This is a genomic window from Neolewinella agarilytica, assembly GCF_900110645.1.
GTDB lineage: Bacteria > Bacteroidota > Bacteroidia > Chitinophagales > Saprospiraceae > Neolewinella > Neolewinella agarilytica.
Genome location: NZ_FOFB01000001.1, coordinates 1 through 115,343 on the forward strand (window position 1 = coordinate 1; position 115,343 = coordinate 115,343).

82 protein-coding genes and 2 tRNA genes (1 of these 84 running past the window's edge) are annotated in these 115,343 nt (G+C 51.5%); 39 read left to right on the top strand and 45 right to left on the bottom strand.

Annotation, left to right across the window (positions count from 1 at the left end; genetic code table 11):
* Positions 1 to 94 precede the first annotated feature (94 nt).
* The 4 genes from BM123_RS00005 to BM123_RS00020 form a co-directional block, all read right to left on the bottom strand.
* Positions 95 to 826, bottom strand: a complete 732-nt coding sequence (locus BM123_RS00005; protein ID WP_090164760.1) for a cupin domain-containing protein — start codon at positions 824 to 826, stop codon at positions 95 to 97.
* Positions 827 to 1,088: 262 nt separating this feature from the next.
* Positions 1,089 to 2,174 (bottom strand): polysaccharide lyase family 7 protein, encoded by a 1,086-nt coding sequence (locus BM123_RS00010; RefSeq protein ID WP_090164761.1) that lies wholly within the window; start codon positions 2,172 to 2,174, stop codon positions 1,089 to 1,091.
* 70 nt (positions 2,175 to 2,244) lie between these two features.
* On the bottom strand, positions 2,245 to 2,943 hold the full coding sequence (locus tag BM123_RS00015) for a hypothetical protein (RefSeq protein ID WP_090164762.1): 699 nt from the start codon (positions 2,941 to 2,943) through the stop codon (positions 2,245 to 2,247).
* A gap of 30 nt (positions 2,944 to 2,973) precedes the next feature.
* Positions 2,974 to 3,744 (bottom strand): SDR family NAD(P)-dependent oxidoreductase, encoded by a 771-nt coding sequence (locus tag BM123_RS00020; RefSeq protein ID WP_090164763.1) that lies wholly within the window; start codon positions 3,742 to 3,744, stop codon positions 2,974 to 2,976.
* Positions 3,745 to 4,461: 717 nt separating this feature from the next.
* On the opposite strand from BM123_RS00020, the gene BM123_RS00030 reads away from it, so the two are divergent.
* Both BM123_RS00030 and BM123_RS00035 read left to right on the top strand, forming a co-directional pair.
* Positions 4,462 to 8,724 (top strand): DUF7619 domain-containing protein, encoded by a 4,263-nt coding sequence (locus tag BM123_RS00030; protein WP_175489193.1) that lies wholly within the window; start codon positions 4,462 to 4,464, stop codon positions 8,722 to 8,724.
* 215 nt (positions 8,725 to 8,939) lie between these two features.
* Positions 8,940 to 10,940, top strand: coding sequence for a glycoside hydrolase family 13 protein (locus BM123_RS00035; RefSeq protein WP_090164766.1), 2,001 nt, complete (start codon positions 8,940 to 8,942; stop codon positions 10,938 to 10,940).
* Between the two features lie 137 nt (positions 10,941 to 11,077).
* Here the strand turns inward: BM123_RS00035 and BM123_RS00040 are convergent, their stop codons facing one another.
* The 3 genes from BM123_RS00040 to BM123_RS00050 form a co-directional block, all read right to left on the bottom strand.
* Positions 11,078 to 12,064 carry a cell envelope integrity protein TolA gene (locus BM123_RS00040; RefSeq protein ID WP_090164767.1) on the bottom strand — a complete coding sequence of 329 codons (987 nt, stop codon included), beginning with the start codon at positions 12,062 to 12,064 and terminating at the stop codon, positions 11,078 to 11,080.
* A 221-nt stretch (positions 12,065 to 12,285) separates the two neighbouring features.
* Positions 12,286 to 15,288, bottom strand: a complete 3,003-nt coding sequence (locus tag BM123_RS00045; RefSeq protein ID WP_090164768.1) for a S8 family serine peptidase — start codon at positions 15,286 to 15,288, stop codon at positions 12,286 to 12,288.
* 421 nt (positions 15,289 to 15,709) lie between these two features.
* Positions 15,710 to 17,452, bottom strand: a complete 1,743-nt coding sequence (locus BM123_RS00050) for an N-acetylmuramoyl-L-alanine amidase family protein (RefSeq protein WP_217642070.1) — start codon at positions 17,450 to 17,452, stop codon at positions 15,710 to 15,712.
* A gap of 80 nt (positions 17,453 to 17,532) precedes the next feature.
* On the opposite strand from BM123_RS00050, the gene BM123_RS00055 reads away from it, so the two are divergent.
* On the top strand, positions 17,533 to 20,379 hold the full coding sequence (locus BM123_RS00055) for a putative LPS assembly protein LptD (RefSeq protein ID WP_139211697.1): 2,847 nt from the start codon (positions 17,533 to 17,535) through the stop codon (positions 20,377 to 20,379).
* A 14-nt stretch (positions 20,380 to 20,393) separates the two neighbouring features.
* Here BM123_RS00055 and BM123_RS00060 read toward each other — a convergent pair whose 3' ends face one another.
* From BM123_RS00060 to BM123_RS00110, 11 genes are all read right to left on the bottom strand, one after another.
* On the bottom strand, positions 20,394 to 21,041 hold the full coding sequence (locus BM123_RS00060) for a GNAT family N-acetyltransferase (RefSeq protein WP_090164771.1): 648 nt from the start codon (positions 21,039 to 21,041) through the stop codon (positions 20,394 to 20,396).
* A gap of 549 nt (positions 21,042 to 21,590) precedes the next feature.
* On the bottom strand, positions 21,591 to 22,010 hold the full coding sequence (locus BM123_RS00065; RefSeq protein ID WP_090164772.1) for an OsmC family protein: 420 nt from the start codon (positions 22,008 to 22,010) through the stop codon (positions 21,591 to 21,593).
* 194 nt (positions 22,011 to 22,204) lie between these two features.
* Positions 22,205 to 22,624 (bottom strand): hypothetical protein, encoded by a 420-nt coding sequence (locus tag BM123_RS00070; RefSeq protein ID WP_090164773.1) that lies wholly within the window; start codon positions 22,622 to 22,624, stop codon positions 22,205 to 22,207.
* Positions 22,625 to 22,629: 5 nt separating this feature from the next.
* Positions 22,630 to 23,415 (bottom strand): hypothetical protein, encoded by a 786-nt coding sequence (locus BM123_RS00075; protein WP_139211698.1) that lies wholly within the window; start codon positions 23,413 to 23,415, stop codon positions 22,630 to 22,632.
* Positions 23,416 to 23,588: 173 nt separating this feature from the next.
* A tRNA-Leu gene (locus BM123_RS00080) sits at positions 23,589 to 23,673 on the bottom strand.
* A gap of 204 nt (positions 23,674 to 23,877) precedes the next feature.
* Positions 23,878 to 23,959, bottom strand: a tRNA-Leu gene (locus BM123_RS00085).
* Positions 23,960 to 24,185: 226 nt separating this feature from the next.
* Positions 24,186 to 25,493, bottom strand: coding sequence for a 30S ribosomal protein S12 methylthiotransferase RimO (rimO, locus tag BM123_RS00090; RefSeq protein WP_090164775.1), 1,308 nt, complete (start codon positions 25,491 to 25,493; stop codon positions 24,186 to 24,188).
* Between the two features lie 125 nt (positions 25,494 to 25,618).
* Positions 25,619 to 26,572, bottom strand: coding sequence for a sugar phosphate isomerase/epimerase family protein (locus BM123_RS00095; protein WP_090164776.1), 954 nt, complete (start codon positions 26,570 to 26,572; stop codon positions 25,619 to 25,621).
* Positions 26,573 to 26,655: 83 nt separating this feature from the next.
* A complete protein-coding gene (locus tag BM123_RS00100) occupies positions 26,656 to 27,387 on the bottom strand; it encodes a copper homeostasis protein CutC (protein WP_090164777.1) in 732 nt (243 codons plus the stop codon).
* A gap of 242 nt (positions 27,388 to 27,629) precedes the next feature.
* On the bottom strand, positions 27,630 to 28,631 hold the full coding sequence (locus BM123_RS00105; RefSeq protein WP_090164778.1) for an isoaspartyl peptidase/L-asparaginase family protein: 1,002 nt from the start codon (positions 28,629 to 28,631) through the stop codon (positions 27,630 to 27,632).
* Positions 28,632 to 28,760: 129 nt separating this feature from the next.
* Positions 28,761 to 29,783 carry an agmatine deiminase family protein gene (locus BM123_RS00110; RefSeq protein WP_090164779.1) on the bottom strand — a complete coding sequence of 341 codons (1,023 nt, stop codon included), beginning with the start codon at positions 29,781 to 29,783 and terminating at the stop codon, positions 28,761 to 28,763.
* 44 nt (positions 29,784 to 29,827) lie between these two features.
* On the opposite strand from BM123_RS00110, the gene BM123_RS00115 reads away from it, so the two are divergent.
* Positions 29,828 to 30,631, top strand: a complete 804-nt coding sequence (locus BM123_RS00115; protein WP_090164780.1) for an SUMF1/EgtB/PvdO family nonheme iron enzyme — start codon at positions 29,828 to 29,830, stop codon at positions 30,629 to 30,631.
* A gap of 30 nt (positions 30,632 to 30,661) precedes the next feature.
* Here the strand turns inward: BM123_RS00115 and BM123_RS00120 are convergent, their stop codons facing one another.
* Positions 30,662 to 31,027, bottom strand: a complete 366-nt coding sequence (locus BM123_RS00120; protein WP_090164781.1) for a DoxX family protein — start codon at positions 31,025 to 31,027, stop codon at positions 30,662 to 30,664.
* Between the two features lie 36 nt (positions 31,028 to 31,063).
* On the opposite strand from BM123_RS00120, the gene rlmH reads away from it, so the two are divergent.
* Both rlmH and BM123_RS00130 read left to right on the top strand, forming a co-directional pair.
* On the top strand, positions 31,064 to 31,537 hold the full coding sequence (gene rlmH, locus BM123_RS00125; protein ID WP_090164782.1) for a 23S rRNA (pseudouridine(1915)-N(3))-methyltransferase RlmH: 474 nt from the start codon (positions 31,064 to 31,066) through the stop codon (positions 31,535 to 31,537).
* Positions 31,538 to 31,854: 317 nt separating this feature from the next.
* A complete protein-coding gene (locus tag BM123_RS00130; RefSeq protein WP_090164783.1) occupies positions 31,855 to 34,338 on the top strand; it encodes a T9SS type A sorting domain-containing protein in 2,484 nt (827 codons plus the stop codon).
* An 8-nt stretch (positions 34,339 to 34,346) separates the two neighbouring features.
* Here the strand turns inward: BM123_RS00130 and BM123_RS00135 are convergent, their stop codons facing one another.
* On the bottom strand, positions 34,347 to 36,326 hold the full coding sequence (locus tag BM123_RS00135; protein ID WP_090164784.1) for an OmpA family protein: 1,980 nt from the start codon (positions 36,324 to 36,326) through the stop codon (positions 34,347 to 34,349).
* Positions 36,327 to 36,761: 435 nt separating this feature from the next.
* On the opposite strand from BM123_RS00135, the gene BM123_RS00140 reads away from it, so the two are divergent.
* From BM123_RS00140 to mltG, 3 genes are all read left to right on the top strand, one after another.
* Positions 36,762 to 37,730, top strand: coding sequence for an endonuclease/exonuclease/phosphatase family protein (locus tag BM123_RS00140; protein ID WP_139211699.1), 969 nt, complete (start codon positions 36,762 to 36,764; stop codon positions 37,728 to 37,730).
* 109 nt (positions 37,731 to 37,839) lie between these two features.
* Positions 37,840 to 38,667, top strand: coding sequence for a LexA family transcriptional regulator (locus BM123_RS00145; protein WP_175489194.1), 828 nt, complete (start codon positions 37,840 to 37,842; stop codon positions 38,665 to 38,667).
* A gap of 21 nt (positions 38,668 to 38,688) precedes the next feature.
* The gene (gene mltG, locus BM123_RS00150) at positions 38,689 to 39,732 is read left to right on the top strand and encodes an endolytic transglycosylase MltG (protein WP_090164786.1); all 1,044 of its coding nucleotides are present in this window, start codon (positions 38,689 to 38,691) and stop codon (positions 39,730 to 39,732) included.
* Positions 39,733 to 39,823: 91 nt separating this feature from the next.
* Here mltG and BM123_RS00155 read toward each other — a convergent pair whose 3' ends face one another.
* The 3 genes from BM123_RS00155 to gltB all read right to left on the bottom strand — a co-directional run bounded on the left by BM123_RS00155 (position 39,824) and on the right by gltB (position 46,807).
* The gene (locus tag BM123_RS00155) at positions 39,824 to 40,360 is read right to left on the bottom strand and encodes a hypothetical protein (RefSeq protein WP_090164787.1); all 537 of its coding nucleotides are present in this window, start codon (positions 40,358 to 40,360) and stop codon (positions 39,824 to 39,826) included.
* Positions 40,361 to 40,709: 349 nt separating this feature from the next.
* Positions 40,710 to 42,188, bottom strand: coding sequence for a glutamate synthase subunit beta (locus BM123_RS00160; RefSeq protein WP_090164788.1), 1,479 nt, complete (start codon positions 42,186 to 42,188; stop codon positions 40,710 to 40,712).
* A gap of 65 nt (positions 42,189 to 42,253) precedes the next feature.
* The gene (gene gltB / locus BM123_RS00165; RefSeq protein WP_090164789.1) at positions 42,254 to 46,807 is read right to left on the bottom strand and encodes a glutamate synthase large subunit; all 4,554 of its coding nucleotides are present in this window, start codon (positions 46,805 to 46,807) and stop codon (positions 42,254 to 42,256) included.
* A 491-nt stretch (positions 46,808 to 47,298) separates the two neighbouring features.
* Between gltB and BM123_RS00170 the strand changes: the two genes are divergently transcribed.
* The 11 genes from BM123_RS00170 to BM123_RS00225 all read left to right on the top strand — a co-directional run bounded on the left by BM123_RS00170 (position 47,299) and on the right by BM123_RS00225 (position 64,024).
* Positions 47,299 to 48,399 carry a metallophosphoesterase gene (locus BM123_RS00170; protein ID WP_139211700.1) on the top strand — a complete coding sequence of 367 codons (1,101 nt, stop codon included), beginning with the start codon at positions 47,299 to 47,301 and terminating at the stop codon, positions 48,397 to 48,399.
* Positions 48,400 to 48,608: 209 nt separating this feature from the next.
* Positions 48,609 to 50,006: a type III PLP-dependent enzyme domain-containing protein gene (locus BM123_RS00175; protein WP_090165172.1), complete on the top strand. Its 1,398-nt coding sequence runs from the start codon at positions 48,609 to 48,611 to the stop codon at positions 50,004 to 50,006.
* A gap of 193 nt (positions 50,007 to 50,199) precedes the next feature.
* Complete coding sequence (gene kdsB, locus BM123_RS00180) at positions 50,200 to 50,934, top strand: 3-deoxy-manno-octulosonate cytidylyltransferase (protein ID WP_090164791.1); 735 nt, start codon at positions 50,200 to 50,202, stop codon at positions 50,932 to 50,934.
* A 44-nt stretch (positions 50,935 to 50,978) separates the two neighbouring features.
* Entirely contained in the window at positions 50,979 to 51,575 is a 597-nt protein-coding gene (locus BM123_RS00185; protein ID WP_454557401.1) for an acyl carrier protein phosphodiesterase, read from the top strand.
* The gene (locus BM123_RS00190) at positions 51,541 to 52,017 is read left to right on the top strand and encodes a type I restriction enzyme HsdR N-terminal domain-containing protein (protein ID WP_090164793.1); all 477 of its coding nucleotides are present in this window, start codon (positions 51,541 to 51,543) and stop codon (positions 52,015 to 52,017) included. Before BM123_RS00185 ends, BM123_RS00190 begins: the two co-directional genes overlap by 35 nt.
* Positions 52,018 to 52,074: 57 nt before the next feature.
* The gene (locus BM123_RS00195; protein ID WP_090164794.1) at positions 52,075 to 53,646 is read left to right on the top strand and encodes an ATP-binding cassette domain-containing protein; all 1,572 of its coding nucleotides are present in this window, start codon (positions 52,075 to 52,077) and stop codon (positions 53,644 to 53,646) included.
* 152 nt (positions 53,647 to 53,798) lie between these two features.
* Entirely contained in the window at positions 53,799 to 54,410 is a 612-nt protein-coding gene (locus BM123_RS00200) for a hypothetical protein (RefSeq protein ID WP_090164795.1), read from the top strand.
* A gap of 307 nt (positions 54,411 to 54,717) precedes the next feature.
* Positions 54,718 to 55,791 carry a hypothetical protein gene (locus BM123_RS00205; protein WP_139211702.1) on the top strand — a complete coding sequence of 358 codons (1,074 nt, stop codon included), beginning with the start codon at positions 54,718 to 54,720 and terminating at the stop codon, positions 55,789 to 55,791.
* A gap of 308 nt (positions 55,792 to 56,099) precedes the next feature.
* Positions 56,100 to 57,053, top strand: a complete 954-nt coding sequence (locus tag BM123_RS00210; protein WP_090164797.1) for a PorP/SprF family type IX secretion system membrane protein — start codon at positions 56,100 to 56,102, stop codon at positions 57,051 to 57,053.
* A gap of 68 nt (positions 57,054 to 57,121) precedes the next feature.
* Positions 57,122 to 63,031, top strand: coding sequence for a T9SS type B sorting domain-containing protein (locus BM123_RS00215; protein WP_175489195.1), 5,910 nt, complete (start codon positions 57,122 to 57,124; stop codon positions 63,029 to 63,031).
* A gap of 507 nt (positions 63,032 to 63,538) precedes the next feature.
* Entirely contained in the window at positions 63,539 to 64,024 is a 486-nt protein-coding gene (locus BM123_RS00225) for an HNH endonuclease signature motif containing protein (protein ID WP_090164799.1), read from the top strand.
* Positions 64,025 to 64,386: 362 nt separating this feature from the next.
* Here BM123_RS00225 and BM123_RS00230 read toward each other — a convergent pair whose 3' ends face one another.
* Positions 64,387 to 64,617, bottom strand: coding sequence for a hypothetical protein (locus tag BM123_RS00230; protein ID WP_090164800.1), 231 nt, complete (start codon positions 64,615 to 64,617; stop codon positions 64,387 to 64,389).
* Positions 64,618 to 64,807: 190 nt separating this feature from the next.
* On the opposite strand from BM123_RS00230, the gene BM123_RS00235 reads away from it, so the two are divergent.
* Entirely contained in the window at positions 64,808 to 66,442 is a 1,635-nt protein-coding gene (locus tag BM123_RS00235) for an acyl-CoA carboxylase subunit beta (protein WP_090164801.1), read from the top strand.
* Between the two features lie 131 nt (positions 66,443 to 66,573).
* On the top strand, positions 66,574 to 67,155 hold the full coding sequence (locus BM123_RS00240; protein ID WP_262490437.1) for a GNAT family N-acetyltransferase: 582 nt from the start codon (positions 66,574 to 66,576) through the stop codon (positions 67,153 to 67,155).
* 38 nt (positions 67,156 to 67,193) lie between these two features.
* On the opposite strand, the gene BM123_RS00245 is transcribed toward BM123_RS00240, so the two are convergent.
* The 3 genes from BM123_RS00245 to BM123_RS00250 all read right to left on the bottom strand — a co-directional run bounded on the left by BM123_RS00245 (position 67,194) and on the right by BM123_RS00250 (position 71,834).
* Positions 67,194 to 68,498, bottom strand: a complete 1,305-nt coding sequence (locus BM123_RS00245) for a transglutaminase-like domain-containing protein (protein ID WP_090164803.1) — start codon at positions 68,496 to 68,498, stop codon at positions 67,194 to 67,196.
* 194 nt (positions 68,499 to 68,692) lie between these two features.
* Entirely contained in the window at positions 68,693 to 69,553 is an 861-nt protein-coding gene (locus tag BM123_RS24340; protein ID WP_217642071.1) for a flagellar hook assembly protein FlgD, read from the bottom strand.
* Complete coding sequence (locus BM123_RS00250; protein WP_217642072.1) at positions 69,468 to 71,834, bottom strand: WD40/YVTN/BNR-like repeat-containing protein; 2,367 nt, start codon at positions 71,832 to 71,834, stop codon at positions 69,468 to 69,470. The genes BM123_RS24340 and BM123_RS00250 overlap by 86 nt, the downstream gene beginning before the upstream one ends.
* Before the next feature lie 729 nt (positions 71,835 to 72,563).
* Here BM123_RS00250 and hemE point away from each other — a divergent pair.
* The 4 genes from hemE to BM123_RS00270 all read left to right on the top strand — a co-directional run bounded on the left by hemE (position 72,564) and on the right by BM123_RS00270 (position 76,259).
* Positions 72,564 to 73,598 (top strand): uroporphyrinogen decarboxylase, encoded by a 1,035-nt coding sequence (gene hemE, locus BM123_RS00255; RefSeq protein WP_175489196.1) that lies wholly within the window; start codon positions 72,564 to 72,566, stop codon positions 73,596 to 73,598.
* Positions 73,599 to 73,739: 141 nt separating this feature from the next.
* Positions 73,740 to 74,453 carry an SGNH/GDSL hydrolase family protein gene (locus BM123_RS00260; RefSeq protein ID WP_217642073.1) on the top strand — a complete coding sequence of 238 codons (714 nt, stop codon included), beginning with the start codon at positions 73,740 to 73,742 and terminating at the stop codon, positions 74,451 to 74,453.
* 116 nt (positions 74,454 to 74,569) lie between these two features.
* Complete coding sequence (gene msrA / locus BM123_RS00265; protein ID WP_090164805.1) at positions 74,570 to 75,145, top strand: peptide-methionine (S)-S-oxide reductase MsrA; 576 nt, start codon at positions 74,570 to 74,572, stop codon at positions 75,143 to 75,145.
* Between the two features lie 94 nt (positions 75,146 to 75,239).
* Positions 75,240 to 76,259 (top strand): threonine aldolase family protein, encoded by a 1,020-nt coding sequence (locus BM123_RS00270; protein WP_090165174.1) that lies wholly within the window; start codon positions 75,240 to 75,242, stop codon positions 76,257 to 76,259.
* On the opposite strand, the gene BM123_RS00275 is transcribed toward BM123_RS00270, so the two are convergent.
* The 3 genes from BM123_RS00275 to BM123_RS00285 all read right to left on the bottom strand — a co-directional run bounded on the left by BM123_RS00275 (position 76,260) and on the right by BM123_RS00285 (position 79,820).
* Positions 76,260 to 76,952 (bottom strand): hypothetical protein, encoded by a 693-nt coding sequence (locus BM123_RS00275; RefSeq protein WP_090164806.1) that lies wholly within the window; start codon positions 76,950 to 76,952, stop codon positions 76,260 to 76,262.
* 3 nt (positions 76,953 to 76,955) lie between these two features.
* Positions 76,956 to 77,669, bottom strand: coding sequence for a hypothetical protein (locus tag BM123_RS00280; protein ID WP_090164807.1), 714 nt, complete (start codon positions 77,667 to 77,669; stop codon positions 76,956 to 76,958).
* A gap of 225 nt (positions 77,670 to 77,894) precedes the next feature.
* Positions 77,895 to 79,820, bottom strand: coding sequence for a tetratricopeptide repeat protein (locus BM123_RS00285; RefSeq protein ID WP_175489197.1), 1,926 nt, complete (start codon positions 79,818 to 79,820; stop codon positions 77,895 to 77,897).
* A 308-nt stretch (positions 79,821 to 80,128) separates the two neighbouring features.
* Between BM123_RS00285 and BM123_RS00290 the strand changes: the two genes are divergently transcribed.
* The 4 genes from BM123_RS00290 to BM123_RS00305 all read left to right on the top strand — a co-directional run bounded on the left by BM123_RS00290 (position 80,129) and on the right by BM123_RS00305 (position 85,686).
* Complete coding sequence (locus BM123_RS00290; protein ID WP_090164809.1) at positions 80,129 to 80,662, top strand: cob(I)yrinic acid a,c-diamide adenosyltransferase; 534 nt, start codon at positions 80,129 to 80,131, stop codon at positions 80,660 to 80,662.
* 37 nt (positions 80,663 to 80,699) lie between these two features.
* Positions 80,700 to 81,584 carry a 3-hydroxyacyl-CoA dehydrogenase family protein gene (locus tag BM123_RS00295; RefSeq protein ID WP_090164810.1) on the top strand — a complete coding sequence of 295 codons (885 nt, stop codon included), beginning with the start codon at positions 80,700 to 80,702 and terminating at the stop codon, positions 81,582 to 81,584.
* A 20-nt stretch (positions 81,585 to 81,604) separates the two neighbouring features.
* Complete coding sequence (locus BM123_RS00300; RefSeq protein WP_175489198.1) at positions 81,605 to 82,414, top strand: DUF3667 domain-containing protein; 810 nt, start codon at positions 81,605 to 81,607, stop codon at positions 82,412 to 82,414.
* Between the two features lie 110 nt (positions 82,415 to 82,524).
* The gene (locus tag BM123_RS00305) at positions 82,525 to 85,686 is read left to right on the top strand and encodes an ExeM/NucH family extracellular endonuclease (RefSeq protein WP_175489199.1); all 3,162 of its coding nucleotides are present in this window, start codon (positions 82,525 to 82,527) and stop codon (positions 85,684 to 85,686) included.
* 127 nt (positions 85,687 to 85,813) lie between these two features.
* Here the strand turns inward: BM123_RS00305 and BM123_RS00310 are convergent, their stop codons facing one another.
* The 3 genes from BM123_RS00310 to BM123_RS00320 form a co-directional block, all read right to left on the bottom strand.
* The gene (locus tag BM123_RS00310) at positions 85,814 to 87,403 is read right to left on the bottom strand and encodes a sulfatase family protein (RefSeq protein WP_090164813.1); all 1,590 of its coding nucleotides are present in this window, start codon (positions 87,401 to 87,403) and stop codon (positions 85,814 to 85,816) included.
* Between the two features lie 418 nt (positions 87,404 to 87,821).
* Positions 87,822 to 89,132: a dicarboxylate/amino acid:cation symporter gene (locus BM123_RS00315; protein ID WP_090164814.1), complete on the bottom strand. Its 1,311-nt coding sequence runs from the start codon at positions 89,130 to 89,132 to the stop codon at positions 87,822 to 87,824.
* Between the two features lie 196 nt (positions 89,133 to 89,328).
* Positions 89,329 to 90,243: an SDR family NAD(P)-dependent oxidoreductase gene (locus tag BM123_RS00320; RefSeq protein ID WP_090164815.1), complete on the bottom strand. Its 915-nt coding sequence runs from the start codon at positions 90,241 to 90,243 to the stop codon at positions 89,329 to 89,331.
* A 298-nt stretch (positions 90,244 to 90,541) separates the two neighbouring features.
* On the opposite strand from BM123_RS00320, the gene BM123_RS00325 reads away from it, so the two are divergent.
* Positions 90,542 to 91,447 (top strand): thymidylate synthase, encoded by a 906-nt coding sequence (locus BM123_RS00325; RefSeq protein WP_090164816.1) that lies wholly within the window; start codon positions 90,542 to 90,544, stop codon positions 91,445 to 91,447.
* 254 nt (positions 91,448 to 91,701) lie between these two features.
* On the opposite strand, the gene BM123_RS00330 is transcribed toward BM123_RS00325, so the two are convergent.
* Complete coding sequence (locus BM123_RS00330) at positions 91,702 to 92,343, bottom strand: SRPBCC family protein (RefSeq protein WP_139211703.1); 642 nt, start codon at positions 92,341 to 92,343, stop codon at positions 91,702 to 91,704.
* 64 nt (positions 92,344 to 92,407) lie between these two features.
* Between BM123_RS00330 and BM123_RS00335 the strand changes: the two genes are divergently transcribed.
* Together BM123_RS00335 and BM123_RS00340 are read left to right on the top strand one after the other, a co-directional pair.
* Entirely contained in the window at positions 92,408 to 93,766 is a 1,359-nt protein-coding gene (locus BM123_RS00335) for a 3-keto-disaccharide hydrolase (RefSeq protein ID WP_090164818.1), read from the top strand.
* A gap of 52 nt (positions 93,767 to 93,818) precedes the next feature.
* Positions 93,819 to 95,135: a Gfo/Idh/MocA family protein gene (locus BM123_RS00340; RefSeq protein WP_090164819.1), complete on the top strand. Its 1,317-nt coding sequence runs from the start codon at positions 93,819 to 93,821 to the stop codon at positions 95,133 to 95,135.
* 142 nt (positions 95,136 to 95,277) lie between these two features.
* On the opposite strand, the gene BM123_RS00345 is transcribed toward BM123_RS00340, so the two are convergent.
* From BM123_RS00345 to BM123_RS00355, 3 genes are all read right to left on the bottom strand, one after another.
* Positions 95,278 to 96,234: a sugar phosphate isomerase/epimerase family protein gene (locus BM123_RS00345; protein ID WP_090164820.1), complete on the bottom strand. Its 957-nt coding sequence runs from the start codon at positions 96,232 to 96,234 to the stop codon at positions 95,278 to 95,280.
* A 44-nt stretch (positions 96,235 to 96,278) separates the two neighbouring features.
* Complete coding sequence (locus tag BM123_RS00350; protein ID WP_090164821.1) at positions 96,279 to 97,205, bottom strand: alpha/beta hydrolase; 927 nt, start codon at positions 97,203 to 97,205, stop codon at positions 96,279 to 96,281.
* Between the two features lie 79 nt (positions 97,206 to 97,284).
* On the bottom strand, positions 97,285 to 98,856 hold the full coding sequence (locus BM123_RS00355; RefSeq protein ID WP_090164822.1) for a T9SS type B sorting domain-containing protein: 1,572 nt from the start codon (positions 98,854 to 98,856) through the stop codon (positions 97,285 to 97,287).
* Positions 98,857 to 99,113: 257 nt separating this feature from the next.
* Here BM123_RS00355 and BM123_RS00360 point away from each other — a divergent pair, with 257 nt between their 5' ends.
* The gene (locus BM123_RS00360; RefSeq protein ID WP_090164823.1) at positions 99,114 to 100,379 is read left to right on the top strand and encodes a putative DNA modification/repair radical SAM protein; all 1,266 of its coding nucleotides are present in this window, start codon (positions 99,114 to 99,116) and stop codon (positions 100,377 to 100,379) included.
* 1 nt (position 100,380) lies between these two features.
* Here the strand turns inward: BM123_RS00360 and BM123_RS00365 are convergent, their stop codons facing one another.
* The 4 genes from BM123_RS00365 to BM123_RS00380 form a co-directional block, all read right to left on the bottom strand.
* Positions 100,381 to 100,881, bottom strand: a complete 501-nt coding sequence (locus BM123_RS00365) for a hypothetical protein (protein WP_090164824.1) — start codon at positions 100,879 to 100,881, stop codon at positions 100,381 to 100,383.
* A 338-nt stretch (positions 100,882 to 101,219) separates the two neighbouring features.
* Positions 101,220 to 102,545, bottom strand: a complete 1,326-nt coding sequence (locus BM123_RS00370) for a tetratricopeptide repeat protein (protein ID WP_090164825.1) — start codon at positions 102,543 to 102,545, stop codon at positions 101,220 to 101,222.
* A 212-nt stretch (positions 102,546 to 102,757) separates the two neighbouring features.
* On the bottom strand, positions 102,758 to 105,328 hold the full coding sequence (gene gyrA, locus BM123_RS00375) for a DNA gyrase subunit A (RefSeq protein ID WP_090164826.1): 2,571 nt from the start codon (positions 105,326 to 105,328) through the stop codon (positions 102,758 to 102,760).
* Between the two features lie 415 nt (positions 105,329 to 105,743).
* The gene (locus tag BM123_RS00380) at positions 105,744 to 106,577 is read right to left on the bottom strand and encodes a helix-turn-helix domain-containing protein (protein ID WP_090164827.1); all 834 of its coding nucleotides are present in this window, start codon (positions 106,575 to 106,577) and stop codon (positions 105,744 to 105,746) included.
* 144 nt (positions 106,578 to 106,721) lie between these two features.
* Here BM123_RS00380 and BM123_RS00385 point away from each other — a divergent pair, with 144 nt between their 5' ends.
* The 5 genes from BM123_RS00385 (at position 106,722) to porT (ending at position 111,057) form a co-directional block, all read left to right on the top strand.
* Positions 106,722 to 107,894: a cytochrome P450 gene (locus BM123_RS00385; protein ID WP_090164828.1), complete on the top strand. Its 1,173-nt coding sequence runs from the start codon at positions 106,722 to 106,724 to the stop codon at positions 107,892 to 107,894.
* A gap of 29 nt (positions 107,895 to 107,923) precedes the next feature.
* Positions 107,924 to 108,232, top strand: coding sequence for a 2Fe-2S iron-sulfur cluster-binding protein (locus BM123_RS00390; protein WP_090164829.1), 309 nt, complete (start codon positions 107,924 to 107,926; stop codon positions 108,230 to 108,232).
* Complete coding sequence (locus BM123_RS00395; protein WP_090164830.1) at positions 108,232 to 109,485, top strand: NAD(P)/FAD-dependent oxidoreductase; 1,254 nt, start codon at positions 108,232 to 108,234, stop codon at positions 109,483 to 109,485. Before BM123_RS00390 ends, BM123_RS00395 begins: the two co-directional genes overlap by 1 nt.
* Positions 109,486 to 109,621: 136 nt before the next feature.
* Positions 109,622 to 110,362: a bifunctional demethylmenaquinone methyltransferase/2-methoxy-6-polyprenyl-1,4-benzoquinol methylase UbiE gene (gene ubiE, locus BM123_RS00400; protein ID WP_090164831.1), complete on the top strand. Its 741-nt coding sequence runs from the start codon at positions 109,622 to 109,624 to the stop codon at positions 110,360 to 110,362.
* Positions 110,311 to 111,057, top strand: a complete 747-nt coding sequence (gene porT / locus BM123_RS00405) for a type IX secretion/gliding motility protein PorT/SprT (RefSeq protein WP_090165175.1) — start codon at positions 110,311 to 110,313, stop codon at positions 111,055 to 111,057. The genes ubiE and porT overlap by 52 nt, the downstream gene beginning before the upstream one ends.
* Before the next feature lie 142 nt (positions 111,058 to 111,199).
* Here the strand turns inward: porT and BM123_RS00410 are convergent, their stop codons facing one another.
* The 4 genes from BM123_RS00410 to BM123_RS00425 form a co-directional block, all read right to left on the bottom strand.
* On the bottom strand, positions 111,200 to 111,658 hold the full coding sequence (locus BM123_RS00410) for a DUF1440 domain-containing protein (protein ID WP_090164832.1): 459 nt from the start codon (positions 111,656 to 111,658) through the stop codon (positions 111,200 to 111,202).
* A gap of 362 nt (positions 111,659 to 112,020) precedes the next feature.
* The gene (tpiA, locus tag BM123_RS00415; protein ID WP_090164833.1) at positions 112,021 to 112,773 is read right to left on the bottom strand and encodes a triose-phosphate isomerase; all 753 of its coding nucleotides are present in this window, start codon (positions 112,771 to 112,773) and stop codon (positions 112,021 to 112,023) included.
* Positions 112,774 to 112,954: 181 nt separating this feature from the next.
* A complete protein-coding gene (gene bioB, locus BM123_RS00420) occupies positions 112,955 to 114,037 on the bottom strand; it encodes a biotin synthase BioB (protein ID WP_090164834.1) in 1,083 nt (360 codons plus the stop codon).
* A 216-nt stretch (positions 114,038 to 114,253) separates the two neighbouring features.
* Positions 114,254 to 115,343 carry the 3' portion of a zinc dependent phospholipase C family protein gene (locus BM123_RS00425; protein ID WP_245748365.1) on the bottom strand. 170 nt of this gene lie beyond the right edge of the window, so 1,090 of the gene's 1,260 nt are visible here — the last part of the coding sequence; its start codon lies beyond the right edge, outside the window; the stop codon is at positions 114,254 to 114,256.

Genomic DNA, 115,343 nt, shown 5'->3' on the forward strand with positions numbered 1-115,343 from the left:
TAGAGCGAACAGTAGAAAATTCGGCAGGATTCATTCTAGCGGCCAATATTCAGATGGTTCTTTCGTCGATCAGTAGAAACCGAGACTCAAATTTTTAGACATGCTCTAAGAAGAAGTCCATCCACACGTAGTAAAGGGTTTTGTCTTTGTCAACAGAAACGGAATGCCGGGACCCCAGCGGAATATGGAGCACTGAATAGGGTGGGAAGTTTGTCTGGGCCTCATCAGCATAAACCGTGCAATTGTTTTTTGACAAACCTAAGAATATTTGCTCCAGCATGGGGTGTTCATGAGCGCCAACTTCGTCTGGCCCCTTCGTTTGAACCGTCCCCATTGCTATTCTGGGGATGTATTCATTAGACAGGATGGTCCGGCTTACCGTATTGGGGCTTTTAATGGGTTCGACGTAAGACTGGCAGTCGCTGAATTTGGCGTAGTACACCTTTTGTGTATTATCCTTCGGGAGTGCGTCCAGCTCCTTCAGGTCCTGAGCCGTCAGCTTACACGAAATCTTGAGGTAATGCAGGTTGTCGTCCGTAGCGGCGGTGATCCTTATGCCCTCAATGGCGTTGGGCAGCAGGATCGTTTCCGGTACAATTTCATAATGGTTGCTCTCCGCAATGGCCTCTCCCCTTCCTTTTACAAACAAGTAAACCAGTCTGTAGCCCTTTCTCGAACGGTCCACCAGTGATTGCCCACCGACAAGTGCGACGTGCTCCACCTCAATACCCTCTATTTCATTTTCCAGTATTGGCGTAGTGCGCTGCTTTACACTTTCATCTATTCCAATATTCAAATTAACGATAGAGATTTCCCGAGTCGACATAAAGTTTGGTTTGTTTGCCAGAAGAATGGTCCTGTTTTTGGGCCTGACTTAAAATTCAAATGGGAGAGGCCTACTCTTCCTCTTCTACCCTGGCTTTGTAAGCAGCAGTAGCCTTTTCAAAGTCCCTGATGGTCCCTTTGATTCCAAATCTGTACAACCAACGAAAAAGAAAACCAGGGCCACTACCTGCTCTTTGACCGGGTGGCAGGCTTTTCATATTTCGTTATTCTGTGCGGTATTGCGCCATCAAATCAGGCCATTCTTAATCATTCTTAGTGAAGTATCCTTGATTGGAAATGGCATCATCGCTTACGAATATACTGCCCGTTTTAAACCAAACCTCTGCGTAATTACCATCTTCATACTGCTTCCGGACGTCACCACCGTGTGTTTCTGCGCCCGAGCACCAATTTCTGTTTACTTCAGGCGATTTGCCGTTCGTTTGATTGTAAGCGCCCAGTTTGAAGAAAAGCCCTTCTTCAGAGTACGCATTCTCCCGCTCCACGCCATCCTGGCCGATGGGTACGAATAAGGCTTGAGTCTGCTCAGGGATATCAGCTTTAGTGGTATACTCCGATTCAATCAGGTTTTTAGAAAAGGACTTGGTCTCATGGCCGGGACTGCTAAACTTCAGGGTCATAATTCCATCCTTTACCTCGATTTCATAGCTGAATTCTTCGCCTAAAGCAATACCCTCTTCGGGTTCGTCCGGGTAGCTGTTCTCCTCCGCTCCAACGACCGAAAAGTCATTGCCCCAGACAGTCGTTGAGAAATCCCACCTTTTAGCATTATCCTCTCCTGCCGTATTGATTTCATAATGCCAAAAAACAGAGCCTTTGGTGTGACCGGGGAATTTCTTGTAGAATATTTTGAGCGGTTCGTTCTCGTGGCCGTCCGCACTATGAATTTGTCCTACGACTACTGAGTGGGAGGCTGCGACACGGGCATCACCCGTAGCAGATACATTCATCACCTTGAGGGTTGCATTCAACTTTGCATCCGTTAGCGGAGACCACTTTTTCAGTTGTGCCAACTCTGTTCTTGTGTTATTGGAAGTTCCGTGGGTATCACCTGCGTTAGGTGCTTTGAATACAACCCAATCTTCATCTCCATCGTTGGTGGTGTAAAAGAAGTCTTTTTGTTCAAAATCAATAGCAGGGCCTGCGTTAGAGCCATCTCCTAAAATCAAATTCCAATGGTCAAAAAATGGAATGACACCACTGGCGTAGACGGTTTGGGCGGCATCCTCAACTGCAGGCTCTTTCTCCGCAGTGGTATCAGAACAACTGCTGATTAAAAAGATAGCGAAAAGTGCCAGGAGTGATGGTAAAAATGAAATGCTTCTCATATTCTTTATTTTTTGTTGATCGATTAATCTTAGTCAGGATGTGTAGTGATAGAAAAAGTCAGGTGAGTCCTTAACAGATTAAAAGCAACCGATGCTTTCCTGATTTTTCCTGCGGTGCCCGGTGAAGGCAAGGAAGTACCTCGCTCTGAGGATGGTCAATGGCTAAGCGCCACAAGTGCCCCACACCTAAGCTGATCGGGTTAGCATCTGGCTTAGGCTGGTAATGGAGATCAAAAAAGTATTCCTGCAGGAAAGTCTCGAACCCTTCCTCCGGGCCATCATATAGCTTTTTAAGGGTATCCCGTATTTCAGGAATCAATACCTTCTGCGTAGCCTGCTCATTTGGTAACAGATCACTCGGTTCTCCGTAGTAGGTACACAGAATAGTGTCAGCGGGCACCGGAGATCGGTCTACGTGAAAGGAGTAAACATCCGTTGGGAAAAACGGGTAGCTGTCATCTCTGTCGTAGCACTTTATTACGTTAAGCGTTGGGGCATTACCACTTCCCTCCAGCAGATTCAGGTCATTAAGGAGAGTCTCCCGGGCCAGCTGCCCCTGGTCGCTTAACTCAAGGGCGAGAAGGTCCTGTTGACTCAGCGTAACCATATTTTCGCTTACGGCTGCTTTTTCGACGATTTCAGCAAAATCCCCCGCCAGCTCACGTTGCCAACAAACGGCATTGATAGCTCCACGAAGAGGAGTCGATAGAAATTGCCGGAAACTCGTTACGGCGTGAATTTGATTCGCAGCCTGAAATACATCTGTCATAGTAATGGAACACCTCTTTTAAAACAATCGCTACATATTGTAAACGCCGCCATTGATATCCAGTGTTGCTCCCGTAATGAACCCGTCGTATTCAGAAGCAAGATACAAAACTGCCCGGGCTACATCAGCGGCATTGCCCGCACGCTGAATAGGAATACCAGCCGTTGTTGCGGCCGCTGACTCTTTAGTCGTATGGGTATTGTGGAAAGATGTTCCAAGGATAAGCCCCGGAGCAACCGCGTTAACCCTTGTACCCTGAGGGCCCAATTCGGAAGCAAGGGCACGCGTGAACGTCAAAATTGCTCCTTTGCTTGTGGAATAAGCCAGCGATCCCGGGTGTCCCCCCTTACGCCCTGCCAAAGAAGCCAGGTTAACAATACTACTGCTCTCGTGCTTCGCCAGATGTGGTGCCGCCGCTCTGGTCACAAACATCATGGATGTCATGTTAATATCCATTACTTTATGCCAAAACGCTGTCTCCATCTCACTGAGTAGTTTCCGTGCGACCAGTGAACCGGCATTATTGATCAGAACATCCAATCCACCAAGGGCTTCCACCGTTTTCTCAACGAGGTTGGTTGCGTCGGCTTCTTTCGTCAGGTCACCGCTAATGGCAACCGCTTTTCGACCTTTACCGATCGCGTACGCCGTTAGTTCATTCGCAGTGGCCGCACTCGAAAAGTAGTGTATCGAAACGTTGGCTCCGCTGTCAATAAAATGCTTCGTAATAGACTCCCCAATTCCCTGAGCCCCCGCAGTAATGAGGATGTTCTTTCCGCTTAGTTTGTTACTTGTTTCCATGATGCTAGTTGATTTATGGACTTTGTTTCAGAGTATGACTCCTCATTAGCCCGTGCAGATCGATATTTGCGTCAAAGCTACACAAAAGTTAGAATTGGTTCACCAATTTAGCTTTTTATGTATGAGCTTACAATTCTATTTATCAAAATGCCGGCACTTAGAGGGCCGCAAACAGGGAAGGAAAACGTAAGTTTGCTGGGGATAGCTGAATCCTGCTACTTCAAGGCCAGGCTGAAAAGCGAATCATATGATAGATTCTACGGAGGCAAGCATAAAAGAGCAGCCCCGAAGGGAAAGAAACGCTTTCTCCTACGCTCCGGTCTGGAAAACGTACGCTTGTATGTTCGAGGTTCTAATCATTCGTTTTAGGACGTCGAAGCGTGCTCAGTTATAGAGCCAGAAAAGTAGCCGCTTGGTTCCTTTTAGCGTCCGGTAAGCTTGCGATTACCCTAGAGTATTGTGTGTTCCAAGTACTTTTAAATTATTGTTTAACTACCTTTACGGCTAATAAGATTGCTTAATCTAAGCTGCTGACTGACGAACCCTATTAAGCTTTTCACTCGCGTTCTTATTCATGTCTGTTTTTCGGCTTCTTCTCGCCTGTTTTTACAAAAATCGTGTAGTTGTGGCTGCGCTCAGTTTTATTCACTTGCCCCGAAGCCTGAAGAGTAGATGTTTTTGAAAATTTCAAAGGGTTCATGTTTAAAATCGAACTCAATGAAATATATATTCTCTGTTTTAATTATTTTACTGATTGGAACAATCCACGGTCAGGAGATACCATACATTTCCGGCACTCTCAATAAGTCAACAACCCCACGACAAGGATCAGCGCTGCGCGAAATCCTGGAAACAGACAGTGGCACTTACTTTGTTCATTCGATAAGGGGAGAGTATATCCTTAGTTTTTTTGATGGTGCAACCATAAAAGAACTCTTTAAAAAACCTAAGCCTCTTTCGGTTATCGGAAACACGAGAGAGGGGATACTTCTCCAAGTGAATCCCAGTTCATTTTTAACTGCCAATTCAGAAATTGTTTTGGTAAACAGTAGTGGTATCGTAAGTTTTCTTTTTCAGGAAGATGGCTTCTATCGGTACGCTCTTCAGGAAGACGTCCTGTACTCATTTAGCAGTACGAACGGGGTAAGAAGGTATGATCTAACCGGCGAATTTGAGCAGCTATCTGATGAGTACTCTCATTGCAATTCTTGCGATAAGGATTTTTATTTCTACCAGGATCGATTGTTTTACGAGACGGCTGACAATGTGTGGGTAACGGACGGAACCCCGCAAGGAACAAAGTCAATTTTGGAGTCTAATAGTAGCTCATTTGGAGAGTTATTCGGACTTAACGGGAAGCTATACGTCCGGGGCACTAGTCGCTTAAACGCCTATGATATTGAAAACGACCTCAGCGTAAATTTGCTCAGAGACCTACCGAATACAGAAGGCAATCTTCGAATAAGAAGTGAAGCTGTCCCCTCTGGAAACAGGGTGCTATTCATCGCCAATTCCGATGATTTTGGATGGGAAGTTTTTACTACCGATGGAACTAAAGCCGGTACAGTCCTTGTCGCAGATGTGATTACTGGCCCAGATGACGGAATTACTGAGTCCGGCGTTGGTTTCGAGGGAGTCGGAGGCAGCATCATTTTCCGAAAAACGCCAGAAGAAGGAGACTCAGAATTTTGGATATCGGACGGTACAATCGAAGGAACCTTCAAAATCTTCGACCTTGATGACGAAGCAGTCCTGTTCCGGGGCAGCATGGTTGGTTTTCAAAGATCTGACGGGAAGATCATTCTGGCAGTTTATCCTGAGACAACCAATGAAGCGAATTCGTATATCTACAGTATTGACCCTGCTAATGCAGGACAAGAAGCCGTCTTAGTTGCGACTGTTCCTTTTACTTTAGATAACCAGTTCCCGAGTATGAGAATGGTCGGGGATCGCTTTGTCACAACTGTTGGAAACAGTTTAAATCGACACTTGCTATCCTACGGCACGGAAGTAAATGATATTGATACGCTGGACCATCTTCCAGAAAGTTACGCCTATCTGCTAAGTACCGATTCAATCCTGGCATACTTCAAAAAAGAAAATGGTGTAAATCTGATACGGTTTTCTGACGGAAAGTCAAGCCCCTTCGATTCAACAAACACACTTACCTCAGTAATTCCTACTGGTTTCAGTAAATATGAGGCTGTTTTCAAGATAGGTGATCTTCTTTTTGCCCACATGTTTTCAAGGGTGTATGGAGAGTGTATTTTTAATATCAGTCAGGAGGATTTTACGTCTGAATTTGTAACTGACATTTTTGATTTCACCTTAGGGAGCAGCTTTGTAAATATTGAATCCATAGGGGACCAAGCCTTTGTTTTACCTAGCTCAGGCCCCGAATTTTTGGTGCAGAAAGATGCGTTTTTAAATTTGTCCGAACCTGAAGGTGTATACAGCCCTCCGGGGCTATCTAATTTTGTAGGCCGAATTGGTGACCGGTTCTATTATAGCCCAACTGGAGGCGGGAATTTTTTGACCGAAATAAACATTACCGAAGCTACAATAAATACGATGCGTATGGTGCCTGCTAATATAAATGGTAGCATTGGCAAACCCGTTTTATTGAAGGACAAAATTTATGTTTTTTCAGATCATAATGGTAGCAGCCGTATTAATACGCTACTTGAGATTACGCCTCTCACCAGACAAGTTGATACGCTGTACCGAGAAACCACTGGAATGTTTGCTAACTATCAAAATATTGAAATTGCTTCTGATGGGGAACTGCTGTACCTAGCACGATTAGAAAATGAGGAGACAAAACTCTCTTCTTACAACCCAACAACGGGAGAGTTTTCTTCGATTACGGATCACCGGCCGTTCACCACCTTTACCTTTAGAAAGATTGGCAACAGAATTCTCGTGGAATCAGATGATGATTTGACCAATGAGGCCAAGACCCGCTGGGTTTCCGGAGAGGGTCTTGGCCAGGAGCTTCCCCTTCAATTCACGAATAGGGAAGATATTTTATACGATCTGGGGTTAAACCTCTTAGCCAACAATAATGTCAAAGGACTAAGAAGTATTAACAAAGAATCCGGGGAAGAGACACTCATCGCTAGTGACAACGAGCGGATTGATAATATCATTACGATAAACAACCGGGAAGCTCTATTTTTTCAACGACCGAATTCTACTAGTCCATGGACAATCAAGATCACTGATGGAACAATCGCTGGTACCCGAACCGTTCAAAATGTTCCCGACGCTATTAAAAACGGCATTATCGATATTGAAAAATTCGGAGCCCACCTGGCAATGATTGGAGACGAAGAGACCGGTCTGTTTTTATTCGATCCGGCTAGGGAAGTATTCCAATTAACTGAATTTAAGGAAACAACCTATTTCCGCCAACTAGACATGGTCGGTATAAACGAACTTCTTTATTTTATGGCTGAAGACTCAGTTGATGGATTCGAGTTGCATCATTTGGAGGTAGCTGAGCAAAACGCAATAAATGGTTACGTTTTCAGTGACGACAACGAAAATGGTATACGGGACGAGGGAGAGCCTGGCCTCAACAACATCAACGTAGAAGTTTCAGGAGATCATAATTATACCCTCTTTACGACTGGAGAAGGAAAATTTAGCTTCCCTGCACAGGAAGGGAATGAATATATCGTCAATGCTAATCCGCAAAACTGTATTGATCTGCTAACTACTCCCACTGAAACATACTCATTTATATTTTCGGAAGAAGAAAACGACGAATTGGCGTTCGGATATCGCACAACACAAGGAGCTCCTTCCATCCGTACATTACTCAATTCCGGAACGATTCGTTGTGGTTTTGACATCAACTTCTGGTTCACTATTATCAATGACGGCTGCTTGCCAATGGCAGGCCGAGCAGTCCTTACGCTGGGAGAAGAGGTATCCTTCCTGGGCAGTAGCGAAGTGCCAGAAACTATTGATGACCAAACTATTTCTTTCAAATTTGATACGCTATCACCTGCGGCTTCGCATCAAATTCTGTTAAGCCTACGGATGCCCGATGAGGACTTCGTCGGCCTCCCCGTCCAAATGCAATCTTTTGCAACAGGGTTAAACGGCGAAGTATCCATCGCTTCAGATACGTTTCACTATGCTGAAGAGTTACGTTGCGCCATCGACCCTAACGATAAGCAGGTTGCTCCAAGTCGGCCAGACTCAACAAACAGTAATTTCACACAACTTGACGAAACCATACGATACACTATCCGCTTCCAAAACACCGGGAACGACACTGCCTTCACTGTCCGGGTGGAGGATGTACTGACTCCAGAGCTAGACCTTGAAACCTTTCGCCCGTTAACCGCTAGTCACCCCTACACCGTTAGTATCGAAGATCGTAGAGTAGTATTTCTATTCAAAGACATTTTATTGCCAGATAGCACCACCAACCTTCCCCTTAGCCAGGGGTTCGTAACGTTTGAGATTAAAAGTCTACCAGATTTGGAAGACTTTACTACCGTTGAAAACGACGTAGGTATTTTCTTCGATTTCAACCAGCCAGTTATCACGAATACCGTTTCTTCCAGTATAGTTGAGTTTCTTGATGAAGATGAAGACGGCTTCTTGTTCTTTGAAGAATGTGACGACAAAAACAGAAATATCTTTCCTGGTGCAGCTGAAATCGCGGGCAATGGGATCGATGAAAATTGCGATGGAGATGATAGTCCCTTGTCAGTAATCTCCCACTTACAAGGAACGCTAAATGTTTTTCCAAATCCAACCTCAGGAAAAGTCCATTTACAATACACTGAGACTGGAGCATTATGGGTTACAGTATTAAATGCCTACGGCAGCAAATTGACCAGCGAAAAAGTGAACCAGTCAGGAACGCTTGATTTAGGACGTTTTGCCAGTGGGATTTACTTACTTAAAGTTCATCATTTACGGACAGGTCAAGTAAGTACTTACAAAGTAGTTCGTAAGTAATATAAATGCCTAGAGTCAGGTCAATCGTAAGTTCCTAACTGAACACTCAAAGGAAGGTTTTTTCTCCGCTCCGATAAATGTCCCCTTCGAGGCAGGATGTCCGGTGAGCTTGCGATAGCCCAACTAGAGTTAAGACAGTATGGCTCCGTATTATTTCTGCTGTACCTTTGAATTGAATTCGATGATGGTATATCATATAACCTACCTTAGCCCCAATGATTAGGCAAAAACTTACCCTCCTCTTCCTCCTTATACCTACCCTTCTCTCCGCCCAGCAGCCCAGCATCTTTGACGACGATCCGATGCAGCATTTGCCACTCGGTATGGAGTACAGTAAATACGTGATTCGTGAGCCAACGGGGCTACCGGTAGTGAAACAGCGGGTGGAACCCTTGCACTGGTGGACGAACATGGTCAATCCACGGCTGGAGGTGCTGATCTACGACCGAAAGGTGGCAGAGTTCTCCGAAGTAAAAGTGGAGTATCCCGGGGTAAGCGTGGAGTATGTCCGCAGGCTGGAGAACCCAAACTACCTATTCGTAGGGCTTTACATTGCGCCGGGAACCTCCCCTGGCTTTTTTGACCTTACCCTTGCATCCCGCGTCCGCGCCCTTAGTAGTCAAACAGTCAGGGAGTCAAATAGTCAGGGAGTCGGGGCGACTAAAACGGTGCGCTACGAATTGAAGGCCCACCCCCGAGATGGCTGGAAGGAAAGAGAGTCTCTATCGTCCAAAGACCTGATTTACCTCATTATGCCGGACCGCTTCGCTAATGGCGACCCCGCAAATGACAAGGTCTATGGCATGACCGACACGCTGGTGAACCGGAAGAAATTTCTCTTTCGCCACGGCGGAGACCTTCAGGGTATCATCGATAAACTGGACTACCTGGAGGAGCTCGGTGTAACTGCTCTCTGGCTTAATCCGGTACTGGAAAACGATCAGCCCTACGCCAGCTATCATGGTTATGCGGTGAGCGATCACTACCGGATTGACCGACGATTCGGGAATAATGAAAAGTACCGCGAGCTCGTAATGGAGGCGCATGAGCGAGGCATAAAAATAGTGATGGACGTCATCTTTAACCACGTTGGTGACCAGCACTGGCAAATCAGGGATTTGCCGAGCAAAGACTGGATTCACCAATGGCCTGAATACACCCAGACAACCTACCGCGCGCCTACCATTTTCGACCCCAACGGCAGCGAATATGACCGCAAGCGGATGACCGACGGTTGGTTTGACCGACACATGCCCGACCTCAACCAGCAGAATCCGCATCTGGCTAAATACCTGATCCAGAACAGCATCTGGTGGACGCTGTACAGCGGGCAGGATGCCTTTCGTATCGACACCTATGCCTATCCGGACACCGAATTTATGGCGGAGTGGAACCGACGCCTGCTGGCGGAAGTCCCTCATCTCGGTATTTTCGGCGAAACCTGGGTTCATGGCCCCGGCGTACAAGCCTGGTTCGTTGGCGGAAGCCAACTAAAGCAAACGGTTAACACTCATTTGCCCGGCGTAACGGATTTTCAGGTCTACTATGCCCTCAACGAAGCGCTGAGTAAAGACCCCGGTTGGACGGAAGGTGTCAACCGTCTTTACTACACCATGGCTCAGGATTACCTCTACCCCAACCCACAACGTAACGTTACTTTTCTTGACAACCATGACATCTCCCGGGTTTTCACTTCCGTTGGAGAAGACATGACCAAAATGAAATCGGCTCTCTCCCTACTACTTACCATTCGAGGCATTCCGATGATCTACTACGGAACAGAGCTAGGTTTTACGGGTGCCGGAGGTGCCTTCGGAGAAGCGGGACGGGTAGATTTCCCCGGGGGCTTTGCTGGTGACCAACGCAATCTCTTCAGCCAGGCGGATCGAAACAGCACTGAACAAAAGCTGCATGGTTTCGTGAAGCGTCTGGCTAATTTCAGAAAGTCCAGCCTCGCCCTTACCAGCGGTAAAACCATTCAGTACGTTCCACAAGATGGGGTGTACACCTTTTTCCGCCAACAAGGCAATGAGCTGGTGATGGTCATCTTTAACGGTAATAGTGAGGCCAGAACGGTGACGGACTTATCACCCTTCCAGCAGCAACTCGGTGGCTTAACCAGAGGGTTCGATCTTACGCGCAATGCGGAGGTTTCCCTGAAGGGCATAGAATTGGCAGGGAAAGAAACCCGGGTCATTAGTCTGGTAAGTCAGTAGTCTTATGATCTTGTAAGCTTTCGCACGTTGGGGAAATGACAGACATTGGAGAAGAGGTATTCTGCACATTGGAGGTGCCACGATCTGACACCTATTTCACATTATAGCCTACGACATGCGGTAGCCTACCAGACTACCTACTGTACCTTAAAGTCATAAGTAATCTTACCACACTGCCGTTGGGGGGCAGTTGGGTCAGCCTTAAACTTCCAGGCGCGGGCATTTTTGATCGCAGCAGCGACGAGGTTAGGATCTGCGGTGCTACTTCCTGACTGGGTGTACTTAGCCTCTGAGATCGAGCCATCGGGGCCAACACAGACGGATACGACGACGCGGCCGGACACCTGAGAATTCTCCCGAACGGGCGGGCTTTTGAGTACGCCGCGGCCTCCCAGTCCGCCGGAAACACGACCGTCTCCCGTTGAAATACCGGTCAGGCGATCGGCGTTCGGATCACCATTAGGGTCCCCCTGGTTGCCAGGCTTTCCTGTATTACCGTTACCTCCTCCGGAGCCGAAAAGGCCTCCGATTTGATCACGGGTGGCATTGGCCTCTGCCTGACGGGCCGCTTCGGCGGCTTCCGCGCGGCGCTGAGCTTCAGCGGCTTCCGCTGCCCGACGACGATTTTCCGCATCGATGGCTTCCTGGCGGCGGCGTTCAGCGGCTTCAGCCTCTTGTTGTTGCCGTCTTTCGGCGTCCGCTTCCCGTTGGCGCTGAGCTTCTGCTTCCTGACGACGGGCTTCTTCCTGAGCTTTCTGTTTTCGCAATGCAATTTCGGCCGGTGTCTCCTGTTGCACTACCTCTCGTTGTTGCTCAACCGGTTTAGTTGGAGCTGCAGGTGGTGGTGGCGGAGGAGTCGCTTCCTGTGGCTCCGGAGGCGTAGGAACCGGATCCGGTGGAGTGGGCTCAGCCACAGCCGGAGCGCTGGGGCCTGCGTTTTCACTACCCTCACCCGTATCAACGAAGCCAAGGTTCACCAGAATACCTGGTTGTCCGGGAGGAGGATTCAAGTGATAAAACACCGGAATAACTAACAATAGAATGAAAAGAATGAAACCAATGCCTGCGGCTATTTTGCCCCGGCGGTCTCCTCTGATTTCCGATTCTGACAGTTGAACGTCCATGTTATTTTTTCTTTGTTCTGGGTGGTAGATGTAAAACTACACAGGATTACACAATAGTATGTGGGGAAAGGTGGAAATTGCAGGTTGCGGGTTGCAGGTTACAGGTTACAGGTTACAGGTTGATTCTGGCAACTCCTTAAAAAAACAACCCCGCCTCCTGTTCTGGAGACGGGGTTATTACGCAAACACCGTTTTCTTCAAAACGGTTTGACTTAAGAAGCTTAGCGACGAATCACGACACGTTCGGTATTCGTTTCCTCTTCGGTCTGCACACTCAACAGGTAGACACCGGTTGGCAGCTGACTGATGTCGAGCGTAGTTGTCTCAACATTACCGATGGTGCGGTTCAGGAGAAGCTTACCATCAATGCTGTACAGGCTTACTTCTTCGATCAGCTCATCCGCAGTTACCTGAAGGTAATCGCTGGCGGGGTTAGGCGTGATCTTGAACTCATAGTCTGCCACATCCGGGTTGTCAAAGCGTACTGGTCCACCGACTGGCTCAATCGTAGAGATGGTTCCCGTATTCAGCTTTGAAGTGGAAGAACTGGTGATGATGACCTCGTCGATGTAAATCTGGTCGGCATTAGCACTCGCGTCACACTGGAAGCGGAACTGGGCGCCGTTCACGAGGTTATAATCAGCGGAGCTCAGGGTAACTTCAGCAGAGTAGAAAGACCCATTATTGAAGCTGCTTCCGCTGGCATAGGTGGCAACTGTTTGCCAGCCGGAACCACTATTGTAGCGCAGCCAGAAGTCTTCTCCGTTCTCCATGCTGTTGGGGTAGAAGTAAAAACTAACCGTGACGGAGGATGCACCGGACAGATCAAGACTTGGTGAAGTCATGGAAGATGCCGTACCACTGTTATCGCGAATCCGAACGGAATACTGTCCTTCCCAACTACGGGTAGTGGTTCTTACCCGCGCACAGTCACTACCTCCATCGGCCCAGCCCTGAAGGCCGGTCTCGAAGTAGTAAGCCTCACTGATTCCGCCTCCGCCACCGGTACAGCCGGTGGTTGTTCCGCTTGCGCTTGCGGTGCCGGACTCGTTACCAGCTGCATCAACGGCACTTACCGCGAAGGTGTAAGACGTACAAGCTACCAGTCCTGTAATGCCCGTGGAGGTACCCGTAACCGTTCCGGCCAAGCTACCATCAATGTATACGTTGTAACCAGTGACACCTACGTTGTCGCTGGAAGCATTCCAGCTAAGGTCAAGGGTGGTTTCAGCTTCATTGCTGACGGAAAGACCCGTTGGGGTAGTTGGAGCCTGTGTGTCAGCGCCAGAGCCACCGATACAGAAATCCGTTGCTTCACTGCTGCCGAAGGAACCACCGCTGGCAAGCGTAGTTCCTCCCTGGGTCAGGCTGTAAGAGCCGTTGCCGTAAGAACAGCAAATGCCGTCGCCGTAAGTGTCGTTAATCGTAAAGGTGTAGCAATCATCCACAAGACAAATCGTCTCCGTGTAGTTACCACCATCCGGGATACTACCGTAAGTTCCTCCTGATGCAACCGTCTGACCGGCATCATTAGTCAGCGTCCAGCTGGTTTCCTCAGGGTAGTTGTCCATCGTAATGCTAAGTACAACCTCCGTTCCATTACAGCCGGTTGGGCAGGAAGGACAAGTTGGGCCACCGCAATCAACACCCGTTTCCTGGCCATTTTGAATGCCATCAGAACAGGTTGGTCCGCCGCCGGCACCGGCGGCCTGAAGGGCACCTAGTGCGTTCACCCGTCCGTTACCATACAGGTTATCAAAGCCGGAGGCGCCCATGTCAATAGCAGAGTTGTAAAGGATCGTCTTCAGCTGACCAGAAGTCAGGTTAGGGTTGTAACCCAATACCAGTGCCGCAACGCCAGAGACTACCGGACAAGCAGAGGAAGTACCTCCGAAGGTGTTGGTGTAGTTGGTGCTGGTATATCCGGGGCTACCCATGCGATCCGTCGTGCGGACACCCGCTCCCGGGCCTCCAACATTGTTCGAGGGGGCAACGATGTCAAGCGCAGGACCAGCATTACTGTAAGCAGACTTTACCCCAGTATTGGCGATGGCACCGACGGCGACAACGCTTGGAACGTCGGCCGGGTAGCTGACACAGCTACCGTAGTCGTTGCCCGAGGCGAAAGTGATCAGACAGCCCAGACCTCCGCGACCATTACTGTTAGCGGTATTCAAAGCATTGGTAATGTTGGAAAAACTCGCGGTACAGGATCCGTAGCCCCAGGAATTACTCATTACGTCAGCTCCCTGGTTATTAGCCCAGGTGATACCGTCAGCAATATCCTGAGTAGACTCGCCACCGACAAAAATATTGACGGAGATCAGGTTGACCAGTGGTGCGACTCCGCGAACACCAATACTGTTGTGAGTAGCGGCAATGGATCCAGCGCAGGCAACACCGTGGTTACTTCCGCTTACCGCGTCGCCGTTACCATTATTGGCTGGGCTGAAGCCGGCAGTATAACGGCTTTGGCCGCTGCTGTTGTTCAGGTCTTCGTGATCTTCCAGGCCATCATCAATGACGGCAACCGTGATGGAGGAAGAGCCAAGAGAAATGCCCCATGCTTCCAGAGCATTACAGTCGGCATCATTAGCGCCAGCGACACCGTCAATGGTCTGACCAGTATTGTGCATCTGGAATTGCTCACTAAAAAGCGGGTCGTTAATCTGGAAACGCTCAATGGGAGCGTAGAAATCAGGCTGGGCGAAAATGGCCAGGCCGCTTTCTTCCAGTTTATTAGCGGCCGCGAACACATCGGACAGCTGATTCATTTCCATTCGGTAGGTGCCAAACTTTTTAACGATGGTTTTAACCCCCATGGCCGCAACGGTCTGCAACATAGCGGCGGCATCGTTCTTGTCTTTGAGCTTCACCACAACCGTACGGGTTGGGTATAAGGCGAATCCGTCAGCCTGCAGGTAAGCAGGGCTAACCTGCACCTCATCGGTGTCGAAACCCAGGCTGTTAGCTACCTCATCAGCCCGCATACTGCGCGTAGCTTCAACTACTGCGTAAGGTTTATGCGCCCAGTTGTCATACTGTTTAACGTCAGTTCTTTTAACCGTCGCTAGCGTACTTGCGGTATTGGCCGTAACGATAAACTGGGTGGAAGAAGGGGTGAGTTGCACTTTTTCGCCTGCGGCGTAGTAATGCTTGGTTTGGGCAAAAGAGAGGGATGCCCAGAGAACGCAGAGCGCTCCGAGGAGTAGTCTTTGAAACATAGAAAAGGAAAATTGAATGTGTTTTTATGAGAGATTAAACAGTGAATGGACTAGTAAAAATTGATTTAGGTTTATTCTGTTAATTAAGTGTGAACGCCATAAAAGTAGCCAAAAAAGGCAAATACAGCGAATTTTCGCAATGCCATCAGGGTGATTAACGGTAAAAAATACGGCAATAGACATATTTATCAGATGCTAAGCCCAAATAAAAATCCGATGATCCAAAAATTAATAGAGAACAAAAAAAACAACTATAAATAGCTGACCAACAATGCATTACGAAACATCAAAAAACAAACGAGATGAATGTTAATTCATTTTCATTTAAAGAAAACCAACTTCTCAAAGCAAGCCTCAGGTCGCGGCAAAAAAATTACAATTCAATCAACTTTTAGCCCTCAAAAGGGCTCTAAGCCTAGAATTACCGCCCCAACAGGTAACGAACAGATGCAGGAGGCAAGCGCTTTCCATCCAGATAGACAACTATCATTGCATCATAAAAGCCTGCAGAATTTATTCGTTCTTTTGCGGTTTTAGCATCGGCTGCAGTCCGTAATCCCCTGGCCTGATACTTATTCAGATTGCCCTCCACAATTTTAAGAATCGGGTAAGGCAAACGTTGCCATTGAGGATCATCAAGATTCAACTCCCGTTTAGTAGCAATGATTTGGACGGCGTAAAGAAGTTGTGCGTCCGGAATTCTTTTCAAATCCGGCCCTTTCGGCTTCGGTGGAGCTTCCCGCTTTTTGGCTTCGCCAAAAGTATAGCCCTTGCCCTTTCGCGGGTTAACGGTGTCAGCAGCCATTACCGGTGTACCGTATGTAACCGGAACATACCCACCACGCGGAACTACCCGGTTGGGAGGTGCTACCCGACCTTCCTGAACCTGCCGACGCACAAGATCTTCGTACTGATTAATCGTCGGCTTTGGGGCCTCATTTGGCGGAGTAATCACTGCCGGCGTGTTTGAAGGTTCGGGGGCACTGTAGTAGGGCACCACCGAACTGGAGGGCTTATACACCAGCGGAGACTCCCCAACTCCCTTTGCCGTCCATTGTTGCTGCCGGGCAGCAGGAGGCGGGTTTTCCGAGAGTTGAATCTCTCGTCCAAAGACAGAGGCCTTTTGGGTAAAAGTTGGCGGGCTGACCACCTCTTCCTGCCGGGCTAAAACATTACTTGCAGCGGCCGGCTTGTTTACGGCAACTGCGGGCGATGAAGCAACCACGGCTACCGGTTGAGACTTTCGCTCTATCACGGGGCCCGGCTGTCCGGTAATCCGCTCATGATATTTACCAAAAGCGCGCAGCAGCGAATTGGCCAGTTTGCGTTGACCGGCATCACTCATTAAAAAGGCTTCCTCATCGGGGTTACTCATGAACCCGGTTTCCACCAGTACACTCGGCATGGTGGTTTCTTTCAGGACAACAAATCCCGCTTGCTTAACACCTCGACTTTTCCGTCCGGCATCCGAAAATTCGTTTTCCACCAGTTCAGCAAACTGAATACTGCGCTCCAGAAAAGCATGCTGAAACATGCTCATCATAATATGCCCTTCATCACTGTTAGGATCGTAGCCATAGTTTTGCTCGACGTTATCTTCCAGTAAAATAGAAGCGTTCTCCCGTTTAGCCACACTCAGGTTATGCTTGGCTACGTGTTGCCCCATGACGAAAGTCTCCGTACCATAGGTCGAGGTCCCACCGGGCATTATGTTGGCATGAATGCTGATAAAAAGATCTGCGCCGGCATCATTGGCGATGGCGGCACGCTCGTATAAGGGGATAAAGGTATCGTCAGAACGGGTCATGATTACCTCTACCTCCGGGTAGTTGGTTCTGATTCCAATGGCCAACAATTGCGCGATACTAAGTGCAATGTGCTTTTCCCGGCTATTCTCCCCCATCCCGCCAGGATCTTTCCCGCCATGGCCGGCATCAATAACTACCTTTTCTAGTCCGTTAAAGGTAGTTGACGTACTTTTGAGCTTCCTTTTATTTAAGGAATCGTTAAAGCCCCCTTCAGTTGGCGACACAAAGCCCGGACCTGCCATCATTGGGGAACAGCTCAGTAACGAAAAGATCAATAATAACAGTGCGTAATTACCCTTTGGTATCATCAGTAGTCGTTCGGAATCCGGTAGGGGCCGGAGGGATGAATATTGCACAAATATATAATATTTTTATTGCATCTAAATCACTTAAAACCCCATGGTTAGGGGGGTGTCTCACCATGTTGCTTCTGGTGATGGCGCTGACGCTGGTGCAAGGAAAGCTTATTGGAGCAGGGCTTGTAACAAGCTCCGGCGGGGCTTCGCCCGCCTATCCGACCAGCACTGCCTTTCAACAAACCCCTGCACCTGCGGCCGCGCCTGATACTCTACCGGCTGACACCTTACCCGCTGGCCCCATCCAGCTTCTCCGCCCTGACCTTGACACGCTTCCCGCTCCTGCCATCAGTGGTTCAACGGCCGAGTTCATTATGTCTTCTGACTCCCTCACCGCACCCGTGGATTATGCAGCAGAAGACAGCATGTGGGTAGACTTTGAAGCACAGGAAATTCACCTGTACGGCTCAGCTACCGTTGATTACCAAACGATTAGCCTGAAGGCCAACCACATTGTGCTCAATTACGGCACCAACATCGTTTTTGCCGAACCACTCCCCGACAGCATCGGTCGGCCAGCCGGACAGCCGGAATTCAGCGACGGAGGGCAGAGTTTTGTTGCCAAAGAAATGCGCTACAACTTCAAGACAAAAAAGGGCATTGTCTACGGTACCACCACCACCCAGGACGATATTTTTGTCAGAGGAGGAAAGTCAAAATTCGTAAGCGGTGCCGTGAGGATCGACGATACCACCAGAGCCGACGTTATCTATACCGAAGGAGCCATTTTCACGACCTGTTCTGATGAACATCCCCACTTCGGCATCCGGACGCGTAAAGCCAAAGTGATTCCCAATAAGCTGGCCGTCATCGGCCCCAGTAATCTGGAGATAATGGGCGTCCCTACCCCACTCTGGCTGCCCTTTGGCTTTTTCCCCCTGAAGAGCGGACGAAGTACCGGTCTGCTCTTTCCGTCTGACTATCAATATTCCCCTCAGTTTGGTTACGGCCTGCAGGGAGTCGGCTGGTTCTTCCCCATTGGCGAACACGTCAACCTTCAGGTCACCGCAGACTATTACCTCAAAGGCACCTACGCCCTGAACACGAACGTTCGCTACGTTCGCCGCTATAAATACAGTGGTAGTTTCAATGCCAGTTTCCGCAATCAACAGGTGGAAGATGACGAGCTGAACATCAACACCAACAAAGGAATCAGCCTGCAGTGGAGCCACCGGCAAGACCGCAGTGCCCACCCGACGTTTAATTTCGGCGGCTCCCTCAACTTCCAGACCAACCTGGTGGATCAGCGCTTCATCAACTCTTATGAGGTAGCCAGCCAGAACGTGATCCGCTCGAGCATGAACATGACCAAGCAGTTCCCGGGCATAAAATCCACCCTGACTGCCGGTTTGAACCACAGCCAGAGTAATCAAACGCGACAGATCACGGTCAACTTCCCCGATGCGACCTTCCAGACGCAGACCATTTATCCGCTACGCAACCTGCCCGGAAAGCAATCTGCCTGGTGGAAAAAGCTGTCTATGCGCTATAAAAATGCGCTCCGTACGGAGTTCTCCGGAGCGGACTCCACCTTCTTCACTCAGGCGACACTGGATGACGGTCAGTATGGCTTCCGCCATGACGTGACCGCTGCGGTCAGCCTGAACGTTTTGAAGTATTTCAACGTAAGCCCCAACATCAGTTACGAGGAAGTCTACTACGGCAAGACGAGGGATTATCGACTCGACGGGAATATTACGCAAGATACCATTATCGACCCCATTACCGGAGAGGAGCGGATTGAAGTGTCCAGCCTTGGGGACATCATCAACGAACTCAACCCTGGCCTGGCCAGTTACCGAACCTTTAGTGCCGGAGTGAGTGTAAGTACGCAGCTATTCGGCAAGGTCAAGTTTCGAAAGAAAGGACTATTGGGTCTCCAGGGCTTACGGCACGTGATGAAACCGTCCCTGAACTTTGGTTATCAGCCCAACTACCTCAACGGTAGAGACTACATAAGTGACACACCTTACTTCATCGCTGAAAACGAAATTGACCCGCTGAACGGAGATTCTACTACTTTCCTTTCTCCCTTCGCTAACCAAATATTCGGCGCTCCTACTGCTTCAGAGCAACGCCTTGGCATTGGCTACTCCATTGCCAACCTCTTTGAGGCGAAGGTCTGGAACAAAAAAGACAGTACTTCCCAAAACGTTAAGCTCTTCCAGAACATTGGGGTGAGCGGAAGCTACGATTTCACCCTGGACAGTCTGAAGTGGAGTACCGTACGCTTCAGCGGCGGCACCCAGTTTTTCAAGGGAGTAACCAGGATCAACGTATCGGCGACGATGGACCCCTACATCACCCGCTATGATGCCGCAAAAGAGTCTTACCAGCGGGTAGATGTTTTCAACCTCTCTGAAGGCCGTTTCCCCCTATCGCTTACCAATTTAAGCAGTACGATCTCCACTAACATTACGGTGCAGAAAATTCGCGAACTCTTTCAGGGGGCCGAAGAAGAAGTTGTTACCGATCTGGAGGAAGAACGGCGAAAAAGACGGGAAGAAGAGACCACTCTGTTCGAGGAGACGGACCTGCTGAGTTTATTCGAACGCTTCAGTATCCGGCATACTTTTAACTTCCGCTTTGTCCGCGAGTTTAACACCGACGATCCGGACGTAGACGACCGCGGTACACCGGTCTTCCAGCAGATCGCCAATTCCATCGAATTGCGGGGAGATCTTCAGCTGACCAACAACTGGAGGGTCAACATCGGCCAAATTGGTTATGACTTTACCAGTAAGCGCATCACCTATCCTTATTTAAGCTTTGTACGTGACCTGCACTGTTGGGAAATGCGTTTTAGCTGGGCACCGCAACGTAATACTTACCAATTCTCCATTGCCGTAAAACCAGGTACGCTGGACTTCATCAACCTGCCGGTGAACCAGAACAGGTTTGATGGCGGGCGACTGCTTTCTCAGTAAAGTATTCCAACCGATTACATCGTTTGGCTAACGGACTCTTTTTGATAACGGTTTTTGTTTATCCGGTATCTTAACCACCGAAAGCCGTCTTCTGTATGATCTTCTCGCTCGTGCCGAAGGAAACCCAGCTTTGCAAGCACTTTTTGGCTTCCGACATTTCCCACTGCAGCATTTGCCACAATTTCGGAGAGCTGGCCTTCATTAAAACCATACTCCAGCCAGGCCAGGCCTGATTCCGTAGCATAGCCATTACCCCACTCGCTTTCGTGAAACCGAAATCCCAGATCTACCTCTCCATCCTTCTGCTCCCGCAGGCCGCACCAGCCCAACCACTTACCGTCTGACCTCCGTATAACGGCCTGACGAACAAAGGCTACTTCCTCCGATTTCCGAATATAGCTCTCAAGAAAATGGCTGGCTTCTGCCTGACTACCAAAGAATTCATCCCTGGGCAGAAACTGCATTACCTTCCGGTTTCCATTTAACCGGAAAATGTCATTGCTATCCTCTGGCAGAAAGGGACGAATAATTAGCCTCGAGGTTGAAAAGGTAGGAAGCATAAGTTGTATTAAAACGATGGCCGCCTCCCGGAGGAGGCAGCCATCAAGATAACCTACTTCAAAATAGTCGTTCATCTTTCCACTGAGGAAAGGAAATTTCATTTACACACGACGGTACACCCCCCGGGACCCAACAGAGATTCGAAGTACAAAGACCTCGAATTCTGCATGGGACAAAGGGTAATAGCGAGTAGGTTAATATGTGTGTTCAAGCGCAAATAATTTGAATCTTTAACTAATTACAGATTTTAGTGGTTAAAACAGGTTCACGGTCGGAGGGTCCGTTGAAGGGCATCCGATCAAAGTCCTTCCGAAGAAGGTTTATGTTCCTAGGTACTGATTCAAGCCTCTATCCTGGCGATAGAAGTCTTTGGTACCGGGTTTGAATGGACCGTGGTGACACGGTCTGAAGTAGGGAAAACGTTCAGCTTTTCGCAAAAGAGTCGCGCCGCTGATGGTCGTGAATCAGTAAAATATATCTACAAGATATGCCCTGCCATCTGTTATTCAAAATGACACAGCATCCTTTGAACCCTAAAGATCAAGTCTTAGCCCCAAAAAAAGGCACTTTCGTCCGATAAACGGTGGTTTTGATTCGAATAGTGGTCGAATTAAGTAGTTTAGAACAAAAAACAAAATACGCTATCAGGCTTATTCAGGGAGTACCTTGTACTCCCAGGACACCTCAATGCCACCTGCTTTAAGCATTAAGCTCACCGAGCACATTTTCTCCATACTAAGGCGACAGGCGCGTTCCGCTTTTTTCTCATCAATGTCTCCGATCAGAGTATAGTCAACATGGATAGCGGTAAAGAGTCTTGGCGCTTCGTCCCGACGGGTTCCGGTAACGGCGATTCTGATGTCTTTTAGCTCTTGACGCTGCTTTTTAAGCAGCATGATAACGTCAATACTGGAACAGCTTCCAACGGCTGACAGGACCAGCTGCATCGGACGCATGCCGGCATTATGGCCTCCGATGGCGGGGCTACCGTCGGTTTCCACGGTTAAACCGTCTTCATTGGTGGCTTGCAGGTGGAAGGCATCGTCGAGGCGGTGAAGGTTGATGGTCATAGTTTTAGTTCTTTAGTTTTTGTTCTTTGGGCTGCCGCTTATTGGGACATTGGAGACGGGGTATTTGGGCGCAGACGCAGGTGCAAAGTAAGTTTTAATTAGCCAGGAAGCAGCTTCGTAATTACGCCAGCCCGAAGGATTATAAAGCAAAGACTTACGCTTCAGTACAAGCAAGGAGCTGTTCAGCAGCTCCCTCAATCCTCCAGCACCGGTTGCCCCAGCACCACCCTTACCTCCGGAGAGAGACGGACGATGACCTTCAGAATCAACGGATCTTTGAGGGGGGCTTTGGTCTTCTTCTGCAAACGGTAGGCCGTCCGGATGGTGGAGAGCACCATCGTGATGGACGTCTCCCCTTTATGCGCTTCCAGCCGTTCAGCAATAGCTTCCTCTGACCAGTCTTCATGACTTCCCAGCAGTTCTACATTAAGCGAAGGGCTGATGGCCAGTCCCATCGAAAAGCTGGTGATCTCCAGGCCGTACTCTGAGAGTTGCGGAAATATTTCCAGCCAATCTTCAATTAACTCCAGGGTTTTCTCCCGGGCACCGTCTCCTACGGAGCCCGCCAAATCACTTACGCCCTGCCGGGCAGCATTCCAAAGATCACCTAGCATGGTTACTATTTCTTGAATTTGATTTCCCCGCTCAGCCCAAGGTCTACGATTTCGGGCTTGTCCAGCAGCTCCAAAAAGTCGAAGGCCTGAATAACCTGATTACCGACTACTTCGTGGCCGGGAAAGCCTTTCACCTTTTTCACTTTACCGGGAAACTCCATGGTGTACACCATGACAGCATCGGAGAACATTTCTTTCACCATCTCCATTCCTTCTTCTCCTAACTCCTCGTCTTCAAAGGGATTGTCCATTGAGCTCGCCACGGTACTGGTACGAATCAGTTTCTTGCCCTTCAGAACGAGCGTCCCGGTAGTGAAATTTTTGCCGGCCAGGCCGGACATCATTCCGCCGGCACCTCCCTCTTCCTCGCTGGCCGGTTGGTTCGCCGATGCCAACAGGCTCTTCAATGCTTCCAGCTCTGCTAAGTCCTGAAAAGGAAAGCTCATGGTCATGGCACTTTCTCCGGCAGCCAGATCCATTACCATCCGTCCTTCAGTACGCAGCACCAGCGACCGCTCTTCGTCCGTCCACTGTGGATTGGCCGGCAAAAATTCTTCGTACACCAGAAAAGAAGAATCTATCCGCTCCTCCTGCTCACCTTTTCCTTTTTTCAGTTCTTCTTCCATCGCCATCATCATCAGCGGGTTATCGAACATTTTACTCATATCGATGGTCGTCACCTGCGAGCCGGAGCCATCGCGCCGAATCGTGGTGTGCTCCTCGATGGTCAGGCAGCTGGAGAGGAAGGCCGTGATTACGGCTACTAACAGAAACAAGAGAATTCTTCTCATAAAGCAAAAGGATTTGTAGTTGTCTACCCAACTAATGAGATGTAGCGGTGAAAGGTTGATGTTGGCGGTCTCCCGCTGAGCCTGCACCCTTTCATTGCACCCGCGCTGCGTCGCCCAAAAACGAACAAAGCCCAACTTCCGTTACCGGAAGCTGGGCTTTTGTTACTAAGAAGTGGTGCCGAAGGGGGGAGTCGAACCCCCACGCCCGAAGGCACACGTCCCTGAAACGTGCATGTCTACCAGTTTCATCACTTCGGCAGGCACAATTGGTTGGAATACCTATATACATTGGTTAGTGAACATAATGGCAATCAGGGAGCCAGACGTAATAAATAACCAGATATTCCGATAAAACTCATATCGTTTTATGAGTGGACCGCAAAGGTAATACGGTGTGTGAATTTACCAAGCGATCAGAGAAAAAAAACAATCATCACTAGCGTAAAACACGAAAAAAACAAGTACCGACGGTGGGAATCGAACCCACACTTCCGAAGAAACTGGATTTTGAATCCAGCGCGTCTACCAATTCCGCCACGTCGGCATTTTTGCCATCAACCACCCCGGCGGAAGGGAAAGTTGCGGAGCTTCTCTTTTGAAGCGCGGCAAAGGTAGGAAATAGTCTGATAGTATGGTAGTAAGTTGGTTTGATAGTGATGGTCATTGCGAAATTTCACGCTGCTACTCAACCAGGAAAAGCATAACGCTAACCCGCTAACTCTACTTACTATTTGGCCGCCTGACTATTTGACTACCTGACTATCAGGTTATTAAGCGATCTCTCCCTCCAGGTCATACTCCGTAGCGCCTGTGATTTTCACTTTCACCATATCCCCGGTCCGTAGATAAACGTCTTTTGCGGGTATAAGAACTTCGTTATCTACGTCGGGGCTGTCAAATTCGGTACGACCGACGTACATGTCGTTGTCCTTACGGTCGATCAGCACATCGAGGGTTCGCCCTACCCTTTCTTCATTGAGCTCCAGGCTGATTTCCTGTTGAATCTCCATGAGCCGGTTGGCGCGCTGTGCTTTTACCTCAGCGGGAATATCATCTTCCACCTTATGCGCACTGGTATCTTCTTCGTGGCTGTACTGAAAAACGCCGAGCCGCTCGAAGCGCATATCCCGGACGAAATCACAGAGTTCTTCGAATTCCTCCTCTGTTTCTCCGGGGTATCCTACGAGGAAGGTTGTTCGGATGGCAATCCCCGGCACCCGCTGGCGGGCGTAGCGAATCAGGTCTTCCGTCTCCGCCCGGGTAATCTGCCGGCGCATTCGAAACAGTACGGCATCAGAGCCATGCTGCAGGGGAATATCCAGGTAGTTGCACACCTTAGGCTGCTCTGCCATGACATCAAAAATGTCGCGCGGAAATTTACTCGGGTAAGCATAGTGCAAACGGATCCAGCGAATACCTTCTACGGCCGACAAAGCTTCCAGTAATTTAGGCAGCGTACGCTCCTTGTACAGATCGAGGCCATAATAGGTAAGCTCCTGCGCGATGAGCATCAATTCCTTGACGCCGTTGCTGGCGAAGTGCTCCGCCTGCTTCACCAATTCTTCTATCGGACGGCTAATGTGTTTACCGCGCATCAGCGGGATGGCACAGAAGGAACAGGTCCGGTTGCAACCTTCGCTGATTTTCAGGTAGGCATAGTGCTCGGGCGTAGTGATAAAACGCTCACCAATGAGATCATGCTTGTAATCTGCCTCCAGGCGATTGAGCAAGCCGGGCAGCTCCATCGTACCGAAGTAATCGTCTACTTCCGGTATTTGTTCTTCGAGGTTGTCTTTGTAGCGCTGGCTCAGGCAGCCCGTTACGTAGAGCTTATCGATCTCGCCCTTTGTCTTACGGTCAGCGTAATCCAGAATAGTATTAACGCTCTCTTCTTTGGCCAGATCGATAAATCCGCAGGTATTCACGATCACGATGTTCGCCTCTTCATTGGCATCGTGCTTTACCTCATAGTCATTGGCCTTCAGCTGGGTGATGATGTTCTCAGAATCCACCAGATTCTTGGAACACCCGAGGGTGATGACATTGACTTTGTCCGGACGGAGCGTTTTCGTTTTCATAGGCTTTCGCTTAAGGGCGCAAAGGTACGGCGCGCTGCGCCGTTTTAGACGCACTTCGCACTTTTAGACGACTGCACCTTTTTAGACGCAGCGCGTTTTTAGTCTAAATGGAGCGCAGCGCGCGTCTAGGAATTCCGGAGGAATTCAATACTCTTACCCGCCGAAGCCAGGCTTCCCGTATCGTAATTGCCGTCCTGCTCCACCATACAATAGGTTACGCCGAGTTCTTTACCGTAGCGCATGAGTTCTTTAATGGGCATATCTCCGTCTGGCAGTTCTTCGAAAGCGTTTTCGGGGACATCCGCAATCCGGGTAACGACGGGAGTGCCCCGGTGAAGTTGCTTCAGGTGGAGTAGTTCGAGCCGGTCCCTGGTGGCAGTCATGACCTCCCGGGCATCCTGCCCGGCGATCTGGGCCCAGAAGAGATCGAGTTCCCAGGGGGTAAGCTCTCCGTCCATCCGCTCGGTTAGAATATCGAAGCCCGTGGTTCCTTCAATGGGATCCCACTCAAAGTTGTGGTTATGGTAGGTGAGCTGCATGCCGGCAGCTTTCGTTTTTTCTCCCGCTACATTAAGTTTATCGGCCAGCCGCTTCCAGTCATCGGCCGAGGTACGCTCCTCCGGACGGAGGTAACCGAAAACGAGGTGACTCAGGCCAGCTTTCGTAGCCGCTTCGAGCACTTCACCGAAATCAAAAGGTGTATCCTCCGGGGTGTATTGCCAGCCTCCGGTTACGGTGTTCCAGTTAATGAAAGAACTGTTGATCTTCAGGTCGAGGTCATCACAGATCGGCTTAAGCTCGGCCAAGGTACGGGTGTCACCCAGTTCGACTTGATGGTAGCCCAGCTCTTTGATGGTTTTTAAGGTGGCTTCAGGATCGATGGCCATCTGATCCCTTACGGTCCAGAGCTGAATCCCGATTTCGTCAACGTAAGGCAAGGTTTTTTTAGTCATGGAGGCTGATTCTTTTCCGGAGGTCGTTTCTCCCGTATTACCACCACAGCCCAACACACTGACGCCAGCAGCGGCAATGACGGAGTGGCGCAGGAATTGACGGCGGGAGGTCGAAAGCTTGGACATGGGTCTGTAATGTTTTGGCGTAAGATAGCAAGGAAAAGAAAATGCGGGCGCCGGGGCGCTGGTGCATTGGGAGGCTTGCGGGCCTAGCTCACAGCCTCCAGAAATTGACGTACCCGATGGGCGGTGGTAATTTCTCTTTCGTACTCGGGTAAACCAGGAATCCCCATATAGACATCGGGGTTCTGATGCTCCATGGTGGAAGTTAAGGTATCGAAGGCCGTAGCGTGAAATTCGCTTACGCCCAGATACGCTACCAGCTCCGCCACATTATCCGGCGTGATACCACAGCCCGGCAGGATACCGATGCGGCCTGCGGCTTGATCCACTAACTGGCGCAGCATCTCTTTGCCCTCCGGAACGGTTGCTGCCTGACCGCTGGTCAGGATGCGGCTTACGCCCAGTTCAACCAGAGTTTCCATTGCGGCGGAGGGGTCCAGGCACACGTCGAAGGCCCGGTGAAAAGTAACGGAGAGTTCCCCTGCTGCTTCCACCAGTCTTTGCACCCGCGTCCGCGCCACCTCCCCGTTCTTGTCCAGCAGGCCAAACACGACGCCGGCTACCCCAATTTCCCGGCACACCTTAATGTCTTCAAGCATCACGGCAAACTCCTGCTCAGTGTAATCAAAGTCTCCACCACGTGGCCGGATCATCACCATGATATCAATATCCACAGCAGCCTTACAGGCCCGGATCGTGCCCAGGCTCGGCGTAATCCCGCCCTCCACCAGGGCGGCACAAAGTTCTACCCGCTGCGCACCACCCGCCTGGGCTGCAATAGCATCGTCTACGGATTGGAGGCATACTTCAAATAGCATATTTGTATTTTGGTTAATTGAAGGTTAGGATTTTCTCATCGAATACATCATTCCTGGCTGGCGCAGCCGCCGGAATGTTTATCCGATATGTAAAATCCGGTCATAAGGAGATTGATTAATTCTCTCTCCGACCGAGACAGGCAGCTGGCTGATGTAGCCGCCGTCCGACCGAGACATCGGATGAACTTTTGCCCGACTTCGTCAGGGCAAAAGATACCGCTGATGACCGGTCTATCGCTCTGCTAACCAACATCAGGTGCCTCTATCTTAAATTCCGGCACCAGCATTTCATTGTCGATGGATTCATTTTTCACCGCATAATCAAAGCCTGACTGGATGCAATAAGCTCCCGTTGCCCCGGCTTTGTTCAGAGCAATGAAGCCTACCTGAATATCCTTCCAGTCCGGATTTTTACTGATCACCCTTTCTACGGCCAGTTGGCAGGCTTTGGTGGGGGAATGCCCCATCCGCATAAACTCCACCACCAGAAAGCAACCGCAGGCGCGGATCACGGCTTCGCCCCAACCGGTGGCCGTAGCGCCACCGATTTCGTTGTCCACGTAGAGGCCAGCCCCAATCAGCGGGGAATCCCCCACTCTGCCGTGATACTTAAAGCCCGCACCGCTGGTAGTGCAGGCTCCGGCCAGATCTCCCTTTTCGTCAAGGGTCAGCAAGCCTATCGTATCGTGATTTTCTACGTTAATGGGTGGGCTGTAGTCCGGGTTCTTTGTTTGCCAGTTGGCATACACCTCCCGGCTCCAATCCGTACTCAGCTCGGTTAATTCCATACCCTGCGTAAGGGCAAAATCTTTGGCGCCTTGCCCGACGATCATCACGTGAGGCGTTCGTTCCATCACCATGCGTGCCAGAGAGATCGGGTGCAGAATATCCTGAACAGCGGCCACCGAGCCACAATCTCCGGCGGAGTTCATAATGCAGGCATCCAGGGTGATGATGCCATCCCGGTCGGGGTAAGAACCCCGCCCAACGGTATGTACCTCCGGATCCGCCTCGGTTACCTTTACGCCAGCTTCCGCCGCATCGAGTGCTGACCCTCCGGCAGAGAGCACCTCCCAGGCTTTTGCGTTGGCCAGCTGCCCATGCTGCCAGGTCGAGATAACAACAGGGCGGACCGGCTTACTAACCTCATCAGAAGAGGCATTTTCTCCGGCACAGGAAGCCAGTACCGGAACCAGAGCACCCGCAGCGGGTAGTGAACGTAAAAATTGACGACGGGTAGACATAAGCGGAGGAATTGGTTAGGAGGCGGTAAATATAGGTTTCTCCCTCCACCAACCCGCAACCTGCAACTTGCAACCTGCAACCTGCCCCCCCTGCAACCTGCAACTTGTAACTTGCAACTTGCCCCCCCCCTACCACTTCGGCACCTGCATCGTCAAACAGTGCAATGAACCGTGCTGCTCAATAAAGGGACGGCAGTCGATGGCAACAACTTTATATTTCCCGTACTTCTCGAACGCTGCTAGCGCAGCGGTATCAGCCGCCCTTCCGGGGTGATCTTCTGCTTCGTTAGAAAAGTAAGTTGGCACGAATACCGTACCGTTGCTGATCAGGAAGTTAGCGTAGGTGGCTGGCAACCGATGTCCGTCTTCCCCGTGAATTGCCGGTGGCAACGGAAGCGGAAGTAGCTTGTAGGGCTTATTGTGGGGCGTGATCAGGTATTTCAGGTCTTCCCACATTTCCTTGAGGGAGGAAAAATGTGGATCGGTCTTATCCTCACAACTCGTATAAGCAATGGTCCGCTCATCCAGATAGCGTGCCAGGGTATCAATGTGTGCGTCGGTATCGTCCCCGATCAGGTGACCATCCGTGAGCCAGTAGACATCGGTTTTACGACCGAACCAGGACTGCAGGTATTTTTCAGCGAGTTCAGGGTCATTCCAATCGTTTCGGCCTTCGCTGAAAAGGCACTGGGTGGTCGTCAGCATGGAGCCCATTCCGTCGGACTCGATGGAGCCGCCTTCCAGTACGAAATCGACCCGCAAGCGCTCAACTTCCGGGAAACGGGCCTCCTGAAATCGTTGGGGGAATTGGTTGTCTTCTCCGGCTTCGAACTTTCCGCCCCAACCGTTGAAAGTAAAGTCAAGAAAGACGGGCTGCCGGTCTTTATTGATGACGGTGATCGGGCCGTAGTCCCGGATCCAACAATCGTTGGTCGGGCAATTCATCACCTCGCCCTTAAATTCGGCGGCGAAGCTGGCAAAATGTTCCTGATCACTTACGACCATCAGGACGGGGGTCACTTCGTTCACGGCATTAGCGGCGGCAAGGATGGCGGCAGAAGCGGCCTGCAGTTGCTCGCCCCAGTCTCCATCTCGCTGCGGAAACGTAAAAAGAACGAGCTGTTGATCTTCCCATTCAGCGGGTAAACGCATAGTAATTATTTGAAGGCACGAAGATAGCAGCTTAACTTTGAGCGATGAATCAAGTCCGTCTTTCTTTTTGGTCCTTACTGAAAATTGTGGTTGTTGGCGCTTTCGCAGGTGCCATGGTAAGTTGTGAAGCAGAGGGGGCTCAGCGGCCAACTGATATTCCGGAAGGGATGGTCTGGATCAAAGGCACAGAAGAGCACCCGTCCTTCCTGATGGATGCAACGGAAGTAACAACGGCTGCTTTCGCTGCTTTTGTGGAGGAAACGGGCTATGTCTCCGAAGCGGAGGAGTTCGGTTGGTCCGGGGTATTCAACAAGGATTCTCTGGCCTGGCTGCCCATCGACAGTGCTAACTGGCGCTACCCGCTTGGGCCCGACTCTCTGGCAGCCCGCCCGGAACACCCGGTTACCCAGGTTAGCCTGCGTGACGCTAAAGCCTATGCTGAGTGGGCCGGCAAAAGTCTGCCCACCGAAGAGGAGTGGATGTGGGCCGCCTCCCAGAGCGGCCGGTTTACGGACTTCCCCTGGGGCAAAGAGATGGTCCCCGACGGAAAATACCCGGGCAACTGGTGGCAAGGCCCCTTCCCCTACGAAGACAATGTACTGGATGGATTTCCCGGCATTGCCCCCGTTAAATCTTACCCGCCCGCGGAGAATGGGCTGTACGACATTTCGGGCAATGTCTGGGAGTGGACAGCAACGACCAAGGCCCAGACGAAAGAGTCCGTCATCAAGGGTGGCTCTTTTCTTTGCAGTACTTCCTATTGTACGGGTTTCAACTTCCGCCAGAATCAGTACACCCCGGCGGATAGCGGGTTGAATCACCTGGGCTTCAGGCTCATCATCCGATAGCTAAGTACGTGTCTGAGCTGACACTGCCTTTTAGCCCTCCCCTGCACCTGCGCCTGCGCCCAGCCTCCACAGCCACCAAATGAGGACAAACTGAATGAGTAAACGAATGACTGCTGCCATTTTTGAGCCCATCAGGGGTCTCTCCCTGGCCAGGTCTATGATGTGCAACGGTAAAAAGATAACCATTAGCGCAAAAGCAGCCCAGATAGCGTACTGCCTCGTTGGCCCATAAAACAAAGCCGCTCCAATCAGTATCTCTGCCAGGCCACCCGCTGCATTAGCCAACTGCTTAGGAAACCATTCCGGCATAAACGGGTCATAGAACGCTGGATTGTAAAAGTGATAGATTCCGGCAAGGATCAAAACAATAGCAAAACCGGCAAGTGGATAAGACATGGGCGGGAAGGTAAGGAATCTCTTACCTTCGCCACCGTGAAAGTACACGTCTATTATATCGGCAAAACCAACGAGACTTACCTGAAAGAAGGTGAGGCGATCTACGCTAAGCGGTTGAAGCACTACCTTCCGGTCACCTTCGAAGTGTTACCTGACGTTAAGGGCGGAGGTAAACTCAGCCCGGAGAAGCTAAAAATTAAAGAAGGCGAAATGGTACTTGCCCGCCTGAAAAATGATGATGGGCTCATCCTGCTCGATGAAGGAGGCAAGCAGTTCGGCAGTGTTGAATTTGCCAACTGGATGGACAAACAACTACAGCGGCCCTACCGACGACTGGTATTTCTCGTTGGTGGAGCTTTCGGCTTTTCACCCGCTGTTTATCAGCGGGCGAACGGTAAGCTATCCCTTAGCAAAATGACCTTCAGCCATCAGATGATTCGTCTGTTCTTCGCCGAACAGCTCTACCGTGGAATGACGATACTCCGGGGAGAGAAATACCACAATGAGTAGTACCTACCGGACGCTCATCGCGGAGCAGCCCGGAAGGGAAAGGAACTCAGCCATTTCGCCTCCGGCTCTACATTAGGATTTCGCGGAAAGCCTTCGGTTCCATACTTATGATTTTGCCTTGGTTTTAAACTCTGTATAAACCAGCCCGGTAGTTAACCTTCCCTAAATCGTGATGTCCAGGCGGGTTAAAGTAACAGTCCTGTAAGGCCAATACGTTAAAACTCTGCTTAACCGACTGTTCCTACATCAATTAGGCAGTGAAATGGTGCTGTTTTGTAGCCCCCCATATATCTTTGCGCTCAACTGACGACCTACCGATGAAATTTTGCATCTCTATTATTTTTGTTGTTTTCTCATTTTTGCTCGGTGCTCAAAACACCTACCATGAAATAACGGAGCTAAACGGCGAAGAACGTTGGTTACGAGGAAGTTTGGCCTCCACCAATGCTTCTCATGTCATGATCTACCAGCACGGTGGAGCCACTATAAACCTTGGCGGCGGAGAAACAGGATATGTGAATAATCTCCGTGGAACGGGTCATTATGATTTGAACAAGGTTGTACGAATGGGAGGTGACACTGTGTACCTGGCTAACCCCATCGTCAATGATTATGATCTGTCCAACAGCCAGGTAATCGGTGTTAGTGCCGACAAAGAACTTGCCTTCCCTAACGGTTTAACCGTTAACCAGGCATTTGACGGGCAAACCGGCGGGGTGATTTTTCTGGCAGCGAATGACCAGCTTACACTTGGTGGCACTTTTGACGCCAGTGGCGCAGGATTCAGAGGCGCATCCGGCAATGAATCTGACAGTCAGTGTGGCCGTTTCACCGTAATAAATGGTGAGGTTTACAGTATGGATGATTGGCGGGGATCTCCACGGGCAGAAGGAGTAGCAACAATTTCGATTGGACAGGAACAAGGAAGAGCTCCTGCGGCCAATGGCGGTGGTGGCGGCAACGATCACAATGCCGGCGGCGGTGGCGGTGGAAATACTGCTGAAGGCGGCGGTGGAGGCATCAACGTCGTTAATGGCATTTTCAATCGGGCCTGCCGGGGAGCTTACCCGGGCCGGGGAGGGCGCGGACTGGCCGCTGACAGAGATCGGATTTACTTCGGAGGCGGAGGAGGAGCTGGCCACGCCAATAATAGTGGCAATGCAAACGGTGGAAATGGAGGGGGGATCATCGTCTTATGGGCTGAACAGATCGTGTTCACAGAGGGTTGCAAGCTGATAGCTGATGGTAGGAATGGCAGTACCGTCACCGGAGATGGTGCCGGAGGCGGCGGTGCCGGAGGTAGCATGATGATAATCGCTGATATTGTGAGTGGTAACCCTGACATATCACTGGATGGCGGACAGGGAGGTAGTACTAACAATCGTACTGACCGTTGTTTTGGGCCCGGCGGTGGCGGAGGTGGCGGCAGGCTAATCACCGCAGTCGCTGATCGAAACGCTTATAACCCTATAACGTCCTTTGACGCTGGTGGTAGTGGCCTTCGTCTGGGCTCTAATGAATGCTCTCCTACCGAAAACCCCGCGGGAACAGGTGTTAACGGAGGACAGCAAGTAGTGCAAATACCCGTCCCTTTTCCCGGCCTCGGCATTACTGCTAACACCGTATGCAGCAATGAAACACTTGGCATTACGGACGAGAGTGCCGGTGCTCAGGAAGTCAGTTGGGAAATTACTCCTGCTAACAGTGGGCTGAACATTGTAAGCCCCGACGGGCGCAACCTTATCGTCACGTTTGATAACGGAACCGAAGGTACCTTTACGGTGCAGCAAAGCCTGGTCGCAGACGGTGTTACCTACGAAGGAGCTTCTACTAACTTTACGGTCTTTGCCGCCCCCTATGCTGAAGCTGCCGACATTTCTCCCGACCGTGAGAACGTAACGGCAACCGTTACCAATCCGGGCAATTTCGTCTCCATCATTTATAATTTTGGTGACGGGACGATTCTGGGAGGTACAGACGAATCCAAGGACCACAGCTATACCGAACCCGGTGAATACAACGTCAGCATTACACTGACTAACGCAAACTGTGATCAGATTGTGGTTGCCTCGAGAACCGTCGTTGTTGGTGAGTTTGCCGTAGCCCGAACGGACGTAAAAGACGCCAGTGGATGTTCTCCTTTTTCCGTTACGGTAAGAGATGACAGTGAAGGAACCTACGCCAGCAGACGATGGGATTTCCCCGGAGGCGATCCTGAGACTTCTACTGATTCCGCTCCATCCGTCACCTATACTGAACCGGGCACCTATACCGGCACATTAACGCTGGTGGACGCCGTAGGGGCAGATTCTGTTGCCACTGTAGATATCGTCGTATTAGAATCCGCTGACACAGACTTTGATTTCGCCGTTGATACTGCTACGGTAACCTTTACGGTTTCCAGTAATGCCGAATCCTGGGGCTGGGACTTTGGTGATGGTAACATGAGTGACGAACTAAGCCCGACGCATACCTACACCCGTCGGGGGACCTACTCCGTAGTCTTTACGGCCAGCCTGCCTCCCTGCACCACAAGGATTGTACAGGAAATCACCATCGACGTACTCTCTGACGTAACTACCCTACAACAATTGGGCGTAAAAATATTCCCTAACCCCACTACCGGCGATGTCCGGCTGAGTGGCCCGGCGAGCTTTGTCGATGTATTCGACCCGAGAGGCAGACTCATTAACCTGAGGAACGAGCAGCAACTGGACCTTAGCAACTACCCTTCCGGCATGTACCTGGTTCGGGTAAGTGCAGAAGGGAAAATCTACACCGTCCGGATTATAAAGCGCTAGCGTACCGGCTAATCCAGTATCCGGAAGGTTGTACGACGGTTTCGCTGGTGTTCCTCTTCTGTGCAACGATCACAAAGACAATCTTCAATGGGCTGGTCTTTGCCATAGCCCCGGGCAGTTAGCCGGTCGGCAGCAACGCCCTGATTGATCAGATAATCCACGGCAGCCTGCGCCCGCGCCTGACTTAGGTTTTGGTTGTAGGCCTTTGGCCCCCGACAATCCGTATGGGACCCCAGCTCAATCCGGATATCCGGGTTGCGGTTCAGCAAAGCCGTCAGTTCGTTCAGGGTTGGCTGGGCATCTTCCCGGATGAAACTCTCCTCAAAGTCGTAGTAGATATTCTTCAGAACCACCTCCTGGTTGCGGAAAATCTTTTCCAGCTCCAGCTCCAGTTCGTAGCGTTGTTCGGGTGCCTCCGGATCACGTGGCAGGTCCCGGCTGGAGAAGCGCCCCTCCGCCACCAGGTATTCTTCCCGCTCCGCGCGGAAGGAATAATTTTGGTCATCTACCAGAACCAGACTCAGTATTCCCTCAGCGTTTGTGTTCACCGTTCTGCTCTGTTCACCAATGCTGGCGATGATGGTAGCATTCGGGACCGGCTTAACCCCCAGTACCCGGCTTTTGGGATCGGCGGGGTCCTCGTAGATTTTTTCCACGACGGTAACGTCCAGTACATTTCGGTATACAATTGGCGTAGGGTCTTCAGGGGGCGGAGGAATGACCCGCCTGGTGTAAGCGTAGATATCGTCGCTGCCTGCGCCTCCGGATCGGGCGCTGCTGAAATAACCGGTCATTGTTGCCTCCAGGCCACTTCCTTCGCGACGCAGGATGGTAAAGCCGAAGTCGTCCGCTCCGCTATTTACCGGAGGTCCCAGATTTTTAGGAGCGGAAAATCGCCCGTTAGCCATTGGGTAAGTACGGAAAATATCAAGTCCACCAAGTCCTTCCAAGCCATCGCTGGCGAAATAAAGAGTGTCTCCGTCCAGGCTGGGGAATTGCTCATTCCCCTGAGTGTTAATGGCCCGATTCATGAGAATAGGATCGCCCCACTCACCACTGTCCTGCAAATTACTAACGTAAATATCATATCCACCCCAGCCGTCTTCCATCAGTGCACTAAAGTAAAGACGCTTTCCGTCAGCAGATAGCGCGGGATGCATGTAATTGATGCCATTTTTAATAAAGGGGAGCTGTTTCGCCGGCCCCCAACCTTCACCAACCCGCTCCGAGCGGTAAAGTCCGCACCAGGCATCCTCTTTTTTTGCCGGTGAAGCACAGCGCGTGAAAATCATGTAGGCGCCATCGGCACTAAAGGCGGGTGTTCCTTCATGATCTTCCGTGTTAAGACGAGCATCAAAAGCATCTACGCTGGCGCCACGAGCCTGTGGATCAACGATAAAAAGATCAGTGAAGCCCCGGCCAGTCCACTTAAAGGTTTCCTCTCCGCTGGAAGCACTCCGGTCACTGGTGAAAATTAATCGATCCTCGAAGACAACGGGCGCATAATCTGCCTGTCTGGTATTAAAGTCTGTTGCAGCAACGGTAAAGGGGCGGGGTTTCCCTGCTTCTTCTGCTTCCTTGTAAGCCATCGCCAGCTCGGCACCGCTGATGTCTTTGCGGAACTCATATTTGGACCCAATTTCAAAGCCCAGGTCGGTGTAAACCTGAATGGCCTCTTCGTATCGCTCCAAACGCTTCAATGCAGCGGCTTTCTCGCGTAATGCCGGTGGTCCGGCATTATTATCATAAGCCGTTTGAAACCAGTCGATGGCAGCGGCGTCATCTTCCGTTTCACGGAGAGCTATGCCCAGGTTCAGGGCGATCTCTCCTTTCTCTTTTCTGGACTTCGCTTTCTTGAATTCACGCTTCAGCATATCCACAGCAACATCATACTGTTTTCGGTCAATGGCCGTTGCTCCATCGGTCACTTTAGCCGTGTAACTACAAGAAGACAGGATGAGCAAAAACAAATAAGGGAGATAACGCATCTTCGGGGTCTTTGGGTGAAAACGGACGGCCGGGAGCTTTGTTGTCAGTAGATGCTAATCCCGTAGGTTTTGCACGCGGCGGGACATTTTTTCAGCAACAATCAAATAGCCCGGGTGGCGCCTGCTCCTTCCTCCCGATTCAGGCGCGGACGCAGGTGCAGTGGGAGCTAAAGGAAGCAAGCTCAGGTAGCAAAACACAGCTCCTCATCCCATCAACATGGCACCTGCGGCTGCGCAAAAATTTTCTGAGAAAGAAACAAAAGATACTAAACGCTCATTGTTACCTTACTCACCTTTAAGAAGCAACTACTAATCAATACTCTTTTCCAGATAACAGCCGTGCTTTTAGGCGCCTTCGGGGTGATCGGCACCCTTATGCCCTTTTTGCGCTACAAGGACTGGTGGATCAGAGGCTTTGATTATCCCCGGGCTCAAATGATCATAATTCTTGGGCTTGCTGCTTTTCTATGGATCATTTCGCATAACAATAACGACAGCCTTAATCTGCTGGTCGCTTTTCTACTCATCAGCGCTACCCTGTATCAGTCCTATCGTATCCTTCCTTACACCGGGGTGTGGGTCAGGCAGGTCAAGAACGCACCATCTGACTACCATGAGCGACCGCAGATCAGCCTTATGGTGGCGAATGTACTGCAGACCAACACTGCATATGATCGGCTGATCTCGCTGGTAGAAGAGCAACAGCCGGACCTGCTGCTGACCCTCGAATCTAACGCCGACTGGGAAAAAGCACTGAAGAGCGGTCTCCGGGAACACTTCCCACACAGTATAGATGTGCCCTTGGAAAACCTCTACGGTATGCACCTCTTCAGCAAACTGGAGTTGCAAAACCCCAGCGTAAAATTTCGCATAAAGGACGATATTCCGAGTATTGATTGCAAGGTTGACCTTAGCGATGGCTCCCGGGTAAATCTGCACTTTCTGCACCCAATGCCCCCCAGCCCTTCGGAGGATTACTCCAGCGTCGGAAGGGATGCTGAGCTCGCACTGGTAGGCAAACAGGTGGGGCAGCACCGGGAGCCAACCATTGTTGCGGGAGACATGAATGACGTCGCCTGGTCACATTCCTCGCGGCTGTTCCGGCGGTTGAGTGGCTTGTTAGACCCCAGGCATGGCCGTGGCCTCTTTGCCACCTTCCACGCTGATTACTGGTTTGCCCGCTGGCCACTCGACCATGTGTATCTTTCCACTCATTTTAAGGTAATTGAGCTAAAGCGGCTTACTCATATCGGATCAGACCACTTCCCTGTATTCGTACGTCTTTGCTTCGATCCCGCTTCCCCCGACCCCGCAAGGCCTTCTCCCAGCACAAAGGACAAGGAAGAAGCAGATGAATCAATCAGCTCTGCGAAACAAGGAAATAAAAACGCAACTGTGGGATAAACACAACATTCGCAAAAAGTTGCAAAGAAAATGTTTCATCACTATTGCATTTATGCTACACTAAACTATCTTTGACGGGTCATCACTCGGATATCTACAAACTACAACCATGAATAACGTCGTTTCTCAACGTTTCATTAAGTGCCACAATAAGCTTAGAGAAGAGAAACGGGTTCGTTCCAGTCGTCAGTTCGCTTTATCGCTTGATTACCTGCCACAGTCTCTTTCAGAAATTCTGAAAGGACGTCGGGATGTAACCATCGAGTTACTCCGTAAGGCCATCGCCAAATATAAAATGAATCCGGTCTACATTATGACCGGAGACGGGCCGATGTTCATGACCGAAGAAACCAATCAGAGTTTTCGGGTCCTCACCACTATCCGGTCACCCAACGAGGAAGAGCTCATCGTACACGTTCCCCTGCCGGCTCATGCAGTATATGCTGCCGAACTTGGGGACCCCTCTTTTATTCAGGACCTTCCCACCTACAGTCTCCCTGATTATAAGTACAAAGTGGGAACCCACCGCAGTTTTGACATTCCCGGAGACAGTATGGAGCCTACTCTGTTTGAAGGAGACAAGGTTGTTTGTTCGTTTCTGGAACCTACTCTTTGGGAGTCTGGAGTAAAAGACAACTACGCTTACGTTATTGTCACCCGGAGTGACGTAGTCGTTCGTCGGGTAAAAAACCTTATTGCAGAAAGCAAGGAACTGGAGGTGATAGCAGACAATAACTTTTACGAGCCGTACAAGATCCCCATGTCTGATCTTCGCGAAATATGGTACGTTCGGGCCCGCATTACCCCCTTTCTCCCTTCTCCGCAAAACATTCAGCGCTACGTACAGGAAGAGATGCAGGGCCTGAAGGAAACCATCCAGCAGCAGGGCAAGATGATTAACCGCTTGTCCGGCGCCATTGACCGCCTGGGGAAATAGAATTTATCCTACTTAAGAAATATGAAATTTTTCCGCAGATTACTACTGCTCTTCCTCCTGGCATCTATGGCCATCGGAGGCTTCGCTTATTGGATGTATGCTGCCATAGAGGCGCCGGTTGAGCACGAAAACGCTGATCGTTACCTAACGATTGATCAGGGTCTGGGCTCGAACAGCATTTTACAGATACTGGAAGAAAACAACATTATTCAGGCACCACTGGCTACTAAGCTGTATCTCCGGTTCTTTGATCAGGGGACTCAATTGCAGGCCGGAGACTATCTATTTCCCTCTCCCATCAGTCCGAAGGAAGTTTTAGCTAAGCTGAAAGACGGGAAGAAACGCACTAAAGCTCTTACCATTCCGGAAGGCTGGACCCGCTTTGAGATAGCCAAACGCCTGGCAGCACAGTTTCCCACAGAGCCCGCCATCGATGAAAAAGAGGTGTTGGCCATGATGAACGATGTTAGCCTGATCGAAGAAATGGCTCCGGAGGCTAAGAATCTGGAGGGCTACCTCTACCCTACTACCTACGAAGTTGAGTTAGACGCTCACCCTAAAGACGTCATCATTAAGATGGTCAATCAATTCAAGTCTGTTTGGGAAGCGGACTGGGATGCGCAAGCCGAAAAAATAGGCCGGACGAAGCAGGAGATCGTTACCATTGCCAGCCTGATTGAAAATGAATCAAAAGTAGCCGAGGAACGGGCTTTAGTGGCTTCAGTGATTTATAACCGCCTGGAACAGGGAATTCCTCTGGGCATTGATGCAACGAACGTTTACATCGCCAAACTACTTAATCGCTGGGATGGCATCATTCATAAAAGTGACGTAGAGGTTGACCATCCTTACAACACCCGGAAAATTTACGGGCTCCCCCCCGGTCCGATCAGCTCAGCAAGTAAGTCTGCTTATGAAGCAGCCCTGAATCCCGCAAAAACGGACTATCTGTATTATGTGCTTAACGTTGAAAAAGGAGATGGTTCTCATCACTTCTATGCTACTGCTGCGGGCTTTGCCAAAGGAAAGGCCGCCTATCAAAAGTGGTTAGCTAAGCAACGATAGAAGCAATGGCTTTGCCATAAAAAACCCGTTCCGCCTGTTGGCGGAACGGGACATATACAGTTCGTGGGATTATTATGGGAAGACTTTAATTCTAGTTGCGCTTAGAGCGGCTGGCATATACATCATCGAAGTTGATGCTCCGCCCATCGATGGTACCCCGTGCTTTCTTAGTCCGGGTTCTTGCTTCGGCCCGGGTATTAGCAGCAGTGCCTGCAGGACGGGTCGTTACTCTGGTAGTTCCGCCAGCCTGGTTAACACGGCGGCTGGTGCCACTGGTCTGCGTGCTGGTGCGTCGGTTGGTGGTCGCCGCTGTTCCACCCGGAGGGCAGTAGTTCGGGTTAGTATTACGGTTTGTGCTGCTGGGCGTACTGGTACGACGACGGGTAGAAGTCGTAGGCGTCGGGTTAGTCCGGCGGGTAGTACGGGTAGTCGCCTGAGGGCGGCTGCTGGTTTGGCGGTTAGTGCTGGCCCGGGTACTACGGGTAGCAGCAGGCTGCGTGTCTGCTCGGCTCGTAGCGGTCGTTGTGGTAGAACCACGGGTGCCGCCTGGGCGCTGTGCATTTGCCGGAAGGGCAAAGAGAGCGACGAAAAGGAAGACTAAAGTAGGGAGAAGGAAATTCTGTTTCATGACCGTTACAAGTTTGGTTACACAATTATAACGGCAGAAGTCACACATTGTCACCAAATGGGTTCTTGATTAACCGCATCTTATGAGGAAGTGGAAGGAAACGTTAACAAACCCGCCAGCCATGAGGGGTTTTTAATATTTTGCGGTGTAGGTAACGCAACGAGAAGCACTGACGGCCAACTGCATTATCCATGCCAGCCAGCGGCACAAGACCCAATAAACGAAGTGGTAGCTCAACGGCTGCGGGAGGGCTAACACATTAATTATGTGTAAGCAGCAGCCGAAGCAGAGAAACAAACCAGGGTGAGGCCTGACGGCACTCTATTTCCATAAAATCCCAAACGAGCTCTTAAATAGCCAATGCCAGGTTTCCACCGTCCTTACTTTCCAGCATAGACTCACCTCCATTCAGGTAAGCATCAACGGCACGAGCGCACTCCCGACCTTCTGAGATAGCCCATACGACGAGGCTCTGCCCGCGGCGCATATCGCCCGCAGCAAAGACTTTAGGTATACTGGTCTGATAGCCGTGCTCCGGGCTGGCAGCCACATTCTTGCGGGCATCAAGGCCAACACCCAGGTTGGTTAACATACCCTCATGTTGGGGATGCAGGAAGCCCGCAGCAATAAGCAACAGCTGGCAGGGCAGTTCCCGCTCACTACCTTCAATCTTTACAAAGGTATTTCTGCCTGCCGGGTTTTTGCCCCAGCGGATGTTTACTGTTTTAATGGCTCGCAACTTCCCGTCCTCGTCCCCCAGGAAGGCTTCTGTAAGCACAGCAAACTCTCGCTCGCAGCCTTCTTCATGGCTGGTACTTGTCCGAAGAATCATAGGCCAGTTAGGCCAGCTATTCTGATCTCTTTCCGTTGGGGGCATTGGCATGATCTCAATCTGGGTAACCGACTTAGCACCATGTCTGTTGCTGGTACCCACACAGTCTGCGCCCGTATCTCCACCACCGATAACGACAACGTCCAGACCTTTTGCGTGTATTTCCTCGGTGCCCGTCAGATCATCCCCGGCCACCCGTTTGTTATTCTGATCCAGAAAATCCATAGCAAAATGAATTCCTTTAAGTTCTCTTCCGGGAGAAGGGATGTCTCTGGGAATCGTTGAGCCCCCCGCAAGGATTACGGCGTCACTATCCCGTACTAACTGCTTGGCATCTACATTACCACCAACATTAGCGTTCACCTCAAAGGTGATCCCCTCCGCTTTCATCAGGTCAACCCGGCGGTCGATGATGCGCTTTTCCAGCTTAAAGTCAGGAATGCCGTAGCGTAGTAATCCGCCGATCCGGGTGTTTCGTTCGTATACCGTCACCGTATGTCCTGCCTTGTTAAGCTGAGCCGCAGCCGCCAGACCTGCCGGGCCAGAACCAACAACAGCCACTTTCTTACCCGTACGACTGCTGGGTGGGTTGGGGCGGGCATAACCACGGGAAAATGCTTCTTCGGCAATGCTTTTTTCGATATGCTCAATGGCAACCGCCGGTTGATTGATGCCTAACACACAAGCTGCTTCGCAGGGTGCGGGGCAAATTCTCCCGGTAAATTCCGGGAAGTTATTCGTCTCACTAAGGATATTCCAGGCGAGCTTCCAGTCTTCCTGATAAACTGCATCATTGAACTCAGGAATAATGTTTCCTAACGGACAACCATTATGACAAAACGGGACGCCACAATCCATACAGCGACTGGCCTGCTGAATCGTTTTCTCTTCTGCCAGGGGCTCATATAGTTCCTTCCAGTCCTGTTTACGAACCGCTACTTCACGCTTTCCGGGTAATTCTCGGGTGTATTTGAGGAAACCTTGTGGATCTGCCATGATAGATTTTTTTTGCTCTGCTATTGCAGGGTTATTTTTTTGGTGGAATTGGGGTGCCGGAAGCCTTAGATAAGTTCTGCAGCCTTGACCTGAACATCAGGCTGAGCGGACTTTTCGGCCAGGACTCGCTTATAGTCTCGTGGCATTACTTTGATGAAGTGTTTAAGCTCTTCCTGCCAGTCATTCAGCATGTCCATAGCCACTTTTGAACTTGTGTACGTAAAGTGGTTCCGAACCATCTGCTGTAATAATTGCTGATCAAAGTCATTAAGCGATTCCAAATCCGCCATATCGCCGTTCAGCTTATTCGATAAGGTTTTATTGGGGTCGTAGACATAAGCCATGCCACCAGACATTCCGGCACCGAAGTTCTTGCCCGTCTCGCCAAGGATCACTACTAATCCGCCAGTCATGTACTCACAGCCATGGTCTCCGATTCCCTCGACGACCGTTTTCACGCCAGAATTACGTACACAGAAACGTTCACCGGCCATACCTTTGATGTAGGCTTCGCCAGCTGTCGCTCCATAGAAGGCAACGTTGCCGATGATAATGTTCTCATGCGGATCAAAAGTGGAAATCCGGTCTGGAACAACAATCAGTCGACTGCCACTGAGGCCTTTGCCGAAGTAATCATTCGACTCTCCTTCCAGCAGGAACTCCAGGCCTTTAGCACCGAAAGCCCCGAAAGACTGTCCTGCAGAGCCACGGAAACGGAACTTAATGGCTCCGTCGGGCAGGCCTTCTCCGTGAAAACGGCGACTTATTTCATTAGAAAGCATTGTACCAACGGAACGATCGGTATTCTTGATCGGGAACTCACTGGCAACGGGCTCCATGTCCTCCAACGCTTGTCTCGCAGCAGAGATCAGTCTGCGGTCAAGGACGTTGTCAAGTTCGTGATCCTGCTCTGTTTTCTGGTATAAGCCAACGCCTTTTTCGGCAATTGCCTTGTACAGTATTGGACTCAGGTCCAGAGCCTTATACTTCCAGTGCTCAATTTCAGCATTAGTCTTCAGTTGCTCCACTTTACCTACCATTTCATTAACGGTACGGTAGCCAAGCTCCGCCATAATCTGGCGTAGATCTTCAGCCAGGAAACGGAAGAAATTAATGACATGCTCCGGGTCTCCGGTAAAACGCGCCCGTAGATCCGGGTTCTGGGTAGCAATACCAACCGGGCAGGTGTTTACGTGACACTTACGCATCATAATACAGCCTTCTACGACCAGTGCGGCAGTTGCCACACCAAATTCCTCTGCTCCGAGGAAAGCGGCAATGGCCAGGTCTCTTCCGGTACGGATCTGACCGTCCGTTTGTACGACGACCCGATCCCGTAGTTTGTTCTTTACCAGCGTCTGATGCGTCTCCGCCAGGCCAAGCTCCCACGGGAGGCCGGCATGTCGGATACTACTGAGTGGGCTGGCGCCCGTGCCACCATCATGGCCTGAAATGAGAATGGCATCGGCTTTAGCTTTCGCGACACCGGAAGCAATGATCCCTACACCGGCCTTGGATACCAGCTTTACGTTAATCCGTGCTTTACGGTTAGCGTTTTTGAGGTCATAAATCAATTGCGCCAGATCCTCAATGGAGTAAATATCGTGGTGGGGAGGCGGAGAGATAAGCCCAACTCCCGGAGTGGAGTTTCTTACCCGGCCAATCCAGTCATCGACTTTGTGCCCGGGCAACTGCCCTCCTTCACCGGGCTTGGCTCCCTGAGCCATCTTAATCTGGATTTCATCCGCATTCGTCAGGTAGTGACTCGTTACGCCAAAACGCCCCGAAGCTACCTGCTTAATGGCAGAGCGCATGTTATTGCCTTTTTCATCAATCTCGAAGCGGACCGTATCTTCTCCTCCTTCTCCAGAGTTCGACTTAGCGCCGATCTTATTCATCGCTATGGCCAGCGTCGTATGCGCCTCCCAGCTGATGGAACCGAAGGACATGGCTCCGGTGGCGAAGCGCTTCATGATTTCACTGGCCGGCTCAACGTCCTCAATATCAATGGGGGTTCCACGACGGAAAGCTAACAAACCACGAAGGGTTAGTGCCCGCTGGGTCTGCTCATTGATTTCATTCTTATACTTCTCGTAGGCCTCCGCGTCATTCTTCCGCGCGGCTAACTGCAGGTAGTGGATGCTCTTGGGGTTAAAAGTGTGCGCTTCTCCCCTTCTTTTCCATTGGAAAACACCCCCCACTTCTAACTGCGGATTGGCGATCGGCTGAGCCGGATAAGCTAATGCGTGACGCACCAGCACTTCTTTGGCGATTCCGTCATAGTCCATTCCTTCAATCCGGCTGATGGAGCCCCGGAAACATTCGTCCACCACACTGCGGCTAAGCCCCAGCACTTCGAAAATCTGCGCCCCCTGGTAAGATTGTAAGGTAGAGATGCCGATTTTGGACATGATCTTAAGCAAGCCCTTACCAATGGCTTTACGGTAGGTGTAAAGCACCTCGCTACGCTCCATTCCGGACTCATCAAAGATGCCAGAAGAATGAAGTTCCGACAAAGCGGCATAGGTCAGATATGGATTAACGGCACTTGCGCCATAACCGATTAGCGTGGCAAAGTGATGTGTTTCCCGAATATCCCCTCCTTCAATGACCAGGCTCGTTTTAGCCCTGAGGCCTTTGCGGACCAGGTGATGGTGAATGGCCCCCGTAGCCAGTAAGCTCGGAACAGGAGCGTTATTGCTATCTGCCGCCCGGTCGCTGATCACCAGAATGTTGTAGCCACTACGAACGAGACTTTCCGCCTGCGCTTTTATACGCTCGATGGCGGCGGAAAGCCGGCCATCCTGCCCGTCAACCTGAAAAACAGAATTGATAACACTGGCCTTAAAGTGCGGATGGTGAATTTCTTTGATCTTGGCCATCTCGTCATTCGTCAGCACAGGAGACGGGAGGTGAATGTTGCGGGCATTCTCAGCCTTCACTTCCATAATGTTTCCCGTACTGCCCAGCATGGCAAAAAGAGACATCACGCTACGCTCCCGAATCGGATCGATGGGCGGGTTAGTCACCTGGGCAAAGAGCTGCTTAAAGTAATTGGCAATGTGCTGTGATTGCAGGCTCAATGCCGCCAGCGGAGTATCTGCCCCCATTGAACCAATCGGATCTTTTCCGCCCTTAATCATTGGTTCCAGAAGGAAATTGAGGTCTTCTTTGGTGTAACCGAAGAGTTGTAAGCGTTCAAACAAGGTCTTCTCTCCCATACTTACGGAAGCCCGGCGACTTAGCGGAAGGTCTTCCAGAGTTGTACGGTGCTCATCCAACCATTCCCGGTAGGGTAATCTTTTACAAATGATCTCCTTAAGCTCTTCATCACCGATGATCCGGTGTTCGTCGAGGTCCGCCACCAGAATACGCCCTGGCTGCAAACGTCCTTTTTGAACAATTGAAGACTGATCAACGGGCAGAGCGCCCGCTTCACTGGCAACGATGAGTACGTTGTCCTTGGTAAGGCACCAGCGACTTGGCCGCAAACCATTACGATCCAGTGTTGCACCAACGAGAATACCGTCCGTAAAGCAAATGGAAGCCGGGCCATCCCAGGGCTCCATCAGGCCTTTAGTGTACTCGTAAAAAGCTTTCTTGTAATCCGGCATTGCATCGTCATGCTGCCAGGCTTCCGGCACCATCATCATTAAAGCATGTGGAATGCTAATGCCGTTCAGCGTAAGAAATTCCAGTACATTGTCGAAGTTAGCAGAATCTGAGAGGCCCGTCCCGCAAACGGGGTAGATCTTGTCCAGTTCTTCCTCCGTAAATTTAGAGGTTTCCCGAATCAGGCTTTCCTTGCTTTTCCACCAGTTTACGTTGCCTTGAATAGTATTAATCTCTCCATTGTGGGCAATCATCCGGAAGGGCTGAGCCAGTTTCCACTTTGGTTCGGTGTTCGTAGAAAACCGACTGTGTACCAGGGCAATAGCTGACTTGAAGTCCTGTGACTTAAGATCCTGAAAATACCCCGGCAACTGCCAGGTGGTAAGTTGTCCCTTGTAAGCAATCGTCTTATAACTGAAACTGGCCAGATAGAACTGATCTCTGGTTTCCGGGTAGGTTAAGTGAATGCTGTGCGTAGCGTACTTACGAAGAATAAAAAGCCGACGTTCCAAAGCGGCTGGCTCCATCTCTTTTCTCGGTTTAACGAAAACTTGTTGAAACCGTGGTTCAACGCTGCGACTCGTGGGGCCTACTTCTTCATTATCAACGGGTACTTTGCGGTAGTGAATTACGTCAAAGCCCATTTCGTCCGCATAATCTTCGAAGGCAAACAGACACTGGTCCATAAGTTGCTTCTCAGCGGGCAGGAAGAGCATCCCCACACCGTACTTCCCTTTCTCGGGTAATTCTTTACCAACTTCCGTCAGTTTACGGGCAAAAAAGTCGTGTGGAATCTGGACCATAATACCAGCGCCATCACCACTGTTTGGCTCACATCCACAGGCACCACGGTGCTCCATATTGGCCAGCATGGTGAGTGCATTGGTAACTATATCGTGAGAGGGTATGCCATTAAGGTTGGCAATAAACCCCGTGCCACAAGCATCTGATTCAAGGTGAGGGGAGTATAATCCTTCAGTAGAAGTAGTATCAGCTACGTAACGCATAACAGCTCAGGTTGACCGCCTGGTTAAGGCGGTGGATTTCAAATGCCCGGCCATCAGTTCTTCTACTACCAAAGTTTCGAAGAACTTAAAATCAGCAAATAATTGGCCGGTTTTTCAGAATCCACAAAGTATAAATTTAGGGTTAGTTAAGCCGGGTCAGGGCCTGCACGTCTTCAGTAAATCACCAGTCGCTAAGCATGAACCCAAAAATGGATTTAGTAAAAATACGAATTTAAATACGTTAATACGCGAACAATACAGTTTTAAAAACTAAACTTCTAAACAAATACGCCATTTAATTTCACTTGCAAGTTTCGGTGTGGTTTAGGGAATTGGGACACAAAAGGAAAAAAGACTGATTTCCAAAAATGAACATCAGGGCGCAAACGCAGGTGCAATGGGAAGATATTAGCGCAAGGAATTCCTTTCCGTAACAAACAGTTAACATCCTTAGCTCGTTATTTCATCACTCAACTACTCATTCGTCCATCGTGCACAAGCTACTCCTACTCTTTCTGTTGCTTTTATTCGTTCCTGTTATAGTTTCTGCACAGGAGGAGATGCCGCCTGATGGCCCCTATCTGGTTTACCGTACCCCAGACTCCCTGGTGGCCCGCATCGCCTGGCCCGAAGAAAGAAGAAAAGAATATCTGGTATGGAATGACAGCATCGCTAAGCAACTTCCGACTTTTCCCTCTTTCCGCCCGGAGTTAGTTAACCCGAAACGTAAGTTTCGCCGGGACCCTCAGATCTCTTTCAGCGGTGTAAAAAAAGTAGTGGCTCTCAGTGATATTCACGGTCAGTACGAAGTGGCAAAAAAGCTGCTGGAGAACTTTGGTGTGATTGATGAAAATCAACACTGGATTTTCGGAAAAGGACACCTGGTGATTGTGGGAGACGTTTTTGACCGCGGAGACGAAGTCAACCAGGCACTTTGGCTTATTCACAACCTGCAGCTCGAGGCCGAAAAGGCCGGTGGAAGAGTTCACCTCTTACTTGGCAATCACGAGACAATGATTCTGGCCGGTGATGTGCGCTATATCCATAAGCGTTATTTGCTGACGACAGCTCTGCTGACAACCCCCTACCAGGACCTTTACGGACCGGACACGTACTTAGGCCGGTGGCTTAGATCCCTTCCTCTGACGATTCGGATCAACGATATTGTTTATGTCCACGGAGGACTGAGCAAATCACTACTCAGGGAAGTGAATACGCTCAGTAAAATTAATGACATCTATCACGACAAACTCATTGACGCCATCCCTTCCCTGGTGGTTGCAGAGTCTGAAAAGCTAAAGGTCTTACAGGGCAGAGAGGGGCCACTTTGGTACCGGGGGTACTTTCTGGACAAAGAATTTGAGGAAAACGATCTTGACAAAATTCTTAAGAAGCTCAAGGCTACTAAAATGGTAGTCGGCCATACTTCATTTGATGCCGTCAAAAGTTACTTTAGCGGAAAGGTTATTGCCGTTGACAGCAGCATAAAGTTCGGCTCAACGGGTGAGGTGCTCATTATTGAAGATGGCCACTACAGCCGTGGCACACTAATGGGCGAGCGCAAAGAATTATTCGTGTCCGAAAAAAAATAACTCAACCTCTCCACTGCTCCTTGTTTTTGCCAGAAGAAAAGGCAAAAAATCGCGGTCAGAGACAATTCTGAGGGTCCATTCTACGGCCAGCAGCAAGCTTTTCATTGCACCTGCGTTCAGCGCCCCTTTTTTTATTGAAAGTTTCTCTCAACTGCCCCTATAAACTTAGGAATGGAGAAAGTATCTTCGCCGCGCAAAAAGACACGCTGGTGGCCAACAAGTACTTTGATCTGATTGATCAAACCTTCTATTTTCCTCAGGAAGGCTTCGACCTGGAAAACGGATATCTGACCTTCAATAAGGTCCCTCTGATTCATTTGATCAGGAAATACGGTACCCCCCTTAAGCTGACTTATCTCCCCAGTATTGGTACTAAGATAAAGCAGGCGCGTAACCTCTTCAGGCGGGCCATGCGCAGTCAGGGATACAGCGGAAAGTATAGCTATTGCTATTGCACTAAAAGCAGTCACTTCGCCCATGTGGTGGAAGAAGCACTGGATCACGACGTCCAGCTGGAAATCAGTTCCACCTATGATATTGATTTGATCAGGACGCTGCACAAATCCGGAAAAATTGATAAAAAGACGTACATAGTTTGTAATGGCTTTAAGCCCACCAGCTACCTGGAAGGCATTGTGAGTCTGATCAATGATGGCTTTGAAAACGTCATTGCAGTCGTCGACAATGGTCACGAGCTGGACTACTATGAAGAGCACGTAAAGGTGAAAGCCAAAATCGGGATCCGGGTGGCAACGCAGGAGGAGCCCAATTTTGAATTTTACACCAGCCGCCTGGGGCTACGGGAAGCTGACGTCATTCCGCTCTTCAACGAACGCATCAAAGACAATCCGAAACTGGAGCTTCACATGCTCCACTTCTTCGTGGACACCGGCATTAAGGACAGCCTTTACTACTGGGGCGAGCTAAAAAAGGCCGTTCGTCTCTACGGTAAACTCAAACAAGAAAGTGAGCAACTTCATGCCCTGAACATCGGTGGCGGGATGCCCATTCGTAACAGTCTGGGCTTTGAGTTTGACTACAAGTACATGGTTCGGGAAATAGTCTCCAATATTCTGGAAGCCTGCGAAGAATTAGAGGTTCCGGAACCCGACATCTTTACTGAATTCGGGAAATATACCGTCGGTGAAAGTGGTGCAACTATCTTTTCTGTATTAGCCCAAAAGCAGCAGAACGATAGTGAGATGTGGTACATGATTGACAACTCACTGATGACTACCCTGCCCGATGCATGGGGCATTGGCGAACGGTTTATCCTCCTGCCGATCAACAAATGGAACAATGACTATCACCGGGTTAACATTGGTGGACTGAGCTGCGACAACTCCGACTATTACAATAGCGAAATCCACGAAAGCCAGGTTTATCTCCCCATGAACAAGCCGGAAGATGAAGAGCTGCTTTACCTGGGCTTCTTCCATACCGGAGCCTACCAGGACAGCATTTCAGGATACGGAGGGATAAAACATTGCTTAATTCCCAGCCCACAGCATATAATTATTGACCTGGATGAGCAAGGCAACCTGACCGACCGGGTGCTGCACCCGATGCAAACGTCGGAGAGTATGCTGAATATTTTGGGGTATTAATCAATTGCCTGAGACATGACGGCCGCGAGGGACAGGCGGCAAGATCAATACTTATGGTCAGGCTCCGAACTGGCCCGTAAGTTTAGCGCGATAGAATGTCGATAATCCTGGCCGTCAGGCTTACTCTTTTAAGTATTACGTCTGTAACACCCTGACAGGACGTAATTTTACCGCCCGTCAATCCATCTCTTACATGACCATTGCCATCATTCCCGCCCGTTATGCCAGCACCCGGTTTCCCGGCAAGCCACTCGCACTTATTGCGGGAATAACAATGATTCAAAGGGTGTATGAACGGGCGAAGGAATGCTCTGCCATCGACAAAGTGGTGGTGGCGACGGATGATGACCGGATCTTTAACCACGTAATTGGTTTTGGTGGCGAAGCCATGATGACCAAAGAAGATCACCCCAGCGGGACCGATCGTGTAGCGGAAGCAGCGCTGGCCTTTCCGGACGCTTCCGTAATTGTCAATATTCAGGGAGACGAGCCCTTCATTGATCCCCGTCAGATCGAAACAGTTGTACGCCCCTTTAGCGACCCGAGCCTGGCCATCGCGACCCTGGCGCACAGAATAACGGATGAGCGGGCGCTACTTTCCCCTAACGTGGTTAAGGTCGTACGGGATGAAACCGGGCGGGCGCTTTATTTCAGCCGGCACGCCATCCCTTACCTGCGCGATGTCCCAGTGGGGCAATGGGTGCAGAAAGGTAAACATTTGCAACACCTTGGCATTTACGCCTACCGCGCGAAAGTTTTGCCGCAGCTAACCGCTTTAGCAAAAGGTAAGCTGGAGAGCGATGAATCCCTGGAGCAACTCCGGTGGTTAGCAGCCGGCTTCCCCATCCAGGTAGCGCTTACCGACCTGCCTGCTTATGGCATTGACACACCGGAAGACCTCCGCAAAGCGGAGGCTAAACTAAAATAGTCGCGCTTTGGTGTTAGATTGCAGTCCAGGCAAAATCCAATTGTATCAACTTCCTCGCCCACCTTACGCTTTCTTATTTTGAACCGGACCTCCAGGTGGGGAACTTTCTGGGTGACTTCGTAAAGGGCGCCAGGGTTCACCTCTTGCCTCCACCCATCAAACGGGGCATCCATATGCACCGGGCCATTGACTCGCTTACCGATCATGACGAAGACGTCAGAGCCCTCAACCAACTCCTCAAGCCCAGGCACGGCAGGTATGCCGGTGTTATAACCGACATCGGGTTCGACTATCATTTGTGGAGAAATTGGGAAGAATTCGGTCCGGCACCTTTCAGTGAGTTCACTCAATCAACCTACGCCAGCCTCTACGGCAGGCGGGAAGAAATGAATGAGCGGGTACGCGGCTATGTCAACCAAATGGTAAAGGATGACTGGCTTCGGCTCTACACCAGCCGAGAGGGCATGGCTAAAGTATTCGGCCGCCTGGAGCCACGCTTAAGCAAACCAGAACTTCTGGAAGGCATCAATGATACCCTCGTTGATTTTCATGAAGAGTTCAACCAGACCTTCCTGGCCTTGTTTCCAAGACTGCAAACTCTCGCTAATGCCTACCGCCCCGACGCCACCCCGACCGATTAATCTCCAGCTGATGCGCTTCAGCTCTCAGCTAAACGTGAAGCAGGAAGGGAACAAGCGACTTGTCTTCGGAAACATCCGAAAGAAATGGCTGGTGCTGCAGCCGGAAGAATTTGTTCGCCAGCTCCTCCTTCATTTCTTTATCGGAGATATGCGCTACAACCGTAACCGCATAACGGTGGAACGAGGGGTTACGGTTAATTCGGAATCCCGCCGGACGGACATCCTGATTTTTGACGCCGATATGCGCCCCTTTCTGCTGGTGGAGTGCAAAGCACCGAAAATTCCGCTGACCACGGATGTCTTCCGCCAGGCCGCCAACTACAATGGCCCGATAAAGGTGCCCTACCTGATGATCTCCAACGGTAGAGAAAGCTACGTGGCGGAAATAGATTACGCGGCCAAAGACTACCGCTTTTTGACGGCAGTTCCGGAGTGGTTGTAGAGACAGGTCAACCGCAAGTTCGAAGCCGAACGCCCATCACCCACTACCTTTACCTCCATGCCCCTCATTCTGGACATTCAGGACTTAACCATTGCCTTCGGAGATAATCCGCCGGTTGTGGACGGTGTCACCTTTACACTGGAAGCGGGAGAGCAGCTGGGAGTTCTTGGTCTTTCCGGCTCGGGAAAAAGTATGACTGCCCTGGCCTGCCTCGGCCTGTTACCTCCGGAAGCGAAGGTGATAAGGGGCAGTATAAACTACTACTCCAGAGAAGGGCAACAGACCAACTTGCTCGCTCTTAGCGAGAAGGAATGGTCCGGCTTCAGGGCCAAAGAAATAAGCCTTGTTTTTCAGGAGCCGCTTACGGCTTTGAACCCCGTGCACAGGGTTCGCAAACAACTTACCGAGGCCATTCAAAAACTGCTCCCCGGCATAAGCACCACAGAGGCAAGAGAACACCATCTTAGAGAATGGCTGGCCCGCGTTGAGCTGCCAACTGAACAGCACGACAGAATTCTGTCCGCTTATCCTCACGAACTGAGCGGTGGCCAGCGGCAACGACTGCTCATTGCCCTGGCCTTGCTGGCGGAACCAGGAATCCTCTTCGCTGACGAACCCACTACGGCTCTGGATACCATCACAGAGACCGGTATCCTCGATCTGCTGGCCCGCCTCCGGCGGGAGCTGAATATGACCACGGTTTTCATTACGCACGACCTGGACGTACTTCGTCGTACTTCTGATCGATTACTGGTCATGCGATCCGGAAAGATCATACGGGAAGGAAAATCAAAAGAACTGATCACTGATAGCCCGGAAGAAAGGTCAAGGCTCTTTCGGGTTCCGGGAGAAGAGAAAGAAGTACCAAGGACTTTGGTAAAGGCGAAGCACCACTCTCCCGCCCCGGCGGCTTCCGCTTTGACCGTTAGCCAGTTGAAGGTCTCCTACCGGGGAAGAGCCGCCTGGCCCTGGTCTTTGCCGGAGGAGTTATTAGCCGTCAGGTCCGTAAACCTGCACGTTGATTGCGGAGAATGGGTCGCGCTGGTTGGCCCAAGCGGCTGTGGTAAGAGTAGTATAGCCCGTTGCCTGGCGGGCCTTGTTCCTAAGCTCAGCGGGGAGATAAAGCCGCCGGCTAACGGGAACATTCAGCTTGTTTTTCAAGACCCTTTCAGTTCGCTCAACCCCAGCCATACGGTATTAACGGCTCTCCGGGAGGTCCTTCAGCTGGGGAGGAGTCAGGACACGGCAGAAAGTTTGCTGGCAGCCGTAGGCTTACCCGCTACGGAATACGGAGAGCGACTTCCGGCGGCCCTGAGTGGCGGGCAGCGACAGCGGGTGGCTATCGCCAAAGCGCTGGCTGCAGGGCCTGGACTTTTAATTGCCGACGAAGCGGTGTCCGCCTTAGATGTCCCGCTGCGAAAAGATATCCTGGCACTGCTCAACACCATTCGCCAGGAAAGAAATATAGGACTGTTGTTCATTAGCCATGACCTTAAGCTGGTGGCTCAATACGCCGATCGGGTTCTGGTAATGGAAGCAGGACAAATAGTGGAAGAAGGCCCGGCTGGCCAGGTACTGGCTAAACCGGAAAGTGAGATGGGGAAACGGCTGGTGGCAACTAAAGAATAATATGATCGTAAAGGTTGTAGTGATAGTATAGTAGTAATTCACAATTGATTAGTTGGGGTACTACCACCATGATAAAACGGAGAATCCTTACGAAAAAGTAAATATGTTAAGGCGGCGTACACAAAACCGCCCGGAATACCGTTTGTAGAAGCATGATCAAGAAAATTCTTCTCGCCTCCTGGCTATTTCCACTATTCCTGACGGCTCAATCTTATGACGCCTCTTTAGGCCTGCGCCTGGGAACGGACTGGGGCGCAACGGCACAGATTAGAGTACCACAGGTGCACAAAAACTTTGTGCTGGAAGGCATCCTGCAGTCCAGCTTGCAACGGGACGAAGGCTCCTTTACCCTACTGGGCAAGCAGCACCGTCCTCTCTTAAGCAGACGGCTGAATCTTTTCTATGGTGCCGGCGTTCACGCTGGCTGGAACAACGAGCTGGACAAGGAAACCGGAGAAGAAATCGGTGGCCCGGTGGGCATCGATGGCGTAGTGGGCATTGAGGCTACCTTTGCCGGCTTCAATCTCTCTTACGATTTCAAACCAGCCATCAATGTTGGAGGGGGAAGCTCCCTCTTATACGCCCAGACGGGTATCAGTATCCGTTACGTGATCGCCAAGCGCAACGTTATCTGGGACAAGAAGAAGGAGCGGGCTAACCGCAAAGACAAGAAACAGCGGCAGCGGGAGAAAAACAGAGAGAAAAAGCGAAAGGAGCGGGAAGCCAGCGGTAAAAAATGGTTTGAAGTCTGGAAGAAAGGGTGACGGAATCAGGGCGCCGGAGCGCAGGTGCAGGGGTTTCCCCGGCTACCACGCGCTCCGGCGCGTGTACGGACTTTGCGCGGTCCCCGCGCTGAGGACAGCTGTTTTCAGGCACGCACGCGGGAGCGTGCTTAGCCCCTTCGCGCGCGGGAGCGCGTGGTGGCCGGCACACTGCCGCAAAACATTCCTCTGCACCTGCGGCCCCGCCCAAAATTTTCCTTTTGTAAAATAAGCACCGGCCGGTAACCGTTCCTTTGTCACTTCCCCGATTTTATTACTTCACACATCCGGTAACCCCTAACTCATGCTCTTGCGGAGACTACTCCTCCTGTGCCTGGCCAGCCTGTTCCTTGCCGCTCTCAGCGCTGAAACCCGCCACATACACGTTATTCAACTCCTTGATGATAACAGCCCGAATTTTCTGATCCGTGAAGGTTGTCGCAGTATTGATTACGGCGTTGCCCGCGAGGTGGATCGCATTCAGACGGCTCTTGGTATTTCAGACGTTCATTATTACCGACTTAACGGGATGAGCTTCAGTGCCGAAGCACTGGACTTCGTTATTGACTACCAACTCTCCTATCAGGAACGGGACATCGTCCTTTTTGTCTATGCCGGTCATGGATTCCGCACCCCCAACAGTACCAATCAACTCCCTAAATTATACTTTACCGGATATGACACGGCTCGGGAAGGCGACGACATCCGGCTGAGATTACTCGAACGAAACCCAAGCGTACTGCTGAATATTGTTATTGCCTGCAATGCTACGCAACAAAACTACCAGGTTCCTCCCGGCCAGCCACAGGATAGCGGACCAACCCAGAACCGACTGGCTGCACGTCCGCGATCCTCCCGTCCCTACGAAGTCTTATTTGCTGATCAGCCGGGCTACACCAAAGTTGTAGACCTGGTGAGTTCTGACCGGGAGTACGAAACCTTCATGAGCCGGGATGGAGGCATTTTCTTTAGTGAAGTCATCTATGCCTTTGAAGAGATATTTGCCGACGAACGATTCAGCAACTGGCCCGCCATCTGCAATTACATCAGTAACCAAACGTTACAACGAACCAACACGCGAAAGCTACCGCAAAAGCCCTATTGTGCCTACAGTGTCTTTGCCGCTATCGCCGAAGCACCGCTGGTAACCGCCAGCCGGCTCACCAGCAGTCAACCGCTGGGCTGCCGCATGGCTGCCCGGGCCTTGCGAAAAGATCAGCGCATGGAACTGAAAATTCTGCGCAGGCGGCACCGTCGGGAGAGTGCCTCTTCGAAGAATCGAGCCGAACGAAAACTGGTCAACGCCAGGCATCGTCAGGAGACCAGCCAGATGAAATATGTGCATTTGCAGGCTTACCAGCGTCAATCCGGCTCCTGCAAATAAAACTATTCCCGTCAGATCAGTCCCTTTACCCCTTATACCGGCCCGCTTCCTAAACCAGGGCGGTCTTAACGGTTAGTTGAAAAAAATAATAGTATTTTTGCCCCCACTTTGAGAAGAGTCAAAACGGATCCCTTCCCCCACGGTTTGCCTCCTTAGTCTCCACGAATAACACCATTTAGTAAACACTTACGACCGTTGACAATAGCGGGCGAAGGTGATCGTTCTGCAATACGTAGGCCGACGCAGCTCCGCCCATTTAAGAATCGTGATCCCATGTCCGTATTGCCCCGGACGGAAAAAATCTGTTTATGAATAATACCCGACTCCTTTGTCTTGGGTTATTGCTGGCGCTGATGGGTGCCGGTAACCTTTTCGGCCAGCAACTATCTCTCTTCACCCAGTATAGGGAAGCAGCGACGCTGATAAATCCAGCAGCGCTGGAAAGTGATTTTCTTACTTACGGCTATAATATGTCAGTTGGCGCCAACTATCGGCGCCAGTGGGCTGGCCAGGAAAATACTCCGGAGACGCAATCTATCCGGTTTTCCTACATTAACCCTTACCAGAGCGGGGCGACCATTACGGCAGGAGGCTACCTGCTTAACGACCAAACGGGGCCTACGGGTTACACCGGTTTTTACGGTCGTATTGGAACGGTCCTGAGCCCGGATCCGGAACAAGGCGGCATCAGTGTTGGTTTGTCAGCAGGCTACGTTGGCTACCGGGTTCGGTCCAGTGAATTGATTCTTCGTGACGTTGGTGACCCTCTCGGCGGTGTTGACCAAAGCCAAAGTCACCCGGATATCGGTCTGGGTGTGTACGCCTATCGCTTAACTGGCGACCATATGTTCTACGGAGGAGTCTCCATTCCCCAGCTTCTTGGTTTTGACCTGACCTTTCAGAACGATGCCGGGGATTTTGAGATCCAACGCCTTCGCCACTACTACGGTATGGCGGGCTGGTACTGGTTTACCGGAGCGGACAGTTACCTGGAAGTCAGCACCTGGGTTAAGTACGTAGACGGTGCTCCGTTTAACGCTGACGTTAACCTGCGCTATCAACTTCCCAGTGCTCCCTACATTGGCTTTGGTATGAGCACGGCGGGTAATTTTCACTTTGAAGCGGGCATCAACGTTGGTCAGTCCTATAATGCAGACACCAACTTCCGGGTAGGCTACGGTTTTGATTACTCCTTCCAGAGTTTCGGCCCAAGTGTTGGTGGCACCCACGAAATCCAGTTGGCCGTAGCACTTAGCCGTTAAACGCCGGCCATTTTATGCTCCAAAGCTCCCCGTACATCTTACATCCCACGATCTCAAGAATTTTACCCATGCGGTACCTACTACTTATCATTACCCTGGCCTTTGGCACTGCTCTTACGGCTCAGGTATCTACTACTTTCATTCTTCCTAATCTGGCGGCCGATAACAATACGGAGGTCTGTTTACCCATCTCGGTGATTGACTTTTCCGCAACGATTGAGTTTGGCTTTGCCCTGCAGACCGATAAGCCGGAAGATGGAGGAGCGTTGACCTTCTCCCGGGTCCAGAATCTGAATCCGGACCTTCCCGGTTTTGGTATGGAAGATTTTGACTTGAGCACCTACCTTCCGGCCGGACTCATCACCGTAAATTGGCGAACCTACCTCGATGGAGAGGACTGTGAAACGGCTCCGATTGTTACGCTCGATGATGGCGCAATCCTCTTTGAGGTTTGTTACAATGTTAGCGGCCCGATTGCCACTCAACACCCTGTTCGCTTCTTCAACAAACCGGACGATGACCCTTTTGACGGTGTTGACGACAGCGTAGACATCACCTTTAACCGGAGAAACACCTGTAATGTCGGTGGTTTCCCTGGTATTGAGCAGGGCTCAGTAACCGTTGGTGTGAGTCCATTAATTCTGACCATTACCGATGAAGAAGGCATCTACCAACCCGGAGACACCTATTGCGTGGAGGTAGTTGCAGAATCTGGCTTTGACAACCTCAAGGGCTACCAGTTCGGAATTCAATTTGATAATACAGTATTACAAGTGATTTCTGCCACGGCGAACACGGACCTGCCACAAAACTCAGATGGTGGCTATAACCTATTCGACGGTGATGCCTTTTATGGGGTCTGGGCTCCCTTTGGAGACCTGGTGGAATCTCTTGATCCAGGAACCTCTCTGGTAACCGTTTGCTTTGAGATCATTGGAGAATGTCGGGGGCGAACCGATATCAATATCGGAGAAATCCCCACCAGTTCGGGCGGAACCCGCCCCGTTGAAGCTAACGGTGATGGCCCTGGACTTGTCGCTATACCCGTAGTTCAGGAAGGTATTCGGTTGATCATCGACGATTGTAACCCAGACGGATTTGACGTTGTTGTTGACTGCCCGGATCAGCCTGTAAACTTTGGTGACGAAGGTTTCTGTGTCGCCATTCGTGCCGGAGACGACTTCGAGAACATGACTGATATTGATTACCTCATTAAGTGGGACCCGAGCATCCTGGAGTTTGCCAATATTGGAGCCCGCAATCCTGACCTATTCATTAATATTGGTGATGACTTTGACGATTCAGGAGTAAACAATGGAGTTCTGAGTTTTGATTGGGACGCCGTTGGCAGCCAGAGTCCTTCCGTAAATGAAGGAGACCTAATCTATGAAATTTGTTTCAACGCCATTGGATTCGGTGGCACCAGCTCGGTGACTATTGCAGATTTCCGAAACGATATTCGAAACACGGACGGCCCCTTCCGTGGCCTCAACCCCACTAACTGTGCCATTACCATTCAGAAGCCGGAGGGTGTAGCCATCCGCTACCCTTCAACCATTGGGTTCAGCTCTACTCAGCAAAACTGCTTTGATTTGGAAGTTGATGGCTTCACGGACGTCACCTCCTTTAGCATATTTGTAACCTACAGCGCTTTCCTGTTTGAGTTTGATGCTTTCACCCCAGACGTTGCGGGCGTGACGGCTACAATGTTAGCCGATGGGCTGTATCGACTGGACTATAGCGGAGCCCCGATTACACTTACGGATGGATCATCACTTGGCTCATTTTGCTTATTGGCAGAAGACGGGGCAACACCCGGGGATTGTGATTTGCTCGGTAACGGAGGCTTCATTGCTGACCAGGTTGTCACCACCGAAAGCGAAGGTAATTCCGTGCCCGTAGAGGTATTTAACGGAGAAGCCTGTGTGCTTTTCCCAAACGGCTTTGGCATTACTATTGAAGATACGGAAGGAGACATTGGAGACAACTTCTGTGTACCGGTATTAGCGCAGAACTTTGTCAATATCCAGACGGCTAACATTCAGTTTAACTTTGATCCAACGCTGGTGGAATTCAGCAGCATCAATATCAGTGGTAGTAACTGGCCAGGACTGAACACTGCTGATTTCGACCTGAGTCAAACGGGTGTGGGTATCATCACCCTTAATTTTGACAGCGAAGGAGCAGGCGTATCTCATGCCGGAGGAGCCGTTGAGTTCCGGGCCTTCAGCCTTTGCTTCAACGCAAGGAACCGGGACGAGTGTTTTGATCTTACGGCTGAAGATGCTGCTACCCCTCCCACCGTTACCGATGATGGAGACGGTAGCATCATATACCAGGGAGGAGAAGTTTGCCTCAATGACCGGTTAATCCTGATCAGCATCGACGCCGTCGACGCCAGCTGTAGTGATGCCGACGACGGAGGCATTCGATTTGAAGTAGCTCCCCGCCCCAATAATGAAGATGTCTTCATCCGCACGGACAACCCCGTCCGGCTCGGTAATAACGGCTCCGTAGACGGTCTTTTGCCCGGAACAACCAACTACGTCCTCTACAACGCTAACGGTACCGTAGCGCTTGAAGGAAGCATAGAAATTGGGGTAAATCAGGATAATGCCGCCTTTGCCAACGCCGGCGAAGACAGAACGCTCAGCTGTGCCGACCCTCAGACTGCGCTGATTAATGGGCGCGATAATATTGGTGAGGCATACGAATTGTTTATCGTTCAGGGAGACGGCACCACCAGAAACGTTGGCGGCGGCAATGTTGGCGGAGGCGGAAACGTCGTAGCCTCCGTAAGTGAACCCGGCACATATCTCCTGGAGGTCTTTAGTGCCAGTGGTTGTAGTGCCATCGACACCGTAGAGGTGTTGGGCATCAACCGCCCCGTTGCAGAGGTGCCAGATGAGCTCATCATTGACTGTAACAACGAAACGGTTGTCCTCGACGCCGCTGGCTCCAGCGAAGGTGGCAACGTCAGCTACCTCTGGGAACGCATCAATGGTGAAGGGACTCCCTTAGATACCGTAGGTACTAACGCGCAGGAAAGTACTGACCGTGGCGGTCGCTACCGTCTGACGGTGACCTTCACCGATTTGCAGTGTTCGAATACGGCTCAGTTGATCGTTAGAGATCAAATCATCCTGCCTTCCAGTTCTTTACCTACTCAGGTGCCCTTGAACTGTAATGGTGACGACGTAGAACTAACCACTGGCGCAGCTGAAGATGGCATCGATTATGCCTGGACCCGCCAGGGAGAAGCTGCTGTGTTGAGCATGACAAGTTCCCTGAGCGTCAATGAAACGGGCAATTATGTAGTCGAGCTCAGCAACCCGGCTACCGGTTGTACCCGCATGGATACGGTAGCGGTTGTACCCAGCTCAGGCGTGCCCACCATTACGGCTCCGGCTAGCGGCCCGGTTAGTATCAGCTGTAACCCCGACACGACTACGCTGACGCCCATTTTTGAAAACGTAGATGCCTCCACCAGTTACTTCTGGGAAACCATGGATGGCCGAGTGGTGGTAACGGACGTAACCAATCCTTCGGCCCGGGTAGTATTACCTGGTACCTACCGGGTTTTTGCTTCTAACGGAGAATGCCGGGACAGCCTCGACATCGTCGTCGGAGAAGCCGTCCTACCGACCGTAGACGCCGGTGAAGACAAGGAAATTGCCTGTGAAGACGACGCTCAACTTACGGGTAGTGCCACCAGCACTACGGGTAACGACCTGACTTTCCAGTGGACGATCGACGGGGAAGAAGTACCGATGGGCTCCGCCGAGACGGTCGTTGTTACTCAGCCCGGCACCTACTTCTTCACGGCAACGGACGCCATCACTGGCTGTAGCGCCAGTGACTCCATCGTCCTCTCCGCTCCCAGCGGGTTCCCGACATACACACTTGCCGATACTATTGGTGGCTTGGGTTGTTCGCCCAGCACCGTTCGTATTCGCGTGGAGACAGAATTTGCCGATGATTACGACTTCGTCTGGAATGATCCTTCCGGCAGTGAAATCAGCACCGAAAGCTTTGCTTCGGCCAGCACCTCAGGAATTCACACGGTAACCATCACCAACCGGGCCACGGGCTGTGTAGCTACCGACGAGGTGTTTGTTGATGACGACCAGTCTGACCCACCCTTCGTTGCCTTCCGCCGCAACAATATTGATATCAGCTGTGAATCTGGCCCGGCCGTCATTGACGCTGAACCATCCGTTGGAGAAGGCGGAGGCCGCTACACCTACACCTGGAGTGTCGTCTCCGGCGGTGAGGAGCCATCGGAACAGGGCAATGATACGCTCACCGTACGTACGGCAGGCGTTTACCGCTTAACGGTATTGGATAACGTGACCCTTTGTGAAGATTTCCGCGATATAGAAGTCACCGATTCCCGGGTATTCCCCGAGGTAACGGCCATAGAAGGCGAGCAACTGGACTGTGACACCCGGGAAACCACCATTGGTATCACCATCGCAGACCAGCCTAACGACTACACCATTCAGTGGGTTGGCCCTCCCGGCGTTGAAGACATTCCCCAGCAGGTAGAGATGATTACTGTCACCACCGGTGGCACCTACAATGCGGTAGTTATTAACCCGGCCACCAGCTGTGTAACAACTGTCCCGATTCGGGTCGACGATCTGATCGACAGCATCGCCAGTATCGTCATTATGCCCGCTGACAGCTTCGATTGCAACAACGCAACGATCACCCTGGACGCCTCTGATACTAACCTCAACGGCACGGATCCTTCGGGCATCAGCTGGCGGAGTTTCGATGGCAATAACATCACACCGGCCACGGGCTCCCTCATCGTTTCGGTGGATGGCCCAGGTGACTATGAGTTGTCCGTCACCGACATCAATGGCTGTACGGTGCAGGATACCGTATCCGTTGCAGCGGCCTTGAATACACCCTTTGCGCAGGCAGGTGATCCGATTGAAGCGGAATGTGGAGACACCCCTCAACTGGACGGAACGGGCAGTTCGCCCGAACCCGGAGGAGACATCATTTACGCCTGGAGTGCGGAGGATGGTGGAGCATTTGTTGGCCGAACAGATGTGGCACGACCATCCGTTACCGGCCCCGGCACCTACCAGCTCATCGTCACCAACCTGAACAACGGCTGTTCGGACACCAGTCGAACAACGGTCACCCTTGCTGATCAGGAAGCGGCTATGCTGCCCGCCAGCTTCACCACTTGTGAAATCCCGACGGTAGTGGAAGGCAATTTGCCCGCCGGTACGACGGGAGTCTGGACTTCCTATAATGATGACGGCGCCGTATTCACGGTAGATAACAATCGGGCCACGATTACGGAGTTAGGAGAAGGCATCAACCTGGTCTGGACGCTTTCCGCCGCGGGCTGTCCTGATTACAGTTCTGATTCCCTCCGGGTTTCTCCGGAGGAAGGCCCGACGGCCAACGATGATGTACTTCAAGTGATCGGCGATGACAACATCGGACAGATTGATCTCTTGCTCAATGATCAACGGACCGGTCCGGTAGAGGTTACCCTGCTGACCGAGCCTGGATTTGGCGAAATTACCATTGATCTCAATGGCAACATCACCTTTGAATCGCCGTTGGGGCTTACCTCTACTACGACGGTGGATTACGAAGTCTGTAGCACCGTTTGTGAAGGCTTATGTGACCAGGCGACGCTGACCATCCGCGCCAGTGCGGATGGCTCAGACCCGACGGTGTTCAATGCCTTCACGCCAAACGGCGACGGCATGAACGATATCTTCGTTTTTGATATCCTCAACCTTCGCCCGGACGAATTCCCGGACAACGAGCTCATCATTTTCAACCGCTGGGGAGACATCCTTTACGAAGCCAAGCCCTACAACAACGACTGGGACGGCACTAGCAATGGTGGAACGCCCGTTCCCGAAGGCACCTACTACTACATTCTGCGCCTGAACGTGGGCGAGGGTGAAATCATCCGGGGGGATGTGACGGTGGTGCGGTAGGCAGGTTGGAGGTTGCAGGTTAGCAGGTTGCAGGTTAGCAGGTTGCAGGTTAGCAGGTTGCAGGTTGCAGGTTGCAGGTTGCAGGTTGCAGGTTGCAGGTTGCGGGTTGCGGGTTGGAGGCAGCATTCAGGTACGGTCCTGAATGCTGCCTTCTTTTTGGGCGCGGGGCCGCAGGTGCAGGGTTTTGCCGGTCACCACGCGCTCCGCGCGTGCACGGGCTTAGCGCGGTCCCCGCGCTGAGGAGCAATGATTCAGGGGCGCGTACGCGGAGCGTACTTAGCCCGTTCACGCGCGGGAGCGCGTGGAGACCGGGGCCTTGCTCCTCTACCCCACTCTGCACCTGCGGCTGCGGCTGAAACTTCTTGCACAACTCATGACCTTTTCTCTTGGCAATATCCCACAAAGAATTACCTTTGCAGCCTACCCGCCCGGATGGCGGAACTGGTAGACGCGCTGGACTCAGATTGCGGCCTTGTTTGCTCATACTTTTTGTTTGTATATTGAAGCATGCGCTACAAATACACAAAACAAGAACTACAAGCCGCTGTTACTGCTTCGTTTAGTATTGCCCAGGTTTGCAGAATGCTGCAAATTAAAGCTGCCGGAGGAAATTACACTACCCTTAAGCAGAAGTTTAAGGATTGGAACATTGATACTTCCCATTTTCGTGGTCAAGGATGGAATGTTGGTTTAAAATTTAAGCCGAATCCCAAAAAGCCTTTGTCTGAGATTATGGTGAAGAACTCGAGTTATCAACCTTACAAACTTAAGCGTAGGTTATTGAAAGAGAAGATAAAGAAACGTGTTTGCGAATCTTGCAAAAACACGAAGTGGTTGAGCGAAGAGATTCCCTTGGAACTTCACCATGTAAACGGAGATAGACATGACAATAGACTTGTCAATCTGCAATTTCTTTGTCCTAACTGTCATGCCCTCACGGATAACTATCGAGGTAGAAACATTGGGTTGCCCGGGAAGAAATTCCCGGAGTAGAACTCGTCAAATTCGGTGAACGCTTCAATGGTGACATTGATGCCAATACCGAGCTAAGCCCCACAACACTGCGGGGAAAGTGTAGAGACTTGACGGCGAGCACCTAACGGCATTCATGCCTATGGTGAAGATAAAGTCCAGACCACAAACGCCAAGGAGCTTAGGCGGCGACGAAAGTCGTAGATGGTAAGTAAAATCCAGTTTCCATTGTGGAAGTACGGGTTCGATTCCCGTTCCGGGCACGGTAAATCGGCCGCTGACGAAAGTTGGCGGCCGATTGTTGTTTTGGGGGAGGCATGGGCTACAACCGGAACGCTCGAAGGTCCCGCAATACTGCGGGACGCTAAGGTTCCTTTGATCAATCAAGCAGCCATCATCTCTTTTACGTGCACCACAATGTTTATCGCCATTATGGCTGCCAGCGCCAGCCCCAACAGTCGCATCCAGAGTGCGTTACCCTTGCGGAATTCTTCCGCACGAGCTTTTGACTCGTCGCTTCCGAAGGAGAGAACTCCCCGGGCGAACAGATAGAGATAAAGGCCAAGGGCAAAGAGGAGAACCTCAAGGACAAGTAGAAAGATAGAAGCTTGCATAGCGCGAAGATACTAGTTTGGGTATTGAACGGGCTGATTCCGGTTGAGGTACTGTGGGCAGTACCTCAACCGATTTAACCCAGCACGAAAAAAGATAGAATTACTATGTTCAATAATCTGCCTAAGAAAAACTAACTTGCGGCAACCGACTAACCAACGGCCTACCACAAAAATTTTAGCCCCTCCGATCATGACCAAAAAAGAACAAACCGCCGCAGCTTACGAAGATGAGATGCACCTGCAACTTTCCCGGCTGAAACACCGACTGGAAAAAATCAAAGAAGGTGGCGGTGCCAAGCGCATCAAGAAGCAACACGACAAAGGAAAACTAACCGCCCGGGAGCGGGTGGATGCGCTGATCGATCCCGATACAGACTTTCTGGAGTTTGGCTCCTTTGCCGGCTACGAGATGTACAAAGGCTACGGCGGTTGTCCCGCCGGCGGCGTAGTGACCGGCTACGGACGTGTTCAGGGCCGTCTCTGCGTGATTGTAGCTAATGACGCGACGGTTAAAGCTGGTGCCTGGTTCCCCATTACCGGTAAGAAGAACCTCCGCGCCCAGGAAATCGCCATGGAAAACCACGTGCCGATCATTTACCTCGTAGATAGTGCCGGAGTCTTTTTACCGATGCAGGACGAGATTTTCCCCGACAAGGAGCACTTCGGCCGCATCTTCCGCAACAACGCGAAGATGAGCGCTATGGGCATTCCACAGATTGCTGCCGTTATGGGCAGCTGCGTAGCGGGTGGCGCTTACCTGCCGATTATGTCTGATGAAAGCCTGATCGTGGAAGGTACCGGCTCTATCTTTCTGGCCGGGCCTTACCTTGTACGTGCCGCCATTGGCGAGCAGGTAGATGCCGCCGACCTGGGCGGCGCAGAGATGCACGCCTCCGTCTCTGGTGTAATTGACTATAAATGTAAAGACGACGGTGCCTGCCTGGAAAAGATTCGCGATCTCGTAGGCCGGATGCCCGAGAAGGTCGTTACGGTTTATGACCGGGCGGAGCCCAAACTCCCCAGCGAAGACCCCAATGCGCTACTGAAGGTACTGCCCGCTGACCGCGCCAAGCCCTACAGCGGCCGTGAGCTGCTGGCGGCGATGGTAGACGGCGGAGAGTTCACGGAATTCAAAGAAGACTACGGACAGACATTGCTCTGCGCTTACGCCCGCATTGACGGTTGGTCCGTCGGCATCGTCGCCAACAATCGTGAGGTCGTCAAGAGCGGTAAGGGAGAAATGCAGTTCGGTGGCGTGATCTATTCTGACTCCGCCGACAAAGCCGCCCGCTTCATAATGATCTGCAACCAGAAGCAGATCCCGTTGGTGTTTTTGCACGATGTATCGGGATTCATGGTGGGCAGCCGCTCCGAACAGGGCGGCATCATCAAGGATGGTGCGAAGATGGTCAACGCGATGGCGAACAGCGTGGTGCCGAAATTCACCGTCGTGATGGGCAATAGCTACGGTGCGGGTAACTACGCCATGTGCGGCCGTGCTTATGACCCGAGGCTCATGCTGGCCTGGCCCACGGCCCGGCTGGCGGTCATGGGCGGAGCCCAGGCTGCGAAGGTGCTGCTGCAGATTCAGGTCGGCAGCCGTAAGGCGAAGGGCGAGGTTGTCTCTGCCGCAGAAGAGGAAGCGCTGCTCAAAAAAATCACCGATCGCTACGACGCACAAACCAGCCCCTACTACGCTGCCGCTCGCCTTTGGCTCGACGAAATCATCGACCCGCGTACTACGCGAAACTGGATTTCAGCAGGAATCGAAGCAGCCACGCATGCACCAGTGGCGGACTGGAAGATGGGGGTTTTGCAGACCTAACAATTCTCGATTCTCGATTCTCGATTTTGGATTCTTGATTTAGCTCACTGATATTTGGTTAGCTTACAATTATCTATATAAATACCACGCAACTCGCAAAAGCCTACAGAATAGAAACAGAAAGACTCGTCATCCGCTGCTATAAGCCGGAGGACGCTGCCTTATTGAAAGCCTCCATTGACGAGAGCCTGGAGCACCTGAAGCCCTGGATGACCTGGGCAATGAATGAACCGGAAGATCTGGAAGCTAAAGTCAATCGAATGAGGAAATACCGGGGGCAGTTCGACTTGGGGATTGACTACGTTTATGGCATATTCAACCCAGAAGAAACCATTTTGATTGGCTCCTCTGGTCTACATACGGGCCCTGGCGAAAATGCCCGGGAAATTGGTTACTGGATTAACGCTAACCACCTTAATCAGGGCTACGCAACGGAGGTTGCTAAAGCGTTAACCAAAGTGGGTTTTGAGATAGAAGAATTGGAACGCATTGAAATACGCTGCACATCTAACAACTTTCGGAGTCAAAACGTACCCAAAAAACTGGGATATATACATGAAGCAACCCTAAGAGATCGCTCCCTGGATTCTTATGGCAAAAAAAGAGACCTGATGATATGGAGTATGTTTAGGGAGGATTATTTGAATAATCCAGTAAAGGATATTAAGCTTGATGTTTTTGATCTGGTGGGGAACTCGATAAACACGTTCTGACAAAGCTTATTTGGGCACCTAAATTCAACGCAGGTGCATCAATCAACTTGCTTATTTAAAAATTTCTTTTTAGCGACTTCACCTCTTTCTAATAGCTGTTTAAATTTTTCCCGATCATTTAGAGTACTGAAGAGGGCATCATCTAGCACCTTAACCGCATAAAAAGAATCTCTTTTTTCTATTTCCAGTAAGAGATCCATAGCTGCGGATTCCTGCTGAGTATTCGCAAAGTATCTGGCCAGGTTCATTTCGCAGAGGGGCCTCATCCATTCCTGTTTAACGTTTCTGATTGAAAGCTGAATAAAAGGTAACGCCTTACTGAACTTACCTTCTCGCATATAGGCTTCAGCCTTGAAGGCGAGGTATTGTGACCTTTCAGGCAGGTAAGCAAGTAAAGTATCAATCGATCTGTGAGCTGACTTAATTTCGTCCTTTAAAATTGCCAACTGGGCCCTAAGCTCTATTTGATCAGTGGGGTCTTCCCAATTAGCATCATAGGCAATTCCATATCCGCTGCCACTCGCCCACCTTCTGAAAGCACTAGCTGAATGCCCGTATCCCAGAAGTATGTACCTATTTTCCATTTTCTCAAATGTCGTAAAAACATTCTCATGATCAGCCCAGGTGGGATCAAAACTAACCCAACCTCGATTATCGAAATAAACTTCTACCCAGTTATGAAACTCAATTCTTTTTTGGCCTTTATATTTTATGGTCGCCCCCATGGCCAGCCTGGACGGAATACCAAGGTTTCTTAGAAGCGCAATCATCAACTCTGCATATTCGGTACAATCCCCTCTACCTTTCCTTAGCGCTTTTTTTGCTCCTTGGCGCTCACTATAAAAGTTGTTGTATTCCAAGTGGTTACGCGTAAAGTCAAATACGTTTTCAATGGTCTCAAGTTTAGATTCACCCTTGAGCTTTGTAGCGACTTCACCTATTTTTTTATCAGTCGACTGAATCATTTCTTCAGGTTGAAGAAAGGCTGACATATCAATGTCATCTTCATTTACAGTTAAGTCAGAATTTGATTTCCTCAATGAATTTTCGGTAAGGATTAAGGTAGATAAAACAATTATTTCCTGCAATTCAGTGCTTCGGGAAATGTTCCAAACAGCTAGTAGTCCACCCTGTCTGCGAAGTGTGTCATCTGGCTGGCGATTATACTTCAGGGTAATTGCTTCTTGCTTCCCCGGACGAGATTCAGGCAGTAGGCATTCTATCTTTCCTGTGGTAAATGGCTGTATGGTAAAAGATTGTGCCAGGGAAACAATTCTTTGGGCATCACACAAAGAAGATTCCAAGGATATAAATGCTACGAGTAATAGAATTAATCTCTTCATTAGTCTTAGTGTATAAGAAGTTATTGGGCATCAAAAAAGAAACAGGCTTTCCAACCCCGTCAAAGCCAATAGATTAGGATTACCAGGATTTTGATAGAATTAATAGGATTGCCTAACTGCTATCATGAGATCCTAAAAATCCTACCCTAATCCTAATAATCCTACTCCCCCGGCCAAAAAGGAAAGGCTCTATCTCAATCCAAAATAATCGCCCCCAGCCCCAGCGCCTTAAACGCCTTATCGTAGGCCATCATTTCGGCACCGAGAATGGCATCCCGGCGGGCGGCTAGTGGCTTCCATTCGGTCATCAGGTCCGTCAGGCGGGCCTTGGCCCCGGCGGTGACGGTGGGGTGCGGTCCGTCGACGTAGTCTTTGAGCTCCATAAGCTCCGCGTTGAGGCGGTTGTGAAAGTTGATAACGTCCTGGAAGGTTTTCTGGTCAGGCTGCACGAGCTCGCGTTCCCAGGCGTCAATGTGAGCAAGCAGGCTATCGGCGAGGGTTAGTACGGTCTCCACAGCGGGCTTGCCTTTCAGTAACTTCTTATGGGCGGATAGTTGCTCTTTGGCGGATCGAAGCTTAGTCACCGACTCATGCAATTCCGTGATGGCGCCGGAGACCTGAGCTAAGACTTCCTGCTGCTCCGCATAGGCTGCCGCAGTGGCCTTGATGGTCGGATTAGCGAGGACATTGGCGGTGGTCTCTACCGTCGTCTCCCCCTGCGTCAGGCGCAGGGTGTAGGTGCCCGGCGCCACCAGGGTGCCAGCGTAGCTACCATAGACGAAGACTTTGTCAACGGCTGGCAATGTCTCTCGTCGAAAGTCCCAGGTAAACCGGTTATAGCCAGCTTTAGCCGGTAGTGCGGCCAGTTTGCCCGGCCCTCCGGGCCAGGATTTGAAACCCTTTACCTCCTTACTGGAATACGAACGGATCACCACACCATTTTCCAATACCTCCAGCGTCACTTCACTGCTATCTCCGGGTTCTGCCAGGTAATAATCGAGCGTAACTCCTGAAGCCGGGTTTTGCCCAACGGAGCCAGCGCCGTTCGTTACCACCAAGGATGAGGTAGCTGTCTTTGGGCGTAAACAAGGACAGGGCATTGGGTTTGGCGGACAAACTCCGCAAGCTCCCTACGTCATCAAGAATCCAGAAGGACCGACCCGCCGTAGCGGCTACGAGGTCATTAGCCTGAAAGACAAGATCATTGATGGGTACTACCGGAAGGTTGAGTTGAAAGGGCGACCAATTATCCCCACCATCAACGGAGAGGAAGATGCCCGTCTCGGTGCCGGCATAAAGCACTCCGGCTTTATCTGGGTCTTCGCGGACCACCCGCACAAAGGTATGCTTACCCGTGATGCCCCTGGTAATGCTACGCCAGCTGGCGCCATAGTCTGTTGTTTTGAAAATGTAGGGTTTCAGGTCCATCTGCTTGTAGCGCATGGCGACCACGTAGGCCGTCGCGGGATCGTGGGGAGACACTTCGATGCTGTTGATGATACCTTCGGGGAGGTTATTGGGGGTAACGTTTTTCCAGTTCGCACCGCCATCGCGGGTGAGGTGAACTAGGCCATCATCACTCCCGGCCCAGAGAACGCCTTTCTCATGGGGAGACTCCACCAGGGCCATGAGCGTATTGTAATTCTCACCGCCAGCGGCTTCGTTCGTGTAAGGGCCACCGCCGGGGCCTTGTTTAGATTTATCGTTCCGGGTAAGGTCGGGGCTCACGGCCGTCCAGCTCATACCACCATCCGTTGTTTTGAACACGACGTTTCCGGCGTGATAGATCGTACCACGATCATGTGGAGAACTAATGATGGGAGCATTCCAATTAAAGCGGTATTTGAAATCGGCGGGGACGTTGCCCAAGGCAAGCTCAGGGTATTCCTTGATGTCTTTCGTCGTCTTTGAATCAGCGAACCATTTCGCGATAATGCCCTGATAGCAGCCGCCATAGACCACCGTTGGGTTATCAGGGTCAAAGGCCAGGAAGGCACTTTCACAACCAGCGACGGTTTCCCAGTCTTTCCAGTCGATACCCCGGCTGCTCGTCTGGCTGGCGATGCGGAGAGCGGAGTTGTCCTGTTGGCCGCCGTAGACATTATAGGGCACCAGATTGTCCGTAATTACACGGTAGAACTGGCTCGTTGCCTGGTTTTGCTGGCTGCTCCAACTCTTACCGCCGTTGTTGGAGACGTTGGCTCCACCGTCATTGGAGTTCACCATCCGTTGGTTATTGTCGGGGTCGATCCACAGGTGGTGATTATCGCCGTGGGGCGTCCCTATCCTGCTCCAACTTTGGCCACCGTCGGTAGACTTCATAACCGGAGCGTTGGCGACGTAGACGGTGTTCTCGTCCTGCGGGTCCGCAAAGATTTCCATGTAGTACCAGGAGCGGGCAACGTTAACGCGGTCTTTGCTGACCTGCTTCCAGCTATCGCCGCCGTCATCGGAACGGTAGACGCCGCCTTCTTCTCCTTCAGCTTCGATTACGGCGTAGACTCTATCGCCGTTGGCGCGGGATACGGAAATGCCCGCCTTGCCGAATGCTTTGGGCAGCCCATCGGCCATTTTCTTCCAGCTTAATCCGCCGTCGGCAGATTTATAGAGCCCAGAGCCAGGGCCGCCGGAAATCATCGTCCAGGGCGTCCGCTGGTGATCCCACATGGCAGCGTAGAGCACCAGCGGATTGGTCATATCCATCACCAGAGAGACACAGCCCGTTGTTTCGTTGACGTAGAGCGTGCGCTCCCAGTTTTTGCCAGCATTCTTTGTCCGGTAGACTCCCCGCTCTCCGCCAGGGCCAAATTGTGCGCCCTGGGCGGCGACAAAAATAGTTTCGTGATCATCCGGGTGAATAACTACGTCTCCGATATGACGGCTTTCGTCGAGGCCAATATGTTTCCAGCTTTTTCCCGCATCCGTGGAACGGTAAACGCCATCTCCCATGGAGGTCATGACACCACGAGCGGCGTGTTCGCCCATACCAGCGACTACAACGTTAGGGTTTTGCTCCGAGACGGCCAGTGCGCCGACGGTGCCAGTTTCCAGGAAACCATCGGAGACGTTTTCCCAGCTGATGCCGTCGTTGACCGTCTTATAAATGCCGCCACCGGTGGAGCCCATGTAGTAAACGCCAGGCTGGCCGACGACACCAGTCGAGGTGACCGAACGGCCGCCGCGGAAGGGGCCGATGTTACGCCATTCGAGGCCGTTAAAGATGGTGTCGGTGAGAGTGGCTACGGTTGGAATAGCCTGACTAGCTCTCTTTTTTTTGCGTTGGGCGTGAGTGGGGATGGCCAGTAGTAGAACAAGGAACAGGAAGAAATAGCGCATGTAAATAGTGTGATTGGGTTGGAAGGTATGGTTTTTTTGGTAGTGAAGGAAACCCCCTTCCCGGCCCTATCCACGGGGGAGGGAGCAAGTAAAACGCTGAGCGTTTTGTATCGCCCCCGGGAAGACCTGCAGTAGTGATGGTAGAGTCACAGACCGAAGACTCGGATGGAGCCTATCACCCATTGGCAAGATGTGATATCCTTATCCCCCGGAGGGCGAGGAGTCCGTACGTGCGCGGGAGCACGTGGTGACCTGGCACCACCTCACCGGCCGAAGGCACCGAAGCCTGTGTGCCTTTCCGTATTAAGGAGATACTGGCAGCTTTGACGGCAAATTCGATGGCCATGCGCCAACGATCGGTTCGCCCGGCTTTGGAAGGCGCTGCGTATTGACAACTATATCGGTGTTGGAAGAATTGATGACAATTGTTATGTCCATTTTAGGAAATTTTTGGATGAGTAATATTATTTACTTCAGCGATAATCAGGAACTGCACTGCTTCTTAAGCATTCCCTTGCACCTGCGGCCCCGCGCCCTTGTCCCGCCGAAACGATCATGCCGAAACGGACCAGGTAACAAAGCAGTCTGATATTAGGAATTGTTTTGTGCATTGGGTGACACACGGCGGCATAGTGACGGGCGTAACCGCAGGAAGAGTGATAGTGTCACAACACCATCAAGTTTCACATTCTGTGTAAATCGGCCGAATCCGTAGTCTATATTTGCGAAATGATGTACGATAACGACCTCTTCCTCCGTGCCGCCCGTGGTGAACAAGTTGATCGCCCTCCCGTCTGGCTCATGCGTCAGGCCGGACGGATACTCCCGCAGTACCGCGCCCTGCGGGCCAAACTGAGCGGGTTTAAAGAGTTAGTTTCTACCCCGGACCTGGCGGCAGAAGTAACCATTCAGCCCGTTGATGAACTGGGAGTGGATGCGGCCATCATTTTCAGTGACATCCTCGTAATTCCGGAAGCACTGGGCCTGGATTACAATATGGTGGAAAAAGTCGGCCCCCGGTTTCCGGAGGTCATCAAGTCGATGGCTGACGTCGAAAAATTACGTCCGGCGGCGGATGCTCCGGGGCATTTGGGCTACGTTTATGATGCACTCGACGCCACCAAAAAGGCGCTCAACAATCGCGTCCCCCTCATCGGCTTCGCCGGTGCCCCCTGGACCATCTTCGCCTACATGGTCGAAGGCGGCGGTAGCAAGACCTTTAGTAAGGCCCGGGCGATGCTCTACAAAGACCCCGCTTTGAGCCATGCTTTGCTGGAGCGCATTGCACGGGCTACGGCGGCTTATCTGAAAGGAAAGATCGAGCACGGCGCCGATCTGATTCAGCTCTTTGACAGCTGGGCGGGGGTCTTGCCGCGTGCCCATTACGAAGAGTTTAGCCTGCGCTACATCCGATTGATCATCGATGAGCTGGGCGGTAAAGTTCCCGTCACCGTTTTCGCCAAAGACGCCCGGCACGCTCTGCCTAAGATCGGAGAACTGCCTTGCGACGTGGTGCAGCTCGACTGGATCGCAGACCCGGTGCAGGCGCGGACGCAGGTGCAGGGGAAAGTCCTGCAGGGCAACCTTGACCCCGTACAGCTCTACGCTCCGCAGGAGGAAATCGTTGCGGCAACGACTAAGATGATCAACACCTTCGGCGGCCGTCACATCGTCAATCTCGGTCACGGGGTTTACCCCGACACTCCGCTCGATGGCGTACGTGCGTTCGTGGACACGGTGAAGGCGCATCGCTACCCGGCGTAAGCTGCCTCCGGTAGCGACCGGCCAAAGCGGCTTCCAGCCATGCTATAAGTTTGTAGCGCGTGCAGAGCACGCTTTGTCCCGTCGTGCGCAGAGCGCGCATACTCCGGAGAACCACCCCACGGATAAATCCGTATATCTACCATGAAACTTCCGCTATTCCTCCTCTTCGTCTTATTTACCTTTGCCTGCGAAGACGATGATGACTTTCAGGACAATATGACGCCCATGGGCCCCACCCAAGACACTCTCCGCCAAATCACTTACCTCGCCCTGGGCGACAGCTACACCATCGGCACCAGTGTCACGGCCCAGGAGCGCTGGCCGGATCAACTCTCGGCCGCGCTGGCCGACCAACATTCCATTGAAGTCTCCGATCTGGATATCATCGCCGTTAACGGCTGGACGACGCGCGACCTCATCAATGGGATCAACGCGGGCGTCCCCCGCAACGAATACGATCTGGTCTCCCTGCTCATCGGTGTCAACAATCAGTATCAGGGGAAATCGATTCGCGAATACGAGCTGGAGTTCTGGGAATTACTCAACACGGCCATCAGTTATGCCGGGGGCGACAAGAATAAGGTCTTTGTAGTTTCCATTCCGGACTATGCCTTCACGCCCTTTGGCGGTGGAAGTCAGCAGATAACGGATGAGCTGGTGGAGTTTAATGCCTCCGGGCGTCGCCTTGCGACGGAAGCCGGGATTCCGTTTTACAACATCACTCCCATCAGTCAGGAAGCCCAGGATGACCCTGAGCTGGTGGCCAGTGACAACCTGCACCCCAGCGGTAAACAGTATGCTCGTTGGGTTGAGGAGGTTATTCTTGCGCAGGTAGCTCGCTTGCTGGAAGAGTAAAAGCACGGGCCGCATTGCCCCAAAACCATCTTTGCCCCTGCGCGTGGCGCCCTGTAAACGCAACCTTTAGGCCCCTTCGGTTATTTCCTTAATTCATCATCAAACGAGGAATCAATATGGCCCATTTTGCCGAAGTCGTTACCGACATAAATAACACTGCCACCCACGAAACCATCATTCTCGGAGGGGGCTGTTTTTGGTGTACCGAAGCCGTCTATGTAGAGCTCAAAGGCGTCAAGCGCGTCGTCAGCGGCTACAGTGGAGGGCCCGAAGAAACGGCTAACTATGAAGCCGTTTGTACTAAAACCAGCGGGCACATCGAGGTGATACTGGTGGACTTTGACCCCAGTGTCATTACCACCCGCCAGATCCTTGAAGTTTTCTTCGCTACCCACGACCCCACTACGCCCGACCAACAGGGAAATGACAAAGGGCCTCAGTACGCCAGTGCGGTATTCTACACGACTGAAGAGCAGAAAGCCATTGCAGAAGAACTGATGGCCGAGGTGGTGCCAGAGCTCTATGGTGCTCCCGCAGTAACGCACGTTCTCCCCCACGAAACGTTCTACGCTGCGGAAGATTACCACCAGGATTACTACAATAAAGTCGGAAGCCGGAACAGCTATTGCTCGTTTGTGATCACCCCGAAGGTGGGGAAATTCCGGAAGCAATTTTCGGCTCTACGAAAGTAAGATAGGTTCGTAAGTCTTTTGGTATTTTGGCGCTTTGAATCTTTACAATATCGTTGAAGAATCTCAGCGCCGTATGGCCAAATACCAAAAGACCATGACCGTCAATCTAACTTCTGACACCGCCACCCGCCCGACCCCGAAAATGCTACAGGCAATGTTCGCCGCCGAAGTGGGCGACGATGTCTTCCGGCAGGACCCCACCGTCAACAAACTGGAAGCCACGGCTGCCGAGCGCTTTGGTATGGAGGCCGCCTTGTATTGCCCGTCGGGCACCATGACCAACCAGCTCGCCATTAAGTGCCATACGCAAGCGCTGGACGAGGTGATATGTGAAGAGAAAAGCCACATCTATCAGTATGAAGGCGGGGTATACAGCATGCTCTCCAGCGTGAGTATGAACCTGATCAAGGGCGAGCGGGGAAAATTATTGCCGGGTCAGATTTCGGCGGCCGTCAAGCCACGCTACGACTGGCTCCCCATTTCCAGCCTGCTGGTGATCGAGAACACCTGCAATAAAGGCGGCGGTTCCATCTATACCAATGAAGAGGCGCGGACGCTGGTGCAAGAGGCGCGTTCCTCCGGATTAGCCGTGCATTTAGACGGTGCCCGCCTGTTCAATGCACTGGTGGAAACCAAAGAGAGTCCCGCCGACTGGGGCAAAACGTTTGATACCATCAGCATCTGCCTGAGCAAGGGGCTCGGTGCGCCCGTAGGGAGTCTGCTGCTGGGCCCTGAAAATCTCATTGACCGGGCCCGCCGCTACCGTAAAGTACTGGGCGGTGGCATGCGACAAGCCGGCTACCTGGCCGCTGCTGGCCTCTACGCCCTGGAGCATCACACCGATCGCCTGGCGGAAGACAATGCCCGGGCCCGCCGCCTGGGCGAAGCCCTGGCTCCCCTACCCTTCGTTGCCTCCGTGGAAACGGTGGAAAGCAACATTTGCATCTTTCACCTTGCCGGTGCCCTTATGGCCGCAGACTTCCTCGACGACCTGGCGGAACACGGCATCCAGGCGGTACCCTTCGGTCCGCAAATGGTACGTTTTACGACTCATCTCGACGTGACGGACGAGATGGTCGACCATGTGATACGGACTTTGCAGAAAATGGCTTGATTACCGAATATAACTACACAGAATCCCCAGCTTGAGCTTATTTCGTCCAAAGTCGAATACCTGGGTGGGAAGCTGAGAGTCGACTACTACGTAAACCTTGGTTTTACCTCCTTCCATCGGAGTCACCCAAATAAGAATTTTCTCGCCAAAGCTCCCCGTTCCCGTTCCGGGAATGCTGGCCTTCAACCGACCGCCATCGCGGTCGCCTGATTCCATTTGCATCCCTGCCTGACGGATGGCCTCCCGGCAAGTGTGATAAGCAGCTCCGTAGCTTTTGTGCAGAATGATGGTTTGATCCTTCATGGAGGGTGAGCCCGTATACTCCACCTCGCCGAAAAAGCCCTTCGTTATCTCTTCTTCCTTTTTTTCCGGTTCGGGGCTAAGGTCCAGTTTAAAGACCTCTTTCTCTTCCTTTGGTGCCTCCTCTTCCACTATCGCCGGTCTTCGTTCAATTTCGTGGACTGAATCCCTCAGTCCGCCCTTAATGCGGTTTTGCACCCGACCAATATCTTCCTTTGAGAGCGTTCCCATTTCTATCCGGTCGCTTAATTCCCGTTCCCGCTTACCGAGTTGTACGATTCGTTTACGATCTGGGTGGCCTTCCGGCAGAAAAGCTGTTAGCTCATCAATTACTGCTCTGTAGTCATCGGCTTCGATGAGAGAAAGGAAGTGGCTTTTTTCGTCTTTGGTCATAGCTTATAGTAGATGGCTTACCAGCAAATTTAGTTTATTGTTGTTCCGCCCCCAGTCAACCACCATGGTTTTCAGCACGGAGTCCACGATTATGTGTACACTGGTCTGTTGGTCATTTACGGGCGTAACGAAGATCAGGACGCGTTCTCCAAAGCTGGTGATAAAGTTTCCTGAAGTACTGGCTTCGATACTCCCGTTAGCGCGGTCTTGCGCATCGAGACTCATTCCCGCCGCAGAAATTGCCCCCAGACAGCGATTCCACGCCTCCTCATACCGTGTTGCCAGCGTGATCTTTTTCTCTTTCATGCTCATCGAACCACGGTACTGAACCGTTCCGAAAAAGCCCTCCCTGCTGCCGGGCTTAGACCGAAAAGCGTCCGCAGGCTTCGGCGGAGGAGAGGGAGTTGCTTCTTCCTTCACGGACACCTTCGGAGGCGGAGGAGTAACAGGGACCTCCTCAATCGGCGGACGGTCCATCGTTTGTACAATATGGAGCAGTGTGTCGGCAATTTGGTTCTTGGCCAGCTTCGCATCCTCCTGAGCGATGATGGCATCCATACTCTGATCGTCGAGTTCCCGGAAGCGACGGGCGAGCTTGATTAGTCGCAGGTAAGAAGGGTGATCAATGGATAGCTTATCCTGCAAGAGTTCAATGGCATCATCCACCTGATCATCAGCTACTAGGTCGTAGAGTTGGCGCTTGAGTTTCTTGTCCATGGGTCCGCGTTTTTCACTTTAAGGAGATGGCGTAGGTTCCCAAAATAAGCCGTTTTGAGCAAAACCCGATGATTCGCCTATTCTCAGGTGTACTCAGCTGGCCGATGGCCCAATACCCGGGGAAGGAGGTGGCGGCCGGCCGGGCTAATTGATTGTGCGACCGATTCTCATTAATGATGCATCTCGCGAAACACAACTCTAAGAGCAGTGTCTATTCGTCAGCGCTTAGCTGACTTCAAGCCCGATCTGCTCTGCCAACTCAAGGGCGATGCGTTTACTGCGGAAATTCTCATCGGCATTTTCCCAAACCATCAGGGCCCGGGAGAGTGCTTGCTGCGCCTCCACGCTTTTGCCCTGCAGGTGCAGCGTGGTAGCATACTCCAACAGAATTTCAGGATGATTCACCTGAGACTTCAACTCCTTCTCCAGTACAGTAATGGCAGAATCATAGCGCCCCGTCCAACGATAGGCACGCGCAAAGAGAAGCGCCTGATCAGGGCTTTGTTTATTGAGTAGAATCTCATCTACAATGGCTGCTGCTTCATCATGTTTATCGGTTAAAACCGCCTTAACCATTTCTCCCAATTGGGCCATTAAAGGCCCCATTTGGGTAAACTTGTCTTCGCATTCTTCGAGTTTTTTCAGTTCCTCCTCTTCCCTTATTCCTTCAGCAATCATCTGTATTGGCAGGTAGCAACGATAGAGTTCTTCCAGCTCAGGGTCATAATCACCCAATTCATCCACCAGCTCATAGACCTTTTCGTAGTCATCCGTTTTAAGGGTGTAAATGGATTTTGCCGGATAGTTCCGGCTAACCAGCACATTCTTGGGCACCACCTTAATTAAGGAGGCCTCATAGCGGTGGAGACGGTATAACCTGATTAAAGCCTGCTCCCGGTTAGAGAGCTCGGCCGCCGTTTGCATAAGGTAAATAGCAGAATCAAGGCCATAGGTTACCTCGTAGTGATATTCCAACGCCTGATAAGGGTAGTATTCGTAGGGATACACCTTCCGGAAAGACTCCATTAACCGGTACAGATTAGTGTAATCTCCCTGCACATTGAACAATATTGATTTATAGCCATATTGCTCCCGTTCCGGCAAGACATCAGCCAGGCGCACCGCCAAACGGAGAAGAAGAATCGAACTGTCTTTTTTGCCCTGACCGTAAAGCTTATCCCCTAAAGCGTAAGCACAGACGGCACAATTCGGATCACTGCGAAGAGATTTTCGGAAGTAAGACACGGGAGCATCCAGTTCTCCGGCATTTTTCCGAAAGGCGATCGTTCCTTTGATGTAATCCTCCAGTGCTTCGACCTTATCCGTGAGGAGTGCAGCCACTGGCAAATCGGTGCTTAAATCATTGAGCTCATCTACTAATGGGAGGTAATTGAGAATCTGTGCATTAAGCTGGTCCACCACGCCGTATATGTCAGCAGATGCCCCCTGTAAGGTTTGTACGGGCTTGCCATCCCGGGTACGGTAGAGTGCTCCGTCCGCCTCGTGGCCTTCCGCTCCGACCTTAAAATCAACGCGGACGAAATAGTCCGTGCTCGCCCGTTCCGCAATACGCCGCTGGGTAGCCAGATTTATGTCAGAAAACTGTTCTGCACTAAAGCGATCATAATAGGTATTGAGCGAAATGGTGCTCGTGGTGATAATCTCCGGGCGTTGGCGGAGATCATCCGTTAACAGCAAGGCATAAGCCGTTCCCCACCAGTCCTGATCAGAATCATCCAAGCGGTTACTGAAATCAAATATGGCAATTCGCTGGACAGAAGAGGAAGCCGGAATAACCCGCTCGGAAGAGTTGCCCGCATCATCAATCACGGCAACGGTTTCCGTAACGGGCGCTGCATCAGCACCAGCGATCAGACAGGCGGATAAAACTACTAAGCCAACATTCAAGCCAGTAAGCCACCGCTTCCACCCACCGAGCCTACTATTACTGGATGGCGGCACCCCCCGGTAATAAATCAGCAGTGCCACCGCGGGGATCAGCCCTAACCATAGCAACAGGTATCGGTCTACCCAGACGCCCGAGAAATCATAGCGGCTCGTCATAAACTCAACGAACTGTAGCACCCCAAAGCCAACGGCCAGGTAAGTACCTAATAGTTGAGGTACCTGCCGGGACCAAAGTTTCTGCATAAAGGAAGTTTCAGACATCTAACGGGTGTTTACGTTGAGAAATACAAATATAGCCTATAAGGTTTCTGTGAATTCCTGCCTGCTGGTCATTTCGGGGCAAACGCATCAAATCCAAAATCGTATTTCGACAGTTTATTTTTGCTCCAATCAAACGCAGGCCTTATCCGGGTTAACTGCGGCGGGCAGCCGCTAAACAATGCCTTTAGTTTTTCCGCGGGGCAGAAAAAATAAAGGTGAAGGAGGAGAAACTTCCGAATGAGGTGTGAATAACCCGCACACCGTAAAAGAACAAAAACTACCTTCACCAGATGAAGATCTATACCAAAACCGGAGACAAAGGCCAGACCGGACTCTACTCCGGTCGCCGACTGAGCAAAGCCCACCCGCGCGTAGAAGCCTACGGTACGGTTGATGAGCTCAACAGTTTCGTTGGATTGCTGCGAGATACCGTGAACGACGAAGCTATCCGGGCCGAGCTATTAGCGCAGCAACACCACCTCTTCGCACTTGGTGCAGCCATGGCCGACGATCGCCCAGGTGAGGCCTACCGTCTCCCGGATCATGCTGCTACGGACCTGGAGACGTCCATCGACCGCATGAATGAGGAACTCCCGAAGATGACCCATTTCATCCTGCCGGGCGGAGCCCCGGCCGTCAGTCACGCCCACGTGTGCCGTACTGTTTGCCGCCGTGCGGAGCGGCGGACCGTTGAGCTGGCCGGGGAGGTAGAACTGGACGACAGCATTATTATTTACCTGAATCGGTTAAGCGACTGGTTTTTTGTGTTGTCGCGGCACCTTAGTCTGAAAATGGGTGTGGAAGAGATTAGGTGGATAAGCTAAACTCCCTACCTTCGCTCCCCTAACCAAGCCAACCAACATGAACATTTCTGTAATCGGAGCCGGCCAGATGGGTGCCGGTATCGCCCAGGTTTTTGCCGTCGGCGGACACACCGTAAGCCTCATTGACATCAGCCAGGAATCCCTGGACCGTGGCCTTGCCGCGATTCGAAAAAGCCTGGAAAGAATCGTTAAAAAGGAAAAGATAACGGCTGAGCAGCTGGAAGCGGCCATGAAAAACATCCAGACCTATACGGACATGGGCGCCGGAGCGCAGGATGCAGAGCTGGTCATTGAAGCAGCAACGGAAAACGTAGACCTGAAGCTCAAAATCTTTGCTCAGTTGGATTCCATTGCACCTGCGTCCGCGCCCCTTGCCACCAACACTTCCAGCATCAGTATTACCCGCATCGCGGCGGCCACTAAACGCCCGGACAAAGTGATCGGTATGCACTTCATGAACCCGGTTCCGGTGATGAAGCTCGTCGAAGTCATCCGTGGCTACGCCACCAGTGACGCCACCACCCAACTGGTGATGGACCTGAGCCGCGAGCTCGGCAAAGTCCCCGTTGAAGTGAACGACTACCCCGGCTTTGTCGCTAACCGCATCCTGATGCCCATGCTCAACGAAGCGATGTACACCCTTTGGGAAGGCGTCGGCGGCGTGGCTGAGATCGACACCGTTATGAAGCTCGGCATGGCCCATCCCATGGGCCCGCTGCAACTGGCCGACTACATCGGCCTCGACACCTGCCTCGCCATCCTCAACGTCATGAAGGAAGGCTTCGGCCGCCAACACTACCAGCCCTGCCCCCTGCTCGTCAACATGGTCACTGCCGGAAAACTGGGCCGTAAATCCGGCGAAGGCTTCTACGATTACTCAGCCGGAGGGAAAGAATTAATCGTAAGTAGTAGCTTTAAGTAACCAAACCAGTTCTTATCACCGTGGAGAATACGACCTGCTTAAACTGCCAAACCGCGTTCTCCGGACACTTCTGCCCCAACTGCGGGCAAAAGGCAAGCACCCGTCGGTACAGCTGGAGCTACGTTTTCTCCAAAGACTTCCTTTCGGATATTTTCAACTTTGATCGTGGCTTTTTGCATACACTAAGGGACCTGTCCTACCGCCCCGGACACCTGGTAAATGACTATCTGCAGGGAAAGCGAAAAACCTATTTTAACGCCGTTGGCTTCCTTCTCATAGTGCTGGCAATCGAAGCCCTGTTATGGAGCTTGTCGCAGAATTCGGTTGCAGAGCTGATGCTGGACAACTTCAATGCTCAACTGCGGGACCAGCCTGATCCAGGTATTACCCTGGAGGATGTAGAGATCATGCTCAGGAATCAAAAGATAATTTTCCTCCTGACGGTGCCATTGGCGGCGTTCTTCAGCTGGCTGGTTCTTAAGCGGCTGCTGTACAACTTTCTGGAGCATTGCATTGCCATTATCTTCCTTTTAGCGATGAACACCATGCTAGGGTTTTCTGCCGGTCTGCTGGGCCTTCTGCCCATAAGCATGGACACCTTCAAGCTTATATATGCACCTATTTCCCTGATCGTGATTGCTTTTGATTTCCTGCTGATATGGCAGTTTAGCCAGAAAGCAGACTACAGTCTGGGCGGCAGGATCTGGAGAACCGCTTTGACCTTTATCCTGGTCATCACCGTCATTGCGGGAAGCCTGCAATTTGCCATGGGCATATCCAAAGGATACCGCGATGCCGGAAAATCTGTTCCTGTGGAAAGCTCAGAATAAAACTTAATCTGGAGATAACCTACCCTTTTCCGGAAGCTTACTATTAAACCTATCTTCGCCTACCAAAAATCATCCGCATGGTGATTTTTTCCTCAAACCAAACCAACCATATGCGCGCGTTTTTCTTCTTTCTGGCTGTCTGCCTGACAGTTTCCCTCTCTGCACAGGAGGTAATAATTACCGGCCTGATGGACGGCACTCAGGGCGGTTCACCCCGTGCTCTTGAAATCTACGTTTCCGGAACGGTCAACCTTACCGGACTCCGCCTGGAACGATCAGCCAACAGTAATAATTTCCCCGATGATCAACTTGATCTGACGGGGAACTACACGGACGAGTTCATCTACATCGTCAATAACAGCGCTGATTTCGCCAGTGCTTTTGGTAGCGCCGGAGACTTTGCCAACGTTACGACGGATCAGGGATTACTATCCGTTAACGGAAATGATGCTTTTCGGATCATCAATATCTCTAGTGGCGTTGTCATTGATCAAACCGGAGGAGAAGAAGGAGACAACGGAGCTGTTCTATATGAAGACGGCTACCTGTATCGTAACGACAATACCGGCCCGGACGGAGGCTGGGTAGCTGCCAATTGGGTTAATTTTCTAAACGTACTTGACGGCCAGACATTTGCAGAAATGGGAGCTACCGTCCCCTTCGGCACCTACTCCACTACCCCTCCCGGCCCCAGCGTTAGTGCTATGGCCAACGGAGATCTTACGGAACCAGCCACTGACGGTGGCTTTACCGTCACTCTCTCTGAAGCCGCCGCCGGTCCCGTGACTGTGATGTACACACTGGGCGGTACCGCCACCGTTGGCGACGACTACAGCGACCCGGGCAGTGGCAGCGTTGTTATCCCCATGGGTATGTTATCCGCTGACATCAACATCGAAGTCGAAGATGATATGGATTCCGAGCCCGCAGAAATCATTGAGATTACGCTCACAGGCGTGAGTGACGCCACCTTTGCCCTTGGCGGCGGAGCGACCATTAATGTTTTTGACGATGAGCCCGTTAGCGCCACACCCATTCATACCGTACAGGGCAGTGGAACCAGTAGCCCCATGACCGGACAAACGGTTAGTATCGAAGGGATCGTTGTCGGAGACTTCCAGGGTGGCACGGGTGTTGGTCTGGGAGGTTTCTTCGTTCAGGAAGAAGACGCTGATGCAGATGCTGACCCATCCACCTCAGAAGGCGTTTGGGTTTTTGACAACTCTGCCGGCATTGACGTCAATGTTGGAGACCTGGTGCAGGTTACCGGTGTGGTCGAAGAATCCAGTGATCTGACCCAGATCAATGTTACGGGTGGCGGTGCCACGGTCAATATTGCCAGCACTGGCAACACCTTACCAACGGCAGCAACACTTGACCTGCCCGTCGCTCAGGAGAGCAATTACGAATCTTTTGAAGGGATGCTGACCGCTGTGGCAGACAATACCTACATCACCGAAACCTTTAGCGTTGGCCGCTTCGGGGAGTTCACCGTTTCTGAAGAAGAGCGGCTTATTCAATTTACCGAATGTAATGCCCCCGACCCAGTCGCCCTGGCCGCTTACAACGACGCGCAGGATTTACGCAAGCTCATCGTAGACGATGGCCGTAGTGGAGACAATGCTTTCCCAATTATTCTCGGTAACGGCTATGAAGTAAACGCCACCAACAGCATTCGCAGTGGAACGGTGGTTACTGGCCTCACGGGTGTAATTGACGAACGCTTCGGCAGCTACCGTATGCAGGGCACCGACTTCACCCTCGCCGGTGGCAATGAACGGCCTACCGCTGCGCCAGCGGTAGGTGGCAATCTCACCGTTGTGGGTATGAACGTACTCAATTACTTTACTACCCTCGGTAGCCGCGGAGCGGATAATGCTGCTGAGTTTGATCGTCAGGAAGCCAAGATTGTAAATGCAATCTGTGAACTGGATGCAGACATTTTTGGCCTTGCGGAAATCGAAAACAACGGATATGGTGCCAGTGGGGCACTGCAAACTCTAATCGACGCCATCAGCGCAGAGTGTGGTATTACCTATGACTTCGTCACCGCCCCTAACAGCGGTATGGACCAAATCCAGGTTGCTCTGATTTACAAGACCTCTACCGTAGAAGAATCCGGAACGGCGGCCTCTCTCAGCACACCGGCGGCGGTATTCAGCAGCAACCGAATTCCCGTCGCCCAAACCTTCCGCATCATCGAAGCAAGCAACGCCAGCTTTGGCCAGCAAGTAACGGTCTGCGTGAACCACTGGAAGAGTAAAGGCGGAAGCTGTGGTGCCGGAGACGACGACACGGGCGGCGCCGGCAGCTGTGATGGCACCCGGACCGATGCCGCTATTGCTATCCGCGACTGGCTCAGCGCCGATCCTACGGGAAGCGGAGAGACGGACCAGCTGGTAATCGGTGACCTTAATGCCTACAGCCAGGAAGCTCCCATTACCACGATGATCAATGCGGGCTTTGTCAATACCGTTCGCGACCAGAACGGAGGCAGCAGCTTTCCTTGCGGTAGCGTTCCTTCCTACGTTTTCCGAGGAGAATGGGGCAGCCTGGACCACGCTCTCGCCAGTGCAACACTCGCCGCTAAAGTGACGGGAGCTACTCCCTGGACGGTCAACGCACCAGAACCAACCGCACTTGACTACGATACCCAGTTTAACGACCCCGCGCTCTACGCTGATGACTTCTACCGTTTTAGCGACCACGACCCCATAGTGGTCGGAATGGACCTCGGCCCAGCATTACCCGTTGAATTACTGTCTTTCACCGGCCAGGAAGACAATGGCGATGTACTATTGCAATGGGAAACCGCTACGGAGCAAGCGACCGATCGCTTTGAAGTCCAGCGCCGCGATGCCAACAACGACTTTATCCTCATCGGTACCGTAGCCGCTGCCGGCAACAGCAGTACTCCACAAAGCTACTCCTTCACTGACGAAGAGCCCTTCAGCGGTGAAAATGCCTACCGGCTACGCATCATTTACCTCGACGGTAGCGAAGCCTTCAGTGACATCGTCACCGTAGAAATTGACCCCACCAATTCCCTTCAGCTGATTCCTCTTTCCGGAGGCCAGGATTACCGCCTCTCCGGCGCGCCCCTGGGCACAGAGTATTTGCTGACTGACGCCCGTGGTGCCCAGTTATCCAAAGGCTCCGTCAATGCGGAAACAACCGACATTAATGGTAACGGCCTGCCTACCGGCGTATACTTCCTGATGGTACGTACACCCAACGGTAAAGCGCATAGCTTCAAGCTGATGCTGCGGTAGAAAAAATCTGCCCCACCTCCGATAAGACCGGTCGATTTGAAAAATCGCTCTAACCCGCAAAGGCGAGGTTAGAGCGATTTTTTTATCCGGAAGATACTGTTTGATCGGGAGGCACTAGCCATCACCATCAATCCTCCACCTTCAGCTCCGTCTTCAGGGCTGCCATTCGCTCCTTCAGGCGGGTTTCCACGGCTTCCAGTTCGGGGTCTCCGATTCGGTTATTCATTTCGTTTGGGTCCGTCTCCAGATCAAAGAGTTCGTAACTTTCAAAACCCGGCTCCGTGAACTGGATGAGTTTGTAACGTCCATCCCGCACCCCTTCATGACGGGCGACCCGGTGGTAGCTATCCATTTGCTGATAGTAGCGGTAGTAGATGTCTTCTCGCCAATCTTCGGGTCTATTGCCTTCCAGTAGTGGCTTCAGGGACGCTCCTTGCAACTCCGCGGGCGGTGAAATGCCGGCATAATCCAGCAAGGTGGAGCTCAGATCGATATTCAGCACCAGGTCTTCGTTGACTGAAGCGGGCTTAACCCCGGCCGGGTACCGAATCATTAAAGGTGTACGATGGCTCTCTTCGTACATAAACCGCTTATCATACCAGCCATGTTCGCCCAGGTAAAAGCCCTGGTCAGAAGTATAAATAACGATCGTGTTTTCAGCCAGACCGGATTCGTCCAGGTAATCCAACACCCGACCAACGTTATCGTCTACGGACTTAACACTGGCCAGATAATCCTGCATATAGCGCTGGTAGCGCCATTCCAGTTCCTTGTCCGTCCCTTTCACCGCGAGCCATTCCTCCCCTACCCGTTTCAGGAAGGGCTCCCAGGCTTTCTGCTGGGCGGGGCTCAGCCGGCCAAGCTGGCGACGAAAGTTTTTCACCTGATCAAATTTGGGGTCTTTAATGAAAGTGGCACCTCCCGTTCCCGGGTCAGGATTTTGATAATCACCGGTTACTTTCAGGTCGTGACTGGTAAACATATCGGCAATTCGCATATCAGCGTTTTCGGCAGCGGGCCGGCCTTCATAGCTATCGCGTAAGTTGGCGGGCACCGGATAGCGCTTATCCAGTAATCCCGGCAGATCATTAGTATCGGGCATCCAGTTCCGGTGGGGTGCTTTATGCCAGTAGAGCATCATAAAAGGCTGGTCAGAATCATCCGTAGCCGCCTTACGCAGCTCCCGAAGTGCGTAGTCGGTAATGACCGTGGAAGTGTAGCCTTCTACGGCATCCAGCGTGTCTCCGTTATGAACAAAAACGGGCGAGTAATAGCTCCCCTGCCCGATGAGTCCGTGGAATTCATCAAAACCCCTCGGGATGGCCTTCAGGTGATGCTTGCCAATCAACGAAGTGCGGTAGCCAGCCTTATGCAGTTCTTCGGGGAAAGTCCATTGGTTCGGATTAAAGGGACTCAGGTTATCGATTTTGCCGTTAAGGTGGCTGTACTTCCCCGTCATGATGGCAGCCCGGCTGGGCGCACAGATCGAGTTCGTAACGAAGCTGTTCCGGAACAGCATCCCTTCTTTAGCAATCCGATCCAGATTCGGCGTTTTGATCAATTCATCAGAGTAGGCCGAAATGGCACGCTGGGCGTGATCATCCGACATAATGAAGAGGATATTGGGCCGGGGCGTTGGCTCATTTGCAACATCATTCTGGGCGCGGTCGCAGGTGCAAAGCAGGATCAATAAAAGCAGGGGAAATGTGTGTCTCATGTGCTAAATGTAGTTATTGAACACTACAATTCTTACCCCATGAGCGCGCAATCTCCTGATTGGTTTATTTCCTGCAATGCAGGTGGCAAAAACAACTCCCTCAGCAACTGGTTACCCCAGGACAATCACAATCTCGAGTAAAGCGAACGCTCGAAGGTCCTTTCAGGCCCCTTCCAGGTCCGTGCTTTGCCTTGCATAAGGGACCTTTGAGCATCTCGTCGGAGAGCTTACGATTCCCTGCTGGTTACCTTTTTTTGCGGATTACAACATTATCCTCTACTGCCCCTGAAATGATTATCATCCCGAAGTGAAGCCTGCTTCCGGTTTATTCATTGCACCAGCGTCCGCGCCGGTTGAAGAACCTGATGCAGTGTTCCGTTTTTCTAAGTTCAGCCAATATTTTACGAAAAGGAAATGGTTAGCTTTTTCCTTCTGCATAGAAGTCATCCAGCTTTCGCTCCTGCGGCTCATTAAGCTTACCGACTGACTTACCAACGAGCATGGCTACCGTTGCATCGCCCGTTACGTTGGCGACCGTACGGCACATATCCAGTGGGCGGTCAACGGCAAAGATGAGCGCCAGGCCTGCTTCCGGGATACCCGCCTGCCCCAGGACGATGACGAGCATTACCATGCCTGCACCGGGCACGGCGGCCGAACCAATACTGGCTGCCAGCGCCGTAGTTATGATGCCAAGTTGAGTCATCAGGTCGAGGTTCATCCCATAAGCCTGAGCAATAAATACGGCAGCTACTGCCTGGTAAAGGCTGGTACCGTCCATGTTAATCGTAGCCCCGATGGGCAACACGAAACTGGTTACTTCTTCGTCCACTCCCAGGTGCTCTTCCACCCTTTCCATGGTAACGGGCAGCGTAGCGGCACTGGAGCTGGTGGAGAAAGCCAACAACTGGGCCGGGCTAATGCCGTTGAAGAAGAATTTCATTCCCTTTCCGGTAAATACTTTGACCAGCGTCGGATAGACCAAAAAGATCATTATGCCCAGGCCCGCTAAAACACAGAGAGAATAGTACAACAATGCTTTAAACAGGCCAGCACTGGGCGCTTCTACCACTAAAGCGGCCAGGAGTGCAAACACACCATAGGGAGCAGCGATCATGATGAGGTCAATGAGTTTTAGTACCACTTCATTGACACCATCAAAGAAATCTTTCACTGGCTGGGCCTTCTTCGGGTCAATCAGAATGAGACCTATCCCAAAGCAGATTACGAAAAAGATCACCTGCAGCATATTGCCGTTACTACTGGCGGCGCCGACGATGTTGTCGGGCACCAGATCCACCAGTGCCTGCAGTGGCCCGGCTTCCCGTTGGGCTTCTGCGTCCATGATGCGTTTTCCGGCGTCAGCGGCAAAGTCGTTCAGGAGGCTATCGCGGGTAGACTCATCGAGCCCACGCCCGGGACCAACCATGTTGACAATGCCCAGACCGATGACGATCGCCAGAACGGTGGTTCCAACGTAGATGGCGATCGTACGGCCGCCCATGGCGGAGAGCTTGGAAATATCCTTCAGGTCCGTGATCCCCTTGATCAGGCTAGCCACGATCAGCGGAATAGCGATCAGTTTGAGACTGTTAATGAAAATGGTGCCGAAGGGTTTGATCCAATCCTTTACGAAGCCGCCCCACTCCAATTGGTTAGCGAGAATACCGAAGAGAATTCCGGCAACCATGCCGAGGAGGATTTGCCAATGGAGCGCAAGCTTTTTCATGTTTCACCTGATTTAGGAGGGGAAAGATAGAAACTCAGGGTTGGACTGGGTAGATATCGGAGCCTAAATCAATAAAAGCCTCGCAAAGTAGGTTTTCGTATCCTGCTTTCTGGCTAAATCAGACTTTGTCTTTTGAAAGATACGGGCGAGGGGCCGCGGGTGCAGTGGGAGTTGATGAGAGCCAGGTCCCCGCCCCTCAGGCAATTACTTTACTTCCATTAAGAACGGCCTCTGGCTGTGGCCGGTCATTTGCCTCCTGATCAGATGGGTTATTTTTGATCTGAGGTCTGTTAACTTCCGTTGCCGGCATGCCTTGACGAACCTTATCAAAAAAGTCAGGAGAAGGTGCATAGCTTGTCCAGCCACCATCAACGAGCAGTGTTTGACCGGTGATATGCCGGGAAACAGGATTGAGCAGGAAGCCAACCGTAGCCGCCACGTCTTCAGGCTGTCCCACTTTACCGTTGGGGTTGAGTTTTGCCCAGATTCCGGCGTAGTCGGGTTCTTCTTCCATGGTTCTTTCCGTCAGGGTCGCGCCGGGCGAAACACAGTTAATGCTGATGCCTAATGGTCCCAGGGGAAGGGTCAGTTGCTTAGCCAGCATGCTGATGCCGGCTTTTGACATACCATAAGCCGCCAGATTATTGTAAGCGCGGGCACCAACGTTAGATCCGATCAGAACGATGTTACCACCACTACCCTGCTCTTTCATCTTTGCGGCAGCGGCCTGCGCCAAAAAGAAAGTCCCCCGCAGATTCAGGTTTACTACCTTTTCAAAGCTTTCGGGGGTGAAGGAAAAGAAATCTCCAAATTCCGTCAGGCCGGCATTCGCCACGATCATTTCCAGGCGGCTATTGGGAATCTCAGCAGCAAAATCCACCATTTCACGGATGAAATTTACGTCTCCGGCATCGCCGGGATAAGCGTGAGCCAGTTTGCCATCGGTTGCTCTGTTTAGCTTTAATGCAGCCTGAGCAGCCACTTTAGGGTTAATATCATTGATGATTACGTTTGCTCCTTCACGGATCAAATGCTCCGCGATGGCGTAGCCAATTCCATTACCTGATCCGGTAACAATAGCGGTCTTATTCGAAAAAGGCTGGAAAATCATATTTGGTTATTTTTAGGGGTATGCACTTGTCTAACTACTCGTCTAAAGCGTAACGAAGACCGAATTGTTTTGAAAAAATCAACGTGTAAACACCGTTTTGACGTGTAAGTATTTTGTTAGGTCACCATCCGACAAGTGCAAATTCATCCTAAGCTGCCCGTAAACAGTCATTAAAAGGTAGAAAGCCCGGGTTGAGTCGATCAAATCATCAAAAAAGGATAATTTGCGAAAATTTTGTCCGCAGAGACTTTAATCTGACCATAAGAAGTCTGTCACAGACCATAAGGACCTTTTTAGTATGCAAAGCTATCTCACCCTTCTTGACCACATTCTCACCAAGGGAACAACTAAAGGTGACCGTACGGGAACCGGAACCAAATCTGTTTTCGGTTATCAAATGCGCTTTGATCTCCGGCAGGGTTTTCCGCTCCTGACCACCAAAAAGGTTCATTGGAAAAGTATCGTTCATGAGCTCATTTGGTTCATCAGGGGAGATACCAACTTACGCTACCTCGTCAAAAATGGTGTGCGAATCTGGAACGAATGGCCCTTTCAGTACTATCTGCAGCAGAACGGATTAGCAGAAAGCTTCCCGAAACACAGCCCGGAATGGAAGTCCGAGATGAAAGCCTTTGTACAACAGATTATCGACGATGCGGATTTCGCCGCGAAATGGGGAGAGCTCGGTCCGGTATACGGACGTCAATGGCGAAACTTCAGCGGAGTTGATCAATTAGCCGGCGTTATTGAATCGATCAAAACGAACCCGGATAGTCGCCGGCATATCGTTACGGCCTGGAACCCGGTGGATATTCCGGAGATGGCCAAAGCGGGGCTTCCGCCTTGTCATACGATGTTTCAGTTTTACGTTGCTGACGGTCACCTCAGCTGCCAGCTGTATCAACGTTCGGCGGATACTTTCCTGGGGGTCCCCTTCAACATTGCTTCTTATGCCCTTTTAGTCCATTTAGTGGCCAGGGAGTGTGAGCTTAAAGTCGGAGATTTTGTCCACACACTGGGAGATGCTCACCTCTACAGCAACCACCTGGAACAAACGAAAGAACAACTCTCTCGTACACCGGGCAAACTGCCCACTTTACGGATCAGAGATGATGCACCGGGAATTTTTGACATCGGGTTCGACGATATCGAGCTGATTGGCTATAATCCGCAGCCAGGGATTAAGGCTCCGATTGCGGTTTAGGGAGTAGATCGATCTCTAATGGTAAGCTGGGCAAAGTTTTCAATTTCAATCAACGATTGAAGAAAGTTATGGCAAAGCTAGTCGTCATGATGCAGAAACTCAGCTGTTCAAGCTGTATAAAGAGGCTTCGAGGACCGCTTAGTCCAATCAGGAGGACCTCGGAGCGACCTACGAGCGCCCCGGCGAAGAGCGTTCGATTGCCCTGTTACGAACGGCGACTCGAAGCCAAACGCTTGAAGTGAGACCTGATACAATTAGCCTCCGGCTGAAGCCGGGGCTACAGCTTCCAGGCGAGCGACCAGATTTCGGACCGTTTTTGCGGGTCCACCGGTCATGACCTCCTTACGGAGCCAATTCGGCAGTCCGGCGCCAGCGGCTGTCCGGACGGTGCAGCTGATATCAATTCCGCCTTCGGGCCGGGGAGCGATGATCCAGACAGCGGAATAAACGCCAATGCGATCGACTCCCTTGTTGGGTGGGATGGCTTCCGGATCGGCCTTGATCGTACGCGTGAGAACTCCCGTCCCGGGGTCAATTAACTGTGAAATAGTGCCAACGACTTCCCGGTCACCAAAGGGGAAAGGCATATCGATGCGTGAATAGTAGGTGTAGGCGTTAGCCTCTCCTCCGGGGAGAACGTAAGCTTCGGCACAGCGATGAACCCATTCCGGGTAATTGGGCGCATCATCGATAATATCCTGAGCTTGCTTTACGGTAGCCTGAGCGGAAGTGGTGACGCGGACGCTCATTTCATCGTTGGCTTCGGAACGAACGTAGACTTTGACACCGCCTTCGGCGGTGCGTAACTCGAACGCACTTTGCCCCCAAAGCCCGCTTTGCACCAGCGTCAGCGCCCAAAGAATCAATAATGACGGTAAAAAACGCTTATGTGTCATAAATACACGTTAAAGGATGACTTAGTTATTAATAAGGTTGCTTACATTTCGAAAAATTCAGTCGATGCAACGATTTACACTAACTATTCTTTGTCTTGCCTTAGCTTTTCCATTGCTATCTCAGGACGGATTCAGCCCATTGTTCAACGGTAAAAACCTGGACGGTTGGGAATCATACGGTGGCACGGCCCCCTTTATTGCCGAAGGCGACGCGATCTTGGGTACCGCAGTAATGAACACGCCCAACACCTTCCTCTGTACGGAAAAAGAGTACGGCGATTTCGTACTGGAAATGGAGTTCAAAAACGAGGCCCCGCTCAACTCCGGTGTGATGGCCCGCGGCCAATGGCGGCAGGAAGAAGACCTCCGCAGAATATTTGGCTATCAGGTAGAAATCGATCCCAGTGAACGGGCCTACACGGCCGGCATCTACGATGAGCGAAGACGTGGCTGGATCTACCCACTACACTACAACCCTCCGGCAAGAACAGGTTTCAAGCAGGGCGCCTGGAATAAACTTCGAATTGAATTTGTGGGTACGAGTCTCAAAACTTTCCTCAACGGCAAACCCATTGCGAACCTGGTGGACGACATGGATGCCAAGGGCATGATCTGCCTGCAGGTGCACAGCGTAAACAAAGAACTGGCCGGTAAAGAAATGCGTTGGCGGAATATCCGGATCAAGGAGAACCCAACGGCTGCTGACCTGATGAAAGGCCCCGCTGCCCCCCAGGTTAATCTGGTACCCAACAGTCTGACGGACAGTGAGCGGCGGCAGGGTTGGCGCCTTCTTTGGGATGGTAAAACAAGTGCCGGATGGCGGGGAGCCAAATTGGACGGATTTCCGGAAAAAGGCTGGGAGATAAAGGACGGCGAGCTGAAAGTGCTACCCAGCGACGGCGGCGAAAGTACCAATGGCGGAGATATCATCACCACCGATCACTTCAGCAATTTCGAGCTGCAGTTTGAGTTTAAACCCACCAAAGGGGCTAACTCCGGTGTGAAGTACTTCGTTGACCCCAAGTTGAATAAGGGAGCTGGCTCTGCCATCGGCTTGGAGTTTCAAATCCTGGACAATGCCGTACACCCTGACGCTAAAAAGGGAGTTGCCGGCAATCGTACAGCGGGCTCTCTCTATGACCTCATCACCGCAAAAGTGCTGGATACGCCCAGAAAGGTAGAAACCAAAATCAATGGCTGGAACCGGGGAAGAATTATCGTACGGGGCGGCCATGTGGAGCATTGGCTCAATGGGTATAAGGTCGTAGAATACGATCGCTTTAGTCAAATGTTTAGCGCCCTGGTGGCGTACAGCAAATATAAAGACTGGGAGAACTTCGGCCGCTGGCCCGCCGGGCCGATTCTGCTTCAGGATCACGGCGACGCTGTTTCTTTCCGATCCATCAAAATCCGGGAGTTCTAGAGCGTATTCCTGCTTTACCTCAACGTTTCATCCCAAAAAACAATTAACGATCATGTCTACCAGAAGAAAATTCATTCGCAATGCTGCCCTGGCCAGTGCCGGTGTGGCCATTGGAATGCCCGCTTACTCGCGGAATTCCATTATCGGTGCTAACCGTCAAATTAACGTAGCCGTCTTCGGCACGAACAGCCGGGGAAATTCCCTGACCGGCACCTTTGCCAAAGCTCAGGACTCTTTAGTCTATGGCATTGGAGATGTGGACACCCGCGCCGTTGCCAAAGGGCAGAAAACGGTATTTGATGCCACTGGCCGTAAGCCAAAGGGCAACCAGGACTTTCGTCGCTTCCTGGAGGACCGTGACGTAGATGCCGTCGTGATTGCCACCCCGGATCACTGGCACGCACCGATGGCCATTATGGCATTGGAGGCTGGTAAACACGTTTACCTCGAGAAACCCTCCAGCCACAACCCACACGAAGGAGAGTTACTCGTCGCCAAACAAAAGCGAGAAGGTAAACTGGTGCAAATGGGTAATCAGACCCGTAGCTCCGTGAGCCTGAACAAGGTCATCAAAGAGATTCATGATGGCCTCATTGGAAAAGCTTACGCCGGTAAAGCCTGGTACAGCAATACCCGTAAAGGTATCGGTGTTGGCAAAGTAACCCGCAAGCCGGAGTGGCTGGACTGGGACCTCTGGCAAGGCCCAGCTCCCCGTCAGGAATACACAGACAACCTGGTTCATTACAACTGGCACTGGTTCTGGAAGTATGGCACGGGTGAGCTCTTAAATAACGGTACCCACGAAATCGATATGTGTCGCTGGGCGCTGGACGTGCACTACCCCACCCGCGTAAGCAGCACCGGAGGTCGCTACCACTATGATGATGACTGGGAAGCTTTTGACACCCAGCTGGCCAGCTATGAGTTCGGCGACGATAAGACCATCCACTGGGAAGGCAAAAGCTGCAACGGAAAGACTTTCTATAACCAGGGGCGTGGCTCCTTAATCCACGGCACCGAAGGAAGCGTACTGATGGGCCGCTGGGGCTTTAAGGTATTTAACCTCAAAGGAGAAGAAATCCGTTCCGAAAGAGAATCCGGCAAGAGCGTAAGCATGGGTACTGCCGGCGGGGGAAGCCTGGACGATCGCCACATCCATAACTTCATCTCCGCCATCAACGGAGACGCCGAGCTCAATAGCCCGATCGATGACGCCAACCCAAGCGTAACCATCTGTCACCTCGGTAATATGGCCCAGCGCCTTAAGATGGATCTACATACGGATCCCAAAACCGGCATGCCGAAGGAAAAAGAAGCCATCGCCATGTGGAAGCGGGAGTATGAGAAAGGATGGGAGCCTAAAGTATAAGGCTGCTATACAGCTTAAAATTTCAGACGCTCCCTGCGCGAACTTGCAGGCGAAAAGGATCGCTAGCGCTTCCTATTCTGGCAGACGCGCTTCGCGCTTTTAGGTGCTCCCCTCGGTCGGACTCAAAAGTGCGAAGTGCGTCTTAATCCAACGCCTTCTCTACGGAGGACTTAACCGCATGGAAAGTAGCGGCGATGGCCAACTCATTATCCATCTGATTCAGGGTGGAGTTGAAGGGCTCGGCACGGACGGGTCCGTCATAACCGATTTTGACCAGTGCCCTGATGAAGCCAGCCAGGTCGATAACTCCGGTGGCACCGGGGAGCTCCCTGGCGACATCCGTCTGATCAATGAGCTTCAGTTGGGCGTTGGCGTCGTTGAGGTCAACGGCGACGATTTCTTCGTTCTTCCATTGCATCAGGTCTTCTACGGATTCCTGGGCAGTATACCAGTGGTAACTGTCAAGAATTACACCAACATTAGGCTCCCCGATCAGGGCAATCATTTCCCGGAGTTCCTTCCCGGTGGAAATAAAGGCAAAACGGGCGTTGTGCCGGATGGAGGGCGTGCCTAAGTATTCCAACCCAAGCTGAATGCCATGTTGACCAAGAATACGGGCTGCATCCCGCAGTCGGTCCGCGTGCTGCTTCATATTCTCATTGTAGGTAAGTTGATCATGGCCGGAGACGATCCAGGTGCCGATTCGGGTGACGCCAATATCTGCCAGATTCTTAGCGTGGACCGGTAATGCTCCAAGATCCGCCTTGAACTGACTTTCGGATTTACGGAACTCGACGGGCAGACCGTTAGCTCCCCAGGCAATATTATTCTTCCTGGCCTTGTCTGCGAAGGCCGCCTTTTTTTTATCAGTCCACCCCTCCACCCATTGAGCGGGTATGGAAAGTGCTCCGTAGCCGTGCTTAATGGCTGCTGCCAATAGCTCATCGGCGGTACCGTTAACACCAATTGCATCGGCTTTTAAACTAAGGGCGAACTTAACTTCTGCGGGTAATGCAGACAGACTAGATTGACTACCGGCGGCAGTAGCCAAAGCTGAAGGAAGGATAAGGCCGGAAGCCAGAAAAGTTCTACGTTGCATGATCAAAAAAATTTTCAGTTAATATCGGCCCTGAAGCGGAGTAACTATTCACAAAAATCACCCACGAAGTCCAGCACCAGGCGGGTGTACTCGTCTCTTCGCCAGATAATGTTGTGGGCGTGCCAGGCTCCCCAATCGAGTGGATGATAAGTTAAGAGTTCTCTTGGAGTCGCAGCGGCGATGTTGTCTGACTGAACGGGCCCCGTCAGGGTGTCTGCTTGTGAATGAAATAACAATAGTGGTACTTCCAGCCTGGAAGCTGCTTCCACGGGGCGAATTTCGTCAAAGTCAAACTCTCCCCGCCAGCCCGCCCAGCCGAAAGCGCCGGGCGTTAGTATCTTAAGAGCGTTTCCGTAGTCTTTCAAGCCGCGTTCCATGATAGCACTTTCCCAACTGTCGAAGGGGCTTTCAGCTACGATCCAGGCGGGCTTTTCTGCCGCCCGCTCAGCGGCCAGAATAACCGTTGCTCCACCCCAGCTTTCTCCGTACCAACCAATCTTGTGCATCGGCAAACCGGTTTCCTGCCGAAGAAAAGCTGATGCAGCCATCAAATCCGTCGCTTCGTGGTAACCGCCGCTGCCGTAGGAGTCAGGGCTGGAAGTTCCGTGTCCGCGATGGTCATACAACAAGAGCGCGCAGCCACAACTATCAAAGATGGGCGCATACTTGAGCATATTTGCCCGATTGACGCTATACCCGTGCGCCATCACTACTCCACAACGAACGGTATCGGGCTGAAAGAGCCATCCCTTCAATTCAATTCCATCATGTGGGCTTTCAAAACTGATATCCTCGGGAACGGGAAGCGTTTGTAACAGACTATCCAGATCCAGCGACCAGCGCTCCTGGTTCATTTGATATACGGTAGCAATATCACGGTCCGGCGTGTGAAGAATCAGGCTACTGAAAAACCAGGTAATACTGATGTAGAGCACGACGAGGACACCTGAAAAAAGTAAGAGTTTACGCATGATGGGCAAATATATGCTATTACAACTCCCCCTGCAGCTCTGCTGAGCCTAGCCGAAGTGCCTGCACTCCACTGCCCCGCTATCGCATCAACATCATGGAACCAGAAAATTCCCGCTCTCCCCCATCGTCCATTAATAAACGAACCCGATAGACGTATACACCCGGCGCAGCTTTACGGCCATGATCAGTGCCATCCCAATCCAGGCCTGAGGAGATAAGACTACCCCAACGATCATAGACCGACAAGTCAAGCACCTCCAGTATGTCCTCATTCCCGAATACTTCATAGCGATCATTAACCCCATCGCCATTCGGCGAAAAGGCCGTAGGGAAATAAACATTGTAGTAATCAATGTCTACTAAAACAAGACTGTCACAGCCGATGGAAGAAGGTATCGAAATAGCGTGATTACCAGCAGTTCTAAGTCGGCGTCCGGCCACTTCAAAGGCTTCGCCGTCAAATATTTTCGCCGAGAGAGTATCCGCCAGATCAACCAATACCCGTAGATCGAGCGTGACGATACTGTCGCAATTATTTACGGATTTAAAGGTGTCGATATAAGACCCTGTCTCCGTTAGTTCCCGCCCTCCAAAAGGAAAAACCTCGGCCGTACAAATGGTCGCACTTGCTTCCCGTTCGATGGGAAAAACCTGGTGGTTGTAAGCAGGGGTAACCCGGCAACCATCCGCATCCTCCACCCGGCATACGTACTGACCAAAACCGTACATGCGGCTGAGCATCGGGGTAATTTCACCCACCAGAGCGACTCCTTCCAGATACCACTGGTAGCTCAGATTATCACGTGAAGGAAGCTGTAAGGTAAAAGCATCGGAACAGAGGTGAGCCGTGCCGCTAATCTTAAATTGAAAAGATTCAAAATCCGCAAGTAGCAAATTGTCGAAGAAGTAATACAATGAAACTTGGGAAGGCCTTTCCTGACAAGCTGGCCCAATGGCAATAGCCCGGATATCCTCCGTTGGTGTAACTTCTATTCCGGATTTTACCCATTGATTCCCACTTCCTCCCTGAACACGAGTGGACCCAAGACGAACCCAGCCGGGTCCGTTGGTAGGACAACCGAGGTCCACCTCGCCCACTCCAAAGGGCAGATTAGCGCAATCTGTAGCTCCGAAAAACGTAACATTGATGGGCGGAGAGTTGATAAGATTAGAGAAACCTAAATCAAACTCAAAGCGATACCGGTTACCGGCAATGAGCGGATTCAGCAAGCAAGCTCCGGCGTATTCCTTCCAATTGGATTGAGGAACGGTCTCTTCCATAAAAGCTGGTCTGCCGTCCCTGAATCCCATAATTCCTTCTCCATCGGGAAATGGCCGGGGCGGCAGGTAGTCGTCCCAACCGGCCCAGCCACAATCGTGGATCAAATCAGTAGTCGGCTCCGAAGCCTGAATCCAGCCGGAAGCGCAGCCCAACTGGCTTCTACTGCCAGGACAACAGTCTGCCTCCTCAAATGAGGGATTAGGGATCAGCGAAACGGGTGCCGCCACCGGGCAGTCGCAGTCAGGATCGTTAAGGTCAATCAAGCCATCCAGATCATCATCAATGGCATTGTCACATATCTCTGCGGTCTGACCAAGAACAACCGGGCTACAAACCAGTATTAACAGCCCCCACAACAAAGACTGCATACGCCTGGAGCGTGAAGCGGTTAGAAACCGTTTAAGGACAATTTTTTTCTTGATCTTCAGTGATAGTTTACCTGCCTAAATATATGTTTTTCCTGATAATTCAAGCCAAACAACAAATAATACATCGCATAGCGACATGAAACCGACTTTCTATTCTGCCAATAACCTTTTTAAGGCGCGGACGCAGGTGCAAAGTAAATACCAATAGAAAGCAGTGAAAATTATAAACATAAAACATTTTATGTTATATTTGCAGTATGAACCACAGAACGGGAGAAAAGCTAAAAATTCTGGCTGACGCCGCTAAGTATGACGTAAGCTGCAGCAGCAGCGGAAGCAAGCGCAAGAACACCCCTGATGGCCTGGGCAACGCCACCGGCATGGGTATATGCCACACGTACACCCAGGATGGTCGTTGTGTCTCTTTGCTCAAAATTCTGTTGACCAATCACTGTATTTTCGATTGTGCCTACTGCGTCAGCCGTAAGAGCAACGACGTGAAGCGCGCCGCCTTTACGGTTCAGGAGGTGGTTGATCTTACGATTAACTTCTACAAGCGTAACTACATCGAAGGGCTCTTTCTCAGCTCCGGTATCTTTAAGGATGTGGACTACACCATGGAGCGTCTTGTTCGCGTAGCTAAAAAGCTTCGTACGGAGCATAAATTCAATGGCTACATCCACCTGAAAGCTATCCCCGGTGCCAGCGACGAGTTGATCCATGAAGCGGGTCTCTATGCTGACCGCCTGAGCGTCAATCTGGAAATGCCCAGTGAAATGAGTCTCAAAAAAGTGGCTCCGGAAAAAAGCTTCAAGGATGCCTACGCCCCAATGAATTTCCTTAAAGAATCCATTGACGGTTACCGGGCAGAAAGCAAGGCCCTGATTAAGTCCGTCCACAAGCCCAACTTTGCGCCAGCCGGCCAGTCTACCCAAATGGTTATTGGGGCCAGCCCGGAAACCGACCAGGACATCCTTTCCCTGTCCGCTACTCTATACGACAAGCAATCCCTGAAGCGGGTCTACTACAGCGGTTATGTTCCCATTAGTGATGACAACCGCCTGCCAACGCTTAGTGCTCCGCCCCTCCGGCGGGAGAACCGCCTCTATCAGGCTGACTGGCTGATGCGCTTCTATGGATTCGACGCCCATGAAATAGTTGATGACAATAACCCGATGCTGGATCCTGACCTTGATCCTAAACTAGCCTACGCTCTCCGGAACCCGGCATTATTCCCTGTAGACATCAACACCGCTCCCCTGGAGATGATTCTCCGCATCCCCGGCGTCGGTGTAAAGTCCGCCCGAAAGATCGTCCAATCCCGTCGTTTCCAGCCCTTACGCCGGGAACACCTGAAGAAAATAGGGATTGTCTGGAAGCGATCTCAGTACTTTCTTATTTGCGCGGACAAGGATTTCCGGCAGCTGGGCTTCGACCCGAAAATTATCCGGCACCGAATTTTGCACGGACGAAGCGCAAGCGGTCGCCACGTCGATACGGGGCAATTGGCACTCTTTGGCTAGACTAGCGCGAAGAGAAAGTCCCCGTCATGTCCAGTGGGAAGCTCGGGCCAAAGTCTTCGGAGATCGTTACAGTTCCATTAATAATCCAGCTGTTGTCAATACTAAGGCGGTTTCCCGTCAGTGTTCCTCCGGTTACACGGCCTACTGGTTCGTTTACCGTCCGCTCACTGGTAAAAGCAAAGGTCTTCAGCCCCGCCCAGTCTCCATCGGAGAAAGAAAATTCCGTCAGGGTATTCGGGACAACGATGTAAATCGTCTGGTTGCTTTCATCTCCGCTTAGCGAAATATCCGGATCTACCGTTCTGGTCTGCTGAAGGATCAAAGTTGAGTCCGTACGGGTAAAAATCGTGAAGGTATCTTCTCCCGGAACGATGTCAATATCGACATCATAGTCATACACCGCCAAACGGGCAATACTAATAGAATTACCGATGACTACGGGATCATCGGGCGGACAACCGTAGAGTAAAACCGACAGAGCAAGTAAAATGAAGTATCGCAAGAGTGGATAATTTTGTGCGAAAGTACCTATTGAGAGGCCGAAGATAGCTCCCGAAACAGGCTATTCCGTTTGTCTGGTAATCAGCGTGTCGGACTTAAGACTCAAAACGCGGAGCGTTTTTAAAAGTTCCTCCCCATAGGACCGCCCCAGACAGGCACGAAGCGCACGGTTAGGGAGGAATTCCAAGCGGTAATATCTCCCCCAATCCTGGCTTGGGTTTCACCCTCACAAACAGATCAACCTACCCTTAGCGTTCAACAAAAAACGAATGGCTGGTGAGCGTCGTGCCACCAGCCATTCGAACTTTATTGGATATAAAAAGGAAGAACTCTCCCTGCTTACATACCCTTTTCCTTGAAGTAAGACTTCTCAACTTTTTCACCAGCCTGAATCTTTTCAATACGGGCTTTGAACTCATTGGAAGTTTCAAACTCACTGTTACGGGCAAACATCTCCTTAAGGGCGATGAGCGTGTTCAGATCATTCGGGTCAGACATTTCTGCCTTCTGGAAGTAAGGAAGTGCTTTGTTGAACTCAGCATCCACCTTGGCCTTCATGGCGTCATACTTCTTCTGTCCTTCCTTAGAGTAATCATCACCAAGCTTGATCAGCTCCTGCGTCATGGCAGCACCACGGTTGTAGATCAACGCACCAAGGCTGTAGATCAGGCGCGTAGCTTCAGCGTCTTTCGTAAGACCTGTTTCGTACTGAGACTGTGCTTTGTTGAAGTAGTCTGTAGCCTTAGCCTCATCACCTTCTTCATTTGCCTTATTGTAAAGCTGCTCGTATACCTGACCGAGGGTAGCGTACAGGCTAACATTGTCTGGCTCTTTGTTGATCGCTTCCTGCAACTTATCCGTCAGCTCGTCAAGGCGACCTTCTGCCAGGTAGTAGTTGATCTCCGTGAACAACAGGTTGGTTTCTTCCGGGAATTTCTCACGGCCTTCAGCCAGGAATTTACCGGCCATCTTCATGTCGCCTTTACCGCTGTAAACCTTGTACAGACCATCGTACAGACCAGAGTCATCGTACTTAGCGTCGTAGAGGTCCTTGAACATAACTTCAGCGTCATCGAACTTCTCGAGGAGAATAGCGGACAGACCTGCGTAGTACTTCTCGTCGTTGAGCTTAGCTTCATCCAGAGCAGACTCACCACCATTTTCCTTTAGAAAATTGTGTAGCATTACGCTCGTCTGAAAAGCTTCGAAACTGGCTTCGTAGTTCTTATCCTGAATGGCGTAGATGCCTTCATTAGAGACATTGCCCTGAATACCGGTCAGACCCTTAAGAGCAGCTTTCTTTCCACCCTTCTTCTCACTTTTTGCAAAAGCCTCCATGTAAGCTTTAGCGCCCAAAACAGCCGCATTTTCCACAAGAGCATTAGCAGTAGAAGGATCGACAACCCGCTGCTGAATGTAGTTGGCAATAAGGCCGGAGTAAATGTCGCCTGCCTCCAGCAGAGCTTTAGGGTCTGCGGCAACTGCGCCGTCTTTCATGGCGACTTGAATCATATCCGCAGCTTCTTTGAGTGCCTCTCCATCCTGATTGAGGGAGTAGCTGTCAAATGCTTTCTTGGCGGCTTTAAGCGCGTCTGCTCCCGTCTGGGCCGTCAGGGCCGTTGCGGAGAGGAGAAGTACGAGCATGCTAAATAAAATGTTACGCATGATGGTAGTTTGTTGGTTTTTCGTAATTGGTTTACGTCCGTGTAGACGTTCACTGCGTGAGTTTGATAACACGGAAACGTTAATTGCTGCCGCAAAAGTCGTTAATACATTCCTAAAAATAAAGGAATCTTGCAGTAGAGTAAAAACCCGTGCCACCATTTTAACGGTAACACGGGTTAATTGATCGGTGTAATTGCGTGTAAAAACGGAGGTTATTCCTCCTCGTTGCTTTCTTCTTCGTCCTCACCTGCAGGTACAACGGCCACATCGGCAATCGCGTCACCTTTTTCCAGGCGAATGAGCTTTACGCCCTGAGTAGAGCGCCCCATTACGCGGAGCTCGTCCATTGTAGTGCGAATCAGTATTCCGGAGCGATTGGTGATCATCAGGTCTTCGTCGTCAGTCACCGCCTTCAGCGCAACGAGTTCGCCGGTTTTTTCGGTCACCTTCATCGTGCGTACTCCCTTACCTCCCCGGTTGGTGATTCGATAGTCATCAAAAGCAGAGCGTTTGCCCATACCCTGAGAGCTGACGACGAGGATCGTCTTGTCAGCGTCCAGCTCATGATCAATCGTAACCATACCGATTACAGAGTCATCTTCGCCGTTGAGCGAAATACCCCGGACACCAGTTGCCGTACGGCCCATGTTCCGGACCTTCTCTTCTTCGAAGTGAATGGCCTGTCCCTTACTGGTTGCCAGGAAAACGTGGCTGCTGCCATTCGTCAGCTTAGCTTCAATAAGCTGATCATCCTCATTAATCGAAATGGCGTTGATACCATTTGTGCGCGGCCGGGAGTAAGCCTCCAGGTTTGTCTTCTTCACAATACCTTTCTTAGTCGCGAAGATGATGGAGTGCTGCTCGAGGAACTCTTCATCGGTCAGGTCAGCTACACTGATGTAAGCCCGGACGTTATCATCCTTCGGCATCGCCAAAATGTTCTGAATCACCCGCCCGGCGGAATTCTTACCCGCCTCCGGAATTTCATAGATACGGAGCCAGAAACAACGCCCCTGCTCCGTAAAGAGCATCAGGTAATTGTGGTTACTGGCGATGAACATGTGTTCCACGAAGTCCTTATCCCGGGTTTTGGAGCCACGGCTGCCGCGGCCACCACGACTTTGGGCGCGGTACTCATTAACCAGTGTTCGCTTGATGTAACCAAGCTTGGAGATGGTCACCACAACGTCTTCATCAGCGATCATATCGGTGATGGAAATGTCTGAGGTGTCGAGGCTGATTTCAGAGCGCCGCTCGTCACCGAAGCGGGTCTTGATGTCAATCAGTTCTTCCTTGACGATGGACCGCTGACGCGATTCGCTGCCCAGAATGTCTTTCAGGTCATCAATAAGCGCCTTAATCTCGTCGTACTCTTCACGGATCTTATCGATCTCCAGTCCCGTCAGTTTCTGAAGGCGCATATCAAGGATGGCCTTCGCCTGCCATTCGGAGAGGACATTGCCATCTTCAACAACAAACTCTCCGGTCTGAACCTCCTTTACAAGGTCACCAAACTTGGCCCAGAAGGCTTTCTTGTCGTCAATGAACTCTCCCTTCATCAAAGCAATCTTAGCTTCTTCAGGAGTGGCGGAGGCACGAATCAGGGCAATTACCTCATCGAGATAATCAAGAGCGATCAGCAGTCCGATCAGGATGTGTGCACGTGCAAGGGCCTTGTTCAGCTCATACTGTGTCCGGCGTTGAATGACCTCGATCCGGAAGAGGATAAACTCTTCGATCATGTCTTTCAGATTCAGTGTCATCGGCCGGCCGTTAACGAGGCAGACGTTATTAACCCCGAAGCTGGTTTGCAGCGCGGTGTACTTGTAGAGATAGCTAAGCACGATGGAACCCATCGCGTCCCGCTTAATTTCGATGGCTATGCGCAGACCGTCCCGGTCAGAAAGGTCCTGTACGTTGCTTACGCCCGTGATTTTACCTTCGTTGACGAGTTCAGCGATTTTAGCCACCAGGGTAGCCTTGTTAACCTGATACGGAATCTCGGTAATGATGATCGTCTCGCGGTCATTGTCATCAACAACGACTTCTGCCCGTCCACGAAGGACGACTTTACCACGCCCCGTACGGAAGGCTTCCCGAACACCGTCGATACCGTAGATGATACCTCCGGTAGGAAAATCAGGTGCCTTGATGTAATTCATTAATTCATCGATGCTGATCTCCGGGTTGTCTACCGTAGCAACGATTCCATCCACCACCTCATTCAGGTTGTGGGGCATCATGTTCGTAGCCATACCAACGGCGATACCAGAGGCACCGTTCACGAGCAGGTTCGGAATACGGGTAGGCAATACGGTAGGCTCCTTGAGCGTATCGTCAAAGTTCAGTTGAAAGTCAACCGTATCTTTATCAAGGTCTCCGAGGATGCTGTCGCTGATGCGCTCCATCCGGGCCTCCGTGTATCGCATGGCGGCGGGGCTGTCCCCGTCCATAGAACCAAAGTTACCCTGACCGTCAACCAGCGGATAGCGGAGAGACCAATCCTGAGCCATCCGCACCATCGTATCGTAAACGGAACTGTCACCATGCGGGTGGTACTTACCGAGTACCTCACCAACAATACGGGCGGACTTCTTGTGAGAACTCCGGAAACTCAGGCCAAGTTGATCCATTCCGTACAGTACCCGCCGGTGTACGGGTTTAAGCCCATCGCGAACGTCGGGCAGCGCCCGGCTAACGATAACCGACATCGAATAATCGATGTAGGCGGATTTCATCTGGTCTTCAATGTTGACCGGAATAATGCGCTGTTTATCTGGCATATTTTTTTATCTGGTAAAAGCGTAAATCTTAGTGTAACGGCCTGAATACGGGCAATTGGGCGCATACGCAGGAGGCAATCAAGGGTTAAGCAGCAAGGTGAAAAAGTGCGGCTCGGAGCCGATGAAATTTACTTTGCCACTCAACTTACATTGCACCAGCGTCAGCGCCTGAACAACTAATTTTTCAGTTCCTGTCGGAGCTGTCCGCGAAGATACAAAAACATGGCTCATTTACCTACTTTTGAGCCCGCCAAATTACGCCTTTTTCAAGCGATCATTCTCCCTGTTTTTCTGTGGGCCAAACGGCACCACTCTCCCCCCTGTCTGGAGTCTGAAATTGCCGTCAGTGCTTGCTGAATACTACATTTTGCACATTCGGCTAAAGCTATCAAACGGGCAGCTTTAGCCGGCCGGTTTACGGCTGGTGTTGCTTGCGGTATTGCAGCGGAGTCAGCTCCATAAAGCGCTTGAACTGACGGTGAAAAAACGGCAAGGACGCAAAACCGCAGGCCGGGGCAATTCTCCCTACGGGCCAGTCTGTTTCTATCAACAACTGGCTGGCTCGGTTCACCCGATATTCGTTCAAAAAGGAAAAAAATGGACGCCCCATTGTTTTGCGAAAGAAGCGGTTAAAGGCTTGTTCTGACAGATGCACTTCCTGAGCGATTTCAAGCAATTTGACCTTTCGCTGAAAGTTTTGCTCCACGAAACGATGGATGCGCTGCATACGACTGCCATGCCCTGAAGATATCGGCTGCTGAAAGCTTGAGTTCGATAATGATGTCCACCGGCAGCTTGTCAGTTGCTGAAGTACTGACAGCAGCTGGAGGTACTGCTCCGCCGGCGGCAAAGTTGGCAGGCGATGGACTTCCATCCGCAGAGATTGGACATCCCGGAGATCAAACAACAAGCCCTTAGCAGCGGCTTGTAATAGTTGGAACACACCGTCCAGTTCCGGAGCCCGGGAGTAAGTTTCAGGGCTCCACTGAATCACCGTAGAACGGCTCCTGCCCGTTCGGGGCTGGTTCTTCCAGCAATGCGGAAGATTGCCCTGCAGCAAGACCAGTTCTCCCGGCGCATAGGCACCTACGTAGTCGCCGATAAACTTGGTACCACTGCTTTCTTCGATCAGGGTCAGCTCGTGCTGGGGGTGAAAATGCCAGGGCGTATTAAAAGAGGCCTCTGCATAATGAAAAGCATTAATGGATTGCCGGTTACCAACCGGAAGATCTTCAAAAACAGCACGCATAATTGCTTTTTTAGCTGAATATCAAGCGCATTTACCCAGCGGGATGATAGAATAAGGTACTTTTTGGTTTGAATGCGCAATATAGTACTTGCCCGAACAGGAGAACTTTGTCAAACTACTGAGTGACCATTCCAAGTATCGATTATGCCCACAAAAAAGTGCCCTTTCAGTGATTTCCCCGACCCTTTTGCCGCCGCTCGTGAAGCGGAAGGTATTCAGGAAATTGACGATCAGGGAGACCCCGTAAAAATGGTTCTGGGCCACCGAAACGTACGCAAAAGCGCCCATGACTGGAAGACTTATCAATCCGGTGCCAAACCCGGTAGAATAGTCGTCCCGTCCGAGGTTAACATCCGTGATATCAGGCAGATCCCCTTTGAGACGGACCCGCCAGAACATACTGCTTATCGCGCTTTAGTGGAAGCGTGGTTTCGCCGGCCACTGGAAGAAGCGTATGAAGCGGCACTTACTGAATTGATCAACAGTGAGCTTGATCGGGCGCTGAACGCAGGTGCCATGGAGGTCGTCCATGATTTTGCCTTACCCTTACAATCCCGTGCACTGACGTTGTTGCTCAACTGCCCCAGGCAGGAAGCCGAGCACTGGATCGGCTGGGGTACCCACGTTTTCCGCAGTGATGATGACCCGCTGGACAGCGGCAAGGCCAATCAGCTCTATGACTACCTGGACGCAGAGATCGCCCGCGCCGGAAAGGACCCGGAAAACGGGACAGACCTTTACGCCCATCTGCTTCGGGCGGAATACAAAGGACGAAAGCTTACAATCGAGGAGATAAAAGGCGTGATGATCCTGACCTTCGCGGGTGGACGGGATACCGTCATCAACGCCGTCACCAACACCCTGGCCTATTTTGCCGGAAACCCCGAGGATTTAGCCCGGCTCAAAGAAAATCCGGACCTGACCACCCGGGCAGTGGAAGAACTGGTGCGCTACTTCTCTCCCCTGACACACATGGGCCGGGTAGCCACCAAAGATGCCGAAGTAAGTGGTTGCCCCGTTGCCGCCAACACCAGAATCTCCCTGGCCTGGGCCGCCGCTAACCGGGACCCCGGCGTGTTCGAAAACCCGAACGAAGTGGTCATTGAACGGAAAGCCAACCCACACCTTGGTTTTGGCTTCGGTATTCACAAATGTCTGGGCGCTCCGCACGCCCGTCAGGTCTTAAAAGTCCTGATCAATGCACTCGCCAGGCGAGTAAATAAAATCGAAGTAACCAACTACGAAGACAATATCGAACAGTGGGGAGAATTCGAAAGGAAGGTCGGTTTTCACCGCCTTCAAATCCAGATATCCTAAACGACCAACGTAAATAAAAAGCAACGAAAATGGCCAACATCACATTCATCACCCAGGCGGGAAAATCGCTGAAACTTGCAGCCGACTCCGGCTCCGTTATGGAGCTTGCCGTTAATAATAATGTACCCGGTATCGATGGTGATTGCGGAGGCGTCTGCTCCTGCGCTACCTGTCACGTACACGTCGCCCCTGAAGATTGGGAAAAAACCGGTGCTCCGGGAGACCTGGAAAAAGACATGCTGGAGTTCGACGATAACGTCAACGAATTTAGCCGACTGAGCTGTCAGATTTCCATTACGGAGGCATTGGACGGTATCACCCTTAAAGTTGCTAACTAATGGTGGACAGAACGGCTCATCAAACCTGCCTCATCATCGGGGCCAGCCATGCGGGCGTAAATGCAGCTTTCGCGCTAAGGAAGCAGGGCTGGAAGGGAAACATTAAGCTCTTTGACCGGGAGCCCGAATTACCCTATCATCGCCCTCCCCTCTCCAAGGTTTTTCTTTCCGGGGACACTGGTGTTGAAGACAGTCTCCTTAAAGGTATCAGCAGTTATGAATCGGAGAATATTGATCTTCAGACGGGAAGGTCTGTAACCGAAATCCTGCCGAAGGATAAAATTGTCCGTTTATCGGACGGAGAGACCTGCTCCTATGACCAGCTTCTACTCGCTACGGGTGCCAGCCCCCTGATGCCTCCGATTCCCGGCTTAAAAAGCAGCCACAAAATTTTCGGGCTACGGACGGCAGCGGACGCCCGTGGTATCCGAAACGCTTTTTTTGCCAGCTCCGGAAAAAGGGTTGTGGTAATCGGGGGAGGATATATCGGGTTAGAGGCCGCAGCCTCCTTACGCAAACTTGGGGGCAGGGTGACCGTTTTGGAAAGAGAAGAGCGGGTTTTAGCCAGGGTTACTTCTCCGGAGATGTCAGCTTTCTTTACGCGCTTACATACTGACAAAGGCGTTAGCATTGCTACCGGGCGGAACGTAACTGCCATCGAAATAAAAGGGAGTGAGCTTGAAGTATTCTGCGGAGACGGATCACGATACGCCGCAGATATGCTTATCGTCGGCGTTGGTGTGGTGGTCAACACTGCGTTAGCACAAATGGCCGGGTTGAAAATCTCCAACGGAATTGCGGTGAATGCCCGGATGCAGACTTCTGATCCGGACATTTACGCCATCGGAGACTGTACTTCCTTTTTTCACCCGCGCTATAAAAAAGAAATTCGCCTGGAATCGGTGCAAAATGCCGTGGACCAGGCCAAAGTTGCCGCAGCGAATATCTGCGGCATTCCAACGGAGTATGCTTCGCTTCCCTGGTTTTGGTCCGATCAGTTTGAGGTAAAGCTTCAGATGTGTGGCCTGGCATCGGGATACGATCGCTTGGTCGTTCGCCGGGAAGAAGGAGATGATCCACACCAGCATTCCTGTTGGTATTTCTCCGGCGACAAGCTGCTGGCGGTGGATGCCGTCAATCATGCCCGCGCTTACATGCTGGGCATGAAGTTGCTCAAAGAAGGCAAGCACCCGGCCCCGGAAAAACTAGAGGACCTCAGCCTGGCGTTGCACCCCAGGACGGTATTGGCTTAGCAACAGGCGCGAACGCAGGTGCTATGAAAGGTTAAACAGCAAAGCAGAAACAACTGCTATTCTTATCGTGAGGCAACTTAAATCTAAGCTTTCACTTTTTTCTGAAACCAAACGCCGCCCCAATCGTTCCTTCTGCATGGCAACAACTGATCACAACGTAATAAAGCCTTACGGCGAAGAAGACTCCAAGAAAGCTGAAGTTGGCAAGATGTTTGACAGCATCGCCCCGAACTACGACCTGCTCAACCGGGGCACCTCTCTGGGAGTGGATACGCTTTGGCGGGCCAAGATGATTAAACAGCTCGACTCCGCCGTGCATAAGAAGATTCTGGACGTAGCCACGGGCACCGCCGACGTTGCCATCCAGACCATAAAGCGGGCGAACGTAGACCACGTCACCGGGCTGGACCTGAGTGAGGGAATGTTGAAATACGGCCGAAAGAAGGTTTCAGCGGCGGGGCTGGATGATCGGATCACCCTGGTTCAGGGTGACAGTGAGGACCTTCCTTACGAGGATGATTCCTTCGATGCCGTCACCGTTTCTTTCGGCGTCCGCAACTTTGAAAACCTGGAAAAAGGCCTGGCAGAAATGCGTCGTGTACTTCGTCCGGGAGGAAAATTAGTGATTCTGGAGTTCAGCCGTATTACCTTTGCGCCCATTCGTTGGGGCTTTAATTTCTACTTCGGTAAAATTATGCCGCTAATCGGACGTTTACAGTCCAAAGATCCCCGAGCATACGCCTATCTCTTTGAGAGCGTCCAGGCATTCCCCAGTGGAAAAGCCTTCACGGACAAGCTTGACAAGCTGGGCTATAAACAGACTGAATGCAAAGCGTTAACTTTCGGAATTGCCTCCATTTATACGGCCGTGAAGTAATCCTCACCCTGCTGCTGGTGGTATTTCTTTGCACCTGCGGCCGCGCCCAATTCGTGGGCGGCAAGAACTACAATTTCCAGGATTTCCAGGCTAAACCTTTCTACTTTGGCCTCACCCTGGGCTTTAACTCCAGCCGGTACACCCCGTTTCGGAGTGAAGAATTTTTGTTCAGCGACACCATCGTGTCCGTCAAAAGTTTATCGGGCCCGGGCTTCAACCTGAACATGATTGCTAACCTGAAGATCGGTAAGTACTTCGACTTCCGCTTCCTTCCGGGCTTCAGCTTCGCCGAGCGCCGGCTGAACTACGAACAGCAAAACCGCGGCCGTTCCGACCTGCAGGAATCCGTCCAATCTGTTTTCGTAGAGCTTCCCTTTCACTTCCGCTATAAGTCGGCGCCTTACCACGACAAACGGCTTTTCCTCATTGCCGGGGTAAAGTATAGCTTCGATGTGGCCAGCGAGAGCCGCACCCGGCAGTCCGATAACCTGGTGCGGATTAGTCCGCACGATTTCCACGTCGAGTACGGCGCCGGAATGCAGTTCTTCTTTGATTATTTCATCTTCTCACCGGAGTTCAAGGTCAGTCAGGGTATCGGCAATACCCTGCTCTTCAACCCTAACCTACCGCAGAGTACGGTGCTGGATAAGGTATTGAGCCGAACGTTTACGATTTCGTTTCATATTGAGGGGTAGGATAGAGCCTTATTGGGGTTACCCCCCGCAGGCAGCCCCGAAGCGAAACCCAACTTGCGTTCCCAGGCTCTGCGAGCTGCCACAACGGGATCCAGTGAACGAAAACCCTAAAAGGCCAGTAGCCACGACCAGAAAACGCTTATTACACGACGTAGCGACGCATTCCTCTACGTACCGCCTCCAGCGTAAGTGCATACACAAAATGCCCGGCAAACTCATTGACAGCGTAAGCTGGCTTTACCTCCGTTGGCCAGGGCTCTAAATCTAGTGCCGGAACAACTGATCCGTGCGTCAGAGCATAAAACCCCAGCCCGAAGGGAGCGCCTAAACCACTCGTTATCTCTGGCACCACTTCACCGGAGACACCGTACAGAACGCCCGTACCAACACCAAAAGTAACGTGGATCCCCATGGAAGCCCGATCCTTTTCTTTATCGCTTAGCGTCCGTTCAGTGATGCGCTGCGCAATTATTGCCGGCGGCGTGTCTGTATCCTCATCACGAACGGGGAAGTAATCTTCCCAGACAGTTTTGGCGATGGTCGCTGCTACTCCGGCAACGAAACCACACAGGGCGCCTTTGAGTAAGTTTTCCGAAGTCATCTTATGCTTTTTCCTCTATAACCTGAAGAATAGCGGAAGATGTTCGTTTTGCCTACGCTTATAGTGCATTTCTCCTCACGACAGGGGAATTTGCCCCGCCTGATTCGTGTACTACTGTCCGTAAAGCGCTTCAAAACGCAAAAACATGAGTCATCCCTAATTTTCGGATTAGATGACGGTGTTTTCTGGCAAAAAATAGGATTTTTAGCGATCAGCGGACAGCATTCAGGCAAAACGGCTCTGAATGCTGTCCGCTGATCGCTTTTTTATACCGACCGAACCAGGTTCCATCCGAGAAAACACAGAAAAGGCTGCCCAAACTCCGGGATGAGCCATGTTTCATGGAATGTACAGGTCAAAACTTACCGCGCCTTAATAATCGGCACAAAGTTCTCCACACTCAGGCTGGCACCGCCCACCAGACCACCGTCTACGTCAGGCATACCAAATATTTCTTCCGCGTTGGCGGGCTTCACAGAACCGCCGTAGAGAATGGTCACATTAGCAGCAATCTCGCTGCCGAACTGATTGTCGATCATCCGGCGGATGTGCGCGTGCATATCCTGCGCTTGCTGCGGGCTGGCCGTAACGCCCGTGCCAATAGCCCAAACGGGTTCATAGGCAATAACCACTTCTTTAATTTGATCACGGGACAGGCTAAAGAGTGCTTCCTCAATCTGCTTACTCACCACCATTTCGTGGTTACCCGCTTCACGGACGTTGAGTTTTTCTCCACAACAATAAATCGGCTTAATGCCTGCAGCGAGGGCTTTCAATACCTTAGTATTGATGAGGGAGTCATCTTCATTAAAGTACTCTCTCCGCTCACTGTGGCCGAGAATAACGTAGTCGATTCCGGCGTCAGCCAGCATCGAAGCACTCAACTCTCCGGTGTAGGCTCCCTTATCTTCGTGGTGCATGTTCTGCGCAGCAACGAAATAGCCAGGGTTGGCAGCAGTAACCGCCTTAACCTGCATCAACTGAATGGCGGGTACACCAAAGACAACCTTTGTGGAGGGTGTTCCAGCGGCAGCAATCACGCCTTCGGCCAGTGCTTTACCTTCTGTGGGGGTAGTGTTCATTTTCCAGTTTCCGGCAACCATTGTTCGTGACATAGTACTGTAGTTTTGTAGTAATGTAGTTTTGTAGAGGCTACCGCACGTTGGAGGAACGATAACTAAAATCAGGGGTTCTTTCTTAAGGGGATATTTATGTAATCGCAATCAGGTAAGCAATAAGAAGCACCTCCAACGCAAGCACTACATTACTACAAAACTACCCGGCTACAATACTATTTTACTTCCGCTTCGCTTCGTTCCGTTCAATTTTATGTCCGGGCCGGCTCCACTTGATCCGGGTTTTCTCTCCGGGGGCACCGGGGTCTTCGGTTATGGCGGGTTTTTCGCCTTTAGCGTAGGGTGCCGTAGGGCGGAGGCCGAGCGCGTTGAACATTTCGAGGTCCTCGAAAGCTTCGGGGTTTGGAGTAGTGAGCAGTTTATCTCCCGCAAAGATAGAACCCGCCCCCGCCAGGAAGCAGAGGGCCTGGCCTTCGGGGCTCATCGTCGTACGGCCGGCGCTGAGACGAACCGTACAGTTGGGCATCACGATTCGGGTGACGGCGATCATGCGGACCATCTCGAAGATGTTCACCTGCTGCTGGTCTTCCAGCGGAGTGCCTTCCACGGCAACGAGTGCGTTGATGGGCACGGACTCTGGCTGGGGCGTCAGGCTGGCCAGGGTAAGGAGCATCTTCAGCCGATCGTCGATGCTTTCGCCCATACCAATGATACCGCCGGAACAGACCGTAAGGCCGGCTTTGCGGGCGTTACCGATGGTGTCCAGGCGGTCCTGGTAGCCACGGGTAGAGATCACTTCTTTGTAGTACTCTTCGGAAGAGTCCAGGTTATGGTTGTAGGCGTAGAGGCCGGCAGCGGCCAGGCGCTCCGCCTGATTGGGCGTCAACATGCCGAGAGTCGCGCAGACCTCCATATCGAGGCCATTGACGGTACGGACGAGATCCAGCACCTGCTCAAATTCTTCGTCATCGCGCACGTTACGCCAGGCAGCGCCCATGCAAAGGCGGCTCGAGCCCAGGCCTTTGGCGCGTTCGGCAGCGGTTTTCACCTGCTCTACGGTCATCAGGGCATTCTCCTCGATGTCCGTGTGATAACGGGCGGCCTGCGGGCAGTAGCCGCAGTCTTCCGGGCATCCACCAGTCTTGATGCTGAGCAGGCTGCTCATCTGCACTTCATTGGGGTCATGATGCTCCCGGTGCACGGAAGCAGCACGGAAGACGAGGTCCATCATCGGCTGTTGGTAGAGGTCACGAACCTCATCAAGGGTCCAGCGGCGGAGAATAGGGTCAGTCTTTACGGTCATACGGATCGTTTTTAGCGCTGGCAAATGTAGGGAATAGTGAAGGAATGAATGGGAGAATGAAGGAATGAGAAAATGTACTAACCATTATCTTCCCCGGGGCAAATGTTTTGTGGGCGCGAACGCAGGTGCAAGGGAAGGTTTTAGAGGGCAATGCTGAAAAAGTCAGCGTACGCTCATTGCTTTTCAACTTTCCACTGCACCTGCGCCAGCGCCCACCTACTCATGAATTCGCCCTTTAATTTTTCCGCCCTTAAGCGCCTGATCCAGCGTATCCGTTTTGGCGTATAGCACGGGGTCTGGCGAAAGGCGGTTCAGGTCCGGCTGTCCGGCGTCTACCCAACAAGTGTACCAGACACTACCGATGGACTTGATAGTTGCCCGGAAACGCTCCTCCACCATGCCCTGCATTTCCTTATCCCAGGCAGCAGCAAACTCTGCCGACTGCGTCTTGATCGTGCGGCCCAGCCGCTCATCAAAAACCATCTGCTGATCCGAAGGATAGGTATCGCGCAGGCGTTGCTCCGTGCGCAGGACACTGTCCACCAGACTGTGGCTCTTCAGAATAACGTCCCAGTAATACTCCCGGGGGTTCTCGATGTATTCTGCCTTCCCTACGAAGTAATCGTAGGTGTCATCCGCAAACAATTCCGGAATGCGGCTTTCCCAGAAAGCATGGATCCCCGTCTGCCCGGTCATCTGCCCGTTATAGTTTTCGGTCGTGTGTAAGGGTACGTGCGCATCGCCTACATAATGGCCCATCTCCGCGCAGAGGCGGAGGATTTTATCCGCATTCTCTTCAGCGAAGGCGTTCGTAATCCGCCGGTGCATTTGCTCCAGGTGGTAGGGCAAAATACCGTAGCCGCTGAAATTGTCGCGAACGGAAATTTTTCCGCCGCCCTCCGGCACGGGGAAGCCGACGGCCCGCAGACTGTCACTGCTCACCACCAGCTCATCCTCGTAATACACTGGCAGCACGTTCCTGATCCAGAAACTCCGGTAACTCCCCAACTGAACCTCCAGCGTTTTCCCGGCGCTACTGCGCAGAATCACCCGGCTGTCATTGTCGAAAAGATAGTCAGGGTCCGCCTGATTGATGGCATCTACCTTCCAGGTAACGGTGTCATTCGACGAATCGATAACCAGCAGATCGGCCTTCCAGAGCAGGGCATCCGTCCAGCGGCGCGGAACATGCTCAAAGTTTTCGCTTACTCCCCAGTGGTCAATATCGATGTAGTGGCGTACGGCCTCGTGTTTAGTGGCGTAGCGGCGTTTATCCGGGTCGACGGCATGGTCCGTGATCCACTCA

What these genes read in the sequence shown, in the direction of transcription:
- BM123_RS00295 (WP_090164810.1), top strand. Translation starts at nt 80,700, where the DNA reads ATGAACATTTCTGTAATCGGAGCCGGCCAGATGGGTGCCGGTATCGCC.
- BM123_RS00005 (WP_090164760.1), bottom strand. Translation starts at nt 826, where the DNA reads ATGTCGACTCGGGAAATCTCTATCGTTAATTTGAATATTGGAATAGAT.
- BM123_RS00260 (WP_217642073.1), top strand. Translation starts at nt 73,740, where the DNA reads ATGAAACTTCCGCTATTCCTCCTCTTCGTCTTATTTACCTTTGCCTGC.
- BM123_RS00155 (WP_090164787.1), bottom strand. Translation starts at nt 40,360, where the DNA reads ATGAAACAGAATTTCCTTCTCCCTACTTTAGTCTTCCTTTTCGTCGCT.
- BM123_RS00275 (WP_090164806.1), bottom strand. Translation starts at nt 76,952, where the DNA reads ATGACCAAAGACGAAAAAAGCCACTTCCTTTCTCTCATCGAAGCCGAT.
- BM123_RS00395 (WP_090164830.1), top strand. Translation starts at nt 108,232, where the DNA reads ATGGTGGACAGAACGGCTCATCAAACCTGCCTCATCATCGGGGCCAGC.
- BM123_RS00315 (WP_090164814.1), bottom strand. Translation starts at nt 89,132, where the DNA reads ATGAAAAAGCTTGCGCTCCATTGGCAAATCCTCCTCGGCATGGTTGCC.
- BM123_RS00410 (WP_090164832.1), bottom strand. Translation starts at nt 111,658, where the DNA reads ATGACTTCGGAAAACTTACTCAAAGGCGCCCTGTGTGGTTTCGTTGCC.
- mltG (WP_090164786.1), top strand. Translation starts at nt 38,689, where the DNA reads ATGAAATTTTTCCGCAGATTACTACTGCTCTTCCTCCTGGCATCTATG.
- BM123_RS00325 (WP_090164816.1), top strand. Translation starts at nt 90,542, where the DNA reads ATGCAAAGCTATCTCACCCTTCTTGACCACATTCTCACCAAGGGAACA.
- BM123_RS00130 (WP_090164783.1), top strand. Translation starts at nt 31,855, where the DNA reads ATGAAATTTTGCATCTCTATTATTTTTGTTGTTTTCTCATTTTTGCTC.
- BM123_RS00280 (WP_090164807.1), bottom strand. Translation starts at nt 77,669, where the DNA reads ATGGACAAGAAACTCAAGCGCCAACTCTACGACCTAGTAGCTGATGAT.
- BM123_RS00095 (WP_090164776.1), bottom strand. Translation starts at nt 26,572, where the DNA reads ATGTCCAAGCTTTCGACCTCCCGCCGTCAATTCCTGCGCCACTCCGTC.
- BM123_RS00120 (WP_090164781.1), bottom strand. Translation starts at nt 31,027, where the DNA reads ATGTCTTATCCACTTGCCGGTTTTGCTATTGTTTTGATCCTTGCCGGA.
- BM123_RS00390 (WP_090164829.1), top strand. Translation starts at nt 107,924, where the DNA reads ATGGCCAACATCACATTCATCACCCAGGCGGGAAAATCGCTGAAACTT.
- BM123_RS00305 (WP_175489199.1), top strand. Translation starts at nt 82,525, where the DNA reads ATGCGCGCGTTTTTCTTCTTTCTGGCTGTCTGCCTGACAGTTTCCCTC.
- BM123_RS00140 (WP_139211699.1), top strand. Translation starts at nt 36,762, where the DNA reads ATGATCATAATTCTTGGGCTTGCTGCTTTTCTATGGATCATTTCGCAT.
- hemE (WP_175489196.1), top strand. Translation starts at nt 72,564, where the DNA reads ATGATGTACGATAACGACCTCTTCCTCCGTGCCGCCCGTGGTGAACAA.
- BM123_RS00035 (WP_090164766.1), top strand. Translation starts at nt 8,940, where the DNA reads ATGATTAGGCAAAAACTTACCCTCCTCTTCCTCCTTATACCTACCCTT.
- BM123_RS00100 (WP_090164777.1), bottom strand. Translation starts at nt 27,387, where the DNA reads ATGCTATTTGAAGTATGCCTCCAATCCGTAGACGATGCTATTGCAGCC.
- BM123_RS00055 (WP_139211697.1), top strand. Translation starts at nt 17,533, where the DNA reads ATGGCGCTGACGCTGGTGCAAGGAAAGCTTATTGGAGCAGGGCTTGTA.
- BM123_RS00215 (WP_175489195.1), top strand. Translation starts at nt 57,122, where the DNA reads ATGCGGTACCTACTACTTATCATTACCCTGGCCTTTGGCACTGCTCTT.
- BM123_RS00115 (WP_090164780.1), top strand. Translation starts at nt 29,828, where the DNA reads ATGAATCAAGTCCGTCTTTCTTTTTGGTCCTTACTGAAAATTGTGGTT.
- BM123_RS00030 (WP_175489193.1), top strand. Translation starts at nt 4,462, where the DNA reads ATGAAATATATATTCTCTGTTTTAATTATTTTACTGATTGGAACAATC.
- BM123_RS00250 (WP_217642072.1), bottom strand. Translation starts at nt 71,834, where the DNA reads ATGCGCTATTTCTTCCTGTTCCTTGTTCTACTACTGGCCATCCCCACT.
- tpiA (WP_090164833.1), bottom strand. Translation starts at nt 112,773, where the DNA reads ATGTCACGAACAATGGTTGCCGGAAACTGGAAAATGAACACTACCCCC.
- BM123_RS00290 (WP_090164809.1), top strand. Translation starts at nt 80,129, where the DNA reads ATGAAGATCTATACCAAAACCGGAGACAAAGGCCAGACCGGACTCTAC.
- BM123_RS00020 (WP_090164763.1), bottom strand. Translation starts at nt 3,744, where the DNA reads ATGGAAACAAGTAACAAACTAAGCGGAAAGAACATCCTCATTACTGCG.
- BM123_RS00190 (WP_090164793.1), top strand. Translation starts at nt 51,541, where the DNA reads ATGCCTACCGCCCCGACGCCACCCCGACCGATTAATCTCCAGCTGATG.
- BM123_RS00285 (WP_175489197.1), bottom strand. Translation starts at nt 79,820, where the DNA reads ATGCAGAAACTTTGGTCCCGGCAGGTACCTCAACTATTAGGTACTTAC.
- BM123_RS00270 (WP_090165174.1), top strand. Translation starts at nt 75,240, where the DNA reads ATGACCGTCAATCTAACTTCTGACACCGCCACCCGCCCGACCCCGAAA.
- BM123_RS00230 (WP_090164800.1), bottom strand. Translation starts at nt 64,617, where the DNA reads ATGCAAGCTTCTATCTTTCTACTTGTCCTTGAGGTTCTCCTCTTTGCC.
- BM123_RS00075 (WP_139211698.1), bottom strand. Translation starts at nt 23,415, where the DNA reads ATGAGAAGAATTCTCTTGTTTCTGTTAGTAGCCGTAATCACGGCCTTC.
- rimO (WP_090164775.1), bottom strand. Translation starts at nt 25,493, where the DNA reads ATGAAAACGAAAACGCTCCGTCCGGACAAAGTCAATGTCATCACCCTC.
- BM123_RS00335 (WP_090164818.1), top strand. Translation starts at nt 92,408, where the DNA reads ATGCAACGATTTACACTAACTATTCTTTGTCTTGCCTTAGCTTTTCCA.
- gyrA (WP_090164826.1), bottom strand. Translation starts at nt 105,328, where the DNA reads ATGCCAGATAAACAGCGCATTATTCCGGTCAACATTGAAGACCAGATG.
- BM123_RS00160 (WP_090164788.1), bottom strand. Translation starts at nt 42,188, where the DNA reads ATGGCAGATCCACAAGGTTTCCTCAAATACACCCGAGAATTACCCGGA.
- BM123_RS00045 (WP_090164768.1), bottom strand. Translation starts at nt 15,288, where the DNA reads ATGTTTCAAAGACTACTCCTCGGAGCGCTCTGCGTTCTCTGGGCATCC.
- kdsB (WP_090164791.1), top strand. Translation starts at nt 50,200, where the DNA reads ATGACCATTGCCATCATTCCCGCCCGTTATGCCAGCACCCGGTTTCCC.
- BM123_RS00245 (WP_090164803.1), bottom strand. Translation starts at nt 68,498, where the DNA reads ATGAAGAGATTAATTCTATTACTCGTAGCATTTATATCCTTGGAATCT.
- BM123_RS00355 (WP_090164822.1), bottom strand. Translation starts at nt 98,856, where the DNA reads ATGCAGTCTTTGTTGTGGGGGCTGTTAATACTGGTTTGTAGCCCGGTT.
- BM123_RS00145 (WP_175489194.1), top strand. Translation starts at nt 37,840, where the DNA reads ATGAATAACGTCGTTTCTCAACGTTTCATTAAGTGCCACAATAAGCTT.
- BM123_RS00345 (WP_090164820.1), bottom strand. Translation starts at nt 96,234, where the DNA reads ATGCAACGTAGAACTTTTCTGGCTTCCGGCCTTATCCTTCCTTCAGCT.
- ubiE (WP_090164831.1), top strand. Translation starts at nt 109,622, where the DNA reads ATGGCAACAACTGATCACAACGTAATAAAGCCTTACGGCGAAGAAGAC.
- BM123_RS00385 (WP_090164828.1), top strand. Translation starts at nt 106,722, where the DNA reads ATGCCCACAAAAAAGTGCCCTTTCAGTGATTTCCCCGACCCTTTTGCC.
- BM123_RS00310 (WP_090164813.1), bottom strand. Translation starts at nt 87,403, where the DNA reads ATGAGACACACATTTCCCCTGCTTTTATTGATCCTGCTTTGCACCTGC.
- BM123_RS00235 (WP_090164801.1), top strand. Translation starts at nt 64,808, where the DNA reads ATGACCAAAAAAGAACAAACCGCCGCAGCTTACGAAGATGAGATGCAC.
- BM123_RS00225 (WP_090164799.1), top strand. Translation starts at nt 63,539, where the DNA reads ATGCGCTACAAATACACAAAACAAGAACTACAAGCCGCTGTTACTGCT.
- BM123_RS00340 (WP_090164819.1), top strand. Translation starts at nt 93,819, where the DNA reads ATGTCTACCAGAAGAAAATTCATTCGCAATGCTGCCCTGGCCAGTGCC.
- bioB (WP_090164834.1), bottom strand. Translation starts at nt 114,037, where the DNA reads ATGACCGTAAAGACTGACCCTATTCTCCGCCGCTGGACCCTTGATGAG.
- BM123_RS00320 (WP_090164815.1), bottom strand. Translation starts at nt 90,243, where the DNA reads ATGATTTTCCAGCCTTTTTCGAATAAGACCGCTATTGTTACCGGATCA.
- porT (WP_090165175.1), top strand. Translation starts at nt 110,311, where the DNA reads ATGCAAAGCGTTAACTTTCGGAATTGCCTCCATTTATACGGCCGTGAA.
- BM123_RS00015 (WP_090164762.1), bottom strand. Translation starts at nt 2,943, where the DNA reads ATGACAGATGTATTTCAGGCTGCGAATCAAATTCACGCCGTAACGAGT.
- BM123_RS00065 (WP_090164772.1), bottom strand. Translation starts at nt 22,010, where the DNA reads ATGACCATCAACCTTCACCGCCTCGACGATGCCTTCCACCTGCAAGCC.
- BM123_RS00110 (WP_090164779.1), bottom strand. Translation starts at nt 29,783, where the DNA reads ATGCGTTTACCCGCTGAATGGGAAGATCAACAGCTCGTTCTTTTTACG.
- BM123_RS00195 (WP_090164794.1), top strand. Translation starts at nt 52,075, where the DNA reads ATGCCCCTCATTCTGGACATTCAGGACTTAACCATTGCCTTCGGAGAT.
- BM123_RS00060 (WP_090164771.1), bottom strand. Translation starts at nt 21,041, where the DNA reads ATGAAATTTCCTTTCCTCAGTGGAAAGATGAACGACTATTTTGAAGTA.
- BM123_RS00135 (WP_090164784.1), bottom strand. Translation starts at nt 36,326, where the DNA reads ATGCGTTATCTCCCTTATTTGTTTTTGCTCATCCTGTCTTCTTGTAGT.
- BM123_RS00330 (WP_139211703.1), bottom strand. Translation starts at nt 92,343, where the DNA reads ATGACACATAAGCGTTTTTTACCGTCATTATTGATTCTTTGGGCGCTG.
- BM123_RS00210 (WP_090164797.1), top strand. Translation starts at nt 56,100, where the DNA reads ATGAATAATACCCGACTCCTTTGTCTTGGGTTATTGCTGGCGCTGATG.
- BM123_RS00105 (WP_090164778.1), bottom strand. Translation starts at nt 28,631, where the DNA reads ATGTCTACCCGTCGTCAATTTTTACGTTCACTACCCGCTGCGGGTGCT.
- BM123_RS00360 (WP_090164823.1), top strand. Translation starts at nt 99,114, where the DNA reads ATGAACCACAGAACGGGAGAAAAGCTAAAAATTCTGGCTGACGCCGCT.
- BM123_RS00200 (WP_090164795.1), top strand. Translation starts at nt 53,799, where the DNA reads ATGATCAAGAAAATTCTTCTCGCCTCCTGGCTATTTCCACTATTCCTG.
- BM123_RS00070 (WP_090164773.1), bottom strand. Translation starts at nt 22,624, where the DNA reads ATGCTAGGTGATCTTTGGAATGCTGCCCGGCAGGGCGTAAGTGATTTG.
- msrA (WP_090164805.1), top strand. Translation starts at nt 74,570, where the DNA reads ATGGCCCATTTTGCCGAAGTCGTTACCGACATAAATAACACTGCCACC.
- BM123_RS00370 (WP_090164825.1), bottom strand. Translation starts at nt 102,545, where the DNA reads ATGCGTAACATTTTATTTAGCATGCTCGTACTTCTCCTCTCCGCAACG.
- BM123_RS00010 (WP_090164761.1), bottom strand. Translation starts at nt 2,174, where the DNA reads ATGAGAAGCATTTCATTTTTACCATCACTCCTGGCACTTTTCGCTATC.
- BM123_RS00350 (WP_090164821.1), bottom strand. Translation starts at nt 97,205, where the DNA reads ATGCGTAAACTCTTACTTTTTTCAGGTGTCCTCGTCGTGCTCTACATC.
- BM123_RS00380 (WP_090164827.1), bottom strand. Translation starts at nt 106,577, where the DNA reads ATGCGTGCTGTTTTTGAAGATCTTCCGGTTGGTAACCGGCAATCCATT.
- gltB (WP_090164789.1), bottom strand. Translation starts at nt 46,807, where the DNA reads ATGCGTTACGTAGCTGATACTACTTCTACTGAAGGATTATACTCCCCT.
- BM123_RS00040 (WP_090164767.1), bottom strand. Translation starts at nt 12,064, where the DNA reads ATGGACGTTCAACTGTCAGAATCGGAAATCAGAGGAGACCGCCGGGGC.